The sequence below is a fragment of the Proteus sp. NMG38-2 genome (genome assembly GCF_020640995.1).
Taxonomy (GTDB): domain Bacteria; phylum Pseudomonadota; class Gammaproteobacteria; order Enterobacterales; family Enterobacteriaceae; genus Proteus.
This window is the reverse complement of record NZ_CP085481.1, coordinates 115,344-230,686: the sequence shown is the minus strand read 5'-3', so window position 1 is coordinate 230,686 and position 115,343 is coordinate 115,344. Positions and strand designations below refer to the sequence as shown.

General features: G+C 40.7%; 108 protein-coding genes, 13 tRNA genes, 7 rRNA genes and 1 riboswitch (1 of these 129 only partly in view). Of the genes, 26 read left to right on the top strand and 102 right to left on the bottom strand.

What is annotated here, in order from left to right; translation table 11 throughout:
- The first annotated feature begins 1,212 nt into the window (after positions 1 to 1,212).
- The 5 genes from LG402_RS01165 (at position 1,213) to LG402_RS01145 (ending at position 7,108) form a co-directional block, all read left to right on the top strand.
- Positions 1,213 to 2,067 (top strand): LysR family transcriptional regulator, encoded by an 855-nt coding sequence (locus LG402_RS01165; RefSeq protein ID WP_227336296.1) that lies wholly within the window; start codon positions 1,213 to 1,215, stop codon positions 2,065 to 2,067.
- Positions 2,068 to 2,298: 231 nt separating this feature from the next.
- A complete protein-coding gene (locus tag LG402_RS01160; protein WP_166540272.1) occupies positions 2,299 to 2,820 on the top strand; it encodes a fimbrial protein in 522 nt (173 codons plus the stop codon).
- 58 nt (positions 2,821 to 2,878) lie between these two features.
- Positions 2,879 to 3,538, top strand: a complete 660-nt coding sequence (locus LG402_RS01155) for a molecular chaperone (protein ID WP_166540271.1) — start codon at positions 2,879 to 2,881, stop codon at positions 3,536 to 3,538.
- Between the two features lie 12 nt (positions 3,539 to 3,550).
- Complete coding sequence (locus LG402_RS01150; RefSeq protein WP_227336295.1) at positions 3,551 to 6,076, top strand: fimbria/pilus outer membrane usher protein; 2,526 nt, start codon at positions 3,551 to 3,553, stop codon at positions 6,074 to 6,076.
- Between the two features lie 9 nt (positions 6,077 to 6,085).
- Positions 6,086 to 7,108, top strand: a complete 1,023-nt coding sequence (locus LG402_RS01145) for a fimbrial protein (RefSeq protein WP_208105161.1) — start codon at positions 6,086 to 6,088, stop codon at positions 7,106 to 7,108.
- 75 nt (positions 7,109 to 7,183) lie between these two features.
- On the opposite strand, the gene yigL is transcribed toward LG402_RS01145, so the two are convergent.
- The 4 genes from yigL to pldA form a co-directional block, all read right to left on the bottom strand.
- Positions 7,184 to 7,984 (bottom strand): sugar/pyridoxal phosphate phosphatase YigL, encoded by an 801-nt coding sequence (yigL, locus tag LG402_RS01140; RefSeq protein WP_166540268.1) that lies wholly within the window; start codon positions 7,982 to 7,984, stop codon positions 7,184 to 7,186.
- A gap of 12 nt (positions 7,985 to 7,996) precedes the next feature.
- Positions 7,997 to 9,001, bottom strand: coding sequence for a lysophospholipase L2 (gene pldB / locus LG402_RS01135; RefSeq protein WP_109410162.1), 1,005 nt, complete (start codon positions 8,999 to 9,001; stop codon positions 7,997 to 7,999).
- Positions 9,002 to 9,019: 18 nt separating this feature from the next.
- A complete protein-coding gene (gene recQ, locus LG402_RS01130) occupies positions 9,020 to 10,849 on the bottom strand; it encodes an ATP-dependent DNA helicase RecQ (RefSeq protein WP_109410163.1) in 1,830 nt (609 codons plus the stop codon).
- Positions 10,850 to 10,963: 114 nt separating this feature from the next.
- Entirely contained in the window at positions 10,964 to 11,839 is an 876-nt protein-coding gene (gene pldA / locus LG402_RS01125; RefSeq protein ID WP_109410164.1) for a phospholipase A, read from the bottom strand.
- 232 nt (positions 11,840 to 12,071) lie between these two features.
- Here pldA and LG402_RS01120 point away from each other — a divergent pair, with 232 nt between their 5' ends.
- Together LG402_RS01120 and rarD are read left to right on the top strand one after the other, a co-directional pair.
- Positions 12,072 to 12,539 (top strand): thioesterase family protein, encoded by a 468-nt coding sequence (locus LG402_RS01120; protein WP_036939522.1) that lies wholly within the window; start codon positions 12,072 to 12,074, stop codon positions 12,537 to 12,539.
- A gap of 145 nt (positions 12,540 to 12,684) precedes the next feature.
- Positions 12,685 to 13,578 (top strand): EamA family transporter RarD, encoded by an 894-nt coding sequence (gene rarD, locus LG402_RS01115; protein ID WP_166540267.1) that lies wholly within the window; start codon positions 12,685 to 12,687, stop codon positions 13,576 to 13,578.
- 9 nt (positions 13,579 to 13,587) lie between these two features.
- Here rarD and LG402_RS01110 read toward each other — a convergent pair whose 3' ends face one another.
- The 7 genes from LG402_RS01110 to lptM all read right to left on the bottom strand — a co-directional run bounded on the left by LG402_RS01110 (position 13,588) and on the right by lptM (position 19,833).
- Positions 13,588 to 13,980: a hypothetical protein gene (locus LG402_RS01110; protein ID WP_166540266.1), complete on the bottom strand. Its 393-nt coding sequence runs from the start codon at positions 13,978 to 13,980 to the stop codon at positions 13,588 to 13,590.
- Positions 13,981 to 14,126: 146 nt separating this feature from the next.
- Entirely contained in the window at positions 14,127 to 16,283 is a 2,157-nt protein-coding gene (gene uvrD, locus LG402_RS01105; RefSeq protein ID WP_166540265.1) for a DNA helicase II, read from the bottom strand.
- A gap of 144 nt (positions 16,284 to 16,427) precedes the next feature.
- Positions 16,428 to 17,144: a 5-amino-6-(5-phospho-D-ribitylamino)uracil phosphatase YigB gene (gene yigB / locus LG402_RS01100; protein ID WP_166540264.1), complete on the bottom strand. Its 717-nt coding sequence runs from the start codon at positions 17,142 to 17,144 to the stop codon at positions 16,428 to 16,430.
- Positions 17,144 to 18,067 (bottom strand): tyrosine recombinase XerC, encoded by a 924-nt coding sequence (gene xerC / locus LG402_RS01095; protein ID WP_166540263.1) that lies wholly within the window; start codon positions 18,065 to 18,067, stop codon positions 17,144 to 17,146. Before xerC ends, yigB begins: the two co-directional genes overlap by 1 nt.
- On the bottom strand, positions 18,064 to 18,774 hold the full coding sequence (locus LG402_RS01090; RefSeq protein WP_109410169.1) for a DUF484 domain-containing protein: 711 nt from the start codon (positions 18,772 to 18,774) through the stop codon (positions 18,064 to 18,066). Before LG402_RS01090 ends, xerC begins: the two co-directional genes overlap by 4 nt.
- A gap of 25 nt (positions 18,775 to 18,799) precedes the next feature.
- Entirely contained in the window at positions 18,800 to 19,624 is an 825-nt protein-coding gene (dapF, locus tag LG402_RS01085) for a diaminopimelate epimerase (protein WP_227336294.1), read from the bottom strand.
- Between the two features lie 41 nt (positions 19,625 to 19,665).
- Entirely contained in the window at positions 19,666 to 19,833 is a 168-nt protein-coding gene (gene lptM, locus LG402_RS01080) for an LPS translocon maturation chaperone LptM (RefSeq protein WP_166540261.1), read from the bottom strand.
- A 79-nt stretch (positions 19,834 to 19,912) separates the two neighbouring features.
- Here lptM and cyaY point away from each other — a divergent pair, with 79 nt between their 5' ends.
- Positions 19,913 to 20,230, top strand: a complete 318-nt coding sequence (cyaY, locus tag LG402_RS01075) for an iron donor protein CyaY (protein WP_166540260.1) — start codon at positions 19,913 to 19,915, stop codon at positions 20,228 to 20,230.
- 68 nt (positions 20,231 to 20,298) lie between these two features.
- On the opposite strand, the gene LG402_RS01070 is transcribed toward cyaY, so the two are convergent.
- Complete coding sequence (locus LG402_RS01070; protein ID WP_166540259.1) at positions 20,299 to 22,893, bottom strand: class I adenylate cyclase; 2,595 nt, start codon at positions 22,891 to 22,893, stop codon at positions 20,299 to 20,301.
- A gap of 998 nt (positions 22,894 to 23,891) precedes the next feature.
- Here LG402_RS01070 and hemC point away from each other — a divergent pair.
- The 4 genes from hemC to hemY are packed head-to-tail and all read left to right on the top strand — an operon-like array spanning position 23,892 to position 28,078.
- A complete protein-coding gene (hemC, locus tag LG402_RS01065; protein WP_166540258.1) occupies positions 23,892 to 24,833 on the top strand; it encodes a hydroxymethylbilane synthase in 942 nt (313 codons plus the stop codon).
- Positions 24,830 to 25,567, top strand: a complete 738-nt coding sequence (hemD, locus tag LG402_RS01060; RefSeq protein WP_227336293.1) for a uroporphyrinogen-III synthase — start codon at positions 24,830 to 24,832, stop codon at positions 25,565 to 25,567. Before hemC ends, hemD begins: the two co-directional genes overlap by 4 nt.
- 20 nt (positions 25,568 to 25,587) lie before the next feature.
- Positions 25,588 to 26,853, top strand: a complete 1,266-nt coding sequence (gene hemX, locus LG402_RS01055) for a uroporphyrinogen-III C-methyltransferase (protein ID WP_166540256.1) — start codon at positions 25,588 to 25,590, stop codon at positions 26,851 to 26,853.
- A gap of 4 nt (positions 26,854 to 26,857) precedes the next feature.
- Complete coding sequence (hemY, locus tag LG402_RS01050) at positions 26,858 to 28,078, top strand: protoheme IX biogenesis protein HemY (RefSeq protein ID WP_166540255.1); 1,221 nt, start codon at positions 26,858 to 26,860, stop codon at positions 28,076 to 28,078.
- 84 nt (positions 28,079 to 28,162) lie between these two features.
- Here hemY and LG402_RS01045 read toward each other — a convergent pair whose 3' ends face one another.
- The 19 genes from LG402_RS01045 to trxA all read right to left on the bottom strand — a co-directional run bounded on the left by LG402_RS01045 (position 28,163) and on the right by trxA (position 45,614).
- Positions 28,163 to 28,480, bottom strand: a complete 318-nt coding sequence (locus LG402_RS01045; RefSeq protein ID WP_166540254.1) for a hypothetical protein — start codon at positions 28,478 to 28,480, stop codon at positions 28,163 to 28,165.
- 1,017 nt (positions 28,481 to 29,497) lie between these two features.
- Positions 29,498 to 29,574, bottom strand: a tRNA-Pro gene (locus LG402_RS01040).
- A 28-nt stretch (positions 29,575 to 29,602) separates the two neighbouring features.
- Positions 29,603 to 29,689: transfer RNA gene (locus tag LG402_RS01035), tRNA-Leu, on the bottom strand.
- 22 nt (positions 29,690 to 29,711) lie between these two features.
- Positions 29,712 to 29,787, bottom strand: a tRNA-His gene (locus LG402_RS01030).
- A gap of 65 nt (positions 29,788 to 29,852) precedes the next feature.
- A tRNA-Arg gene (locus LG402_RS01025) sits at positions 29,853 to 29,929 on the bottom strand.
- Between the two features lie 217 nt (positions 29,930 to 30,146).
- Positions 30,147 to 30,884, bottom strand: coding sequence for a lipopolysaccharide N-acetylmannosaminouronosyltransferase (gene wecG, locus LG402_RS01020; protein WP_166540253.1), 738 nt, complete (start codon positions 30,882 to 30,884; stop codon positions 30,147 to 30,149).
- Positions 30,884 to 32,248: an ECA oligosaccharide polymerase gene (wzyE, locus tag LG402_RS01015; RefSeq protein ID WP_166540252.1), complete on the bottom strand. Its 1,365-nt coding sequence runs from the start codon at positions 32,246 to 32,248 to the stop codon at positions 30,884 to 30,886. The genes wecG and wzyE overlap by 1 nt, the downstream gene beginning before the upstream one ends.
- On the bottom strand, positions 32,245 to 33,330 hold the full coding sequence (locus LG402_RS01010) for a TDP-N-acetylfucosamine:lipid II N-acetylfucosaminyltransferase (RefSeq protein ID WP_227336292.1): 1,086 nt from the start codon (positions 33,328 to 33,330) through the stop codon (positions 32,245 to 32,247). The genes wzyE and LG402_RS01010 overlap by 4 nt, the downstream gene beginning before the upstream one ends.
- Positions 33,327 to 34,583: a lipid III flippase WzxE gene (gene wzxE, locus LG402_RS01005; protein WP_227336291.1), complete on the bottom strand. Its 1,257-nt coding sequence runs from the start codon at positions 34,581 to 34,583 to the stop codon at positions 33,327 to 33,329. The genes LG402_RS01010 and wzxE overlap by 4 nt, the downstream gene beginning before the upstream one ends.
- Before the next feature lie 2 nt (positions 34,584 to 34,585).
- Positions 34,586 to 35,716, bottom strand: a complete 1,131-nt coding sequence (gene rffA, locus LG402_RS01000; protein WP_227336290.1) for a dTDP-4-amino-4,6-dideoxygalactose transaminase — start codon at positions 35,714 to 35,716, stop codon at positions 34,586 to 34,588.
- Position 35,717: 1 nt separating this feature from the next.
- Complete coding sequence (rffC, locus tag LG402_RS00995) at positions 35,718 to 36,431, bottom strand: dTDP-4-amino-4,6-dideoxy-D-galactose acyltransferase (protein WP_227336289.1); 714 nt, start codon at positions 36,429 to 36,431, stop codon at positions 35,718 to 35,720.
- Positions 36,409 to 37,290, bottom strand: coding sequence for a glucose-1-phosphate thymidylyltransferase RfbA (gene rfbA / locus LG402_RS00990; protein ID WP_227336288.1), 882 nt, complete (start codon positions 37,288 to 37,290; stop codon positions 36,409 to 36,411). The genes rffC and rfbA overlap by 23 nt, the downstream gene beginning before the upstream one ends.
- A gap of 19 nt (positions 37,291 to 37,309) precedes the next feature.
- Positions 37,310 to 38,377 (bottom strand): dTDP-glucose 4,6-dehydratase, encoded by a 1,068-nt coding sequence (rffG, locus tag LG402_RS00985; RefSeq protein ID WP_109410139.1) that lies wholly within the window; start codon positions 38,375 to 38,377, stop codon positions 37,310 to 37,312.
- Complete coding sequence (wecC, locus tag LG402_RS00980) at positions 38,374 to 39,636, bottom strand: UDP-N-acetyl-D-mannosamine dehydrogenase (protein WP_166540247.1); 1,263 nt, start codon at positions 39,634 to 39,636, stop codon at positions 38,374 to 38,376. Before wecC ends, rffG begins: the two co-directional genes overlap by 4 nt.
- A complete protein-coding gene (gene wecB, locus LG402_RS00975) occupies positions 39,633 to 40,763 on the bottom strand; it encodes a non-hydrolyzing UDP-N-acetylglucosamine 2-epimerase (RefSeq protein ID WP_069369918.1) in 1,131 nt (376 codons plus the stop codon). The genes wecC and wecB overlap by 4 nt, the downstream gene beginning before the upstream one ends.
- A gap of 127 nt (positions 40,764 to 40,890) precedes the next feature.
- Positions 40,891 to 41,949 carry an ECA polysaccharide chain length modulation protein gene (gene wzzE, locus LG402_RS00970; protein WP_166540365.1) on the bottom strand — a complete coding sequence of 353 codons (1,059 nt, stop codon included), beginning with the start codon at positions 41,947 to 41,949 and terminating at the stop codon, positions 40,891 to 40,893.
- A gap of 24 nt (positions 41,950 to 41,973) precedes the next feature.
- Positions 41,974 to 43,062: a UDP-N-acetylglucosamine--undecaprenyl-phosphate N-acetylglucosaminephosphotransferase gene (wecA, locus tag LG402_RS00965; protein WP_109410128.1), complete on the bottom strand. Its 1,089-nt coding sequence runs from the start codon at positions 43,060 to 43,062 to the stop codon at positions 41,974 to 41,976.
- Positions 43,063 to 43,464: 402 nt separating this feature from the next.
- A complete protein-coding gene (gene rho, locus LG402_RS00960; RefSeq protein WP_036939597.1) occupies positions 43,465 to 44,724 on the bottom strand; it encodes a transcription termination factor Rho in 1,260 nt (419 codons plus the stop codon).
- A gap of 563 nt (positions 44,725 to 45,287) precedes the next feature.
- Positions 45,288 to 45,614: a thioredoxin TrxA gene (trxA, locus tag LG402_RS00955; RefSeq protein ID WP_006535838.1), complete on the bottom strand. Its 327-nt coding sequence runs from the start codon at positions 45,612 to 45,614 to the stop codon at positions 45,288 to 45,290.
- 119 nt (positions 45,615 to 45,733) lie between these two features.
- On the opposite strand from trxA, the gene rhlB reads away from it, so the two are divergent.
- Positions 45,734 to 47,035, top strand: a complete 1,302-nt coding sequence (rhlB, locus tag LG402_RS00950; RefSeq protein ID WP_166540246.1) for an ATP-dependent RNA helicase RhlB — start codon at positions 45,734 to 45,736, stop codon at positions 47,033 to 47,035.
- Positions 47,036 to 47,038: 3 nt separating this feature from the next.
- Positions 47,039 to 48,547 carry a guanosine-5'-triphosphate,3'-diphosphate diphosphatase gene (gene gppA, locus LG402_RS00945; protein WP_227336287.1) on the top strand — a complete coding sequence of 503 codons (1,509 nt, stop codon included), beginning with the start codon at positions 47,039 to 47,041 and terminating at the stop codon, positions 48,545 to 48,547.
- 77 nt (positions 48,548 to 48,624) lie between these two features.
- On the opposite strand, the gene rep is transcribed toward gppA, so the two are convergent.
- A complete protein-coding gene (gene rep, locus LG402_RS00940) occupies positions 48,625 to 50,649 on the bottom strand; it encodes a DNA helicase Rep (protein WP_166540244.1) in 2,025 nt (674 codons plus the stop codon).
- 201 nt (positions 50,650 to 50,850) lie between these two features.
- On the bottom strand, positions 50,851 to 52,326 hold the full coding sequence (ilvC, locus tag LG402_RS00935) for a ketol-acid reductoisomerase (RefSeq protein WP_166540243.1): 1,476 nt from the start codon (positions 52,324 to 52,326) through the stop codon (positions 50,851 to 50,853).
- Positions 52,327 to 52,496: 170 nt separating this feature from the next.
- On the opposite strand from ilvC, the gene ilvY reads away from it, so the two are divergent.
- A complete protein-coding gene (ilvY, locus tag LG402_RS00930) occupies positions 52,497 to 53,384 on the top strand; it encodes an HTH-type transcriptional activator IlvY (RefSeq protein ID WP_166540242.1) in 888 nt (295 codons plus the stop codon).
- Here the strand turns inward: ilvY and ilvA are convergent.
- From ilvA to ilvL, 6 genes are all read right to left on the bottom strand, one after another.
- Positions 53,370 to 54,944 carry a threonine ammonia-lyase, biosynthetic gene (gene ilvA, locus LG402_RS00925; protein ID WP_109410140.1) on the bottom strand — a complete coding sequence of 525 codons (1,575 nt, stop codon included), beginning with the start codon at positions 54,942 to 54,944 and terminating at the stop codon, positions 53,370 to 53,372. The genes ilvY and ilvA overlap by 15 nt on opposite strands.
- 3 nt (positions 54,945 to 54,947) lie before the next feature.
- On the bottom strand, positions 54,948 to 56,798 hold the full coding sequence (gene ilvD / locus LG402_RS00920) for a dihydroxy-acid dehydratase (RefSeq protein ID WP_227336286.1): 1,851 nt from the start codon (positions 56,796 to 56,798) through the stop codon (positions 54,948 to 54,950).
- Between the two features lie 71 nt (positions 56,799 to 56,869).
- A complete protein-coding gene (locus tag LG402_RS00915) occupies positions 56,870 to 57,796 on the bottom strand; it encodes a branched-chain amino acid transaminase (RefSeq protein ID WP_109410135.1) in 927 nt (308 codons plus the stop codon).
- 10 nt (positions 57,797 to 57,806) lie between these two features.
- Positions 57,807 to 58,082: an acetolactate synthase 2 small subunit gene (gene ilvM / locus LG402_RS00910; RefSeq protein WP_075674044.1), complete on the bottom strand. Its 276-nt coding sequence runs from the start codon at positions 58,080 to 58,082 to the stop codon at positions 57,807 to 57,809.
- Positions 58,079 to 59,728, bottom strand: a complete 1,650-nt coding sequence (gene ilvG, locus LG402_RS00905; protein ID WP_166540240.1) for an acetolactate synthase 2 catalytic subunit — start codon at positions 59,726 to 59,728, stop codon at positions 58,079 to 58,081. Before ilvG ends, ilvM begins: the two co-directional genes overlap by 4 nt.
- Positions 59,729 to 59,858: 130 nt before the next feature.
- Positions 59,859 to 59,960 carry an ilv operon leader peptide gene (ilvL, locus tag LG402_RS00900; protein ID WP_071788577.1) on the bottom strand — a complete coding sequence of 34 codons (102 nt, stop codon included), beginning with the start codon at positions 59,958 to 59,960 and terminating at the stop codon, positions 59,859 to 59,861.
- 442 nt (positions 59,961 to 60,402) lie between these two features.
- Here ilvL and LG402_RS00895 point away from each other — a divergent pair, with 442 nt between their 5' ends.
- Entirely contained in the window at positions 60,403 to 61,935 is a 1,533-nt protein-coding gene (locus LG402_RS00895; RefSeq protein ID WP_109410137.1) for a YifB family Mg chelatase-like AAA ATPase, read from the top strand.
- A 46-nt stretch (positions 61,936 to 61,981) separates the two neighbouring features.
- Here LG402_RS00895 and LG402_RS00890 read toward each other — a convergent pair whose 3' ends face one another.
- Complete coding sequence (locus LG402_RS00890) at positions 61,982 to 62,320, bottom strand: DUF413 domain-containing protein (protein ID WP_036939631.1); 339 nt, start codon at positions 62,318 to 62,320, stop codon at positions 61,982 to 61,984.
- 115 nt (positions 62,321 to 62,435) lie between these two features.
- Between LG402_RS00890 and hdfR the strand changes: the two genes are divergently transcribed.
- Positions 62,436 to 63,257 carry an HTH-type transcriptional regulator HdfR gene (hdfR, locus tag LG402_RS00885; protein ID WP_166540239.1) on the top strand — a complete coding sequence of 274 codons (822 nt, stop codon included), beginning with the start codon at positions 62,436 to 62,438 and terminating at the stop codon, positions 63,255 to 63,257.
- A 250-nt stretch (positions 63,258 to 63,507) separates the two neighbouring features.
- Here hdfR and LG402_RS00880 read toward each other — a convergent pair.
- From LG402_RS00880 to LG402_RS00855, 6 genes are all read right to left on the bottom strand, one after another.
- Positions 63,508 to 63,583 (bottom strand) — tRNA-Trp (locus tag LG402_RS00880).
- A 7-nt stretch (positions 63,584 to 63,590) separates the two neighbouring features.
- Positions 63,591 to 63,667: transfer RNA gene (locus tag LG402_RS00875), tRNA-Asp, on the bottom strand.
- 51 nt (positions 63,668 to 63,718) lie between these two features.
- A 5S ribosomal RNA gene (rrf, locus tag LG402_RS00870) occupies positions 63,719 to 63,834 on the bottom strand.
- 116 nt (positions 63,835 to 63,950) lie between these two features.
- Positions 63,951 to 67,127, bottom strand: a 23S ribosomal RNA gene (locus LG402_RS00865).
- 367 nt (positions 67,128 to 67,494) lie between these two features.
- Positions 67,495 to 67,570: transfer RNA gene (locus tag LG402_RS00860), tRNA-Glu, on the bottom strand.
- A gap of 84 nt (positions 67,571 to 67,654) precedes the next feature.
- Positions 67,655 to 69,197, bottom strand: a 16S ribosomal RNA gene (locus LG402_RS00855).
- Together the 16S, 23S and 5S rRNA genes with 3 tRNA genes alongside form the textbook arrangement of a ribosomal RNA operon.
- A 620-nt stretch (positions 69,198 to 69,817) precedes the next feature.
- On the opposite strand from LG402_RS00855, the gene LG402_RS00850 reads away from it, so the two are divergent.
- Positions 69,818 to 70,381, top strand: a complete 564-nt coding sequence (locus tag LG402_RS00850; protein ID WP_109410197.1) for a gamma carbonic anhydrase family protein — start codon at positions 69,818 to 69,820, stop codon at positions 70,379 to 70,381.
- On the opposite strand, the gene LG402_RS00845 is transcribed toward LG402_RS00850, so the two are convergent.
- From LG402_RS00845 to dprA, 5 genes are read right to left on the bottom strand one after another with little or no spacing between them, the layout of a single operon-like run.
- Positions 70,357 to 70,617 (bottom strand): DUF1488 domain-containing protein, encoded by a 261-nt coding sequence (locus LG402_RS00845; protein WP_072071072.1) that lies wholly within the window; start codon positions 70,615 to 70,617, stop codon positions 70,357 to 70,359. The genes LG402_RS00850 and LG402_RS00845 overlap by 25 nt on opposite strands.
- On the bottom strand, positions 70,614 to 71,438 hold the full coding sequence (gene aroE / locus LG402_RS00840; protein WP_166539183.1) for a shikimate dehydrogenase: 825 nt from the start codon (positions 71,436 to 71,438) through the stop codon (positions 70,614 to 70,616). The genes LG402_RS00845 and aroE overlap by 4 nt, the downstream gene beginning before the upstream one ends.
- A 5-nt stretch (positions 71,439 to 71,443) precedes the next feature.
- The gene (gene tsaC, locus LG402_RS00835) at positions 71,444 to 72,013 is read right to left on the bottom strand and encodes an L-threonylcarbamoyladenylate synthase type 1 TsaC (RefSeq protein ID WP_166539182.1); all 570 of its coding nucleotides are present in this window, start codon (positions 72,011 to 72,013) and stop codon (positions 71,444 to 71,446) included.
- Complete coding sequence (locus tag LG402_RS00830; RefSeq protein ID WP_166539181.1) at positions 72,006 to 72,563, bottom strand: topoisomerase DNA-binding C4 zinc finger domain-containing protein; 558 nt, start codon at positions 72,561 to 72,563, stop codon at positions 72,006 to 72,008. The genes tsaC and LG402_RS00830 overlap by 8 nt, the downstream gene beginning before the upstream one ends.
- A gap of 17 nt (positions 72,564 to 72,580) precedes the next feature.
- Positions 72,581 to 73,726: a DNA-processing protein DprA gene (dprA, locus tag LG402_RS00825; RefSeq protein ID WP_109410202.1), complete on the bottom strand. Its 1,146-nt coding sequence runs from the start codon at positions 73,724 to 73,726 to the stop codon at positions 72,581 to 72,583.
- A gap of 133 nt (positions 73,727 to 73,859) precedes the next feature.
- On the opposite strand from dprA, the gene def reads away from it, so the two are divergent.
- The 5 genes from def to mscL all read left to right on the top strand — a co-directional run bounded on the left by def (position 73,860) and on the right by mscL (position 78,735).
- Positions 73,860 to 74,384, top strand: a complete 525-nt coding sequence (def, locus tag LG402_RS00820) for a peptide deformylase (protein ID WP_109410203.1) — start codon at positions 73,860 to 73,862, stop codon at positions 74,382 to 74,384.
- Between the two features lie 26 nt (positions 74,385 to 74,410).
- Positions 74,411 to 75,358, top strand: a complete 948-nt coding sequence (fmt, locus tag LG402_RS00815) for a methionyl-tRNA formyltransferase (protein ID WP_166539180.1) — start codon at positions 74,411 to 74,413, stop codon at positions 75,356 to 75,358.
- A gap of 96 nt (positions 75,359 to 75,454) precedes the next feature.
- On the top strand, positions 75,455 to 76,723 hold the full coding sequence (rsmB, locus tag LG402_RS00810; RefSeq protein WP_227336285.1) for a 16S rRNA (cytosine(967)-C(5))-methyltransferase RsmB: 1,269 nt from the start codon (positions 75,455 to 75,457) through the stop codon (positions 76,721 to 76,723).
- A 112-nt stretch (positions 76,724 to 76,835) separates the two neighbouring features.
- Positions 76,836 to 78,212: a Trk system potassium transporter TrkA gene (gene trkA, locus LG402_RS00805; RefSeq protein ID WP_036933204.1), complete on the top strand. Its 1,377-nt coding sequence runs from the start codon at positions 76,836 to 76,838 to the stop codon at positions 78,210 to 78,212.
- Between the two features lie 115 nt (positions 78,213 to 78,327).
- The gene (gene mscL, locus LG402_RS00800; protein WP_023583476.1) at positions 78,328 to 78,735 is read left to right on the top strand and encodes a large-conductance mechanosensitive channel protein MscL; all 408 of its coding nucleotides are present in this window, start codon (positions 78,328 to 78,330) and stop codon (positions 78,733 to 78,735) included.
- A gap of 3 nt (positions 78,736 to 78,738) precedes the next feature.
- Here mscL and LG402_RS00795 read toward each other — a convergent pair whose 3' ends face one another.
- From LG402_RS00795 to LG402_RS00615, 37 genes are all read right to left on the bottom strand, one after another.
- Positions 78,739 to 78,945, bottom strand: a complete 207-nt coding sequence (locus LG402_RS00795; RefSeq protein ID WP_072071080.1) for an alternative ribosome-rescue factor A — start codon at positions 78,943 to 78,945, stop codon at positions 78,739 to 78,741.
- 51 nt (positions 78,946 to 78,996) lie between these two features.
- Positions 78,997 to 79,410: a Zn(2+)-responsive transcriptional regulator gene (gene zntR, locus LG402_RS00790; protein ID WP_069368787.1), complete on the bottom strand. Its 414-nt coding sequence runs from the start codon at positions 79,408 to 79,410 to the stop codon at positions 78,997 to 78,999.
- A gap of 273 nt (positions 79,411 to 79,683) precedes the next feature.
- Positions 79,684 to 80,070 (bottom strand): 50S ribosomal protein L17, encoded by a 387-nt coding sequence (rplQ, locus tag LG402_RS00785; RefSeq protein WP_004246940.1) that lies wholly within the window; start codon positions 80,068 to 80,070, stop codon positions 79,684 to 79,686.
- Positions 80,071 to 80,107: 37 nt separating this feature from the next.
- Entirely contained in the window at positions 80,108 to 81,097 is a 990-nt protein-coding gene (locus LG402_RS00780) for a DNA-directed RNA polymerase subunit alpha (RefSeq protein WP_006535513.1), read from the bottom strand.
- Between the two features lie 25 nt (positions 81,098 to 81,122).
- Positions 81,123 to 81,743: a 30S ribosomal protein S4 gene (gene rpsD, locus LG402_RS00775; protein ID WP_004246942.1), complete on the bottom strand. Its 621-nt coding sequence runs from the start codon at positions 81,741 to 81,743 to the stop codon at positions 81,123 to 81,125.
- Between the two features lie 36 nt (positions 81,744 to 81,779).
- Positions 81,780 to 82,169: a 30S ribosomal protein S11 gene (gene rpsK, locus LG402_RS00770; protein WP_002919257.1), complete on the bottom strand. Its 390-nt coding sequence runs from the start codon at positions 82,167 to 82,169 to the stop codon at positions 81,780 to 81,782.
- 16 nt (positions 82,170 to 82,185) lie between these two features.
- On the bottom strand, positions 82,186 to 82,542 hold the full coding sequence (gene rpsM / locus LG402_RS00765) for a 30S ribosomal protein S13 (protein WP_036914623.1): 357 nt from the start codon (positions 82,540 to 82,542) through the stop codon (positions 82,186 to 82,188).
- A 146-nt stretch (positions 82,543 to 82,688) separates the two neighbouring features.
- Positions 82,689 to 82,805 carry a 50S ribosomal protein L36 gene (gene rpmJ, locus LG402_RS00760; RefSeq protein ID WP_071788572.1) on the bottom strand — a complete coding sequence of 39 codons (117 nt, stop codon included), beginning with the start codon at positions 82,803 to 82,805 and terminating at the stop codon, positions 82,689 to 82,691.
- Positions 82,806 to 82,847: 42 nt separating this feature from the next.
- Positions 82,848 to 84,170, bottom strand: coding sequence for a preprotein translocase subunit SecY (secY, locus tag LG402_RS00755; RefSeq protein WP_006535510.1), 1,323 nt, complete (start codon positions 84,168 to 84,170; stop codon positions 82,848 to 82,850).
- Positions 84,171 to 84,177: 7 nt separating this feature from the next.
- A complete protein-coding gene (gene rplO / locus LG402_RS00750) occupies positions 84,178 to 84,612 on the bottom strand; it encodes a 50S ribosomal protein L15 (protein WP_004246944.1) in 435 nt (144 codons plus the stop codon).
- A 3-nt stretch (positions 84,613 to 84,615) separates the two neighbouring features.
- Positions 84,616 to 84,795 (bottom strand): 50S ribosomal protein L30, encoded by a 180-nt coding sequence (gene rpmD / locus LG402_RS00745; RefSeq protein WP_166539178.1) that lies wholly within the window; start codon positions 84,793 to 84,795, stop codon positions 84,616 to 84,618.
- A gap of 5 nt (positions 84,796 to 84,800) precedes the next feature.
- On the bottom strand, positions 84,801 to 85,301 hold the full coding sequence (gene rpsE, locus LG402_RS00740; protein ID WP_023583472.1) for a 30S ribosomal protein S5: 501 nt from the start codon (positions 85,299 to 85,301) through the stop codon (positions 84,801 to 84,803).
- A gap of 14 nt (positions 85,302 to 85,315) precedes the next feature.
- Positions 85,316 to 85,669 carry a 50S ribosomal protein L18 gene (rplR, locus tag LG402_RS00735; protein WP_023583471.1) on the bottom strand — a complete coding sequence of 118 codons (354 nt, stop codon included), beginning with the start codon at positions 85,667 to 85,669 and terminating at the stop codon, positions 85,316 to 85,318.
- Positions 85,670 to 85,678: 9 nt separating this feature from the next.
- The gene (gene rplF, locus LG402_RS00730; RefSeq protein WP_036933221.1) at positions 85,679 to 86,212 is read right to left on the bottom strand and encodes a 50S ribosomal protein L6; all 534 of its coding nucleotides are present in this window, start codon (positions 86,210 to 86,212) and stop codon (positions 85,679 to 85,681) included.
- Positions 86,213 to 86,226: 14 nt separating this feature from the next.
- Positions 86,227 to 86,619 carry a 30S ribosomal protein S8 gene (rpsH, locus tag LG402_RS00725; protein WP_100158931.1) on the bottom strand — a complete coding sequence of 131 codons (393 nt, stop codon included), beginning with the start codon at positions 86,617 to 86,619 and terminating at the stop codon, positions 86,227 to 86,229.
- Positions 86,620 to 86,651: 32 nt separating this feature from the next.
- Entirely contained in the window at positions 86,652 to 86,957 is a 306-nt protein-coding gene (gene rpsN, locus LG402_RS00720; protein WP_006535503.1) for a 30S ribosomal protein S14, read from the bottom strand.
- Between the two features lie 12 nt (positions 86,958 to 86,969).
- Positions 86,970 to 87,509: a 50S ribosomal protein L5 gene (rplE, locus tag LG402_RS00715; RefSeq protein WP_166539177.1), complete on the bottom strand. Its 540-nt coding sequence runs from the start codon at positions 87,507 to 87,509 to the stop codon at positions 86,970 to 86,972.
- Between the two features lie 13 nt (positions 87,510 to 87,522).
- Entirely contained in the window at positions 87,523 to 87,837 is a 315-nt protein-coding gene (gene rplX, locus LG402_RS00710; protein WP_166539176.1) for a 50S ribosomal protein L24, read from the bottom strand.
- Between the two features lie 10 nt (positions 87,838 to 87,847).
- Complete coding sequence (gene rplN / locus LG402_RS00705; RefSeq protein ID WP_047961675.1) at positions 87,848 to 88,219, bottom strand: 50S ribosomal protein L14; 372 nt, start codon at positions 88,217 to 88,219, stop codon at positions 87,848 to 87,850.
- Positions 88,220 to 88,395: 176 nt separating this feature from the next.
- Complete coding sequence (rpsQ, locus tag LG402_RS00700) at positions 88,396 to 88,650, bottom strand: 30S ribosomal protein S17 (protein WP_023583468.1); 255 nt, start codon at positions 88,648 to 88,650, stop codon at positions 88,396 to 88,398.
- Positions 88,650 to 88,841: a 50S ribosomal protein L29 gene (rpmC, locus tag LG402_RS00695; protein WP_064718511.1), complete on the bottom strand. Its 192-nt coding sequence runs from the start codon at positions 88,839 to 88,841 to the stop codon at positions 88,650 to 88,652. The genes rpsQ and rpmC overlap by 1 nt, the downstream gene beginning before the upstream one ends.
- Entirely contained in the window at positions 88,841 to 89,251 is a 411-nt protein-coding gene (gene rplP, locus LG402_RS00690) for a 50S ribosomal protein L16 (protein WP_006535500.1), read from the bottom strand. Before rplP ends, rpmC begins: the two co-directional genes overlap by 1 nt.
- 12 nt (positions 89,252 to 89,263) lie before the next feature.
- The gene (gene rpsC, locus LG402_RS00685) at positions 89,264 to 89,968 is read right to left on the bottom strand and encodes a 30S ribosomal protein S3 (protein WP_166539175.1); all 705 of its coding nucleotides are present in this window, start codon (positions 89,966 to 89,968) and stop codon (positions 89,264 to 89,266) included.
- A 17-nt stretch (positions 89,969 to 89,985) separates the two neighbouring features.
- A complete protein-coding gene (gene rplV / locus LG402_RS00680) occupies positions 89,986 to 90,318 on the bottom strand; it encodes a 50S ribosomal protein L22 (RefSeq protein ID WP_006535498.1) in 333 nt (110 codons plus the stop codon).
- Positions 90,319 to 90,332: 14 nt separating this feature from the next.
- On the bottom strand, positions 90,333 to 90,611 hold the full coding sequence (rpsS, locus tag LG402_RS00675) for a 30S ribosomal protein S19 (RefSeq protein ID WP_004246960.1): 279 nt from the start codon (positions 90,609 to 90,611) through the stop codon (positions 90,333 to 90,335).
- 14 nt (positions 90,612 to 90,625) lie between these two features.
- Entirely contained in the window at positions 90,626 to 91,450 is an 825-nt protein-coding gene (gene rplB, locus LG402_RS00670; protein ID WP_006535497.1) for a 50S ribosomal protein L2, read from the bottom strand.
- A gap of 19 nt (positions 91,451 to 91,469) precedes the next feature.
- Positions 91,470 to 91,772 carry a 50S ribosomal protein L23 gene (gene rplW / locus LG402_RS00665; RefSeq protein WP_004246962.1) on the bottom strand — a complete coding sequence of 101 codons (303 nt, stop codon included), beginning with the start codon at positions 91,770 to 91,772 and terminating at the stop codon, positions 91,470 to 91,472.
- Positions 91,769 to 92,374 carry a 50S ribosomal protein L4 gene (gene rplD, locus LG402_RS00660; protein WP_023583466.1) on the bottom strand — a complete coding sequence of 202 codons (606 nt, stop codon included), beginning with the start codon at positions 92,372 to 92,374 and terminating at the stop codon, positions 91,769 to 91,771. Before rplD ends, rplW begins: the two co-directional genes overlap by 4 nt.
- Positions 92,375 to 92,390: 16 nt before the next feature.
- Positions 92,391 to 93,020: a 50S ribosomal protein L3 gene (gene rplC / locus LG402_RS00655; RefSeq protein ID WP_023583465.1), complete on the bottom strand. Its 630-nt coding sequence runs from the start codon at positions 93,018 to 93,020 to the stop codon at positions 92,391 to 92,393.
- 32 nt (positions 93,021 to 93,052) lie between these two features.
- Entirely contained in the window at positions 93,053 to 93,364 is a 312-nt protein-coding gene (gene rpsJ / locus LG402_RS00650) for a 30S ribosomal protein S10 (RefSeq protein WP_001181005.1), read from the bottom strand.
- A gap of 348 nt (positions 93,365 to 93,712) precedes the next feature.
- Positions 93,713 to 94,186 (bottom strand): bacterioferritin, encoded by a 474-nt coding sequence (bfr, locus tag LG402_RS00645; RefSeq protein ID WP_109410208.1) that lies wholly within the window; start codon positions 94,184 to 94,186, stop codon positions 93,713 to 93,715.
- A gap of 77 nt (positions 94,187 to 94,263) precedes the next feature.
- Positions 94,264 to 94,461: a bacterioferritin-associated ferredoxin gene (bfd, locus tag LG402_RS00640; RefSeq protein WP_166539174.1), complete on the bottom strand. Its 198-nt coding sequence runs from the start codon at positions 94,459 to 94,461 to the stop codon at positions 94,264 to 94,266.
- Positions 94,462 to 94,682: 221 nt separating this feature from the next.
- On the bottom strand, positions 94,683 to 95,867 hold the full coding sequence (gene tuf, locus LG402_RS00635; protein WP_166539077.1) for an elongation factor Tu: 1,185 nt from the start codon (positions 95,865 to 95,867) through the stop codon (positions 94,683 to 94,685).
- Positions 95,868 to 95,988: 121 nt separating this feature from the next.
- Positions 95,989 to 96,064, bottom strand: a tRNA-Thr gene (locus tag LG402_RS00630).
- Positions 96,065 to 96,069: 5 nt separating this feature from the next.
- A tRNA-Gly gene (locus LG402_RS00625) sits at positions 96,070 to 96,144 on the bottom strand.
- A gap of 82 nt (positions 96,145 to 96,226) precedes the next feature.
- Positions 96,227 to 96,311: transfer RNA gene (locus tag LG402_RS00620), tRNA-Tyr, on the bottom strand.
- 13 nt (positions 96,312 to 96,324) lie between these two features.
- A tRNA-Thr gene (locus tag LG402_RS00615) sits at positions 96,325 to 96,400 on the bottom strand.
- A gap of 436 nt (positions 96,401 to 96,836) precedes the next feature.
- Here LG402_RS00615 and coaA point away from each other — a divergent pair.
- A complete protein-coding gene (gene coaA / locus LG402_RS00610; RefSeq protein ID WP_072071181.1) occupies positions 96,837 to 97,784 on the top strand; it encodes a type I pantothenate kinase in 948 nt (315 codons plus the stop codon).
- A 122-nt stretch (positions 97,785 to 97,906) separates the two neighbouring features.
- Here coaA and birA read toward each other — a convergent pair whose 3' ends face one another.
- The 10 genes from birA to btuB all read right to left on the bottom strand — a co-directional run bounded on the left by birA (position 97,907) and on the right by btuB (position 108,804).
- Positions 97,907 to 98,869: a bifunctional biotin--[acetyl-CoA-carboxylase] ligase/biotin operon repressor BirA gene (birA, locus tag LG402_RS00605; protein WP_227336284.1), complete on the bottom strand. Its 963-nt coding sequence runs from the start codon at positions 98,867 to 98,869 to the stop codon at positions 97,907 to 97,909.
- Positions 98,866 to 99,900 carry a UDP-N-acetylmuramate dehydrogenase gene (murB, locus tag LG402_RS00600; RefSeq protein ID WP_227336283.1) on the bottom strand — a complete coding sequence of 345 codons (1,035 nt, stop codon included), beginning with the start codon at positions 99,898 to 99,900 and terminating at the stop codon, positions 98,866 to 98,868. Before murB ends, birA begins: the two co-directional genes overlap by 4 nt.
- A 161-nt stretch (positions 99,901 to 100,061) precedes the next feature.
- Positions 100,062 to 100,177: ribosomal RNA gene (gene rrf / locus LG402_RS00595) — 5S ribosomal RNA — on the bottom strand.
- A 51-nt stretch (positions 100,178 to 100,228) separates the two neighbouring features.
- Positions 100,229 to 100,304 (bottom strand) — tRNA-Thr (locus LG402_RS00590).
- A 43-nt stretch (positions 100,305 to 100,347) separates the two neighbouring features.
- Positions 100,348 to 100,463, bottom strand: a 5S ribosomal RNA gene (gene rrf / locus LG402_RS00585).
- Positions 100,464 to 100,579: 116 nt separating this feature from the next.
- Positions 100,580 to 103,656, bottom strand: a 23S ribosomal RNA gene (locus LG402_RS00580).
- A gap of 367 nt (positions 103,657 to 104,023) precedes the next feature.
- A tRNA-Glu gene (locus LG402_RS00575) sits at positions 104,024 to 104,099 on the bottom strand.
- An 84-nt stretch (positions 104,100 to 104,183) separates the two neighbouring features.
- Positions 104,184 to 105,726: ribosomal RNA gene (locus LG402_RS00570) — 16S ribosomal RNA — on the bottom strand.
- A gap of 398 nt (positions 105,727 to 106,124) precedes the next feature.
- Positions 106,125 to 106,991, bottom strand: a complete 867-nt coding sequence (murI, locus tag LG402_RS00565; RefSeq protein WP_166539350.1) for a glutamate racemase — start codon at positions 106,989 to 106,991, stop codon at positions 106,125 to 106,127.
- A complete protein-coding gene (gene btuB, locus LG402_RS00560; protein WP_166539349.1) occupies positions 106,936 to 108,804 on the bottom strand; it encodes a TonB-dependent vitamin B12 receptor BtuB in 1,869 nt (622 codons plus the stop codon). Before btuB ends, murI begins: the two co-directional genes overlap by 56 nt.
- Before the next feature lie 68 nt (positions 108,805 to 108,872).
- A riboswitch (cobalamin riboswitch) is annotated at positions 108,873 to 109,081 on the bottom strand.
- Positions 109,082 to 109,193: 112 nt separating this feature from the next.
- Between btuB and trmA the strand changes: the two genes are divergently transcribed.
- Positions 109,194 to 110,291, top strand: coding sequence for a tRNA (uridine(54)-C5)-methyltransferase TrmA (gene trmA / locus LG402_RS00555; RefSeq protein ID WP_166539348.1), 1,098 nt, complete (start codon positions 109,194 to 109,196; stop codon positions 110,289 to 110,291).
- A gap of 123 nt (positions 110,292 to 110,414) precedes the next feature.
- Here the strand turns inward: trmA and LG402_RS00550 are convergent, their stop codons facing one another.
- A complete protein-coding gene (locus LG402_RS00550; protein WP_036933245.1) occupies positions 110,415 to 110,816 on the bottom strand; it encodes a YijD family membrane protein in 402 nt (133 codons plus the stop codon).
- Complete coding sequence (fabR, locus tag LG402_RS00545; RefSeq protein WP_072070605.1) at positions 110,816 to 111,502, bottom strand: HTH-type transcriptional repressor FabR; 687 nt, start codon at positions 111,500 to 111,502, stop codon at positions 110,816 to 110,818. The genes LG402_RS00550 and fabR overlap by 1 nt, the downstream gene beginning before the upstream one ends.
- A 199-nt stretch (positions 111,503 to 111,701) precedes the next feature.
- On the opposite strand from fabR, the gene sthA reads away from it, so the two are divergent.
- Positions 111,702 to 113,099: a Si-specific NAD(P)(+) transhydrogenase gene (gene sthA, locus LG402_RS00540; RefSeq protein WP_109409930.1), complete on the top strand. Its 1,398-nt coding sequence runs from the start codon at positions 111,702 to 111,704 to the stop codon at positions 113,097 to 113,099.
- Here sthA and oxyR read toward each other — a convergent pair.
- Positions 113,091 to 114,008, bottom strand: coding sequence for a DNA-binding transcriptional regulator OxyR (gene oxyR, locus LG402_RS00535; protein ID WP_075672972.1), 918 nt, complete (start codon positions 114,006 to 114,008; stop codon positions 113,091 to 113,093). The two genes, sthA and oxyR, sit on opposite strands and share 9 nt — an antisense overlap.
- A 251-nt stretch (positions 114,009 to 114,259) precedes the next feature.
- Positions 114,260 to 115,343, bottom strand: the 3' portion of a protein-coding gene (gene argH, locus LG402_RS00530; RefSeq protein ID WP_166539346.1) for an argininosuccinate lyase. Its footprint extends 299 nt past the window's final position; 1,084 of the gene's 1,383 nt are visible here — the last part of the coding sequence; the start codon falls outside the window, past its right edge; its stop codon occupies positions 114,260 to 114,262.

The window sequence follows — 115,343 nt, the reverse complement described above, 5'->3', positions numbered from 1 at the left end:
CTTTTTCATTCTATTCTGTGTAGCTGTTTCTCTTATAGCTTATTGATTGTATAAAATTAATCCGCATTTTCTTCTTAGCCTCTTATTTCTAGAAAAAAAACAAATTATTTTTTGATTTTTTGTTTAATAAAATTGATAAGTAATAACATAAAGAAACTATCTACCACTCGATAGTAGTATGAATATAATAAAGTGAGCATCATAAAAAGCTCACTATTCTTTCAGGAAAATATTTTTAATACGGTATATTTTTCTAACTAATGACCAATTTATCCAGAAAATAAAATGTCATTTTGGATAAGGTATTTAATTTACCTTAAGGTGAAATATATTTTGTCTTACCTTTATTATTTTACCGCTCTGTTAACGGAATCGGACTCCTAAATAAAATCAGCTTACAATTATTGATCTAAATCATGTCATTACGTTTTTATACTTAATTACACTCCTTAAATGAGTAGAAATTACTCTTTGTTGGTTTTTAGCTTTTAAATTATTATCGCTAACCGATCATTTTCCTTCCCTAAGTTAAATAAATTAAGTCATTTATAGCGTACAATACTTAACATCAGTATTTAAAATGCCAATAGCTTTACATAGTAGAACACTTCTGAATATCGATATTTAGCACTAAAAAATAGTCTAATTTGGATTAATAAACAGCAACTATCGTTAAAGGCAGTCTTATTTATCTTACTTTAATCACCTTAAATCAAATATAAAATATTTAACATTCTAAGTTTTAATGCTAAGAATGAATAAGAATAGATAAAAAATAAAAAGAAAAATAATTATAAATAATAAATTCACGATTATTTTAAAACAATAAAATTTAAAACATACTTAAATTAAAATCTATAACTTAATAAAAAATTAAATTAAAAATAAAAAATGAATAAACATCAACAATAATATAAATAGAAGATATTACTTATTGTTCCAAGTAACACCTTTTAGTTATATGGAAAAAATTAACGAAAAAGAATAAAAAAAACATGTCTAATTTATAAAATAAAAATCTTCAAATAAAAAATAATAAATACTTTTCTTAGAATTGTATTACTTATTAATAGATGACATTACAGATTATAATGTTAATATTTTTTAAACTTGATTTTAAAATGAGTATTACTACCTATTAACAATGCTAAGATATATTGCTAGCTTCATTTTTAATGAGTATTAAATAAACAATAATATAAAGGTTCCATTATGGAAAAATCCCGAACGACTCTCGATCAGTGGATTACCTTACAAGCTGTCGTTGACTACGGTGGCTTTGCTCAGGCCGCAGATGCATTACATAGAACACAATCATCAATTAGCTATACTATCAATAAATTAGAGCAGACTTTAGGCGTTGAGATCCTCTCTTTAGAGAAAAGGCGAGCGGTACTTACTCATGAAGGTAAAGTATTACTTGAACTCTCTAGAGAAATTACTGAAAAAGCGATTTCATTAGAAAAAGAGGCTAAAAATTTTTTATTTAACAATAAGTTAAAGATAAACATACTGATAGATCCTTTATATATTTCAGGTCTTTTCTGGAATAAAATTTCTCAATTTATTAAAGACAATAAACACTATGATATTAATATTCATAAAACAGCGCTTAGTAAATCAGATTTTTTAGCACAAAAAGATCAAGATTTGGTGATAACACATTACAATATAAAATCATTGCAACCCATTGATTTAGAAAGTATTAAAACAGTGTTAGTAACACATCCTAAGAGTGTTTTACAACATCTACAACATGATGAATTATCAAAGGAATTACAACAACATACTTATATTTCTTTACTCGCTAACAGCTCAGATGCCGATCATAATAACCAAATTATTCATGTTGGCTCTGTGGAAACAGCAATAAACTTTGTTAAGCAAGGCCTTGGTTATTCTCGACTTCCTTTAACGGTTGTTCAAGAAGAATTGAATAAAAATACGATTAAAAAATTAAATATACATAATGAAGATAAAGAATATAAGTTCTATCTTTATTTGAATAAAAATTCATTTTCAACAGGAGATATAACAAATTTATTATCTTTAATAAATAATAAATGACTATACCAAGATTTAATTTGTGACTAATTAAACATTATTTTTAATTTTAAAAACGAACATTAAATAATTTGATATAAAGACAAAAAAACTCATGTAAATCTTTATTAACTTAAATTTTTCGTGATGTTATATTTTATTGGCATATTTTATATGCGAATAAACCAATACTTAAATCTATACTTATAAATAAATTAAAAAGTAAAGATAATTACTTTTTATATAGGACCGTTCATGAGCAAATTAAATAAATCTCTCTATTTATTAGGGATGAGTCTCTCTCTACTTTCTGCACCTGCTGCTTTTGCATCGGGCACAATTAATTTTACCGGAGAAATAACAGATCAAGCCTGTACTGTGGATAGTTCTTCTAAAAATCTAACCGTAGATTTAGGAAAAGTATCATCAAAAAGTTTAGCGACTAAAGGTGAAGTTGCTGGCCTTAAAGACTTCACTATTAAACTAATTGATTGTCCTGTTGATACGACAGTCGCTGTCCGTTTTGGCGGGACTCGTGATGCAATTGATAGCGATATTTTAGCCATTGACCAAGTCTCTGGTGGCGCGACAAATGTGGGTATCGCTCTGTTTGAAAAAGATGCCGTATCTCAAATAAACTTATATGACGATTCAAAAGAAGTCGAAATCAAAGGAACTGAAATTAACTTAGATTATGTTGCACGTTACAAAGCAACAGCCCAAGCAACACCAGGCCCAGCAAATGGATCTGCTGTTTATAGCATCCAATATAAATAATAAAAACGAGGGTAATCCTTATTACCCTCTTATTTCCCTTAACTTTGTGGCGCCATTTATGAAAAAGAATATTTTTCTAACTCTATTTTTATTATTTTCTCTCATAACGGTAAGCCATGCTGCTGGAGTAAGTGTGGGGGGAACTCGATTTGTTTATAACGATAATGCTCGTGAAATAAGCATTCCTATTCTAAATACCGATAAAGAAAAACCTTATCTCATCCAAAGTTGGGTTTCTGCTTTTCAAGGCACAGAAAAACCCCCTTTTATTGCAACACCACCGCTTTTTCGTATTGAGCCTGATGGAACAGGAACTGCGCGTATTTCCTATACTGGTGAACCGTTAAATTCCAATACTGAAGTCGTCTATTGGCTTAATATAAAATCAATCCCACCTGTTGAAAAGAGCCCTGAGAATCAATTGCAACTCGTCATTAATTCTCAATTTAAACTCTTTTTACGCTCCCATGATATTGAGCCACTTAACTTTAATAACGTCGAATTATCAAAACAAAGCCAAGGCTTGGTGCTTAACAACAAAACACCTTATCACCTCACGATCAAACATATTTTTATTGATGACAAACGCTACCCTTACGACCCTTTAATTAACCCTTATCAAGAAGTCGTATTACTTAAAGAGAGTCCAATTGCTCAGAAAGTCACTGTGCAGTTTATTAATGACTACGGTGCAACTGTAGATAAAGTATTAAATTAAGAGTGTAGAGTTATGACTTTATCCATCATCGCATTACCTACAAAACGATTATCGGTATTTCCTACTGATAATCTCTATCGCCACTGTTTACTTGCCATGGCGATAGCCTCTATTTTATTTCCTTATCAGGTCATTGCTGAAGAGCAATTTAATCCTGATGCGCTCAATTTAGGAATAGAAAATCAGGTCGCGGATATTAATAGCCTTGATTATTTTTCTTATACTGGAGGACAACTTCCTGGTATCTATTCTGTTGATATTTATCTCAATAATAAATTAATCGATAATCGCCAAGTCCGTTTTATTTTTGATGAAGAAAAAAAGACACTAGCGCCAGAGCTCACCAAACAAGATTTATTAAATTGGGGAGTAAAAGAGTCTGCAACTTCGCAATTTAACCAGCAAGCGAGTACATCAACAGTTACCGATATTGCTAGCGTTATTCCAAATGCAAAGTATGAGTATGATTTTTCACGAGCACGTTTGTCGTTTTCTATACCACAAATTGCTTTATACAATTATGGGCAAGGCTATATTCCACCAGCACAATGGAACGATGGCATAAATGCTGCCTTTGTAAATTACACTTATCGTCAAAATCAGTATTGGTATCGTGACCAAAATAATAGTAACTCTATTTTCTTAGGATTACGTAGTGGTGTTAACGTGGGCGCTTGGCGTTTACGTAACCACAGTAACTACAATAAAAACAGTGATAATTCATCTCAGTGGAATAGCTTACAGACTTATGTTGAACGAGATATTCGTAGTTTAAAAAGTCGTTTAACTATAGGTGAAACCGCTTCTGATAATGATGTATTAGAAAGTATTCCTTATCGTGGTATTAAATTAGCTTCTGATGAAAGCATGTTGCCACAAAGCCAACGTGGATTTGCTCCCATCGTCAGAGGTATCGCGCAAAGTAATGCTGTTGTCACCGTTCGACAAAATAACAGCATTATTTATCAGACCTCCGTTCCACCAGGTGAGTTTGCTATTTCAGATTTATATCCCACTTCTTACAGCGGTGATTTACAAGTTACGATCGAAGAAGCCGATGGAACAACCCGTACCTTTTCACAACCTTTTTCTGCTGTTCCCATGATGCAACGCGCGGGTAGCTTAAAATACAGTGTAGATATTGGTAAATATCATGCAGACGCAGCAGCAAGAAAACCTAATTTCTTTCAAACCTCTGCTATTTATGGGCTTCCTTACAATTTTTCCATTTATGGTGGCACATTAATCTCTGCTGATTATCAAGCTTATGCATTAGGTACTGGGATTAATCTTGGCTATTTGGGTGCCGTTTCTGCGGACATTACTCACGCGAAAACAACCTTAATAAATGACAATGAAGCCCAAGGACAATCTTATCGTGTTCAATACTCAAAATATTTACCTGATACCAAAACGGGTTTTTCATTAGCTTCTTATCGCTATTCAACAAAAGATTATTACGATTTCTCAGCGGCTAATGAGCGATTTTCTCATCTCTATCGTAAGAAAAAACAGTTTCAGTTATCTGTATCGCAATCTTTAGGAGATATGGGCTATCTCTCATTAAATGGTTATCAACAATATTATTGGTATCAAGACAGAGTCGATCGCAATGTAAATGTGAGTTTTAATTCAAATTATCGTGCATTAAGTTATAGCGTCTCTTATGCCTATAACAAGCGTCAAGAAAATGGATTAGCCGATCAGATTTTATCTATTAACTTTAGTCTTCCATTTAATATTGCTCAGAATAACAACTGGTTAAGTTATCGCTATAACACCAGCAAACAAGGTGATTCTATTAGTTCAGTGAGTTTAAGTGGTACACAGTTAAAAGATAACAACCTGCAATATGATATTTCACAAAACTACAATCATTCTCGTCAAGAATACAGTGGCTCTGTTAATGGCAACTACAGTGCTTCTGGAGGCGAGATTAGTGCAGGTTACAATTACGACAAACGCTATCAATCAATAAATTGGGGCGCGACGGGTGCACTTTTGGTTCATCAAGGAGGGATCACCTCCTCTCGCACCATTTACGATTCTGCTATTTTAATTAAAGCAGAAGATATTGATAACTTAAAAGTCAGTAACGCGCAAAGCCTTTATACCAATGCACAAGGCTATGCCGTTATTCCGAATGTTTCACGTTATGAACGTAATAAAGTGACGGTTGATCCCTCTTCTTTAACGGGTAATAACGATGTTGAATTAATATCAACAACCGTTATTCCAACCAAAGGAGCAATTGTCTTAGCCGATTTCAAAGCAAGAAAAGGCGCTCGAGTACTTGCAAACTTACACTACAACGGAACACCACTGCCATTTGGTACCCAAGTTGAGATTTATAAAGATGACCAAGTGCTTTCAAGTGGGATTGTAGCCAATGATGGTGAAGTTTTCTTAAATGGCGTACCTGAACGTAGCCAACTACGTGCTAAATGGGGCAATAGTGCTGTCGAACAGTGCCAAACAGCATTAAATGTGGATCTTGCCTTAGAAAAAATCCAATTTTTACAACTTGAATGCAGATAGGTGAGCACAATGAATAAATATATAACTCTTGGTTGTCTGTCTGCTGTTTTGTATACATCAACCACATTTGCAGAGTTTAGGGCAGACCTTACCACTAAAACAGTCACCTATTCTGCTCCCATTTATGTCTCACGTTCAGCACCTATTTTAACCGAAGTCGCAACGATTAATTTAGGAACTGTGAATGCATGGACTTGGTGGAATCTCTCCGGTGGTGCAGTAAGACCAGGGATTTATTTACCAGGCTCTTTTAATGCATCAAGCCCAAGAGTCAATGGCGCTTATGTCAAAGAGCTTAACAGCAGTGGTGTAGGTTATACCTTACATGGCACCATTAGTGGGAGTTGTAGTGGCTCTGCTTATGTCGATGGTCAGCAAAATATTGATGGTAACTACAGTAATCGCCTTATTTGCTCAACTAATGCGACCAGCGGTAATTATTCTGTGTCATTAGAAATGAAGCTTTATAAATTACGAGATAATGTGAAATCACAAACGATCCCAGCGTCATGGGTCGCAATGCTTATTCTCTACAATAATGGCTTTATTACCAGTGACTATGTAGGAAAAAGTGAACCTAAAATTAATCTATCATCTTTAAACATCATCTCTAGTGGCTGTGATGTTGTGAATAATAATATTAATGTGCCACTGGGTGCAGTACCTAAATCGAGTTTTAATGGTGTTGGCTCTGTCAGCCCAGAGAGTATCAAAGATTTTAATATTAATTTGAGTTGTGATCCGGTTTCACCAATTAAGATCCGATTTGATGGTGTTGCTGATGACCAACAAACAACTGGAACCATTGGTTTAAGTAACCCAACAGACAGCAATACCGCTAAGGGTTACGGTATCCAAGTTAAATATAAAAATCAGCCTATTAAGCTGGGGCAATTAATTACTGTGAGTGAAAAAAATAACGCCGCAGGCAGTTATTCTATTCCTTTAGAGGCAGGATATATCCAAACATCTAATACAACGAGTGCAGGCAAAGCAAATGGAACATTGCAGTTTACGATGCAATACCACTGACGAAATGTAGATAGATTTAAAAAGAACAAAGAACAAGGCGAACAACATTTTGTTCGCCTTGTTCTTTAGAAGGGATCACACTTGGTATAACTTGCGTAAATAATGAGGAACTGCTTCATCCGCATTAGCACCAATGACTTCCATATTGGGTAGCAGATCTTTTAATGCCTGATGGGCATTTTCCATAATGCAACCTTTACCCGCTATCTTGAGCATCTCTTTGTCATTCATACCATCACCAAATGCGATAGCATCTTTCGCTGAGTGTTGCATCAGTTCAGCCACTTTCTCTAGTGCCTCACCTTTAGATACGCCCCCTGCCATCACTTCTAAGCAATTACGCAGTGAGAAACTCACATTGACCTTATCACCCCAACGCTGATTAATTTCATTCTCTAGCTTCAGTAATAGCTCATGATCTTCAGAGGTGAAAAAGACCTTACAGACATTGGTAGTCGGGAATCCGGTTTTACAATATAATTCATAGCTAAAGTCTGATTCTCGAAAAAACTCACAAGCCCCCGGCATCTCTTTATTAACATACCAGTAGTCACCAGCATAAATATTAGTTTCAATTTCAGGGTGATCAAAAACCATAAGAGCCAAGTCATAAGCGATTTCAGGCTCAAGATCTTGGCTAAAAATAAGGTCACCATGCGTGTTATGCACTCTTGCACCATTAGACGTTATCATATAAGCGTTAATGCCTAACCCGTCACGAATTTGAGCAACATCAACATGATGACGACCCGTTGCAAATACAAAATGCACCCCTTTATTAATAAGTAGGTGTAGTGTTTCTTGCGTATAGGGAGTTAATACATGATTAGGTGATAACAACGTGCCATCAAGATCTGAAGCGACTATCGAATACATACACATTCCTGATTAAAATAAATGCTTATCATAAAACTCACAGATTTCATTCAATGCTTGTGAGCGTAGCTTATCTATTTCGAACAAGATTTCATGATGCGCACCCTTAATCACCAGTGGCAATTTTTGCTTTTCTTCTCTTGTTCTGGACTGACTATAACGTTCACAGAAAGCCCTTAGCTCTTGATTATCCACCACCTTGTCATGCTCAGCTTCAAGCACTAATAAAGGGGTATCAATCTCTCCCGCATGTTCAATTAACCAATCCCCTGTTTGTAGGCTTTCTCCTATCCAATGATAAGTAGGACCACCTAATCGTAACTCAGGATAATCAGCGTAATAACGTAAATAACGACGGTATCGTTCATGGCTATGTGTTAACACATTAAGAATAAAAGGCAGTGGAAACCATTTACCTGTTGATACTGCGTAGTTATTTCTTTCAGATTGACTTTGTTCTGCTCGATTAACTAAAAAATTAGCTACCCAGCGAGGTATCGGTAAATTAATACCAAACATCGGCGCACTTAATGCGGCTGCTTTAAAAACATGAGGATGTTTTAGAAGATATCCCGCTAAGATAGCACCCCCCATTGAATGGGCTAATGCAAAATAATGTTGGTATTGATAAGGCAACACTATCGTATCAATGAATGTTGAGAAGTCATCAATATAATCACTGAATTTTTCTACATGACCTTTTTGTGTATCTTCTAATAGTCGGCCTGACAGGCCTTGCCCTCTATGATCAAGCAAAAAGACATCGTAGCCAATATGGAAAAAATCAAATGCAACTTCAGGATACTTTACATAGCTTTCACTACGGCCTGAAGAAATTACTAGTGCTTTATTGTGCGATGCTGAACGCCAATGAACATAACGGATCTTTACGCCATCAACGCCCGTAAACTCACCTTCTTCACGCTGGTTCCAAAAATCCAACAAAGTGCCATTCGTAAAAGCAGAAAACTGCTTTTCACGAGATAACCACGAATGTTTAAAAAGAGTGGTTGTCATTGGCTCTCCTTGTTGGCGTTATTCGAAGCCCTCAATATGGTCACGGATCAGTGTCATAAAAGCGGGTCCAAATCGTTCTAATTTTCGTTGACCGACACCGTTTATTAATAACAACTCATCAGGATAAACAGGGCATTGCTCTGCCATCTCTATCAATGTGACATCATTAAAGACCACAAAGGGCGGAATATTTTCTTCATCAGCAATAGATTTACGTAATTTACGTAGTTTCGCAAATAATTTTCTATCGTACTGTCTATGTGCATTTTTTGTTTGTTGATTACGGCTTTTTGTTGGGCTTAATAATCTAGGCACGGCTAATTGTAATGGAACTTCACCTCGTAAGATGGGTCTTGCCATCTCAGTAAGCTGTAATGCAGAGCGGTGTACAATATTTTGTGTCACCATCCCTAAATGAATAAGTTGGCGTATCACGCTCACCCAATGTTCATGACTTTGTGCTTTACCAATACCATAAACAGGTAATGTATCGTGCCCTGCATCGCGAATACGTTGATTATTCGCTCCTCTTAATATTTCGACAATATAACCAATCCCAAAGTGTTGCCCCGTACGATAAATGCAGGATAAAGCCTTTTGCGCATCGACCAATCCATCATATTGTTTAGGAGGATCAAGACAAATATCACAGTTACCACAGGCATTTTGTCGATGTTCATCGAAATAATTAAGGAGTACTAGTCGTCGGCATGTTTGTGCTTCAGCAAATGCCCCCATTGCGTTGAGCTTATGCATTTCAATCGCTTTTTGGTCACTTTCTGGCTTTTCATCTAAACAACGACGCAACCACGCCATATCAGCGGGATCGTAAAATAATACGGCTTCCGCAGGTAATCCATCTCGCCCTGCTCGCCCAGTTTCTTGGTAATAAGATTCAATATTACGGGGTATATCAAAGTGAACCACAAAACGCACATTAGGCTTGTTTATCCCCATTCCAAACGCAACGGTTGCAACCACAATTTGCAAATCATCACGCTGGAACGCCTCTTGCACTTTGGCTCGCTGTGTCATTTCCATTCCGGCATGATAACCCGCAATACTCAACCCTCGCTTACTGAGTCGCTCTGCGGTTTCTTCTACTTTACTGCGGCTATTACAGTAAATAATGCCTGACTTTCCTTTTTGACCACGAATAAAGAGCCAAAGTTGATCAAGTGGCTTGTATTTCTCAACTAAAGTGTAGCGGATATTCGGCCTATCAAAACTGCTGATATGAATTAAAGGATCATGCAAGACTAGCTGATTTATAATGTCATAACGCGTTGTGTTATCTGCTGTTGCTGTCAGTGCAACAATTGGAACATCGGGGAGATATTGCCTTAATAATCCAATTCCTCGATATTCAGGGCGGAAGTCATGCCCCCACTGTGAAATACAGTGCGCTTCATCAACAGCTAACAATGCAGGTTTCCACTGCACTAATTGGTGAAGAAAACTCTCCATCATCAAACGTTCAGGAGCAATATATAGCAGTTTTATTTCACCCTTTTGACAACGCACTTGAACATCAAGTTGCTCTTCACGGGTTTGTGTTGAGTTTAAATAAGTAGCTTCAATGCCATGAAGGCAAAGCTGATCGACTTGATCTTTCATCAAGGAAATCAAAGGCGACACAACGACGGTTAATCCATCTAACAATAATGCCGGGATTTGATAGCAAAGGGATTTTCCACCCCCTGTTGGCATCACAACAAGGCAATCACGTCCTGTTGTAATAGTATGGATGATCTCTTGCTGACCAGGACGAAATTGCTGATAACCAAAGGTTTCTCGCAAAATAGTCTGTGCTGATGGCATTGAATTAAGAACTTCTGCTGTGGACACGCCGTTCCTCTGAAAAGCTGCTGATAAAAACTATGATGAGGAGTCAAAGAAAAGGCACCAATATGAAGGTGCCGTCATCATTTATAGCGTTATGCTACCCCAGAACGAGGAAAATTACAGCATATCATTCAGCATCACACCCACACCAACACGTGTCTGGCGAAAATTATAGTCAATCATCGATTCACCATAACCACTAAATACTTGGGTATAAAAGCGAACATGCTTAGTAATTGGATAGCTCCAACCTAATTCAGCAGCACCATAGCCACTGTTCCAGTTATAGCGCCCAGTAGCAGTGATCACACTCTCACCTAATCGATAACCTGCTTTTAAACGATAATAGCCCATGTAACGATTAATTTCTGGATTATCATCACGTTGTGCACTTTCGCTAAAACGATACCATGGTTTTAAATCGAGCTGAAAATTACCTTTTTGTGCCATAAATCGCGCATAAACTCGATTCCAACTACGAGATGTAGGATCTGAACGCCCATTTGACTCATGATTAAAACCTGTCTCAATTTCACGAAGTGTCCAACCTGCAAATTTATAGTCAGTAGCCCAACCTAGAAAGAGTTGTGGCTCATAGTTCGTCTCACGGAAAGGTGCTGATTCTTTCTTATTACTTAATTGCCACCAAGAACGTTGGGTATAAGACGCCGCTAACACAGAGTTTTCACCCGCAATACCACGCCATAAAGGAAAGGCCAAACTGAGCTGAAATTTCACCTCATCTTTTTTAGCCTTATTACCCCAATCATAACTTTGGATAGCCTCTTTATTCATATCAGAGGTATCAGTGTAAATAATGTAATTGGATTCATAAGGATAAAGAACAAAAGGTGAGTCGTATTCTTGTAATAAACCGGAAATGATACTGCCCTGAACAAGCGGTGCAGGAGATGATGATGTTTGAATTTCGGATGCAAATCCCCATGCTGGATAGAATAAAGCCACCGCAAGTAAAGAACGGATGTAACGCATAGTTAATTATCCTGTTTCATTATTGAATAATATAAAAGTTAGTACTTACTTTGGAATTAGTTCTTATAAATGTGCTTTATTACACTTAAGCCACCATATTTTACACGTAATCGCCATTAAATCTCGTATATTTTTACACCATTATATTTATAGCACGAATGGGAAATTACGGTTTCGTCATGTATTATTAACATTATATTAACTTTATGACGTGATATCGGAGATCCTAAAAATGGAAAAGCAGCTAACATTAGAAGAGGCTCAAACCTTAATTGGTCATGTTTTTGTATATAAAATGCCATTTAACCAGTTGATTGGTTTGGAGTTAGTTCGTTTTGAACAAGATTACGCAGAAATTCAATTCCGCTACCAAGATAAATTGGTCGGTAATATTGCTCAACGTATTTTACATGGTGGCCTAATTGCTTCAGTGCTTGATGTTAGTGCAGGATTAGTTTGTGTTGGTAATGCATTAACACGTTTAGCTCCTATATCCCAAGAGCAGTTAGAACAGAAACTCGCTAAAATGGGTACGATTGATTTACGGGTTGATTATTTACGACCTGGACGTGGGGAATGTTTTACTGCAAGTAGCCATATCTTGCGCAGTGGCAATAAAGTCTCTGTTGCTCGTGTTGAATTACATAATGAAAAACAAGTTCATATAGCAAGTGGGACAGCAACCTACATTGTGGGTTAAGTCTTTGTTAAAATTCATTGTGCGCTATGATGCTTAGAATGTTATTAATTACTTGTAAAAATACATGCCTAATGACACATTAGATAATGTCATTGGGTATGATAACCCCGTCACACATTTCCTTTCCATCAATTCCAGAGATAGCATGAACCAGAAAAACACGATGAAAGGCGTTTTATGTGCCTTAGGCGCCTATTTGATCTGGGGTATTGCCCCTGTCTATTTTAAAAGCATTCAAGAAGTGCCCGCTGAAGAGATCCTCACACACCGTATCCTATGGTCATTCTTTTTTATGTTGATTTTAATGACGATTAGTCGTCATTGGCCTTATTTACGCCAATTAATACGTCAACCTAAAAAAATCCTACTTTTGGCACTAACAGCAGTCATTATCGCAACTAACTGGCTTACCTATATATGGGCCGTTAACCATGGCTATATGCTAGAAGCTAGTCTTGGTTATTTTATTAACCCCCTTGTTAACGTCTTGTTTGGTATGCTTTTCTTAAGCGAGCGTTTCCGTCGTATGCAATGGGTAGCTGTAGGTTTAGCCTTTACTGGGGTATTTATTCAGTTATGGCACTTTGGATCTGTACCCGTGATTGGTTTAAGTCTCGCTGTAACTTTTGGGCTTTATGGTCTACTGCGTAAAAAATTAGGTGTCGATGCACAAACAGGAATGTTAGTCGAAACATTATGGTTATTCCCTGTCGCGTTAATTTACATCTTATTTTTTACCCATTCGCCAACAAGCAATATGCTTGAAAACAGTTGGTCATTGAATACCTTGTTAATCGCAGCTGGTATTATTACAACTGTACCATTATTGCTCTTTACTGAAGCAGCTCATCATCTGCGTTTATCAACCTTAGGCTTCTTCCAATATATTGGCCCAACTTTGATGTTTATTCTTGCCACAATGGTATATGGCGAGCAAATTGATGCAGAAAGATTAGTGACCTTTGGTTTTATTTGGGTTGCCCTTATTTTATTTACCTTAGATGCACTCTATACCCAACGTCGTTTAAGACGCGGTTAATCCCAAAACTCACTCTTCCGCTAAATTACTAATCTGTATAAAAGCGGGAGAGCGTTTCTTCTTATTTTTCTTTAGCAAATGCACACTCTTTGAGAGTTCTTCTGCATGGCGATATGAACGCCTAAATAACGTAAACATTGCGTTATTAATCACTTGAATATGGTTAATCACAACACTGTAATTGAGATTGATACGAGGAACATAATCACGCTGGTGTCTCAATAATTTACAATACAAATCCTCTTCGAATTCATTGATAGATCCACTGGAATGGTAAGTATCACAAAGAACTTCCTCAGTATTTTCGATCAAAAACTCATAACTAGAAGAAGATACCGGAGAGGTTCGCGAGCTAGGCGATACAAAAGTGTAAGTGTGAAAAAAGATACTAGAAATTTTCATCAAATAATCCCATTAAATAAGAGTAGATAACAAGATTATTAAGCAACCAAATCAAACATCCCTTAAAAAAACACCCTTACTTATTTGATAGACAAGTAAGGGTGTTTTTTATATTAAGATAGTAACTGCTCACTTTAAATGACAACTTACTCTAGTCGAGCAAATGCAGCCACCAGCCATTTAATACCTTCGCCATTAAAAGCAATTTGTAATCGGCAATGCTCACCACTACCTTCGATATTAATAATGGTCCCATCACCAAATTTAGGATGTTTCACACGTTGTCCGAGTGAATACCCCGAATCATTACTGATAATTGGAGTACCTAAACGGCTATGATTAACAGGACGTGAAACCGTCGCACGTAAACGGACTTCTTCAACACACTCTTTAGGTAACTCACCAATAAAGCGAGATGGTCGATGACTCACTTCTTTTCCATATAGACGGCGGTTTTCAGCGTAAGTAAGCGTTAACTTTTTCATTGCACGAGTTACACCAACATAGGCCAAGCGACGCTCTTCTTCTAAACGCCCACCTTCATCTAATGACATTTGGCTTGGGAACATGCCTTCTTCAACACCCACAATAAAGACTTGTGAAAATTCAAGCCCTTTAGCTGAGTGAAGGGTCATTAATTGAACCGCATCTTGATACGCATCGGCCTGGCTTTCACCCGATTCTAATGCCGCATGTGAAAGGAACGCTTGTAGTGGCATCAAATCTTCGTCTTCATCTTGATAACTAAACTGACGAGTTGCAGTGACAAGCTCTTCTAAGTTTTCAATACGAGCTTGGGCTTTTTCACCCTTTTCTTGCTCATACATCGCTTTCAAACCTGAATCACGAATGATTCGGTCTGTCTGTACATGTAATGGCATATCTGCCGTTTCAGATGCTAATGTCTCAATTAACTCTAAGAATCTCTGTATTGCTGCTGTTGCTCGCCCTGCTAGCATTTTATGTTCGATAACCTGTAATGCACTTTCCCATAAAGTAATTTGGTTATCTCTTGCAACTTGGCGAACAATATCTAATGTTCTATCTCCAATACCTCGTGTCGGTGTATTCACAACACGCTCGAAAGAAGCATCATCATGGCGATTCGCAGTTAATCGCATATAAGAGAGTGCATCTTTGATTTCTTGGCGTTCAAAGAAACGTTGCCCGCCATAAATACGGTATGGCATTGCCGCTTGTAGTAATGCTTCTTCCATTATACGAGATTGGGCATTACTACGATAAAGAATGGCACAATCTGTCAGCGCGCCGCCTTCTTCTTGCCAGCGCTTAATTCGACTAACGACATAACGCGCTTCATCTAAATCATTAAAAGCACAATATAGTGAGATAGGCTCGCCTTCCGCACCTTCAGTCCAAAGATTTTTACCTAATCTATCACTGTTATTTGCTATTAGCGCATTCGCAGCTTTTAGAATATTGCTTGTAGAACGATAATTTTGCTCTAACCGGATAGTCTCTGCGCCAGGAAATTCATTTAAGAAGTTTTGAATATTCTCAACTTGTGCACCACGCCAACCATAAATGGATTGGTCATCGTCGCCTACAATCATCACTTTACCCGTTTGACCCGCCAGCATTCTAATCCATGCATATTGAATACGGTTAGTATCTTGGAACTCATCAACCAAGATATTAGTAAAGCGATTTTGGTAATGTTCTAAAATTTGTGGCTTATTCAACCAAAGCTCATGAGCACGTAATAAAAGCTCTGCAAAGTCCACCAGCCCCGCACGATCACATGCTTCTTGATATGCTTGGTACACTTTTAACCATGTTGTTTCAACAGGATTACCATAGGTTTGAATATGCTGAGGGCGTAATCCTTCATCTTTTTTACCGTTGATATACCACATTCCTTGTCGTGCAGGCCATTGTTTATCATCAAGGTTCATCGATTTAACAATGCGACGAATAAGGCGATATTGATCGTCACTGTCAATAATTTGAAAATCTTGTGGTAGGTTTGCATCGAGATAATGTGCGCGTAATAAACGATGAGCCAAGCTATGGAAAGTCCCAATCCACATACCGCCTTGACTGGTACCAATTAAATCTTCGATACGATGACGCATTTCTGCTGCCGCTTTATTGGTAAACGTCACAGCCATAATAGAAAAAGGGGAAGCTTGCTCAACAGATAATAACCAAGCGATACGATGTACCAATACGCGTGTTTTACCACTGCCTGCGCCAGCAAGCACCAACATATTTATGCGAGGTGCGGCCACGGCTTCGCGCTGTTTATCATTAAGGCCTTCTAGCAGATATGAGACGTCCATAATTACCAATCATTTAGTGAGGAAAATACTGTGGATATATACAGAAATAGTGAGTAAGCAACAAACTAACAGGATTTCATCCGTGATGCAAAGTAAAGCCTTTTTCAATTGCGTTTATCTCTGCCATTTTGATCTAATATCACGCTAAACCAATTCTATCAGTTTACTTAAATCTGTAATTTCAATATGTGGCATCACGCGAGTTTCACCTTCTTCAAACAAACTACGGTTATCAAGGTTAATCCAGCAAGCTTGTAATCCACTATTAACAGCACCTTCAACATCCGTCACAAGATGATCACCCACATGTAAAATTTGTTGATGAGGCACTTTTAAAAGCGTTGCCGCTTTATCAAACATATCAGAATAAGGTTTAGAGCGACCATCAGGGCCAGCTTTTAAAATATGTGAGAAATACTGCCCTAAGCCACAACTTAGCGGATTTGCATTACCATTTGTAATGGCAATTAACGGAATTTTTTCTGCTAATTGAGTGAGGACTTGATGTGTATTTTGAGGCACATTAATACGACTACGCCAATAAGCAAAATGCGCCATAATTTCATCTGCACCTTGCTTTGCTTTAGCTTCACTGTAGTTGTAATCTAACAACATATTCCTAGCAGCAAGCCAACGCCACTGTGTAATATCATGAAATATCTCTGGATTATTTTCTATAAGTGGCTTTTTATAGGCATTCACATCTTCTTGTGTGAAATGATTAAAACGTAGATCATATTGGCGAATAAAAGCCAGTGTCTCTTTTTCCGTTTTATCCATCACTGGCACATTGTCATACAGCGTATCATCTAGATCAAAAGTCATCGCTGCAATTGGCGTCAGAGTTCTGTAAAAGCGCATTATGATTTTTCTCTCTTAGCTCTCGGATGAGCAGCATCATAGACTTTCGCTAAATGCTGAAAATCTAAGTGGGTATAAACTTGTGTCGTTGATAAATTAGCGTGTCCTAATAACTCTTGTACCGCACGTAAATCACCGCTGGACTCTAGTAAATGTGTAGCAAATGAGTGGCGTAACTTATGAGGATTCACATGGCTATTTAGCCCTTGTTTTATCCCCCAAAGTTCAAAACGTTTTTGTACACTACGCACAGATAAACGCTTACCACTTTGAGTTGAGATAAAAACAGCCTTATCTTCTGGTGCATAAAGTTCTCGCATCGGAAACCAATTTTGTAACCATTCTATCGCTTTTCTTCCTAAAGGAACTTTACGCTCTTTACTCCCTTTACCTAATACACGCACTTCACCTTCATTCAGGTCAATATCGTTAATATTGAGATTAGTCAGCTCAGATAAACGCAAACCCGCACCATACATCACCTCTAGCATGGTTCTATCTCTGACAGAAAGGGGATCGTTTAAGTCGATATTCATTAATTGGTTTACTTCATCTACATCCATATTTTTAGGAAGATGACGACCTGATTTAGGTGTACGTATACCTTTCGCAGAATTAACATCCAGCATACCTTGTGCTACTTGCCAATCAAGAAAGCTACGTAACGCAGAAAAGCGCAAAGCTAAACTGGTCGGCTGTAACCCGCTTCGATGACTTTTTGCCAATAACATACGTACATGTTGGCTTTCAAGTGATTGCCATTGCGTTATTTTTATCTCGACCATCATTTGCACTAAGGCCATCAATTGGCGATGGTAGTTTTCTACCGTTACAGGACTTAATCGGCGTTCAACTTGAATGTAACGCAGAAATTGCTCAATAGCCGTGGTGAGTGTTTCTGGAAGATCGCTGGGTTGACTCATTGTCTTGCCACCCAACGTGTTAATAATTCCGGTAAGATATGGGCTAATTTATCCAACATGACGGTTCCCATTCCTTCCTGAAAATGTTGATTATCTCGACTATTAAAAATAATCACACCTAAATCACCATAATGTCCTAATAATGAGAGAGCAACCGAACCAGAACGCCGTACGTTAGGCATCAACAACATGATCTCTTGTCCATTGAGCATACCTAAATAGTGATTATCATCACCCATACGCTGAATGCGGAAGTGTTCAAAAGCTTGACGAGAGAGAGCAAGCGCTTGTGCATCTAAAGGTGGTTGTAATTGCCAACGATCAGTAAATAAACGCAATTGAACAGAGTACAGACCTAATCTTTTAGCCCAGAGGTTTAAACGCTCTAACATTTCATTGAGAGAGTCACTGCTGGATAATTCAGAAATTAATAACAAGAGTTGGCTAAACAAAGATTCATTCTCAGAAGCTTGCTCTATTAATAAACGCATATCTTCTTCAAGATAGTGAATGCGATTACGTTGGCGTGACATTATCCACTCAACTAATGAGACAGTACCTCTAACGGGATGAGGAACTTGCATTTGCTCAATGTAACTTGCATTACGGATAAAAAAACCAGGATGCTCTGTGAGGTAACGAACCACTTGTTGATCATTAAGTTCGTTTGTTTCAGGGCAACAGAACTGCTCATTTTTATCCGTCATACAGATAGCCTCTCAAAAAATAATATTATAGCTGGATGATCCCATCATAAATATGTGTCGCAGGCCCGGTCATATAAAGAGGGTTACCCACTCCTTTCCATTCGATAAACAGCGATCCACCAGGCAACGTGACTTTCACTCGTTTATCTAATAAACCTTGTGAAATACCGATCGCAGCAGCAGCACAAGCTCCGCTACCACATGCATTAGTTTCACCCGCACCACGTTCAAATACTCGCAAATGAAGGTTATTCCTGTCTACGATTTGCATAAACCCAATATTAGCACGTTCAGGGAAACGTTCATGTTGCTCTAATACTGGCCCTAATAATTCCACTTCGGCTGTTTTGATATCTTCAACCTGAATAACACAATGGGGATTTCCCATCGAAACTACACCACATAATACAGTACGTTCCATTGCCCTGATAATATAGGTCTTTTCCGCTTTTTGTGCACGAAAAGGGACTTTTTGAGGATCAAACTCAGGCTCCCCCATGTTGACGCACACATCATCATTATCCATAACGTGTAAGGTCATTCTGCCGGACTGTGTACTGACTTTTATCTCTCTTTTATTTGTAAGCCCTTTTAGTCTCACAAATCGAGCAAAGCAACGCGCACCATTACCGCATTGTGCAACTTCACTTCCATCCGCATTAAAAATACGATAATGAAAATCAAGCTCAGGATCATAAGGCGCTTCAACCACTAACAATTGATCAAACCCAACACCAGTATGACGATTAGCTAATCGACATATCAATTCTGGTGAAAAATAAACATTTTGGGTCACGGCATCGACCACCATAAAGTCGTTACCAAGACCATGCATTTTTGAAAATTGCATCTTGCCCCTGCCTGAAACGAAATTACCGTTTCTAAGATTGACTAATTGGTCTGAGTTGAGGTGCTCTCAACTTGCTGGGTTGGCTGGGATGACTGCGTCATTTTTGCCTGAGTATCTTCAGGAGGGAAATAAAGAGGGCCTTTCAAGCCACAACCCGAAAGAGAAATCAGTGTTATTATAGCAAGAGTGCAACGTAAATACGTTTTCATTCGAAATCTGCCTGTCATTTATTTGGTTAATATCCTCTATAATCGCAGTTAGATCTCGAAAAGCAAATAGGAAATGAAGATGAACGACAGTGAATTTCACCAATTAGCTGACGAACTCTTGTCAGAAATAGAACAAACTATTGATAATTATGAAGGTGACGCAGATATTGATTGTGAAATCAATGGCGGTGTAATGACATTAACCTTTGAAAATAATAGCAAAATCATTATTAATCGTCAGGAAGCGTTTCATCAAATTTGGTTAGCGACACGCTCTGGTGGTTATCACTTTGATTGGAAAGATGATCAATGGATTTGTGATAGAAGTGGTGGTGAATTTTTAACCATGCTAGCACAAGCAATAACAGAACAAAGTGGGGAAGTGTTTTCTTTCTAAGAAGCCCAGTTAATTACAATAATGGGAGCTATCAAAGCTCCCATTATTGTTTATAGACCTATACTCAATTAAGAGTGTTGCACAGCTTTATAATCTGTAAATCCGTGGGCAACAACATTCATCTCAGGTTGAGCCTCTTTATTACCTAGATCGGATAATTTACCAAATGATCCGCCAGCAAAAGGTAACACTTGTGTTGATCCTTCCACTTTCACAATTTGATAAAACTGCGGCAAGTTAAAATTAATAAAGCTTGAGCCATATGTGAATCGATCATGAGAGGAAGAGTAAAAGCGGCTAACATCTTTCACTAACTCTTCTTTGCTTCCTTCACAATGGGAATAAATTTCGACACGATTTGCTTCATCTAAAATATAGATATTAAAGACATTATTATCTTCTGTAGTTTCAAAGAAGAACTGGATAATCCCTTCACACGCAAAACCATCAATGACCGCAGGTAAATAACGAGCATCTTTATCCAGCTTAACAGGCAATCCATGAAGTTTGTTATATGAAATTGCACCATAAAACTCGATAGCATTTTCTAATTTTTGCACCGACACATTTAGGCGCTCAAAAAATAAACCCCAAGTTTGTCCAGCAATACGTAAAGCTTTAAAACGTCCCGGCTCTAAACGATTCGTTGATAAACGTAGCTCAATACATTCTGATACTAACTGTTGCACGCGGGTACGAATTAAACCTCGTAGATGTTGGCTATAGCAGAATACTTCAACAGAGGCCGGTGGCGCCGCATCTTGGTGCATTTTACCTAAAATCGTTTTTAACGATTCCAACATAGATTGTGTGCCACTGAAATGAAGAGTTCTTACCTCATTCCAAGAGTTGCGGTACAACAAATCAATGCTACCAATAAGACATTGCTCTTTTTCACCAAAGCTAAAAACATCCAATTTTCTAAAATCAAAGTGAACCACTTGATCAGAAAAACTTTCTGTTGGATCTGTTTCCAAATTGACAATAATGGCTAGATGTCTAATTTCGCAAGGGCTATACAATGCTTTTGGTGTTGGAGCTGGTAAACGAATAGGGAAATGGCTCGACATATCCCTGACTAATTCATGTAGTTTAATTTCATCACAAGAGGAATCCCCTTGATGAATATAAACACGAGATCCTTTTGTTAACAGCCCATTAAAATAAGACCACGCCACTAATTTATTTAGGTAGCGGTTATATTCTAATGGTTGATGCCCAACGATATTTTCAAAATCAGGGGCACGATTATATAAATACCATCCGCTACGATTTGCTCGGCCTTGTGGTACATAAATAAAGGTTAAATGTGACTCTGATAAATCAGGTGATATTTGCGGATTAACCAGTGTTACTTTACCAGGCAATGCTTCGAATGCCGCATAAAGTTTACGTGTTAATACACCAATATCTTGTGGGCTTGCACTGACACTCAAATTATTGCGACGCGCAAAACGGATAAGATTACGATAGCTTTGCATCATCGTATCTAATAGTTCATTGTGCGCATCACGTACTCGCTCGATTTTCCAGCTATCACGGGTATCGAGTATCGTTAACCGTTCGTTATCCCATTGCCACTGAGTCACTAATTGAGATAAGACTTGTCGTCTCCAACCTTCGGATTCATTTTGTGTTTTTTCGTTAGATAATTTTTCACACACTTTTAGGTAGAAACAGCGACGGATAAGATCAAGGCGGGTTAAATCATTGATAGAAACTAAATAACGCGTAACACGCTCAAGCATCATACAATAAGCATCTAAACCGTAATTGACGATTTCACCACGGTGAAGATGTTGCTTCATCTCTAATGCCAGCAGTTTTCCATTAGGATAATCCGCGGAATAAGCTTCTAATAAAATACTTTTTAATACCGCTTTATATGGCGAATCAACGCTTTTATAAAGCTGCCATAAACTTGCACCAAAATACTCTTCGGCTGAAAGTTCACCTAACCCCCCCAAATCTAACCACTCATTGGGTGTTAATACGCCCTGAGCATAAAGGGAGTTAACATATTCATCATAATGGTGTTCTTCTTCTACTGGCACCATCGTCCATAGCAAGCGTTTACCTGCAAGACGTACCGCAGTACGGTAAAATTCGTCAAGTAAAAGAATATGTTGAGTAGAACCACAATCCTCTCCACCTAAGCTACCGCTTGCATGATGGCGAAATCTATTTTCATCGATTAAGAAAAATGTAACGTCAATGCCTAGCTCACCAGCCCACTGTTCAATCAGTTGGCACTTGCGTTGTAAAAGCGCACGCTCGTCCTGATCCAGCCATGATTGATGGCAGACCCAAATATCAATATCAGAGCAGTGACTTTGCCCAATAGAAGAAGTGCTACCCATCGAGTAGATGCCAGTAATTGGCAACTCTCCGCTGGCGTACCCTTCCATTGGCTCATCACATAATGCGTTAATCAGCTTATTGGCCCATTGACGTTGCATGTCATCAGGTTCAAAGAAACATGTACCGTGAGGAACATTTCCTTGTAGGTAGCCGGGTAACTCAGGATGGTGGTAATGCAATAAAACAGGAATTAAACCATAGACCTGTTTAAAAACATCACACATCGATGCAAATGCTCGTTCCAGTCTGAGTTGATTAATCGCATCCAGCCGTTGCTTCAGTGTTTCAATATAAAGATACAAGAGTTTCGCCTGAACAATACTAAGAAGATAGTAGAATCTGAGTTTATAAGTGACCGAGCTTGAGTTAATCCATTATTAATAGATAAAACTTTACTAACAAAATCTCGGAAACGTGATCAATTTAACACCTTGAGCGCAAGGCGTAAAGAGGAACTCAAAATATAGCACCAAGATCTAAAAACGATATTTAAGGGCTTAATCGTGTAAAGCTTCAATATTAATATGTTTATAATCATATAGATAAATCATTTTATTTGTGAAAAAAATGATAATAAAAATATTTCAATCCACCATTTAACCTACAAAAACCCCTGCTTACTTGATGATGAACAACAAAATAAATACTGACAAAACTTAGAAAATGACTAAAAAAATGAAAATAAAAATAACCACTTGATAAATATATATTTTTATTTTTCTTGTTGTTTTTTTTATTTTTACATTCAAATAATGAAATATTTTTTAGTATTAAAATAATAATATTTAAATAAATGTTTTATGTTCATTAAATATTTATTTACTTTAAATTTTAATTTATTTTTTTATTTTTTATTATTTCGCTTATTTTTATTTAATAATATTTTTGTTAAATTTTATCGTATATTTATATATGAAAAAATAATTACCAAAAAAACGTTATCTAAAATAATGGTTGTTTTATCAATGTGTTCAGATTAGGTATTACATTTATCTTATTTACCAACAACCAATTGTTAACAAAAATGGATCAATGTTTTATTTTTGTAAACAACCACACTCTTTATATAGATATAAAAAGAATAAAACTCAGAAAATAAATAAATTCATCGTAGTAGATCACTATTTTACTTATTTTTTATTTCCTTTTTCTTTTTTTCTTTTTCGATTAACCCTCTATTTCTTTCATTGTTATCACGACTCAAAGCGCCTTAACTGGAAAATTGAGCCTTAAAGTGTTAAAACAATGCCTTATTTCTAAACAAAAATATCGCTAATCGCTCGGAAGAGATAATACTATTATGTCAAAAAGTACCATCCGTATTGCTACCCGCCAAAGCCCTCTTGCTATGTGGCAGGCGCTCTATGTGAAAGAACAACTACAACTTGCTCATCCAGGTTTAGTCGTCGAATTAATACCGATGGTCACTAAAGGTGACATCATTTTAGATACACCTTTAGCTAAAGTGGGTGGTAAAGGGCTCTTTGTAAAAGAATTAGAACTTGCTCTACTTGGATCACGCGCAGATATCGCCGTTCATTCTATGAAAGATGTTCCGATTGATTTTCCTGAAGGTCTAGGATTAGTGACAATTTGTGAACGCGAAGATCCTCGAGATGCCTTTGTTTCTAACCATTATGATTCATTAGAGCAACTCCCAGCAGGTAGCATTGTAGGCACATCAAGTTTACGTCGCCAATGTCAATTAAAAGCACAACGCCCTGACCTGATTATTCGTGATTTACGAGGTAATGTTGGCACCCGCTTAAACAAATTAGATAACGGCGATTACGATGCTATTATTCTTGCTGTTGCAGGCTTAAAACGCCTTGGTCTAAATGAACGTATCCGCACACCATTATCCGCAGAGCAATCTTTACCTGCAGTTGGACAAGGTGCTGTGGGTATTGAATGTCGTTTAGATGACAATGATACTCGTCAGTTATTAGATGCTCTCAATCATTCCCGAACAGCAATTTGTGTTAAAGCAGAGCGTGCAATGAATACGCGCCTTGAAGGCGGTTGCCAGGTTCCAATTGGAAGTTACGCTATTTGGCAAGATAACAAAATTTGGTTACGGGCTTTGGTCGGTTCACCTGATGGTGAAACTATTTTACGTGGTGAGCGTTTAGTATCCCCACAAGAAGCTGAAACCGCAGGTATTTCTCTGGCTGAAGAGCTTTTAGATAAAGGTGCCAGAGCCATTCTAACAGCGGTATATCAGGGTAATGCACCCGCATGAGTATTTTAGTCACTCGCCCTGATCCTGCTGGAAAAGCATTAACCCAGCGTTTAATTAATGCAGGTAAAACAGCATTTCAAGCACCTTTAATAGAGATCACCGCAGGTCGTGAGCTTCCTTTATTAGATGCTAAACTAAAAGGATTAAAGGCGGGTGATTGTGTTTTTTTACTTTCTAAAAATGCGGTGTCATACGCAAACAGGCAACTGAATCAATTACAACAATCATGGCCAGATACGCTATCCTATTATGGAATAGGTCAAAGCACAGCAAAGGATTTCCAACATTTAAGCGGTCTTTCTATTCACTATCCTGAGCAAGGAGAAACTAGCGAAGATCTTCTCGCGCTTCCTACACTCAATCTGGTGAAAAATAAACAGATCTTACTGCTTAGAGGTAACGGTGGTCGTGACTTACTTGCAACAACATTACGCCAACGAGGTGCAATGATTGATGAATGCGAATGTTACCAACGCCTATTTATTAATTATTCCCCTGACAATTTTGCGCTTCAGTGGGAAAAAGCACAGGTTGATACACTTGTTGTCACTAGCGGTGAAATGTTACAACAACTCTTTGATCTGGTCGCTGAATCTAAGAAAGCATGGCTGTTAAACTGCCATTTACTGGTGGTGAGTGAACGATTAGCAACAATAGCAAAAACATTAGGGTGGGAAACCGTCACCGTTGCTGAAAGTGCCAATAATGATGCTTTATTTCATGCATTAATATAGAACCTAAATGAGACGCCGATATGACGGAACAGAAAAATACAAATGATAATGACTTGCCAAAAGATGCAGCTAAAGCTGATGAGAATGTCCGCTATCAGGAAGTCAAACCTGTTAATAACAAGCGCTCAGGTCTAATTGGAAGTGCTGTTGCTATCCTTGTTATTTTGGCAATCGGTGGTAGCCTTTACTATTACACCAATCAACAAGCATCAAAGCTGAGTGTAGAAAATCAATCACTCAAATCTGAGCTTGCCCAATTACAACAACTCCAAAATACTTATCAACAACGCTTTGACAATATTGATAGCATGTTTAACTCACAAAAACAGACTATCGATAAATTACAAAACGAGCGCCAAACAACAGAGCGTCAAATTCAAGATCTACAAACACGTTTTGCCGCTATTTCCAGTGCAGATGTGAAAAGTTGGCTATTAGCGCAAGCCGATTTTATGGTTAAAATGGCGGGTCGTAAGTTATGGAATGACCAAGATGTGGTGACCGCAGTAAGTTTACTAAAAGGTGCGGATAGTAGCTTGGCAGAAATGAACGATCCAAGTTTACTTGAAATTCGTCGTGCTATTAATGAAGATATCAGTAGTTTAGCCGCATTAACCAAGATTGATAACGACGGCACTATCTTACAGATAAATCAATTAGCTAATCAGGTTGATAATCTGCGTTTAGCAGATCTTGAGCGTAATGGCTCACCAATGGATAAAGATGACGAAACTATTTCAGGTTCGCTGTCAGATTGGAAACAAAACCTAAGTAAAAGCTGGAAAAGCTTTATGGATGACTTCATTACTATCCGTCGTCGAGATACTGAAGCCGTTCCTTTATTAGCACCCAACCAAGATATCTATTTACGTGAGAATATTCGTTCACGTTTATTAATTGCTTCCCAAGCTGTTCCTCGCCATCAGACTGAGATCTACCAGCAATCGCTTGAAGCAGTATCCACTTGGGTTCGTGCTTATTTTGATACCTCTGATCCAAGTACAACCGCATTTTTAGATACGGTATCTGAATTAGAGAAGCAACCTATTACGCTTGCAATGCCGTCAGAATTGAAAAGCCCGACATTGCTAGAAAAGCGTGTAGAAAAACAAATCCGCAATCTACTGGCACAAAATGAGTATGCAGAGCCACAAGTAACTGAAGTGCAAGCTGTTGAAGCCCAAGATGCTCAAGCCGTAGAAGCTGATAGTACATCGAAAAGCGTACAAGATACCGCAGCTGATAGCGCAACGGCTGATACAGCAGTAACACAACAAGGAGAATAAGCTTATGTTAAAAATACTACTCCTTTTTGTGGTGCTTATTGCTGGCATCATTTTTGGTCCACTATTGGCAGGCCATCAAGGTTATGTGCTTATACAAACGGATGATTGGGATATTGAAACCAGTGTGACCAGCCTTGTCATTATGTTTGTTTTACTGCAATTAGCACTGTTACTAATTGGTTGGAGTTATCGCCGTTTTATTGGTACAGGTTCAAAAGCCTATAGTTGGTTTTCTTTCCGTAAACGTAATCGTGCTCGTAAACAAACGAGTATGGCGTTAATGAAATTAGCAGAAGGCGACTTTAAAGAAGTTGAAAAACTGATGAGTCGCAACGCAGACTATGCAGAACAGCCAGTTGTAAACTACCTATTAGCAGCAGAAGCTGCACAACAGCGTGGTGATGAATTCCGAGTTCAGCAACACCTTGAACGAGCAGCTGAACTTGCCGATACCAATCAACTCCCAGTTGATATTACACGGGTGCGTATTTTATTAGCGCAAAATGAAAATCATGCGGCACGTACTGGGGTTGATGAATTATTAAATCAAGCACCTCGCCATCCTGAGGTTTTACGTTTAGCTGAAACGGCTTATACCCGAACCGCTGCTTGGCAAGCATTGCTTGATATCATCCCATCAATGCAAAAAATTGCGTTGCATACAGATGATGAATTAGAGCAATTACGCCAAAAAGCCTACATTGGCATTATGGGACAAAAAATGTCCGAAAGTGGCTGTGATGGGCTAAAAAATTGGTGGAAAGCACAACCACGTAAAGTACATCATGATAATGCATTACGTGTTGTTTTAGCTGAACATCTTATTGAGTGCAACGATCCTGTTACTGCTCAAACGATCATTTTAGAAGGGATCAAACGTCAGTATGATGAACGCTTGATCTTACTATTGCCACGTTTAAAAAATACAGATGCTAATGTGATTTTAAAAGTACTAAATACACTGATTAAGCAACATGGTCCTACACCATTGCTCAACAGTACATTAGGTCAAATAGCCATGCAGCAAGGGCAATGGGTACAAGCAGAAACGGCATTTCGTAATGCGTTGAAACAGCGTCCTGATGTTCATGACTTTGCGTGGCTTGCTGATGCCTTGGATAAACAGAAAAAATCTGAAGAGTCGGCTAAAGTGCGTAAAGATGCTTTATTAATGACACTGAAAAAAGATTCAGTCATCTTTGAAGAGCCGAAAAAAAGTAAGTAAGCTCATTCGATAAAAATGTGATCATAAATTGTTTGATTAACTGATTTAAAAACCCTCTTTATTATTGAGGGTTTTTTATTTTATTTAAAAGCCATGTTGAAATAACAACACCACTTCTACACATAAAGTCAAAAAGATATATACCCAAGCAATACGGTAAAAACGGCTGGGTATTCCTTTCACGTTTTCTTGATTAAATGACAAATAATATTTTCTTGCTTGGTAAAACACCACGATATAAATCAGTGCAATCCCCTGACAAAGAAAAGCCACATATTTAGCCCATGATTTGCCACCAATAATCAGCATAATCAACGGGATCAAAAAGAATAACAATGGGCCAAACTTCTCTATAAGAAAGAGTCTTTCCTGTGCAAGGTATGCTTTTTGTTTATTTATCATAATGCTGCTATCTCCCGTCTATCCTTGCGCTGGATGATAACGTGATAACGCGATGAACACAAAACGGATGAGCTATATGGCGTAAAAAAAAGCATATAGAAAAAAACGCCTGTATAAAACTATACAGGCGCATAAATATACAATCAGGTCTACAGACGGATGGTGCCTCACTCAACGTTTCGTCCTGTTGATGATGAATGATGTTCATCGTTAACGTGGACGTAGGCACCGAATAATCGGCTCTGCATCATTCCTAGGTTTATGAAGTCAAAGCTATCATAAGGAGTGGAATGAGCATCTACAATATAAATAATGCATTTAGCGTGCCAATTTTTATTTTTTTGATAATAAAAATCTCCCACCTCAAAAAGATAAGATAACTTATTGAATTTTAGTTTCCCTTTTCTGTTTCACTCATCCTTTATGATAAAAAGTACGTCACCTATGCTTTCATGCTGCTATTGCTAAATAGAAAAGAAAATATAAGGCCTAACATACGTCTCTTTTTCACGACAAGAAAAACACACAAGTTATTTAATGGCATTAAATCAATAGGTTAAATGTCACCTATTGACGACATTAAAAATGCTAAGTGTTGGCATTTGCCGACATAAAAAATAAAATCTTTATATTTCATATAATTAAATTATGATTTTTTATTAACTCACCTATTCATTTTATGAAGATTAAAATAAGGCAATAAATTAAATTATTAATAAAGCTTAAGTGATAAGACCAGATATCACTTATAAAGAGTGACGATATTATTCCTATGTGAGATCAATTAAGAATAAGCACCAGAAAAAATAGCCAAAGCTAAAATTGGATATGGATATGGATATGGATATGGATATGGATATGGATATGGATATGGATATGGATATGGATATGGATATGGATATGGATATGGATATGGATATGGATATGGATATGAAAAAATAAATATGCTGAGTTTAAATGTAAAGGTATAAATCGCAGATACGAAAAAGCCCCGATAAAATCGGGGCTTTCTCTTATTGGTCGGCGAGAGAGGATTCGAACCTCCGACCCACTGGTCCCAAACCAGTTGCGCTACCAGGCTGCGCTACTCGCCGTCTGAATCACTGCTCTTATCTTGTTTATTGGTGCGAAGGGGGGGACTTGAACCCCCACGTCCGTTAGAACACTAACACCTGAAGCTAGCGCGTCTACCAATTCCGCCACCCTCGCATAAACAATAACTAAGATAAGATGGGGTGGCTAATGGGACTCGAACCCACGACAACTGGAATCACAATCCAGGGCTCTACCAACTGAGCTATAGCCACCATAACAGCTATCTTATTTACTTCTTACAACAACGCTCTTCACCGTAACTCTTAGCACGCTTTAATGGCGCGCCCGACAGGATTCGAACCTGAGACCTCTGCCTCCGGAGGGCAGCGCTCTATCCAGCTGAGCTACGGGCGCTTCACGCCGTTGCGGGAGAGGATAGTACGGATTTACGCACTGTCTGTCTAGTGCTTTTTGAAAAAAAAAGTTTGTTTGACGATAGTTTGTGCATTTCGTCGATAAATGGAGCGTTTTTACACGCTAAACGCCCCACCAGTATAATAATTAAACAATAAAGATGCTAGATGAAAGTGTGAATAAATCATTTAGCTAACAAACAAACGCTCAATGACCATCACAATTTATTGGAATAGTAGTATCCAACAAATTTTAGCAACTTAAATTGGCGTTTAATTCGGCTTGGTTGTGATAACAAACGATATAACCATTCTAAGCCAAGGTTCTGCCATGCTTTAGGTGCTCTCTTCACATGACCTGTAAATACGTCATAAGTCCCCCCCACTCCCATATATAATGCATCAGGATAAATCTCACGACATGCACGAATAAATAACTCTTGCTTAGGTGAACCCATAGCAATAGTCACTATCTTCGCACCAGAGGCCTTTATACGCTCAAATAACGCATCTCTATCTTGAGGTGTGAAGTAACCATTTTGACTCCCAACAATATTCACATTCCATTGTGATTTTAGCTTATCTTCGGTTTGAGCTAGAATTTCTGGTTTGCCACCAACAAGAAAGACTGGCGTTCCTTCTTTACCTGCTCTTTCCATTAATGCTTCCCATAAATCTGCGCCCGCAATACGAGAAACATTGGCATCTGGATACTTACGGCGAATACCCCGCACAACACTAATGCCATCGGCATAAAGATAATCTGCTTCGTTAAGCAATTCATTCAAGGCTGTATCGGTTTCTGCGGTTAGGATTTTTTCTGCATTTATCGCAATTAGAGATCCACTTTTTATTTGTGTTCCTTCATAAAGATAATCCAGAAAATGAGCCATATCGCGAAATCCCCAGATATTATGTCCACGGATTGAATACTTCGGAATTGAATTGGATCCCATTACTTTTCCTTTTTCTCTAAACGAGGTTCACCTTGTATTTGACGAGTCACGTAATTACGCACTAATCCCGCGCTTTCAAATAACCAATACAGCAGTTTTGCAACAACTAAACATAAACCAAAAACCAGACAGAAAAACACAACACGAGAGACAAAGGAATCAACCCCTTCTCGCGCTAAAACAATCATATTAAAAATAGCCCCAAAGCAGAATGCTTGTAAAATAGCGGATTTATAACGATTGTTTTCATTAAGCCCTTGCTGATACAACCAATCAAACCATTTAATAATTAATCCCACCACGATTGCACCTAATGGGATAAACACAACGCCCCCCATCACCACTAAAGAACCAATTAAGGTTGGTGAAATCGCAAGGCCTGCATGGTAATCAAGGACTTCCCATGTAAAGTAGTTTGCTGAATTGAGTACCACATCAGGACGCTCAGGCCAAACCCAAGAAGGAATAAAAACATAAAAATCACGAATAATCGGGGCAAGCCCTTGGAACTCAATCTTGTCATAATTATCAAGTAATAATGCTAAATTTTCCCAAGGAGAGAACGTATCACGAGTTAGGTACAAGAAAGTATAGAAAGCCTCAGCCCCACTGACATCAAGCCCATAGCGTTTTAATGCCAGCCAGAACATCCCGACAATACTCATCACCCCCGCAGCAACCAGCATCCACAACGTTATCCAACCACGAACAATGCCGATAAATAAAAACAGAGCAAAAGCGATAATGATATTCGCGCGAGTTCCACCCACAATGATATAAGTTAAAATTCCGAAACCGACCGTTGCACACAGGAAGAAAATCCAGCGTTGTTGTGTCGGTTTTAAGAAATAAACCACCAGCATGGCGGGAATAAAGAAGTAGAAAAAGCGCTTAAGCGCCACACCAGATACTTGGCTTGAAAAAATTTGGCTGTATGTTTTGAGCTTAAAGAGTAAAAAACCATTTTGTAGGAAGAAAATTCCCACTGTCACAAATGCAATTAATGCCAATAAGATCCAAGTAAGATTAGTTTCTACTCTATTCATCGTAAATAACGACCTAGAAGGGCCGCTAACAGGCTTTCTCAACCTAACCTTATAAGTTACATAATAAATAGCATAGAAGCTGGTAGAGGCTAATAATGCGTATAATAATGAATCAACAGGAACAACGGCCACATCAAATTGGAACACCAACATACAGGTCAGTGGAAAGCCAAAATAGAATGTCAGCAAATAGAGCATTGAGAAAAAAACATTAAAATTAAAACGAACTCGACGAAACTCTTGATAAGTCAGTAATAAAATAAAACTTAAGGAGATAAAATAAACGAGTGTTAAGCCACCCAGTTCCGCCAATGTCATTGGGGCTCTCCTGTGCTTATCTCAATCAACTGTTTCCAACCTTCAGTAAAATTAGGTGCAAAGAAGGCAATATTTTGGCGATCAAGCATAAGTAATTGACGTTGAGCTTCTTCAATCAGTGCAACATCTAATTTATCACCTGAGAAAAAGACTGGAACATTTTGTTCTGTTAAATCTTGCCAAAATGGGTTTTGACGGCTAATAACAAAAGGGATCGCAAATTGGATAAGTAAACAAAGCGTACCAATGCCTTGCTGTCGATGAAAAATAAAATAGCCTAAATCGCATGTCTTTAATAAGGCTAAATAATCATCAAATGCCAGTTTGTCACGTAAAATTTCAACCTGATTATCAGGAAGTAACTGATTAACAGCGTGAGAGACTTCATCAATATATGCGTCATTATTATCAGGATATCCCATTGGGATAATCACTTTTGCGCGCGTTCCGTATTGTTCTGCTATCGATTGTAATGCTTCAACATGGCGATTTGATCTGTCTCCTGAATTTCCGACAATAATAGTGATTTGTTGTGCATCAATAGATGACTTTTCTGTCACAGTCAGAGCAGGATCCATTCTTGTTGGGAAATAGAGCAAACTTGCTGGAATATTAACGTTAAATTGCGCGAAGTAGTTAAGATCACCTCGTGTGCCAAACACTCGCCCCACCCGTTTTTGTGCCAACTTACGAAGAAGATAAAACAGTCTAAATTTGAGTTGCTTAGAATCCTGATACAGATCAGCCCCCCAAATATGCCACCAAAACTGATGACGCTTAATTTTACCTGTCAGTAATGCCAGCCAAATCGGAGCATTAAATTGGCCTAACAAAAGGAATCGTTGGTGAGTATCGGCCTTTGCCAATGTAATCACTCTCTGCGCAACCTGCTTTTTATCCGCTAAACACTCAATGTCTAAAGCTGGGTAGCTTTCTTGCAGTGAAGTATCTTTACTGGCAACGATAAAACGAGGTTTATACGTTAATCCCGCCTCAGTAACGAGGTGGTCGTTAAAAAACCGTAACATTGTGTTGTTATGATGCACAATGTCTGAACCTAGTACGTAAATCAAAGTTGTCATTTGCGCCTGCAATAAATCACGAAAACAGAACTACAGAGAAGGAAGTAAATAATATACGTTGCCATATAGGCTTGAGCAGCACCAAGTGCGCCATGTTCAGGAATAAGCCAACGGGAAAATAGTGTTAGTAAAGCAAATTGACTTACTTCTGTAAGGATATAAAAACGTAGTGCCGCTTTTGCAATGACCAAATAGCCAAAGACATAGGCGCCTACTTTTAAAACATCACCGACAAGTTGCCATGCAAATAAATCACGCATAGCGACAAATTTATCTGAAAACAGTAACCAAATTGCAAAATCACGCAATAACCACACCATAAAACTGGCAACGGCAACCGCAGGAAGTACAAACTTCAGTGATTTCACGATCTCTTTGGTAATATCACTCTTTTGCGTTAATCGAGAGAGTGTTGGCAACAAATAAACAGAAAAAGAGGCTGTAATAAACTGCAAGTAAGCATCTGAAATGCTAGTTACGGCTTGCCAAATACCAACATCATCCCAGCTATAGTGCTCAGCAAGTAGATTACGCATCATAATATAAGCGACTGGTAACGTAATCGATGTCAGTATCGCCATAATAGTAAATTTACCAAGATGGCTTGCTATTGCCTTATCCCAACGAGGTTTAAGCTCACTTAACGCAAATCGCTTACGTTTTACTACTAAAAATGTAGCAGGAAATAAAATAAGTGCAGGAACTAATGCTAGTCCAATTAATGCACCGTGATAACCCGCAAATAAATAGCATAAATAATAAGCAATAACACCAATAATGCTACCTGCGATCACAGATAAGGCATTACCAGCCGCATCACGATAACCTTTTAATATGGCAAGAAAATAGTTGCTATATGCTATTCCCATTTGAATAAAAGCAACGGCTCTTACAATATCCTGATATTGATGATAATCATCACCAAATAACACTTGGCTAATGGGAGCAGAAAAAAGAAGAAATAAAACAGCTAATAGTGTAGAGAACAGCAAGATCATAGCCGATGATGTGCCCAACACATTTTTGCGTTGAATATCATCATCTTGATATTGTGCGATTAATTTCGTTACACCATTAAAAATTCCCGCACCAGACAATACACCAAGTACGGTAATTAATTGACGAAAGTTACCTGCTAATCCCACGCCAGAAGGACCAAAGGAGACAGCGAGTAACTTGACGACAAGCAGGCCAGCCCCGATTTTTATCAGGGTTGATCCCGCTGTCCAAATTGATGCTTTGGCTAATGACATAATTAAGCAAAGAAATCGCGAATATGGCCAATAACGGTTTGCTGTTCTTCTTCTGTCATATTGTAGAACATAGGTAAACGCACTAAACGTTCACTTTCTTGCGTAGTGAAAATATCTTCACCATCAAAACGGCCAAACTTCATACCTGCTGGGCTGGTATGCAATGACACATAGTGGAAGACAGTTAAAACATCGTGCGCTTTCATATAATCATTAAACGCAGTACGTTGCTCGATATTGTTCAGTTTGATATAGAACATATGCGCATTGTGTTCTAATCCTTCAGGAACGATTGGAAGCGCTAATAAGTCTTTCTCTGCTAATGGCGTCAATGCGTCATAGTAAATCTGCCAAAACGCTAAGCGACGTTCATTAATTTTTTCGGCTTCTTCAAGCTGTGCCCATAAATATGCAGCTTGTAAATCTGACATTAAGTAACTAGAACCAATATCACGCCAAGTGTATTTATCGACTTGTCCACGGAAAAATTGGCTACGATTAGTGCCTTTTTCACGGATAACTTCTGCACGATTGATTAAGTCAGGATCGTTAATGAGCGTTGCACCACCCTCACCACCTGATGAGTAGTTTTTAGTCTCATGGAAGCTATAGCAACCAATATGACCAATAGTGCCCAAAGCCTTACCTTTGTAAGTTGACATGACGCCTTGTGCAGCATCTTCGATAACAAACAGATTATGTCTTTTCGCAATAGCCATAATCGTGTCCATTTCACACGCAACACCCGCATAATGAACAGGCACGATAGCACGAGTTTTATCTGTAATTGCCGCTTCAATTTTTGTTTCATCGATATTCATGGTATCTGGACGAATATCAACAAAAACAATGGTTGCCCCACGTAATACAAACGCATTAGAGGTCGAAACAAAGGTAAAACTCGGCATAATGACTTCATCGCCTGGCTTGATATCTAATAAGATAGCAGCCATTTCAAGCGATGCAGTACAAGATGGCGTTAACAGCGTTTTATGACAATGAAATTGTTCTTCTAACCACTTTTCACATTTTTTTGTGAAATTGCCATCACCACAGAGCTTGCCACTTTCCATGGCCTGTTTCATATATTCTAATTCGGTGCCGACAACGGGTGGTTTATTAAACGGAATCATATTATCCCCTGTATAACCAATAAGTGGTGCTCTCTATTAAGCCCCCACTGTGTGTGTATAAACGCGAAGCTGCAATATTGCTGATTTGTGTTGCAACATATAGGGTTGAAATACCTTGCTGTTGACACCAAAACTTCGCGGCCGACATCAGTTGTTTACCAATGCCTTGTCCTGTTCTATTGGGCATTACCGCAAGTAACCCCACTCTTGCTTCACTTTCAGATAGACGACGTAAAGTGACAAAACCACTTATGTTATTTTCAATATCATAAGTTAGTAAGCAGATATCATCGAACGTGCCTAGTACGGCTTTTTTAACCCATAATGCGTAAAAACGACTGCTATCGTCTTCTTGATACCAAGGTGCTCGAAAACGACTTTGTACAAAAGCCTCTGATGCAGTTGTCATCAGTAAATTAATATCAGCGTCATTGGCTTTTCTAAAACATAATTCAGGCGCTTTCTTACAAGCATTTTCTATGCCAATTGGAAGTTTAAAATCAATTTCACCTTCCGCAAATTGAAAACCTAATTGACTGAGTTTATCGATGAGTGAAAGCTCATGAGATGCGACTTTAGCCTGAACTAGAGCAAATGCATCAAGCTGTTTGTCTATTAATACAGGCGCTTGAGTATCAAACTCAAGACGCCCTGTTTTGAGTGAGAAAAATTCACTTTCCCACTCAAGATAATTAATATTGGCGAGGACGGACATGTAATAAATCCAATAGATAGCGACCATAACCCGTTTTAGACAGTGATTTTGCACTTTCTCTTACTTGGTCATCAGTGAGCCATCCATTACGCCAAGCAATCTCTTCAAGACACGCCACTTTAAATCCTTGGCGCTTTTCAACTGTTTGAACGAAAGTACTGGCTTCAATTAAACTGTCGTGAGTGCCGGTATCTAACCATGCAAAACCACGCCCTAACAGTTCAACATTAAGCTCACCACACTCAAGATACATCTGATTAATAGACGTAATTTCTAGTTCACCACGAATTGAGGGTTTTACTTTTTTAGCAAAATCCACCACACGGTTATCGTAGAAGTAAAGCCCTGTTACTGCCCAATTAGATTTAGGCTGTTCCGGCTTTTCTTCAATCGACAGTACTTTGAAATTATCATCAAATTCAACAACACCAAATCGTTCAGGGTCCATTACTTGATAACCAAAAACTGTCGCTCCGCGTTCACGTTGAGCAACTTGTTTTAGTTTTGGACTAAACCCTTGACCAAAATAGATATTATCGCCTAACACTAAACAGCAATGATCATCACCAATAAATTCTTCACCTAAAATAAACGCTTGAGCTAAACCATCTGGCGATGGCTGTATTTTATATTGAAGATGAACACCAAATGCAGAACCATCACCTAATAAACGTTGAAATGAGGTCATGTCATCGGGTGTTGTGATGATCAAAATATCTCGAATACCAGCAAGCATCAGAACTGAAAGCGGATAATAAATCATGGGCTTATCGTAGATAGGCAACAACTGTTTCGATACCCCTTTGGTTATCGGATGTAGTCGTGTACCAGAGCCACCCGCTAGAATAATACCTTTCATCATTTATCCTTTTACTTAATCAGTTTCCAAGCCCTAAACGTTCACCTGCGTAAGAGCCATCAAGTACACGTTTCCACCATGTTTCGTTATTTAAGTACCACAAAACAGTTTTACGAATACCTGATTCAAATGTCTCTTCGGGCTTCCAACCTAATTCAGCTTCAATTTTCGCAGCATCAATGGCATAACGCAGATCATGACCAGGTCTATCTTTTACATATGTAATTAAATCAGCGTATTGAGCAACACCTTCTGGTTTTGCTGGATATAACTCTTCTAATAGCGCACAAATTGTTTTAACAACATCAATATTACGGCGTTCATTATGACCACCAATATTGTAGGTTTTACCCGGTGTTGCTGTTGTTGCGACTAAATAGAGAGCTCGAGCATGATCTTCAACATAGAGCCAATCACGAATTTGCTCACCTTTTCCATAGACAGGTAATGGCTTTCCTGAAATCGCATTTAAAATAATTAAAGGGATTAATTTTTCAGGGAAATGATAAGGGCCATAGTTATTTGAACAGTTTGTGATCACCGTAGGTAAGCCATAAGTCCGTAACCATGCACGTACTAAATGGTCACTTGATGCTTTAGAAGCAGAATAAGGGCTACTTGGGGCATAAGGTGTGGTTTCAGTAAAGAAATCATCTGTACCTTCTAGATCGCCATATACTTCATCTGTTGAGATATGGTGAAAACGAAATGCCGCTTTCTTATCTTCAGAGAGTACTTGCCAATAATGACGAGCCGCTTCCAGTAATGTGTAAGTACCGACAATATTGGTTTCAATAAATGCCGCAGGACCATCAATAGAACGGTCAACATGACTTTCTGCTGCTAAATGCATCACAACATCTGGTTGATATTGAGCAAATAAGCGGTCAAGCTCTGCTCTATCACAGATATCAACTTGCTCAAACGCATAGCGTTCACTGTTAGCCACTGTCGCTAATGACTCTAAATTACCGGCATAAGTCAGCTTATCCACCACAACAACACTGTCATTGGTGTTTTCAATAATATGTCGAACAACAGCAGAGCCGATAAAACCGGCTCCACCCGTAACTAGAATGCGTTTCAACGCCATACTCCTTTCGTATCTACAATCCATTTTTGAGTGACTTTACTACCTGGGATCGCTTTAAATTGCTGATGATCAACGAGCATCAAGACAATATCAGCATCTTTTAATGCTTGCTCAGTTGACACTAACTCCGTGATCCCTTTCAGTTTTGTTGGTAACTCATGAATATTAGGTTCAACAGCCCATGTTGTACCGCTGTGCCAATCTGCCACTTGTTTGGTGATGTTCATAGCTGGGCTTTCACGTAAATCATCAATGTTAGGTTTAAAGGCTAAACCAAAGCAGGCTATTTTAATTTCATTAGCACGTTTACCCGTTTCAGTCAGGCAATCAGCAACCGCAGCTTTCACTTGATCAATAACCCACACTGGTTTGCCATCATTGACTAAACGCGCAGTGTGAATTAAACGAGATTGCTTTGGATTTTGTGACACGATAAACCAAGGGTCAACTGCGATACAGTGTCCACCAACACCTGGACCTGGTTGTAAAATATTGACGCGTGGATGGCGGTTCGCCAAGCTAATTAGCTCCCACACATTGATATCTTGGTCAGCGCAAATCAGCGATAATTCGTTAGCAAATGCAATATTAACATCACGGAAGCTATTTTCCGTTAGCTTACACATTTCTGCGGTACGTGCATTGGTGATAACACATTCACCTTCAAGGAAAATTTTGTATAGCTCACTCGCACGCTCGGAGGATTTACGGTTCATCCCACCAACAACTCGGTCATTACGAATAAGCTCAATCATAACCTGGCCTGGTAATACACGCTCAGGACAATAAGCAATATCAATATCTGCTTCTTCACCGTCTTGATGAGGGAACGTTAAATCTGGGCGAGCTTCGGCTAACCACAGTGCCATTTGTTCAGTAGAACCAACAGGTGACGTCGATTCAAGGATAATAAGGTCACCTTTTTTCAGTACAGGTGCAATAGAGCGAGCCGCTGATTCAACATAGGCTAAATCAGGCTCATGTTCACCTTTAAACGGTGTTGGTACCGCAATAAGGAAAGCATCTGCTGGCTGTGGCGTGGTATAGGCTTTTAAATGCCCCTCTTCAACGGCTTGTTTAACAACTTTATCGAGATCAGGTTCAACAATGTGAATTTGACCTTTATTAATTGTATCAACTGCATGCTGATTAACATCAACACCAATGACGCTTTTTTTACGAGAGGCAAAAGCTGCCGCTGTAGGTAAACCAATGTAGCCGAGGCCGATAACAGAAATAGTTTCAAAACTCATAATGTCACCTGATTTTTTTTCAATGCTTCAAGAATACGTTGGCAGGCATGTCCATCACCATAAGGATTTGTCGCCTTACTCATTTGGTGATACGCGTTTTCGTCTGTCAATAAAGAGGTTACTTCGCTAACAATACGTTTGGTGTCGGTTCCCACCAAGCGAACAGAACCCGCTTCAACTGCTTCTGGGCGCTCTGTTGTGTCTCGCATGACCAGAACGGGCTTACCTAATGAAGGCGCTTCTTCTTGGATCCCACCAGAATCGGTCAAAATAAGGTAAGCATGGTTCATTAGATAAACAAATGGGAGATAATCTTGTGGCTGTATTAGTTTAATGTTGTCAATACCGTGAAGAATGCGTTGAACAGGCTCACTCACATTTGGGTTTAAGTGAACAGGATAGACAACTTCAACATCAGGGTGCGCTAAGGCAATTTCAGCTAATGCTTGGCAAATACGTTCGAAACCACCACCAAAGCTTTCGCGACGATGCCCCGTCACAAGGATCATTTTTTTATCTGGCTGAATAAAAGGATAGTTTACAGCGAGTTCATTCAAGAGTGTTTGATTGCCCATCACTCTATCACTCACCCAAAACAGTGCATCAATAACAGTATTTCCGGTAACAAAAATATTTTTATCGGCAACCGCTTCTCGTACCAGATTTAATTTTGCTGTCTCTGTTGGCGCGAAATGATACATGGCAAGATGCCCTGCAATGGTACGGTTGGCTTCTTCTGGCCATGGTGAATAAAGATTACCTGTACGCAATCCTGCTTCCACATGACCAACCGGAATTCGTTGATAAAAAGCGGCTAAACTTGCTGCCATGGTTGTCGTTGTATCACCATGCACCAAAACAACATCAGGTTGGAATGATGCTAATACCGGTTTTAACCCTTCTAAAATACGACAGGTAATATCCGTTAAATCTTGTCCTGGTTTCATAATATTGAGATCATAATCTGGTTTGATCTCAAAAAGATTTAATACCTGATCAAGCATTTCTCGATGTTGGGCCGTAACACATACCTTCGCTTCAAACGAATCATCATTTGCTAAAGCGTGCACTAAAGGTGCCATTTTTATCGCTTCAGGGCGTGTGCCAAAAACAGTCAACACTTTCACAGTGGCTCTCTTTTTTTCGTTGTTATATCGCTTATTTTTGGGAAAGCAATATGCCCTTATACTCAATACATCAGGTGCCGAAACACCTGATGTCTCGTTATTGTCATCAGACAAAATTTAATAATTATTATTTTTTTAATGAGCTACGTCTTACTAATGCAACACCTGCACCTGCCAATACACCAATTGCACCCCAAAGCACCATCATAAAGGCACGACGAGGACTATCACGTTTTACAGGATCTTCAGGAGTACGTAAGAAACGGTAAGTTTGGAAGTTATCTTGCAATTTTGCCCCCACAGCGAGGGTCGCTAACATTGCTGTATTTTGATCATAATCACTATCAAAATCAGCACCTGTTGCTACTAAAGTTTCTAGTTGCGATTGCAATAGAGGAACGCCTAGCAGAAATAATTTAGAGTCAGGTAACTCATCAATCGCAATAGAGGTCTGTTTTTGAGAAATACCTTGTTTCTCAGCAACTTTTATTGATTGCTCTAATAAGTTAATTTGACGTTGGTAAGCCGCTTGAGCTGCCATTTCTTGGCGTTTAACTAACGCTTTCATTGACTGTGTTCTTGTTGCCCATGCGGTTATCACTTCATCATTAAGATGAGTAGATGCTCTTTTATTAGCGAAAGCGATATACTCATTTAATAATTGGCTCGCCTCTTTTGATGATTCTGCAATGAGTCTTAATTGATCATTAACCAACTTTTTCTCATCAGAAGGCGTAAATTGAATATTGTTAATTAACTCATCCAATAACGCAGCATTAGCTTGCTCATCATTTTCTTTGCGTTGCTTGAAATAATCCGTTTGTAGCCAAAACTCGCGACGAGTATCAAAAGCAGCAATTTGAGTAACAAACTCTTGATAAGCTTCATCAGGAATACTTAAAGCTGGGGTTTGTGCTGATGGATTAATTTGTGTATCAAGATTACGTAAAAACTGAGATTGCGAATAATAACTGCCTAAGTTATTTATCGTTGGTTTCTCTGTCATTGCGATTGCACTCCATTTAGGTTGCATCAAATAAGATGCCCCAAGTGCAATCACGGCAAAAAGCAGAGCGAACCCTATAATCCAGCTTTTTCCTGACCAAAGCGCACAACAAAGACCTCTGATATCGAGTTCATTATCTGGCTGATTACCCTGTCGGGAGGCGTTATTTTCCGAGTTCATCACGTTAAAAGACCTCTGCTTATATTAATGCTGTTGTGTTGCTCTACGTAAGCGGCGCTTATGTCGTTTAATAAAACGAGCGACTCGCCACGCGCGTTTAATGCAATAACCATACATAACAAATGCAAGCAAGAATAATGCCAACATGAACCATTCAGGGACAAATGATAGGTTTTGACCAATAATACCAATCGCGGCTAAAAGTGCAGCAGCCACAGTTATTAAAATAAAGGCTTGGCGAGAGGTAAAACCCGCACGCATAATCAAATGATGAATATGTTGACGGTCTGGTGAGAAAGGGCTCATCCCTTTACGTAAACGGCGGTACATAATTGCCACCATATCCATAAGAGGAATAGCAATTATCCATAATGCAGTGACTGCTTTTACAGGACGAGGCTGAGTCTGTGTTGATGCAACTAATAGCCAAATAATTGTAAACCCAATCAGGGTACTACCAGCATCCCCCATAAAGACTTTGAATTTTTTACCGCAAACCCCTAGGTTTAAAAGGATATAAGGCAAAATTGCGGCAATAAATGAGAAACACCAGAATGCGAGCGCAGAATTACCACTTTGATATAACAAAATACCTAACGCGCCAAAAGAAACACAAGAAAGACCACCTAATAACCCATCAATACCATCAACCATATTGAAAGCATTAATTGCTGCCCAAACGGCAAAAAGTGTCACAATGTAACCAAAAGGTCCTAAATGCATTTCCCAAGGACCAAAAGCATGACCAAGTGTGTCCAGCTTTAATCCTGCCCCCACCATCATCACGATCCCAACAAATGCTTGGATAGTTGCTCTTATTTTGACGCTAATATCGAAGCGATCATCTAACGCACCGATAAAAACAAGAAGTCCCGCACATGCCAGATACAATTCCTTATGAGGAATGTAGATATCTGAAATATAAAATGCGAAAACAATACCAAAATAGACTGAAATCCCGCCCACAAGAGGGATCAATCCATGATGTTTTTTACGATAATTCGGTTTATCCACGAGTCCTATTTTTTTTGCAATTTTACGAGCCAAGAATAAAAATGCGAAAGAAAATAAGAACACATAAAAAACGCTTGTGCTCATTTTTAGTATATCCACAGTACTGTTCTCTATAATAAATATAGCTGGTTATTTTACCCTTCCATGTGTTTTTATTCTTTTTTCCAGCTCCACCACGACGAGTTTATTCAAAACTCACCACCCTTCATCAATTATAAGTTTTCCTTAACTATTTTTATTGATGCCATCGCTATTTTTATCAATTACTAAAACATGCAATATATATACCAACTTCTCGCTAAGATATTGCACTCAAAATTTAATTACACCCATAAAAAATAAAAACAAAAAACGCCACAATAGTGTGGCGTTTTTATCATATCGTCATTCTAACAAAGTAAACGAGCTTAACAGCATATAAATTGAGGGGATATTACTTATTCTGTAACAGACCACACTCTTTTAATATTTTAATTAGCCCAGCAGCTTTGTTAATAAATCTTATGAGCGTTTCATAAAGTCAAAGAACTCTTCATTTGTCTTCGTCATCGCTAATTTATTAATGAGGAATTCCATCGCGTCAATTTCACCCATAGGATGAATAATCTTACGCAGGATCCACATTTTTTGTAACTCATCTTGAGTCGTCAGCAATTCTTCTTTACGTGTACCAGAACGATTATAATCGATCGCTGGGAAAACACGTTTTTCAGCAATTTTACGAGACAGGTGTAATTCCATGTTACCTGTACCCTTAAATTCTTCGTAGATAACTTCATCCATTTTAGAACCAGTATCAACGAGCGCTGTTGCAATGATAGTTAAGCTACCACCTTCTTCAACATTACGTGCTGCACCGAAGAAGCGTTTAGGACGATGTAATGCGTTTGCATCCACACCACCAGTTAACACTTTACCTGACGAAGGTACAACAGTGTTATAAGCACGCGCTAAACGAGTAATAGAGTCTAGCAGGATGATAACGTCTTTTTTATGCTCAACTAAACGTTTTGCTTTTTCAATGACCATCTCTGCAACTTGTACGTGACGAGAAGCGGGTTCATCAAAAGTCGATGCGATAACTTCACCTTTAACCAAGCGCTGCATCTCGGTGACTTCTTCTGGACGTTCATCAATCAGAAGTACCATCAATACGCAATCAGGGTAGTTATGAGCAATATTTGCTGCGATATTTTGCAGCAACATGGTTTTACCCGCTTTTGGTGGAGCAACGATAAGACCACGTTGACCACGGCCGATTGGTGCCGCTAAGTCAAGAACACGCGCGGTTAAGTCTTCTGTTGAACCATTACCACGTTCCATGCGTAAACGATTATTAGCATGTAAAGGTGTTAAGTTTTCAAAGAGGATTTTACTGCGGGCATTTTCTGGTTTATCAAAGTTAACTTCATTAACTTTTAGGAGGGCAAAATAGCGTTCACCTTCTTTAGGAGGACGGATTTTCCCTGCGATAGTGTCACCAGTGCGAAGGTTAAAACGGCGAATTTGACTTGGAGAAACATAGATATCATCGGGACCAGCAAGGTAGGAACTGTCTGCGGAACGTAGGAAGCCGAAGCCATCCTGCAATATTTCCAGCACACCGTCGCCGAAAATATCTTCTCCACTTTTCGCGTGTTGCTTCAAGATAGAGAAAATAATGTCTTGCTTTCTCATTCGAGCTAGGTTTTCTAGCCCCATATTTTCGCCAAGTGCTATCAATTCTGATACCGGCGTATTTTTTAATTCGGTAAGATTCATAATGGTGGGTTCTTAATAACTCGGGGTAACTCTCGAACTATGAACGTGAATAGTATAACAGCGAATCGCTGTCAGTTTCGTCATGTGTAAAATTACAGATTATAACTTTCTAACATAAGGGTATAACTAAAATGATAATGTTAGAGAGTATTAATACTATTAGACCAGTCTGCTTTATACCCAGAGAAGTGACATTCATTGTCTCAATGCTATGAGTGTACTTTCAACTTATGGGTTAGGAACATACTTGGAAAAATTTATATTCCCTGAATACTATAGATTATTCTAAGGCAACTTGACTGGTTAGATGAATTCAGATTACTTATATTAAATATCATATTAGATTAAATATCATATCATGTTATTCAATTCTATTACTTTGCACGCTTGATATTCAATATCTCAGACTTATTTAATCATGTCTAATCATATTGACAAGAAGATCCGATATATTATGTAAGTGGCGCTAACTTATCATGCTTCGAAGCGGACGTCTAGCGGTCAATAACAGAAATACTGACAAGGTCTAAACGTCCTACTTTATTTTTGATATCTAAATCAAATTAGATATTTTCGTCTAAAAACTCTTTTAGTTGAGTTTTTGACAATGCGCCTACTTTAGTCGCTGCAACTGCACCGTTTTTGAATAAAATCAGTGTAGGAATACCGCGAATACCGTATTTTGGTGCTGTCAGCGGGTTTTGATCGATGTTTAGCTTCGCAACTGTTAATTTACCAGCGTATTCTGTTGCAACTTCATCTAGAATAGGAGCAATCATTTTACATGGGCCACACCATTCAGCCCAGAAATCAACGAGCACGGGGCCGGTTGCATTTAATACATCAGCATCGAATTTGCTGTCAGATAAGTGAAGGATTTTATCGCTCATTGTTCTACTCCAAAGAATAATATTGACCGTACCAGTGTAACATTAAATAACAAAAGTCTGTCTGCATTTCAGCGGATAAACTTTTGTAATGCAACCCATAACTGATATTCTATTACATTATGAGCAAAACATATTTGACAGAAAAGAAGTTTTCCGACTTCGCCTTGCATCCAAAAGTGATAGAAGCCCTTGAGAAAAAAGGGTTCTCTAATTGTACACAAATTCAGGCATTGACGTTACCTATCACTGTGAAAGGTCAAGACATTGCCGGGCAAGCCCAAACAGGAACAGGCAAAACGTTGGCGTTTTTAACCTCAACGTTTCATTATCTTTTAACACACCCTGCTAAAGAAGGGCATGAAACCAATCAACCTCGTGCACTTATTATGGCGCCAACACGCGAATTAGCCGTGCAGATCTATTCTGATGCTAAAGAGCTTGCGCAAAATACAGGGATAAAAATGGGTCTAGCCTACGGTGGCGATGGCTATGACGAACAACTCAAAGTATTAAGTAATGGTGTCGATATCGTTATTGGCACAACAGGTCGTTTAATTGACTACGTTAAGCAAGGTCATGTCAATCTTAGCGCAATCCAAGTTGTGGTACTTGATGAAGCGGACAGAATGTACGATCTTGGCTTTATTAAAGATATTCGTTGGATCTTCCGTCGTATGCCAGTTGCGGCTGAACGTATGAATATGTTGTTCTCTGCAACACTATCTTACCGTGTAAGGGAACTTGCCTTTGAACAAATGAATAATCCTGAATACGTTGAAGTAGAGCCTGAACAAAAAACAGGTTTTAGTATAAAAGAAGAACTTTTTTATCCTTCAAATGAAGAGAAAATGCGCCTTCTCCAAACGTTAATTGAAGAAGAATGGCCTGATCGCTGTATCATTTTTGCCAATACAAAACATCGTTGTGATGACATTTGGGCACACCTTGCCGCAGATGGACACCGCGTTGGTTTATTAACAGGTGATGTTCCTCAGAAAAAACGTCTACGTATTTTAGAAGATTTTACCCAAGGTAATATTGATATTCTGGTTGCCACCGATGTTGCAGCTAGAGGTCTTCATATTCCATCTGTAACGCATGTTTTTAACTATGATTTACCTGATGATTGTGAAGATTATGTTCACCGCATTGGTAGAACGGGACGTGCGGGTAATAGTGGCAATTCAATCAGTCTTGCATGTGAAGAATATGCTCTAAATTTACCTGCAATTGAGACCTATATTCAACATGCTATTCCTGTGAGTAAATATAATAGTGATGCGTTATTGACAGATCTTCCTGAGCCTAAACGTCGTCACCGTCCTCGCCAAGGTCAGCCCCGTCGCAATAATGCGCCGTCGCGAAACCGAGGAAATAATACTCAACGTAACAACCGAAATAAACGCCCGAGTCATCCATAAATTATGCTGAAATCTTCATCACTTTATGCTGCTATTGATTTAGGTTCTAACAGTTTTCATATGTTAGTCGTTCGAGAAATTGCGGGATCAATACAAGTACTTTCCCGCGTGAAACGTAAAGTTCGACTAGCAGCAGGCCTAAACAGTGAAAATGAATTGTCAGAACAGGCAATGGAACGTGGCTGGCAATGTTTACGACTGTTTTCTGAATATCTGCGTGATATTCCAGCAGAACAAATCAAAGTCGTCGCAACAGCCACATTACGTATTGCTAAAAATGCAGATATCTTTGTCGCTAAAGCCTCTGAAATTCTGGGTAATACGGTTCATGTCATTAGTGGTGAGGAGGAAGCACGCCTTATCTACCGTGGTGTTGCACATACCACAGGTGGTGCAGAACAGCGTTTAGTGGTGGATATTGGCGGTGGAAGCACTGAGTTAGTAACTGGTACAGGCGCTAAAACAACGCAATTGATGAGCCTAAGCATGGGCTGCGTGACTTGGTTAGAGCGCTATTTTACTGATCGCACTCTCACTCAAGAAAATTTTGCCAAAGCACAAGATGCGGCGAAAGCGATACTTGCCCCAATTGCAGAGAAATTACTTCAACAAGGTTGGCAAGTCTGCGTGGGTGCATCAGGTACTGTTCAAGCACTGCAAGAGATCATGATTGCGCAAGGAATGGATGAATTAATTACCTTGCCTAAGTTGGAACGACTTAAACATAAAGCTATTGAATGTGGAAAGTTGGAAGAATTGGAAATTGAAGGGCTCACTTTTGAGCGAGCCTTAGTATTTCCAAGTGGGCTTGCTATATTGATCGCCATATTCGAAACCTTGCACATTGAAAATATGATCCTTGCAGGAGGCGCATTAAGAGAGGGCCTAGTCTATGGCATGTTGCACTTACCTATTGAGCAAGATATTCGCCAACGCACCCTTCGCAATATCCAACGTCGCTTTCAAATTGATATTGAGCAAGCACACCGCGTACAACAACTGGCTGAACATTTTTTTATTCAAGTCAGTAAAAGTTGGCAGTTAGATAATCGCTGTCGTGAATTACTTAATAGTGCCAGCGCATTACATGAAATTGGCCTAAGTGTTGATTTTCGTCAAGCACCGTCACATGCAAGCTATCTACTTTCTCATCTTGATTTACCTGGATACACACCAGCACAACGACGTTTATTAGCATCGTTGCTAAAAAATCAAACAGGGATCATCGATCTTGCGCCCCTTAATCATCAAAACGCGCTACCGATAAGCCAAGCCAATCGACTAGTGCGTTTACTGCGCTTAGCCATTATTTTTGCTAGCCGTCGCCGCGATGATACACTTCCCGCATTACGATTACGCACAGAGGGTGAAACACTCATTATTACCCTGCCTTATCAGTGGCTTAATGAGCATCCATTACGTGCTGAAAACCTCCAAGAAGAGATCCAACTACAGAGTTATGTGCATTGGTCTTTAATGATTGAAGAACAAAATAGCTCTCGTATAAGTTAACTTTTTACTTATACAAAAATAAAAACCTCTTGAACATCAATATGCCAAGGGGTTAATTTTATCTACCAAGTCTTATGCTATTCAGGTTTATGCTTTGCTAGCATTGCTTTTAGTCCAGCAACACCTTTTTGCCCTTTCTCTTGTTTTTCCTCAGCACTTAATACTTTCTTTTTATTGGTATCCCAATTCAAATCATCTTGAGGTAATTCATAAAGAAAACGACTCGGATCTGGTTTGATTAATTCACCATATTGACGTCTTTCTTTACATAATGTAAACGTGAGTGTTTTTTGTGCGCGAGTTATGCCCACATAAGCAAGACGTCTTTCTTCTTCAACATTATCTTCATCAATACTGCTTTGATGTGGCAATATGCCTTCTTCCATTCCCACTAAAAAAACATGTGGAAATTCAAGACCTTTAGAGGCATGCAATGTCATTAATTGAACTTGATCTAGCTCTTCTTCTGTTTCACCGCGCTCCATCATATCGCGCAAGGTAAAACGGTTAACCACTTGAGAAAGCGTCATAGGTTCATGTAATTCATCACCTTCTAGCATTTCACTCATCCATGAAAATAGCTGATTAATATTTTTCATCCTCATTTCCGCAGCTTTTGCACTACTTGAGGTTTCATATAGCCAACTTTCATAATCCATTTCATGCAATAAATCACGCACGGCCAACAGTGGCTCTCGTTCTGATTTTTGCACTATACGCGACATCCATTGTGAGAATGCTTGTAATGAATTTAAACCTCGCCCAGTTAGCGTTTGGCTTAATCCTAAATCAAAACAGGCATTGTATAAGCTTTTATCTCGAATCTTTGCCCATTCACCTAATTTTTGGATTGTTATTGGCCCAATTTCACGGCGAGGTTTATTCACAATACGTAAAAATGCCGCATCATCATCAGGATTAGTAATAACTCGTAAATAAGCAAGAATATCTTTTATTTCCTCTCGTGAGAAAAAAGAGGTTTCCCCCGAAATACGATAAGGAATGCGATTTTGCATCAGATATTTTTCAAAAATACGAGACTGATGGTTACCACGATAAAGTATCGCGTAATCTTTATAATTAGTTTTATTAATAAAGTGATGAGCAATTAACTCACCCGCGACACGTTCAGCTTCATGCTCTTCATTATTGGCGGTTAAAACTCGCAGTTCATCACCATAACCTAATTCTGAAAATAAGCGTTTTTCAAAAACATGAGGGTTATTTTCAATCAATATATTCGCTGATTTTAAAATACGCCCTGAAGATCGGTAATTTTGCTCAAGTTTGATCACATTAAGTTGTGGAAAGTCTTTTTGTAACAACACTAAATTTTGAGGACGAGCACCACGCCAAGAATAAATGGATTGGTCATCATCACCTACAACAGTAAAACGAGCCCTTTCACCCACCAACCATTTTACCAATTCATATTGGCTTGTATTTGTATCTTGATATTCATCCACCAGCAAATAGCGGATACGTCTTTGCCAACGCTCTCTCACTTCTTCATTCGTGCGCAATAACAAGGTTGGTCGGCTAATTAAGTCATCAAAGTCGAGTACATTACAACTACGCAGATGTTGCTCGTAACGTCGAAAGCATTCGGCAAAAGTATGATCTTGTTGCGATCTCGCCATTCCTGTGGCTTGCTCTGGTGTGAGCATGTCATTTTTCCAGTTAGAGATTTGGCTCTTTAACTGGGAAAGTAAATCTTTATCTTCTTCTAATAAATCAGCCGTTAATTCTTTAAGTAATGCAGATTGGTCTTGGTCATCAAACAATGAAAATTTAGCTTTAATCCCTAACGCTTTATATTCGCGTTTAATAATTTCTAATCCCAATGTATGAAACGTTGAGATCATTAATCCTTTCGCTTCTTGGCGACCTAAGGTTTGAGCAACTCGCTCTTTCATTTCACGCGCAGCTTTATTGGTAAACGTCACCGCCGCAATTTGCTTTGCTGGGTATTGGCATTGACGAATAAGGTGGGCAATTTTATTAGTAATAACCCGTGTTTTACCCGACCCTGCTCCTGCCAAGACCAAGCAAGGGCCTGACACATATTCTACTGCTTTTTGTTGACCAGGATTTAATCGCATACTTTTTCCAAACTTCATTAACCAAGAACATAACGGGGGATAATTGTAGCAGAAAGCGCTCAAAGTCTTGAGTATTCCCTCTTCCAATTTTTCTCACACTATAAAAACAAAAAACCGTACTCCATTAAGAAATACGGTTTTCAATAGATTAAATTTTACTCTTATTTTTACGCTTTTTATCGCATAAGGCACAACAACAAATTACCCACCAACAGAGATACGTTTCATATCTGTCATATAACCACGTAATGTTTTACCAACAGTCTCAATTGGATGTTGGCGAATTGCTTCGTTGATATCACGTAATTGTGCGTTATCTGTTCCATTATCTTGAACTTTTTTCGCTAAATCACCAGATTGCAATGTTGTCATAAACTCTTTCAGCATAGGAACAACAGCGAATGAGAACAGGTAGTTACCATATTCTGCTGTATCAGAGATAACCACATTCATTTCATATAAGCGCTTACGAGCAATGGTATTGGCGATTAATGGCAACTCATGCAGTGATTCATAATATGCTGATTCAGCAAAGATACCCGCTTCAATCATCGTATCAAAGGCTAATTCAACGCCAGCTTTAACCATTGCAACCATTAATACACCGTGATCAAAGTACTCTTGCTCACTGATTTTCCCTTCATATTCAGGGTAATTTTCAAAGGCACTCGCCCCAGTCTCTTCACGCCATGTCAGCAAGTTTTTATCGTCATTAGCCCAGTCAGCCATCATTGTCTCAGAGAATTTCCCTGAAATGATGTCATCCATATGTTTAGCAAACAGTGGAGCCATGATCTCTTTTAATTGTTCTGATAATGCATAGGCGCGCATTTTTGCCGGATTAGATAATCTGTCCATCATCAAGGTGATACCACCTTGCTTCAAGGCTTCTGTAATGGTTTCCCAACCAAATTGAAGCAATTTACCTGCATAGCCCGGCTCAACACCATCTGCAACCATTTTGTCGTAACATAACAGTGAGCCAGCTTGTAACATACCGCACAGAATGGTTTGTTCACCCATTAAGTCTGATTTTACTTCAGCAACGAAAGAGGATTCTAAAACACCCGCTCGATGACCACCTGTTGCGGCAGCCCATGCTTTGGCTATAGCCATACCTTCGCCTTTTGCATCGTTCTCTGGGTGAACAGCAATCAATGTTGGAACACCAAAGCCACGCTTATATTCTTCACGAACTTCTGTACCCGGACATTTTGGTGCAACCATAACAACGGTAATGTCATCACGGATCTTTTCGCCGACTTCAACGATATTAAAACCATGAGAATAGCCTAATGCTGCACCTGATTTCATCAGCGGTTGAACCGCTTGAACAACCGCTGAGTGTTGTTTATCTGGCGTTAAGTTAACGACTAAATCTGCTTGTGGGATAAGTGCTTCATAGGTTCCAACCTCAAAACCGTTTTCGGTTGCACGACGCCATGAGGCACGTTTCTCATCAATCGCTTCTTGGCGTAAGGCATACGCGATATTCAAACCTGAATCACGCATATTTAAACCTTGGTTAAGGCCTTGAGCGCCACAACCAACAATAACGACTTTTTTGCCTTTCAGGTAATTTGCTTCATCAGCAAATTCTTCGCGTGACATAAAGCGACATTTACCTAATTGCGACAACTGCTGACGCAGATTCAATGTATTAAAATAATTTGTCATAGAAGACTCCAAAATCGTTGTGTATGTGTTTGCTATTATTATCCTCACTCTCCGTGAGGTGTTGCATGACTTTACTATATGGGATGAAAGCCATTGCTTAAATTGATATATTTACAAGATAGTGTTGCAAAAAACGCAACGTTCTTTTTTATCACCTAAGGTGGCTGATAATGGATATTCGTGATCTCAAACTCTTCCTGCATTTAGCTGAAAGCTGCCACTTCACCAAGACGGCACAAGCTATGCACGTCAGCCCCTCTACGCTCTCTCGTCAGATTCAACGTCTTGAAGAAAGCTTAGGCCACCCCCTGTTTTTACGTGATAACCGACAAGTCACCCTTACTGATGCTGGCGAACAATTAAAGCGCTATGCCCAACAAACCTTATTGCAATATAAGCAACTCAAACACACGCTAAACCAAAATAGCCCCAGCCTTTCTGGTGAGTTACGCCTATTTTGTTCTGTTACTGCCGCTTACAGTCATTTACCGCCTATTCTTGACCGCTTTCGAGCTGAAAACCCATTAGTTGAAATAAAACTCACCACTGGTGATGCAGCTGATGCAGTCGATAAAGTGCAATCTGATGAAGCTGATTTAGGTATCGCAGGAAAACCTGAAAAGCTTCCTGAAAATATCTGTTTTGAAAAAATAGGCGAAATTCCATTAGTACTGATTGCGCCTGCTTTACCTTGCAATGTTCGCCATCTTGCAACTCAAGAGAAGCCCGATTGGCTTAATATTCCGTTTATCATTCCTGAACATGGCCCATCAAGACAACGGATCGCGCTATGGTTTAAGCGTCATCGTATCCACAATCCTTCGATTTATGCGACAGTTTCGGGACATGAAGCGATTGTTTCAATGGTTGCATTAGGTTGTGGTATTGCGCTTATCCCACAAGTTGTCGTTGATAACTGTCCTGAGCCTGTGCGTAATCGCATCTCTTCATTGGATAATATTTCAATGGTAGAACCTTTTGAGTTAGGCGTTTGCGCATTACACAAACGCCTTCAAGAACCCGTTATCAGTGCTTTTTGGCGGTTACTCCACGACTAAACTTGCTGTTTGCGGTGACAAGAACAATTGAAATGAAGGATTTCCTGTCTCATCATGATACTCATAACCCAAGTCATCTAAATGTCGCTCAAAACGCCCTTCCGTTTCAGGAAGTTCAAATGCCACCAGCACACGCCCATAATCCGTACCATGGCTACGATAATGAAATAAGGTAATATTCCAATAAGTCCCTAATGTTTTTAGAAACTTCATCAAAGCACCCGGAGATTCTGGAAATTCAAAGCTAAATAGGCGTTCTTTAAGTGGTTTATTCGGACGCCCACCAACCATATAACGCACATGCAGTTTTGCCATTTCATCATCAGATAAATCAGCAACTTGATAACCCGCAACGGTGAGTTCACGTAAAATTTCTTTACGCTCTGCGAGCCCTTGACTTAAACGTACACCGACAAAAATACGTGCATTTTCAGGATCAGCATCGCTATAACGATAATTAAACTCCGTAACAACACGTTGACCTAAGATTTGACAAAAACGTAAGAAACTCCCTTTTTGTTCAGGAATAGTCACCGCCAATAGCGCTTCACGTTTTTCACCGAGTTCACAGCGTTCAGAAACATAGCGTAAGCCATGAAAATTCACATTTGCACCAGAAAGAACATGCGCAAGACGCTCACCTTTGATTTGATGCTCTTCTACATATTTTTTAAGCCCTGCTAATGCTAATGCACCTGAAGGCTCTGCAATTGCACGTACATCTTCAAATAAATCTTTTACTGCAGCACAAATTGCATCGCTATCAACAGTAATTACATCATCAACATACTTTTGGCATAAACGGAACGTTTCATCACCGATACGTTTAACCGCAACACCTTCAGCAAATAATCCAACTCTTGCTAATTCAACGGGATGCCCGACTTCTAAAGCAGCTTTTAAACATGCAGCGTCTTCAGCTTCAACACCTATTACCTTAATTTCTGGCATAAGCTGTTTGATTAATACTGCGACCCCAGCAATTAAGCCACCACCACCAACAGGTACGAAAATACGATCAAGATGAACATCTTGTTGTAAGAGTTCCATTGCCAGTGTTGCCTGCCCTGCAATTACTGCGGGATGATCAAAAGGCGGAACAAAGGTGTATCCCATCTCTTCAGATAGCGCGATAGCTTTCGCTTTTGCTTCATCAAAGTTGGCACCATAAAGCAATGCTTCTCCACCAAATTGACGAACAGCATCAACTTTAATATCCGCCGTTGCCACTGGCATCACGACTAATGCCTTTACACCCATTCGATTCGCTGATAACGCAACGCCTTGCGCGTGGTTCCCCGCAGATGCAGTCACAACACCTTTCGCTTTTTGCTCAGGAGTTAGTCCCGCAATCATGGTATAAGCACCACGTAATTTAAAGCTATGAACCGGTTGTCGGTCTTCTCGCTTAACTAAAATAGTATTCTCTAAACGCTCAGAGATTTTTGTCATCTCTTGAAGCGGGGTTACTATTGCAGCCTCATAAACAGGTGCGCTTAGTGCGGCTTTTAAATACTCAGCGCTACTTGGCGCTGAATTTAAAGGTCTAAAGGCAGCCATCACTTACCCCCCTAATTTAGATTTATCACGCACCGCACCTTTATCGGCACTGGTGGCTAAAGAGGCGTAAGCACGTAAGGCAAACGAAACTTGGCGCTGTCTATTTTGTGGTGTCCATGCTTTATCACCTCGAGCATTTTGTGCATCACGACGAGCTGATAACGTTTTATCATCTACCTTTAATGAGATCTCTCGGGTTGGAATATTGATAGAGACAATATCGCCTTCTTCCACTAAACCAATGACGCCACCATTTGCCGCTTCAGGTGAAACATGCCCGATAGATAAACCCGATGTTCCACCAGAGAAACGCCCGTCAGTGATAAGTGCACAAGCTTTCCCTAATCCCATTGATTTTAAATAAGAGGTCGGATACAACATCTCTTGCATTCCAGGGCCACCTTTAGGGCCTTCATAGCGAATAATTACCACATCGCCAGCAACGACTTTCCCACCTAAAATGGCCTCTACCGCATCATCTTGGCTTTCATATACTTTTGCAGGACCACTAAAGATCAAGTTATCTTCATCAACGCCCGCTGTTTTAACAATACAACCATCTTCCGCTAAATTACCAGATAACACCGCTAATCCACCATCTTGGCTATAAGCATGTTCTTTACTGCGGATACATCCGTTTTCACGATCAGTATCTAAGGTTGGCCAACGACAATTTTGAGAGAAAGCCTTTGTTGTACGAATACCTGCAGGGCCTGCTTGGAACATTGATTTTACTTGCTCATCTTGTGTTAACATCACATCATATTGTGCTAACGTTTCTGGCAAGCTTAATCCTAAGATATTACCTACGTTACGGTTGAGTAATTCGGCTCTGTCTAATTCACCTAAAATACCCATAACCCCACCTGCGCGGTGAACATCTTCCATATGATATTTTTGTGTACTTGGAGCCACTTTGCATAAATGAGGCACTTGGCGAGAAAGTCTGTCGATATCTTCCATAGTGAAATCAACCTCACCTTCTTGAGCTGCTGCTAATAAATGCAGAACCGTATTTGTCGAACCACCCATTGCAATATCTAAAATCATTGCATTTTCAAAGGCTTCTTTTTTGGCAATATTGCGAGGTAATGCAGATTCATCATCTTTTTCATAATAACGTTTGGTTAATTCAACAATACGCTTACCTGCATTAATAAATAATGTTTCACGATCAGCATGTGTTGCAAGCAATGAGCCATTTCCCGGTTGAGATAATCCCAGTGCTTCTGTTAAACAGTTCATGGAGTTTGCAGTAAACATGCCCGAACACGAGCCACACGTTGGGCAGGCTGATCGCTCAATTTGTTCACTATCAGCATCACTAACATTTGGATTTGCCCCTTGGATCATGGCATCAACCAGATCTAATTTGATCAGTTGATCTGAAAGCTTCGTTTTGCCCGCTTCCATTGGCCCACCTGAGACAAAAATAACTGGGATATTTAAACGTAAAGACGCCATTAACATTCCCGGAGTGATCTTGTCGCAGTTTGAGATACACACCATCGCATCAGCACAGTGTGCATTAACCATATACTCGACAGAATCGGCAATAAGCTCACGCGATGGTAAAGAATAAAGCATTCCACCGTGCCCCATTGCGATACCGTCATCAACTGCAATGGTATTAAATTCTTTAGCAACACCACCAGCTGCTTCAATTTGCTCAGCAACCAATTTTCCTAAATCCCGCAGATGCACATGACCTGGTACAAATTGCGTAAATGAATTCACAACTGCGATAATGGGTTTACCAAAATCAGCATCAGTCATTCCCGTTGCACGCCATAAGGCACGGGCTCCAGCCATATTACGACCATGTGTCGTTGTTGCTGAACGGTATTTAGGCATTTTTCACACTCCTGCGATAAAGAAAGCGAGTAGGGAACATCTACCCGCTAAACAAATTTATTTGATTATGTTTATGAATTGATTGGATCTAACCAGCCGTATTTATCTTCTGTTTCACCTGTGAACAGACCAAAGAACGCTTTTTGAATTGCTTTGGTCACAGGGCCACAACGTCCGATACCTACTTGGATACCATCAACGCTACGTACAGGTGTAATTTCTGCCGCGGTACCTGACATAAAGACTTCATCTGCAAGATAGAGTGACTCACGAGAAAGCACTTGCTCACGTACTTCATAACCCAGATCTTTTGCCAATTTAATAATGGCATCACGAGTGATCCCTGGCAGAGCTGACGAAGTAAATGGAGGTGTAAAGATAACCCCATCTTTTACTTCAAATAAGTTTTCACCTGCACCTTCTGATAAATAACCATGAACATCTAATGCTATCCCTTCTTGATAGCCATGACGACGCGCTTCGCTACCCACTAATAATGATGATAAATAGTTACCGCCTGCTTTTGCTGCAGTTGGGATAGTATTGGGTGCCGCACGATGCCAAGAAGAAACCATCGCATCAATACCTTTATCTAAAGCTTCTTCACCGAGATATGCTCCCCAAGGGAATGCCGCGATAATCACATCCGTTTTATAACCAGCCGGAGGATTAACCCCCATACCAACATCACCGATGAAAACTAATGGGCGAATATAAGCACTGACCAATTTGTTTTTACGTAAAGTTGCGCGACATGCTTCCATTAATTCGTCAACACTTTGCTCAACAGGCATACGATAAATTTTTGCTGAATCATGTAAACGTTGCATGTGTTCACGATGGCGAAAGACCACTGGTCCTTTATGAGAATCATAACAACGCACACCTTCAAACACAGAAGTTCCATAATGTAATGCATGAGACATAACGTGTACTTTTGCCTCAGCCCATGGAACCATTTCACCGTTAAACCAAATATAATCAGCTTGCTTTGTCATTCTTTTATCCTTACATGGCACTGAGTGCACTCATGAATCGTAATTTTTCTTTCTGTTGATGTGATACTTGAATACCTGCAACATCAGCTAATTTTGTTAACTGGCTGCATAAAAGTTCTAATGGTCGCTGACTGCTTACAGTCAGGCTTAAATTGATATTATTACTTTCCGTGATATTCATATTCATTGAGCATATATGAAAACCACGATGGCGGATAACTCTCAGGATACGTTCTAAGATCTCTGGACAAAAACGGGCTTCAATTGTGATATTGTGTTGGTTCATTTTGATTTCTCCATCATCTCATCATTACTTGCGCCCGGCGGAACTAAAGGCCAGACATTTTCAGCGTCATCGATAGATACCTGTAATAAATAAGGGCCATCGCTCTCTAATAAACATGTAATTGCATCAACAACCTGTGCTTTTTCTGTAATACGTTGCCCTGGAATATCAAATGCTTTTGCTAAGGCAACAAAATCTGGGTTATCGGTTAAAATTGTTTCGCTATAACGTTGTTCAAAAAATAGCTCTTGCCATTGGCGAACCATACCAAGACGTTGGTTATCTAATAACACCAGTTTAATTGGTAATTGTTTACGTTTGATTGTGCCCAGTTCTTGCACATTCATCATAAAAGAGCCGTCGCCTGAAACGCAGATAACACAAGCATCTGGCCTAGCTATTTGAGCACCAACAGCCGCTGGGATACCAAACCCCATGGTGCCTAAACCACTTGAGGTGATAAAATTTTCAGGTGCATCAAATGTCATATGTTGCGCTGACCACATTTGATGCTGGCCAACATCTGTTGTCACAACGGTATTTTTAGGTTTGGCGTCTGATAATTGTTTTAATAACAAAGGAGCATAAATTGCAGAGCCCGGATGATCATAACGCCAAGCATGTTCTGTTTTTAATTCTTGTACTTCTTGTTGCCAAGATGCGATAGATAATGGCTGAGACAAAACAGGCAACAACGCCTTAGCATCTCCCAATAACGCAACATGCGCCTGTTTCAATTTATTTAATTCTGCATGATCGATATCGATATGGATAACCTTGGCATTAGGTGCAAAAGTATTTAGTTTCCCCGTAACGCGATCATCAAAACGCGCACCAACAGCAATTAATAAATCACTACGCTGAACAGCATAATTTGCCGCTTTAGTGCCATGCATACCTAACATACCTAAATAATTAGCATCTAACGCATCGGCACAGCCTAACCCTTTTAAAGTGGAAACTACTGGCATTTCAGTTTGCTTTACAAACTCTCTTAATGCTTCGACTGCATTGCTCATGGCAACGCCACCACCTACATACAAAATAGGTTTTTGTGCCTGTGCTAACATCTGCTTAGCTTGTACTAGCTCTTGTGTTGGATAAGGAAATTCTTGTTCCTCTGGTAATTCATAATTTGATAAATGGGAAGCATCGGCTAATTGAACATCTTTCGGAATATCAATTAAAACAGGGCCAGGACGGCCTTGAGAAGCTATAGAAAATGCCTCTGATAACACTCTTGGTAATTCATCAACAGATGAGACTAAAAAACTATGTTTAGTACATGCCAACGAAAGACCTAAAACATCAATCTCTTGGAATGCATCAGTCCCAATTAAATCAGAGGCAACTTGCCCTGTGATGGCAACAACAGGCACAGAATCTAACAATGCATCAGCAAGTCCAGTGATAACATTAGTAGCGCCTGGGCCTGATGTCGCAATACAAACCCCCGTTGTACCAGTAGAACGGGCGAAACCGATAGCAGCAATGGCAGCACCTTGTTCATGACGACATAAAATATGTTCAACACCGCCATCATAGAGTGCGTCATAAACAGGCATAATCGCACCACCAGGATAACCAAAGACGGTTTCAACTTGCTGTTTTCGTAATGCCTGTACTAACCACTGTGCTCCATTCATTCTCTCACCCTGCCATCTTAACTTCTTGTTTAATTTGAATTTATTTTCTATTTAATCTCTTTTTCAAACTCAGGCTCAAAAAAAACCCCCGCGCCTTTCGGTGCGGGGGTTTTTAAGAGATCCGGCTAGTTTAGTTAGCCTTTCTTCGTCCTAGTGCAGCCCCGCACGGTGGGTTAATAATCACCACCACGCTGACAATAATTAGGCTAATCACTAGGACGATAGTATTCATAGTTTTATAACTTCTTTTCTTATTTAAAATGTATGTTTGTTGTGTTTTCTTTCACTCTGTCCTTTTAGAGTTATCATGATATTTTAGAATTGACAACGTTTATTTTAAAAATAATCTCAACACAATGATTTTTATAAATATTTTTATAATCAAAACAACCAACAGAGCATTAATCTAAAAATAATTAATTTAATAGTGATTAACTCCGTTATTGCTATTATTATTTTATTTTTTTCATTATTGAATTTTATTATTTAAACTTTGAAGATAAATATATATTTAATTAATTTTATATTATTGAAAATAATTATATTTTAATATTTATTTTCATTATATTTCAATGTGTTATTTTATTTTAGAGTTATCTCGCATTTATTTAATACTCCATTTAACACGCAAGAAAAAATAAATTAAAAAGATTAAAAATAATGGAGAATAAAAAATGGCATTGGCAATAATATATACTCGTGCTTCTTTAGGAATTTCAGCACCACTTATTACGATTGAAGCACATATTAGTCAAGGATTACCTGGATTAACATTAGTGGGTTTGCCTGAGACAGTCGTTAAAGAAGCAAAAGACAGAGTAAGAAGTGCATTAATTAATAGTGGATATATTTACCCAGCAAAAAGAATAACAATTAATCTTTCGCCCGCCGATTTACCCAAAGAAGGAGCACGTTATGATCTACCTATTGCACTTGCAATATTAATTGCATCAGAGCAGCTAACCTCAAATAAATTAGAACGTTATGAGTTTATTGGAGAGCTTGCACTATCAGGTAAACTTCAACGAGTAAACGCTATTATTCCTTCAATACTTAGCGCTTCAAAAGATCATCGAATATGTATTGTATCAATAGAACATCAGACTGAAGTTTCATTATTACCAAATAGATCTGCTTTATTAGCCTCTCATCTTTTAGAAATTTGTCATCATCTAGAAAATAATACGCCATTAATTGAAGCTGAAGAATTTATTATTAATGACGCAATTGAAAATCAAGATAATAAAGATATGAGCGATATAATTGGTCAAAATAATGCAAAAAGAGCCGCAGAAATTACAGCAGCAGGAAATCACAACATTTTATTTCTTGGCCCACCGGGAACTGGGAAAACAATGTTAGCACAAAGAATAAGTACGCTTCTTCCACCTTTAACCCCTAAAGAAGCACTTGATGTCTTGGTCATTAGTAGTTTAAGGGGAATCACATTTAATGAACGAAAATGGCCTTTAAGACCTTTTAGAGCTCCGCATCATACTTCATCTGCGGTTGCTTTAACGGGAGGTGGAACACTCCCTAAACCAGGAGAAATTACCTTAGCACATCATGGGATCTTGTTTTTAGACGAATTGCCTGAGTTTGAACGCCGTGTACTTGATGCATTACGTGAGCCACTTGATGCAAGAGAGATTACTATTTCACGAGCCAAAGCCAAAATAAGCTATCCAGCGAATGTTTTACTGATAGGTGCTTTAAATCCAAGCCCAACAGGGCACTATCAAGGTAATCATAATCGAGCACCAATAAAACAGATATTACGCTATTTAAGCAAGGTTTCTGGGCCTTTTTTAGATAGATTTGATTTATCGGTCGAGATGCCCCTTCTTCCTCAAGGCACACTGATTCATCCTTCATTTGAGGCAGAAAACAGCATGACAATTAGAGCCAGAGTTTTACAAGCAAGAGAACGACAATTTTCACGGTGCGGAAAAGTGAATACTTACCTAACAGGAAAAGAAATTGAATGCTATTGCTCATTAAGTACCAGTGATGCCACTTTTCTTGAAGATACACTCAATAAATTAGGATTATCTATACGCGCATGGCATAAAATCTTAAGAGTATCGAGAACAATTGCAGATCTTGCGGGTGAAGAGAAAATACAGAGAAATCATTTAATTGAAGCATTAAGCTTTCGCGCAATGGATAGGCTAATGATCTATTTACAAAAGCAATTAGATGGATAAATAAAAAGGAGCGAAAAAACGCCCCTTTTTACTAAAACTAATGATATTAATCATCAGAGTCGGTATAGTCATCAGATGGATCGAGCTGTGGCTTTCCACCCGATAATGTATGAAAACGTTTTGGACGACTTATACGACTGGTATATTTCTTCCAAATTTTTTCTTCAACCGTTGCTGCTTCTCGTTCGCCACGACACATGGCAACAAATAATTTTTCCGCTTCAGTTGTAGGTTCTCGTTTACCTAGATCAAGTTCATTAAAGGCTTGACCATGACGTTCCAATATCTGGGATTCCTTGATAGTGAAATCGCCATGACGAGAAAAACCACGCGGATAATGTTTATTGTCAAAAAAACGATTAGTCGTGATAAAACTTTCTGCCATCTGACACACTCCTAATTCTCTATCGTCATACTTATGGCGCGGAGTATTAGATAGTCATGCGGTTCTGTAAAACAAAATATTTAAATCGTAACGACAAATTTTTTTGGAGATAGATGTGGATACCGAATTACTGAAAACCTTTTTGGAAGTCAGTAAGACTAGACACTTTGGCCGAGCCGCTGAATCTCTTTATTTAACGCAATCTGCGGTTAGTTTTAGAATACGGCAATTAGAAACACAATTAGGCACAAATCTGTTTACCCGCCACCGCAATAATATCCGCCTCACAGTTGCTGGTGAAAGGCTTATTCCTTATGCTGAATCGTTAATGAATACATGGCTTTTAGCTAAAAAAGAAATTAGCCATGCATCTCAACATTCTGAGTTATCAATTGGCGCCACAGCATCACTCTGGGAAGCTTATCTAACATCTTGGTTACAGGAATCTTATCTAGAAAGAAAAGAGCTCAGAATCGAATCTAGAGTCTCTACGAGGCAATCTCTTGTAAAACAACTTCATGCAAGAGAACTTGATCTTCTTTTTACAACTGAAGCACCCAAGATGGATGAATTAGAAAGTAAAATTATTGGTAATATTACTTTTCAGTTGATGAGAATAAAATCAGATAGAACAGAGGAAATAGCACAATTTATCAAAATAGAGTGGAGTGCAGATTTTCAGTCCTTTCTTCCAAATGGAACAGAGCAAAAAATTGATCCTGTTTTAACCACTAATTCAGCAACTATTGCCTATCAATTAATGAAAACAACACATGCTGTTGCTTTTCTTCCCACACATTGGCGTGATCTTTATTCTGATCTTATGCCAGCCTCAACAGATATTGTTCAAAAACCTTTATTTGCTGTTTGGCTAAATAACAGTGATCAACAAGCATTAATACAACAGTTATTAAAACAGCCTATAAACCAACAATAAAGCTTAGATTTCTCTATAGTTATCAATGGATCACAGTAGAATTTAAGCTTATTTTTCATTAATTAGAATAAATAATAATAGTGTCATACTGATATGCTGATATAGGGAAATATGTGTAGTCAGTTTGTTAGGATAGAGCATAATAAATGCTCAGAAAGAAAGCGATTTAGAGGATGATAGATAACAAAAAGCCCAGTTAATTAACTGGGCTACAAAGAAGTATAAATTTTGTTATTACTTAATTGGTAACTGGCAGGGGCGGAGAGACTCGAACTCCCAACACCCGGTTTTGGAGACCGGTGCTCTACCAATTGAACTACGCCCCTAAATAGTTGGCGGAACGGACGGGACTCGAACCCGCGACCCCCTGCGTGACAGGCAGGTATTCTAACCAACTGAACTACCGCTCCGCGTATTCTTTTCGCGATTAATGTTTTCCAACACTAATGCTTTAATTTAATGCCTGGCAGTTCCCTACTCTCACATGGGGAGACCCCACACTACCATCGGCGCTACAACGTTTCACTTCTGAGTTCGGCATGGGATCAGGTGGGACCGCTGCGCTATGGCCGCCAAGCAAATTCTGTTTTATTACCCGCGCTTTCCCTTTCGGTTAGTCGCCAGCAATTTCAATCTTAAACAAGCCTACTTCATCTACTTTTTGTCTCTCAGACAAAACACCTTCGGTGTTGTCAGGTTAAGCCTCACGGTTCATTAGTACTGGTTAGCTCAACGTATCGCTACGCTTACACACCCAGCCTATCAACGTCTTAGTCTTAAACGTTCCTTTAGGTCACTCAAGGTGACAGGGAAGACTCATCTCGAGGCAAGTTTCCCGCTTAGATGCTTTCAGCGGTTATCTCTTCCGCACTTAGCTACCGGGCAATGCCATTGGCATGACAACCCGAACACCAGTGGTGCGTTCACTCCGGTCCTCTCGTACTAGGAGCAACCCCTCTCAATCTTCCAACGCCCACGGCAGATAGGGACCGAACTGTCTCACGACGTTCTAAACCCAGCTCGCGTACCACTTTAAATGGCGAACAGCCATACCCTTGGGACCTACTTCAGCCCCAGGATGTGATGAGCCGACATCGAGGTGCCAAACACCGCCGTCGATATGAACTCTTGGGCGGTATCAGCCTGTTATCCCCGGAGTACCTTTTATCCGTTGAGCGATGGCCCTTCCATTCAGAACCACCGGATCACTAAGACCTACTTTCGTACCTGCTCGAGCCGTCACTCTCACAGTCAAGCTGGCTTATGCCTTTGCACTAACCGCATGATGTCCGACCATGCTTAGCCAACCTTCGTGCTCCTCCGTTACTCTTTAGGAGGAGACCGCCCCAGTCAAACTACCCACCAGACACGGTCCCCGATCCAGATTATGGACCTAGGTTAGAACATCAAACGTTAAAGGGTGGTATTTCAAGGTTGACTCCATGCAGACTGGCGTCCACATTTCATAGTCTCCCACCTATCCTACACATCAAGGCTCAATGTTCAGTGTCAAGCTATAGTAAAGGTTCACGGGGTCTTTCCGTCTTGCCGCGGGTACACTGCATCTTCACAGCGAGTTCAATTTCACTGAGTCTCGGGTGGAGACAGCCTGGCCATCATTACGCCATTCGTGCAGGTCGGAACTTACCCGACAAGGAATTTCGCTACCTTAGGACCGTTATAGTTACGGCCGCCGTTTACTGGGGCTTCGATCAAGAGCTTCTCCCTAAGGATAACCCCATCAATTAACCTTCCAGCACCGGGCAGGCGTCACACCGTATACGTCCACTTTCGTGTTTGCACAGTGCTGTGTTTTTAATAAACAGTTGCAGCCAGCTGGTATCTTCGACTGGCTTCGGCTCCGTCCGCAAGGGACTTCACTTACCGCCAGCGTGCCTTCTCCCGAAGTTACGGCACCATTTTGCCTAGTTCCTTCACCCGAGTTCTCTCAAGCGCCTGAGTATTCTCTACCTGACCACCTGTGTCGGTTTGGGGTACGATTGTTGGTAACCTGAAGCTTAGAGGCTTTTCCTGGAAGCAGGGCATCAATTGCTTCACCACCTTAGTGGCTCGTCATCACACCTCAGCATTAAGTGACCGGATTTGCCTAATCACTCTGCCTACATGCTTGAACCGGGACGACCGTCGCCCGGACAACCTAGCCTTCTCCGTTCCCCCATCGCAGTTACCACCAGTACGGGAATATTAACCCGTTTCCCATCGACTACGCTTTTCAGCCTCGCCTTAGGGGTCGACTCACCCTGCCCCGATTAACGTTGGACAGGAACCCTTGGTCTTCCGGCGTGCGGGTTTTTCACCCGCATTATCGTTACTTATGTCAGCATTCGCACTTCTGATACCTCCAGCATACCTCACAGTACACCTTCGCAGGCTTACAGAACGCTCCCCTACCCAACGAACGTATCCTTAAATTCGCTTATCTGGCTTTCGCCTCGACTTTAATGGACGCATTGACGTCTCTTCGTTCCGTCAATCGTTTCTCACTCAAACAAATTTAAGTGATACGTTCGCTGCCGCAGCTTCGGTGCATGGTTTAGCCCCGTTACATCTTCCGCGCGGGCCGACTCGACCAGTGAGCTATTACGCTTTCTTTAAATGATGGCTGCTTCTAAGCCAACATCCTGGCTGTCTGAGCCTTCCCACTTCGTTTCCCACTTAACCATGACTTTGGGACCTTAGCTGGCGGTCTGGGTTGTTTCCCTCTTCACGACGGACGTTAGCACCCGCCGTGTGTCTCCCGTGATAACATTCTTCGGTATTCGCAGTTTGCATCGAGTTGGTAAGTCGGGATGACCCCCTAGTCGAAACAGTGCTCTACCCCCGAAGATGAGTTCACGAGGCGCTACCTAAATAGCTTTCGGGGAGAACCAGCTATCTCCCGGTTTGATTGGCCTTTCACCCCCATCCACAAGTCATCCGCTAATTTTTCAACATTAGTCGGTTCGGTCCTCCAGTTAGTGTTACCCAACCTTCAACCTGCCCATGGATAGATCACCGGGTTTCGGGTCTATACCCTGCAACTCATTCGCCCAGTTAAGACTCGGTTTCCCTACGGCTCCCCTATACGGTTAACCTTGCTACAGAATATAAGTCGCTGACCCATTATACAAAAGGTACGCAGTCACCCCATCCTCAAATGTCCCGCTTGCTTTTACTGTCAAACTGGCTCGATTTTTTAACTTCCGTTGCTCGTGTACTTCTATGTACACTGCGCGACGGCTTGAAATAATCAATCCATTTTGTAGGTAAACGCTTCGCTGTTTTCGAGTGGTTTGTCCAATCACTCAGTGCAAGGCACTTGAGTGATGGGGCTCCTACTGCTTGTACGTACACGGTTTCAGGTTCTTTTTCACTCCCCTCGCCGGGGTTCTTTTCGCCTTTCCCTCACGGTACTGGTTCACTATCGGTCAATCAGGAGTATTTAGCCTTGGAGGATGGTCCCCCCATATTCAGACAGGATAACACGTGTCCCGCCCTACTCGTCGAGTTCACAATAACAGCATCTTCAGATACGGGGCTATCACCCTTTACTGCCGGACTTTCCAGACCGTTCTCCTGATGCTGCTATTGATTAAGACTCTGGGCTGTTCCCCGTTCGCTCGCCGCTACTAGGGGAATCTCGGTTGATTTCTTTTCCTCGGGGTACTGAGATGTTTCAGTTCTCCCGGTTCGCTTCATGACGCTATGTATTCACGTCATGATAATATCCATTGGATATTGGGTTTCCCCATTCGGAAATCGTCGGTTATAACGGTTCATATCACCTTACCGACGCTTATCGCAGATTAGCACGTCCTTCATCGCCTCTGATTGCCTAGGCATCCACCGTGTACGCTTATTCGCTTAACCTCACAACCCGAAGGTGTTTCTTCTTGAAGACGTCTGGGTGGTGATGGCTGTGCAGATTACATTTCGTCGTTGGGCAGTGCTCGCCATGCTCACATACTCATGTATGTTGCGCTGGCTGTGCGCTGGCCGCCTCGAACTGTAAATTGCTCGCTCATCCCACTTCGATGTCGAAAAACACATTCAAAGTTTGAGATTTTGAGAGACTCATCAATATACCTCGGTGATATATTGATTTGTTTTCAATTTTTCAGCTTGTTCCAGATTGTTAAAGAGCATAATAGTTAAAATAACTTGCTAAAATTATCTTAACTATTCTCTGATTTTCATCAGACATAGTGTGGTACGCCTTTCACTCATACCGCGCAATTGGCGTCCCCTAGGGGATTCGAACCCCTGTTACCGCCGTGAAAGGGCGGTGTCCTAGGCCTCTAGACGAAGGGGACTTCAGTCAGCTTCGCAGACGCGCTTTTGCTCGTTCTTCATCAGACAATCTGTGTGAGCACTACACATAACACGTATCTCTTAGGTAAGGAGGTGATCCAACCGCAGGTTCCCCTACGGTTACCTTGTTACGACTTCACCCCAGTCATGAATCACAAAGTGGTAAGCGCCCTCCCGAAGGTTAAGCTACCTACTTCTTTTGCAACCCACTCCCATGGTGTGACGGGCGGTGTGTACAAGGCCCGGGAACGTATTCACCGTAGCATTCTGATCTACGATTACTAGCGATTCCGACTTCATGGAGTCGAGTTGCAGACTCCAATCCGGACTACGACAGACTTTATGAGTTCCGCTTGCTCTCGCGAGGTCGCTTCTCTTTGTATCTGCCATTGTAGCACGTGTGTAGCCCTACTCGTAAGGGCCATGATGACTTGACGTCATCCCCACCTTCCTCCGGTTTATCACCGGCAGTCTCCTTTGAGTTCCCGCCATCACGCGCTGGCAACAAAGGATAAGGGTTGCGCTCGTTGCGGGACTTAACCCAACATTTCACAACACGAGCTGACGACAGCCATGCAGCACCTGTCTCAGAGTTCCCGAAGGCACTCCTCTATCTCTAAAGGATTCTCTGGATGTCAAGAGTAGGTAAGGTTCTTCGCGTTGCATCGAATTAAACCACATGCTCCACCGCTTGTGCGGGCCCCCGTCAATTCATTTGAGTTTTAACCTTGCGGCCGTACTCCCCAGGCGGTCGATTTAACGCGTTAGCTCCAGAAGCCACGGTTCAAGACCACAACCTCTAAATCGACATCGTTTACAGCGTGGACTACCAGGGTATCTAATCCTGTTTGCTCCCCACGCTTTCGCACCTGAGCGTCAGTCTTTGTCCAGGGGGCCGCCTTCGCCACCGGTATTCCTCCACATCTCTACGCATTTCACCGCTACACATGGAATTCTACCCCCCTCTACAAGACTCTAGCCAACCAGTTTCAGATGCAATTCCCAAGTTAAGCTCGGGGCTTTCACATCTGACTTAATTGACCGCCTGCGTGCGCTTTACGCCCAGTAATTCCGATTAACGCTTGCACCCTCCGTATTACCGCGGCTGCTGGCACGGAGTTAGCCGGTGCTTCTTCTGCGGGTAACGTCAATTGACAAAGGTATTAACTTTATCACCTTCCTCCCCGCTGAAAGTACTTTACAACCCTAAGGCCTTCTTCATACACGCGGCATGGCTGCATCAGGCTTGCGCCCATTGTGCAATATTCCCCACTGCTGCCTCCCGTAGGAGTCTGGGCCGTGTCTCAGTCCCAGTGTGGCTGATCATCCTCTCAGACCAGCTAGAGATCGTCGCCTAGGTGAGCCATTACCTCACCTACTAGCTAATCCCATATGGGTTCATCCGATAGCGCAAGGTCCGAAGAGCCCCTGCTTTGGTCCGTAGACGTCATGCGGTATTAGCCACCGTTTCCAGTAGTTATCCCCCTCTATCGGGCAGATCCCCATACATTACTCACCCGTCCGCCGCTCGTCAGCAAGAAAGCAAGCTTTCTCCTGTTACCGCTCGACTTGCATGTGTTAGGCCTGCCGCCAGCGTTCAATCTGAGCCATGATCAAACTCTTCAATTAAAAGTGTTTGATGCTCAAAGAAATCGAAAACTTAGCTATTCATAAATGAATTTACTTTTGTTGTTCACTCTTCAAGACTTGATACATCTAATATTTTAGAAGATATCGTCTCTGTGAGTGCCCACACAGATTGTCTGATAATTTGTTAAAGAGCAGTGCAACATTCGCTGCCGTTTCCGGTCTTCTGCGTTGTTGCGAGGAGGCGTATATTACGTTATTCCTCTGAAGAGTCAAGAGTTTTTTCAAACTTTTTTCTTTTCTCTTCGCTGTCCTTCGTGGCTGTTGTCAGCTCATCGTCGGTCAGTGGATGCGCATTATAGGGAGATCTCGGATTAGCGCAAGTGTTTATTTCAATTTTTTTTCTGTTCGTTCTCTTTTTGAACTTTGCGTCTATTTTTGATACTAAAAACACTTTTTGTGTACAAAAAATATACGCCTTATCTTTTTATTGTCTATTCGGTATATTCTATCAATCATGCTTAATTGCTCTGCTTCTACTTTTAGTATCGTATTTTCGATCTTCATAGTAACGAATAGCAAGGAGCATTCTCTCGTCAACTCCCCCTATCCACTGCTATGCTTTTCTTATATACAAAGCAAAATCAAGTACGAGGCAAATTATGGGGAAATCAACAATTCGGAACTACTTAAACCTTTCACCTTCTATTGGTAAAGATGTTTTTATCGACGAGACTGCAACAGTCATTGGCGATGTACGCATTAGTAAAGATGTCAGTATCTGGCCGATGGTGGTTATTCGAGGTGATGTGAATTACATAAGTATTGGAGAAAGATCAAATATCCAAGATGGTTCCGTTCTTCATGTCACTCATATTTCTCACAATGATCCTGAAGGTTTTCCTCTTATTATTGGTGATAATGTTACTGTTGGACATAAAGCAATGTTACACGGATGCACAATAGGCAATCGAGTGTTAGTTGGAATGGGATCTATTTTACTTGATGGTGCAATTATTGAAGATGATGTCATGATTGGTGCTGGCAGTTTAGTTCCACCAGGAAAACGGCTTGAGAGTGGTTTTCTTTACTTAGGTAGTCCTGTTAAAAAAATCCGTCCACTCTCATCAGAAGAAATAGAGCACTTTATTTATTCTGCTAATAATTATGTTGGGTGGAAAAATAATTATTTAGATACTCATCAATCAGCCATTGATAAAGAATAAATAGGATGAAGAGTTGATAACTCATATTCAGTGATCAGCTCTTCAAATTCTTCTTCAATGTCCCAACGATTTTGTTTAAATAATAAAATTCCGTCTCCAACACCAAAACGCTCAATAAGCTCTTGCTCTGTAATTTGACAATTAAAAAGCATTCCATTGATCATAACAGGAAACAGAACACTATTACTCTCAGCTAGCCATGTTTCACGATCTGGAAATTGAATAGACTGGTTCATTGATTCAATTTTTCTCTTAATACAGTTAAAACAGGATTAATATCTGGTACACGCTCATACCATAGTTCAAATGCATAGGCTGCTTGCCCTACCAGCATACCTAATCCATCAGATAAACGTGTGCTGCCATGTTTTAATGCGTTGTATAAAAATGATGTCATTCCTGCTTGATAATAAAGATCGTAGCAAGCTGTTTCAAAACCATAAACATCATTAGGGATAGGTGGTAAATCATTAATCATGCTAGATGCAGATGCATTTATGATTAAATCATAATGTTTATCAGCAACATCTTCGGGGACTATCGCTCTAATTGTACCAAATTGACCAAATTCTTTTACCAGTTGCTCAGCTTTGGCGAATGTACGATTAGTCAAGGTAATATCACAATCATAATCAAGTAATGGAAGCAATATTCCTCTCGTTGCACCACCAGCGCCAATCACCAAAACGGAGCTAACTTTGCCAGGTACAATAAAATCAAGTCTGGCTAAATCCAAAATAAGCCCTTGTCCATCGGTATTATCACCAAGAAGTGTGCCATCATCCAGTTTAACAATAGAGTTAACAGCACCACATCCTTTTGCTCTATCTGTCAATTTATCAACAAAACGAAAAGCATCTTCTTTAAAAGGGACGGTAACATTAGCACCTCGTCCCCCATTCGCGAAAAACTGAGACGCTGTTTTATCAAATTCATTCAAAGGAACAAGTAAACGTCCATAGCCATACTCTATTCCAGTTTGTTTTGAAAAAAACTGATGAATGAAAGGTGATTGGCTATGTTCGACAGGATTTCCCATCACTAAATATTTTTCCATCAAAATCACCCTTGTCGATATAGTTCACCCGTTAATGCATCTCGAATTTCAGAAGGATTTTGTCTACCGCCAACATCGCCTTCAACAATAGGAATGATATCCTGAAATTGTTCTCTTACTTCTTCAACCGTACGACATGGTGGCAATCCACTTAAATTAGCGCTAGTCGAAACTAAAGGTTTTCCATAAGTTAAACATAGCTCTTTAACAATCGCATGGTCAGTCACTCTCACAGCCAAAGAAGAAAACTTGCCAGTTAACCACTTTGGTGTCGTTGATTTGGCAGGAATAACCCATGTAACTGGCCCTGGCCAAGATGCAAACATTCTGTCTCGCTGAGTATGTGTTAATGCACTATCATCAATGTAAGGTTTTAGTTGCTCATAATTATCAGCAATTAAAATTAATCCTTTCTCAATTGAACGTTGTTTTAATGCTAATAAGTCCATAACAGCGTGTTCACTATCAGGATCACAACCGACCCCGAATACAGCCTCTGTTGGATATGCGATAACTTTATTATTTTGTAGTGCTTCTATAATAGTGTTGTTTACAGGTGATACTTCGTTATTCATGTTCTTCTCTTTTTGTTTGCGGCTTCCCACATAATTTGCTGGCGCACACTAATCTTACTCCCTGAGAAGACCTTTTTTCCATCAATAATAGATAATGACAATACTCACACTCGCCATTAACAGGTTTATTATTTAATACAAATTGACATTCTGGATATTGGTTACAAGCATAAAATGTTTTACCAAACCGAGACTTACGTTGTAATAGTTTTCCTTTTTCACATTGAGGACAAGGAATAATAGTTTCATCTGGTTTATCAATTTGTTCTATGTGTTCACATTCTGGGTAATTACTACAACCAATAAACATTCCAAATTTACCCTGGCGCAACACTAAATCTGCGCCACAACATTGACAAGGTTGCCCTTCTAATACTTTTATAATTTGACCATCACCTTGCGGCTTTAATGTTTTTATATAGTGGCATTCAGGATAAGCAGAACATCCTAGAAAAGGGCCATGACCACCATTTTTCATGACCAATTCACTACCACATTCAGGGCATTTTTCCTGTTTAGGGTGCTGTGTAAACGGCATATTTTTTGCCATTGTTTTACCTCATACACTTATTCCAATCGAGTATAGCCACCAGCCACAATAACGACTTTTTCTATAAGCTCAAGTTCTAATAAAAGAGGAGCTAATTCAGATGTTGATAATCCACTATCATGAGCAATAACATCAATGGGTACTATTTCATTAAAACGTAAAAAGGGTAATATCATATCAATTGCTTGTTGTTGATTTGGTGTCAGTGGATCTATTTGAACATCCTTTTTTTTATTCTCAGGAACCTGTATAAACTTTTCGACTATCGACTCTTGTGGAGATTCATAATCACTAGTAAGCCACTGCAATGAACTATTTAAATATTCTAAAATATCATCTGGTGAAGATGCTAAATTTGCACCTTGCTTAATCAGTTGATGATTTCCTTCAAAATGAATATCCCCTAATAGCCCTGGTAAAACAAATAATTCCTTACCTTGTTGCAATGCATAGTTGGCTGTAATCAAAGAACCACTTTTAATCCCGGCTTCAATAATGAGCAATGTAGCACTTAACCCACTAATAATTCGATTACGTTGAGGGAAATGACGAGCTAAAGGCGGAGTCATTGGTAAATGTTCAGAAATTAGAAGGCCAGACTCTTTTATTTGTGTTGCAAGAGTACGATGGAATGAGGGATAAATATGTTCTAAACCACTTCCAAGTACTGCAACAGTGACACCATTATTCTTTAATGCACTTCGATGTCCTATTCCATCAATACCTTGAGCTAACCCACTCGTAATAGTAAATTCTTTCTTTACTAGTTCTTGTGCGAAGTAAGTCGCCCATTTATTGCCGTATGCTGTTGCATTTCGACTACCTATTAATGCAATTTGTGTGCTTATTAAATGTTTTCGATTTCCTGCAACAAAAAGCAAAAGCGGTGGTGATGATATTTGCTTTAATAAAGGTGGGTAATCTGAATCTGTAATAGTTAATAATGATGATTCATTTTTATCTAACCACTTTAATGTATTATTGACAGCATCTGCATGAAGTCTTAAAAATTGATGACTTTGCTGTTCTGACAAGCCACAACTTTTTAATTGTCTATAATTTAGTTGTGAGACTGATTGTAAATACTTTGCAATTTGAATTGCTTTATTAATCGGTAACCTTGAAACAGCATTAAGCCTTATCCATATTTCTCTTGCATCCATGCAGCATTATCCTAATGTTGTTTTTAGCAAACAGGATGAGTGCTAAACACACCAAATACTGTCAATCTAGATAATAAATGTCTAGAATAGACGTTAAATCCTATTCACATTTTAGAAACAGTCCGAATAAATTATGGCAGTGTTACACGTATTACATTATCCAGACGAGCGCCTTCGCACGATTGCAAAACCAGTCGAAAAAGTTGATGCAGAAATTCAAAGAATCATCGATGATATGTTTGAAACGATGTATTTAGAAGAAGGTATTGGTTTAGCTGCGACACAAGTGGATATCCACCAGCGCATAATCGTCATTGATGTCTCTGAAACAAGAGACCAAAGACTGGTATTAATAAACCCTGAGCTTCTTGATGCCGAAGGCGATACTGGTATAGAAGAAGGCTGTTTATCTATCCCAGAACAACGTGCTTTTATTCCTCGTGCTGAGCACGTAAAAGTAAAAGCGCTTGATTACAATGGTCAGCCTTTTGAATTAGAAGCTGATGACTTATTAGCTATCTGTATTCAACATGAAATGGATCATTTAGTTGGTAAACTATTTGTAGATTATTTATCTCCATTAAAACGCCAACGTATCCGTCAAAAAGTTGAGAAACTTGACAAGTTAGATAAAAAAAGAGCTAAAGCAGGACAGTAACAGTTAAATTGAAACAGGAAGAAAACGTGTCTGATTCATTACGTATTATTTTTGCGGGAACACCCGATTTTGCGGCTCGACATTTAGCTGCATTGTTATCAACCCAACATCGTGTGGTGGGAGTAATGACTCCTCCAGATAAACCCGCAGGAAGAGGTAAGAAACTGACTATTAGCCCAGTTAAAGAACTGGCGTTAACTCATGATATTCCTGTTTATCAACCAGCCTCTTTAAAACCAGAAGAGAACCATGAATGGATTATAGAACAACAAGCTGACATTATGATTGTTGTGGCATATGGGATGATCTTACCTAAAGCTGTTCTTGAAATTCCTCGTTTAGGTTGTCTAAATGTACATGGTTCTCTCCTTCCTAAATGGCGTGGCGCCGCACCTATTCAACGCGCTTTATGGGCGGGAGATAAAGAAACGGGTGTCACAATTATGCAAATGGATGTTGGTTTAGACACAGGTGATATGCTGTATAAAGCATCATGTCCAATTACAAATGAAGACACTAGCGCGTCACTTTATGAAAAACTAGCAGAACTCGGCCCTAAAGCGCTAACGACTACACTAGACCTGATTACATCAGGTAAAATAAAAGCCGAAAAACAAGATGATAGTTTAGCGAATTACGCTCAAAAATTATCTAAAGAAGAAGCAAAAATTGATTGGTCATTATCAGCAGAACAAATTGAGCGCTGTATAAGAGCCTTCAACCCATGGCCAATGAGCTTCTTTATGCTAGACGAACAGCCAGTAAAAGTATGGAAAGCACACGTTATTGCAGATGATACAAATCAACCTGTAGGAACTTTATTAAAAGCAGATAAAACAGGTATTTATATTGCGACAGGTAACGGTATTCTAAATATTACTGAATTACAGCCTTCGGGTAAAAAGCCTATGGCTTCTGCTGATTTCCTAAACTCCAAGCGAGATTGGTTCACTCCTGGGAAAATCATTCAATAATAATTCTAAACCCTGATACTTATGCTTATCAGGGTTTTCCTTTTTTCACGCCAATGTAACACTTCTCTGGCGCTCAATATTAAACGTTGACTCATTATGAAAACGTCATACAACTTACGTAGCATTGCAGCAAAAGCAATTAATCAGGTATTAGATCAAGGCTTATCTCTAAGTGCTGTCATACCTGAACTTCAAAAAAATATCTCAGATAAAGATAAAGCTTTATTACAAGAAATTTGCTTTGGTGTATTACGCACATTACCACAATTAGAATGGATTATTCAGCAACTCATGGATAAACCTCTAAAAGGTAAACAACGCATTTTACACTACCTCATTATGGTGGGTTTATATCAGCTTCTTTATACACGTATTCCGCCCCACGCAGCTCTCGCGGAAACAGTAAATGGTGCTGTTGCACTAAAAAAACCACAGTTAAAAGGCTTAATTAACGGTGTGTTACGTCAGTTTCAACGCCAACAAGATATCCTTAATGAACGTTTTCAAAATAGTGAAAGTCGTTTTCTTCATCCATCATGGTTACTTGCCCGTATCAAGCGCGCTTACCCTGAACAATGGATGAGTATTGTTGAAGGCAATAACCAAAAACCACCTATGTGGTTACGTGTTAACCAGCAACACCATTCACGGGAAGAGTATTTGGTATTATTGACAGATAATGAGATTTCAGCCATTGCTGATGACAGCCATCCTTTTGCTATCCGTTTAGAAAGTCCATGTAACGTCAACCTTCTTCCAGGATTTGCAGATGGCTGGGTAACAATTCAAGATCGCTCAGCTCAACGTTGCGCTGAATTATTAGCACCAGAAAATAAAGAACAAATTCTCGATTTATGTGCGGCACCAGGGGGAAAAACAACTCATATTTTAGAAATAGCGCCCCAGGCTCAAGTTTTAGCCGTAGATATTGATGAACAACGTTTGAAACGGGTACAAGAAAATCTTACTCGTTTAAAACTCAATGCAATCGTCAAAAGTGGTGATGGACGTTATCCAGAACAATGGTGCGCTGGTATGCAATTTGATCGCATTTTACTTGATGCACCATGTTCAGCAACCGGGGTTATTCGCCGTCACCCTGATATCAAATGGCTTCGTCGTAATGACGATATTGAGCAATTAGCTCAAATTCAAAAAGAAATTCTTCATGCTATTTGGCCATACCTAAAATCCGGTGGCACACTCGTTTATGCTACATGTTCTATTCTTCCAGAAGAGAACATACAACAAATTGAAGCATTTTTGACATCAACTAAAGATGCACAATGCCATTACCAACATCAATGTTTACCAGAAGAGGAAGGTGGCGATGGTTTCTTTTATGCATTGATCAGAAAAATATGATCCTGTGATAAAAGATGATATCGGATCTAAAAGACGCTACTATTTCAACGCAAGATCATCAAGATCTTGCGTTTCTTTTCTATTTGTTAATCGAATACTCTGAGAAATTACGATGAAAATTATTATCTTAGGCGCTGGTCAAGTCGGTGGTACTCTCGCTGAAAATCTTGTCGGGGAGAATAATGATATTACTGTCGTTGATACTAATGCAGATCGTTTACGCCAACTTCAAGATAAATTCGATTTACGAGTAGTCAATGGGCATGGCTCTCACCCAAGGATCTTGAGAGAAGCAGGTGCGGAAGATGCTGATATGTTGGTTGCAGTTACCAACTCTGACGAAACCAACATGATAGCGTGCCAAGTTGCCTATACCTTGTTTAATACACCAAATAAAGTTGCACGTATACGTGCTTCAGAATTTGTTCGAGAAGCAGATAAACTATTTTTACCTGAAGCTATTCCCATTGATTATTTAATATCACCAGAACATTTAGTTATTGATTATATTTATAAACTTATTCAATACCCTGGCGCGTTACAAGTGGTCAATTTTGCAGAAGGCCAAGTCAGTATCGTTGCCGTCAAAGCCTATTATGGTGGATCCCTTGTTGGTAATGCTTTATCAACATTACGAGATCATATGCCACATATTGATACTCGTGTTGCTGCAATTTTTCGTCAAGATAGGCCTATTCGTCCTCAAGGCTCCACTATCATAGAAGCTGGAGATGAGGTCTTTTTTGTTGTCGCATCTCAGCATATTCGTGCTGTAATGAGTGAATTACAACGATTAGAAAAACCATATAAACGCATTATGATTGTGGGTGGTGGTAATGTGGGGGCAGGTTTAGCAGCAAGATTGGAAAAAGATTATAGCGTCAAACTTATTGAACATAATCAACAGCGTGCAACAGAACTAGCTGAACTTCTTCATGACACAATTGTTTTTTATGGTGATGCATCAGACCAAGAGCTTCTTGCAGAAGAACATATAGAACAAATCGATGTCTTTATCGCGCTGACTAATGATGATGAAGCAAACATTATGTCTGCTATGTTAGCAAAAAGAATGGGAGCAAAAAAAGCAATGGTCCTCATTCAGCGCAGTGCTTATGTTGATTTAGTTCAAGGTGGCGTTATTGATATTGCAATTTCACCACAGCAAGCAACTATTTCTGCACTTTTAGGTCATGTTCGCAAAGCGGATATTGTTAGTGTTTCATCATTACGCCGCGGTGTTGCTGAAGCAATTGAAGCTGTAGCTCACGGTGATGAGAATACATCAAAAGTTGTTGGTCGTCGTATACAAGATATCAAACTGCCACCAGGTACTATTATTGGGGCAATTGTCAGAAATGAAGATGTCATTATTGCAAATGCAAGCCACTCTATAGAACAGGGCGATCATGTGATTATGTTTATCACAGATAAAAAATATGTTCCTGAAGTTGAAAAGCTTTTCCAACCTAGTCCATTTTTCTTATAACGATTACGTAGAAATAAGAATAATAGTGATTGTTACTTATAATGGTCTACTATTATCATGTTAGATACTATATTTTTACATAATAAATCTATACTTAGATAAATAAGGGGTGGTTATGTCTTTTTTCAAAGAGTTTCGTGAATTTGCAATGAAAGGCAACGTTGTTGACATGGCTGTCGGTGTCATCATTGGTGCAGCTTTCGGTAAGATTGTTTCATCACTGGTTGCAGATATCATCATGCCACCACTAGGACTATTAATTGGTGGTATTGATTTTAAACAGTTTAGCCTTGTATTAAGAGATGCAAGTGGGGATGTTCCAGCCGTTGTACTAAATTACGGTATGTTTATTCAAACTGTTTTCGACTTTGCTATTGTTGCATTTGCTATTTTCTGTGCGATTAAATTAATTAACAAAACACGCCGTCAAGCAGAAGAAGCCCCGAAAGCACCACCTGCCCCATCGGCCGAAGAAACTCTATTAACAGAGATCCGCGATTTATTAAAAAATCAGCAGAAATAAAAACTAAAAGGCCAGTGATAACAATTGAAAGAATCTTTTGTTATCACTGGCCTCCCAGTTACCCTTCTTGTTATGTTTCGCTTTTCTCATAAAACTACCTTTCCCTTTCTTATTCTTTTCTACACGTTGTCTAAATAAAGGATCGTGAACCAACGCAGCTAAAGCATTATCTTTAATAACACCTTTTTGGTGCTGATATTTGCTAGACATAAAAACCTCTTAAATTGTTAAAGAACATAAAAAAATAATACGATACAGATATTATTGCTTTGTAGCTCCAGATTCAAGTATTTCTAGAATTGAACAATATGTACTCTCATGAGCACTACCACAACACGCATTACTCAACATCTTTAATGAATCTCGCATTCGCTCCATCTCTTTCAAGCGAATTTCAACTTCAGCTAGTCTTGCATCAACAATATGCTTTGATTCAACACAAGTATGATGGGCAGGATCAACACGAATAGAAAGGAGTTCAGTAATAGCATCTAATGTAAAACCCAACTCTTTTGCATAACGAATAAAACGTAAACGTTGGAGATCTTGCTCAGTATATAGGCGATAACCACCTTCTGTGCGTCTATCATGATCCATCAATCCTTGTTTTTCATAAAACCGGATTGTATCTGTTGTTACATTTGCTAATTTTGCAACCTGCCCAATACGATACATGGACCATCCTCCATTGTTAATTATGAATAAGCATAGCAAATAACCAAAAGAATAGAATTGAAATATAGTGCGAAGCTTATATTACAAAATAGCAGTATGGTGAAACAGCAGAAAATAAATATGATACAACACAAAAGAAAGTAAAGAGGAATGCAAAAATAAAATATAAAAAGAGAAACCTTTATATCTTGTGAATAGCGTTTTCCAATAGATATAAAAAAACCGGATTAAAAAATCCGGTCTTTTTATTCGCTTCACTAAATAATAATTAAATTATTCAGCTGCTGCTTCTGTTTCAGAATCAGCACGGTCAACAAGCTCAATGTAAGCCATTGGAGCGTTGTCACCAGCACGGAAGCCACACTTCAGAATACGAGTGTAACCACCTGCACGGCTCGCAAAACGCGGACCTAATACTGTAAACAGTTTTGCCACGACTTCGTTATCACGAGTACGGGCGAATGCCAGACGACGATTAGCTACGCTGTCGGTCTTGGCAAGAGTAATCAGCGGCTCAACGACGCGACGCAGTTCTTTCGCTTTAGGCAAAGTTGTCTTGATTATCTCATGACGAACTAAAGAACCTGCCATGTTACGAAACATAGCCTGACGATGGCTGCTGTTGCGGTTCAATTGACGACCACTCTTACGATGGCGCATGACCTTATCCTTCTCAGTAAAACCTTAACCTGTGATCTTATTCATCAGCGATACTTGCAGGTGGCCAATTCTCAAGGCGCATACCCAGAGATAGACCACGCGACGCCAGTACGTCTTTAATCTCAGTAAGAGATTTCTTACCAAGGTTAGGCGTCTTAAGTAATTCAACTTCAGTACGCTGTACCAGATCACCGATGTAGTGGATTGCTTCTGCCTTCAGACAGTTAGCAGAGCGGACAGTCAATTCAAGATCGTCTACTGGGCGCAGTAAGATAGGATCGAATTCTGGCTTCTCTTCTTTAACTTCTGGCTGACGAACATCACGTAAGTCAACAAAAGCTTCAAGCTGTTCAGCCAGGATAGTCGCTGCACGGCGAATCGATTCTTCTGGATCGATAGTACCGTTAGTTTCCATCTCGATTACCAGCTTATCCAAGTCGGTACGCTGTTCAACACGAGCTGCTTCCACATTATAAGCAATACGCTCAACTGGGCTATAGCACGCGTCTACTAAAAGGCGACCGATAGGGCGCTCATCTTCTTCCGAATGAATTCGGGCAGAAGCCGGCACATAACCACGACCACGCTGAACTTTGATACGCATATTAATAGATGCGTTTTCGTCTGTAAGGTGGCAGATAACGTGCTGCGGCTTGACGATTTCGACATCACCGTCATGGATGATATCGGCTGCAATAACAGGGCCAATGCCAGATTTGCTCAAAGTAAGAATAACTTCATCTTTACCATGAACTTTTACCGCCAACCCCTTAAGGTTGAGCAGTATTTCTAGGATATCTTCCTGAACACCTTCTTTGGTGCTGTACTCATGCAGTACACCATCAATCTCAACCTCTGTTACCGCACAACCCGGCATAGACGAAAGCAGAATACGGCGCAGTGCGTTACCAAGAGTATGGCCGAAGCCTCGCTCTAATGGCTCAAGGGTCACCTTGGCGTGCGTCGAACTGACTTGCTCGATATCAACCAGGCGCGGTTTTAGAAACTCTGTCACAGAACCCTGCATTGTGTCCTCTCTTTGGTGCTAAGCCTTACTTGGAGTAAAGCTCGACGATCAGGTGCTCGTTAATGTCAGCAGACAAGTCAGTACGTTCAGGAATACGTTTGAACACACCTTCCATCTTAGCAGCATCAACTTCCAGCCATGTTGGCTTTTCACGCTGTTCAGCCAGCTCTAAAGCAGCCTTGATACGAGACTGTTTTTTCGATTTTTCACGAACGCTGACTACGTCATTCGGGGAAACCTGATAAGAAGCAATGTTAACCACGCGACCATTTACCATGATTGCTTTATGGCTAACCATCTGACGTGCTTCTGCGCGAGTTGCGCCAAAGCCCATACGATAAACAACGTTATCCAGACGACCTTCCAGCAGAGTCAGCAGGTTTTCACCTGTGTTGCCTTTCAGACGAGTTGCTTCTTTATAGTAGTTACGGAATTGACGTTCTAGAACACCGTAAATACGACGTACTTTTTGTTTTTCACGTAACTGAACACCGTAATCAGAAAGACGCGGTTTACGTGCGCCGTGCTGACCTGGTGCTTGTTCCAGTTTACACTTGGTGTCAATCGCCCGAACGCCAGATTTTAGAAATAAATCTGTACCTTCACGGCGGCTCAGCTTGAGCTTAGGACCCAAATATCTTGCCATTTTCTTTCTCCAACTTTCCTAAAAACGAAAACGTTATTAAACGCGACGTTTTTTCGGTGGACGACAACCGTTATGAGGAATCGGAGTCACATCAGTAATATTAGTGATGCGGAAACCAGCCGCGTTTAATGCACGGATAGTTGACTCACGACCAGGACCAGGTCCTTTAACCATAACTTCCAAGTTCTTAATTCCGTACTCTTTAACAGCTTCAGCGCAACGTTCTGCTGCAACCTGAGCCGCGAACGGAGTAGATTTACGAGAACCACGGAAACCGGAACCACCGGCAGTAGCCCAACCCAATGCGTTACCTTGACGATCGGTAATAGTAACGATTGTGTTGTTGAAAGAAGCATGGATATGAGCCACACCGTCAGAGACTTGTTTTCTTACACGCTTACGTGCACGAATAGGTGCTTTTGCCATTGTTCAAATACCCCGATTATTTCTTGATCGGCTTACGCGGACCCTTACGGGTACGTGCGTTAGTCTTAGTACGCTGACCGCGAACTGGTAGACCACGACGATGACGTAAACCACGGTAAGTACCAAGATCCATCAGACGTTTGATGCTCAGGGTAACTTCACGACGCAGATCACCTTCTACAACGTATTTGGCAACTTCGTCACGCAGCTTGTCGATTTGCTCTTCAGACAGCTCACTGATCTTAACATTTTCAGCAATACCAGCAGCTACACAGATAGCCTGTGAGCGGGTCTTACCGATACCGTAAATCGAAGTTAATGCGATTACAGTATGTTTATGATCAGGAATGTTAATGCCTGCTATACGGGCCACTATGCACTCCTAAATTAGCATTTATACAGTACCATTCTGAAAAGCCCGTTTTCAGGATACTCAAACAATACTGTATATATTATAAAAGATTGGGCTGGCTAATTTAGCCAGCTCAACCGAACTTTGCAAGAAAAAAATGCAATAAATTAGCCTTGACGCTGTTTATGCTTAGGCTCGACGCTGCAAATTACACGCACGTGACCGTGACGTCTAACAATTTTGCAGTTACGGCACATTTTCTTGACGGAAGCACGAACTTTCATTTTTACTCTCCGTAACTTCTAAAACAAATCGCTTATCAGTAATTAACCTTTAAGATTTGCTTTTTTCAATGCAGACTCATACTGACTTGACATCAGGAGGGTTTGCACTTGAGCCATAAAATCCATGATGACCACAACCACGATTAAGAGGGAAGTACCACCAAAATAGAAAGGTACTTTCATTGCGTCACGCATGAACTCCGGGATGAGACAGATAAAGGTAATATACAAGGCACCGATTAAGGTTAAACGAGTCATTACTTTATCTATATATTTAGCCGTCTGCTCTCCCGGGCGAATTCCTGGTACAAATGCACCGGACTTCTTCAGGTTATCTGCCGTTTCTCTTGGGTTGAAAACCAACGCCGTATAGAAGAAACAGAAGAATATGATTGCAGCAGCGTATAGTAACACATAAATAGGTTGACCAGGCTGTAGATTTAAAGAAATCGTCGTCAGCCAACCCCACCCTGTACCATCGCCAAACCAAGAGGTTATTGTACCAGGAAACAGGATAATACTTGAAGCAAAAATTGCTGGTATAACACCCGCCATATTTACTTTAAGTGGTAGATGTGTACTTTGTGCCGCGTATATTCTACGCCCTTGTTGACGTTTTGCATAGTTAACAACGATACGACGTTGTCCTCTTTCTACAAAAACAACAAAGAAAGTAACCGCGAACACCAATACTGCAACCAACAATAACAGGAGGAAGTGCAGTTCGCCTTGCCGTGCCTGCTCGATGGTTTGACCAATGGCAGGCGGAAGACCTGCAACGATACCCGCAAAAATAATGATTGAGATACCGTTACCAATACCACGTTCAGTGATTTGCTCACCTAACCACATTAGGAACATTGTCCCAGTGACTAAGCTCACAACAGCCGTAATATAGAATGGTAGACCTGGATTAATTACCAGACCTTGCATTCCTGGCATATTCGGTAAGCCTGTTGCGATACCAATTGATTGGAATATCGCCAGCACCAAAGTACCATAACGGGTATATTGGCTGATCTTACGACGACCGGCCTCCCCTTCCTTCTTAATCTCTGCTAACCGAGGGTTAACCACTGATAAAAGTTGGATAATAATCGATGCCGAAATATAAGGCATGATACCCAGCGCAAAGATAGAAGCACGGCTAAGAGCACCACCAGAGAACATGTTAAACATTTCAATGATGGTGCCTTTTTGCTGATCGAGCAATTTGGCAAGCACAGTGGCATCAATACCAGGGATAGGAATAAAAGAGCCAATCCTAAAGACAATTAGTGCACCAAGAACAAACAAAAGTCTGCGTTTTAGTTCACCAACACCACCTTTAGCACTCTGAAAATCTAAACCTGGTTGTTTAGCCATCTGTCACTTATTCCTCAATTTTACCGCCAGCTGATTCGATTGCTGCACGGGCACCTTTGGTAACACGCAGACCACGAATAGTCACTGCACGGTTAACCTCGCCAGACAGAATTAATTTTGCAAATTCAATCTGTGGGCCAACAACGTTTGCGGCTTTCAGTGCATTCAGATCGATTACATCGCCTTCAACGTAAGCTAAATCAGACAGGCGGATTTCCGCAGTCACGAAAGATTTACGTGAAGTAAAACCAAATTTTGGTAAACGACGATATAAAGGCATCTGGCCGCCTTCAAAACCACGACGTACGCCACCGCCAGAACGAGACTTCTGACCCTTGTGACCACGTCCGCCAGTTTTACCTAAGCCAGAACCAATACCACGACCTACACGTTTAGGCGCATGCTTGGCACCTTCAGCCGGAGACAGAGTATTTAAACGCATCTCTTACTCCTCAACTTTAACCATATAGGAAACCAAGTTGATCATACCGCGAACTGCTGGTGTATCTTCGCGTTCTACAGTGTGACCGATGCGACGCAGTCCTAAACCAACCATTGTTGCCTTATGTTTTGGCAAACGGCCGATTGTGCTACGTATTTGAGTAATTTTAATAGTCTTAGCCATGGTCATTACCCCAGAATTTCTTCAACGGATTTACCACGCTTAGCTGCGACCATATCTGGAGACTTCATGCTATCTAAAGCGTCCAGTGTTGCACGAACCACGTTAATCGGGTTTGTGGAACCATAGGTTTTAGCCAGTACGTTACGAACGCCAGCCACTTCTAGAACTGCACGCATTGCACCACCTGCGATGATACCAGTACCTTCGTGAGCAGGCTGCATAAATACGCGAGATCCTGTGTGGGTACCTTTTACAGGGTGGAACAGAGTACCGTTGTTTAAAGCGACGGTTTTCATATTGCGACGGGCTTTTTCCATCGCTTTCTGGATTGCTGCCGGAACTTCGCGAGCTTTGCCATATCCAAAACCAACGCGGCCATTACCATCACCAACTACTGTAAGAGCGGTGAAGCTAAATATACGACCACCTTTGACGGTTTTAGATACGCGGTTTACCGCGATCAGCTTTTCCTGCAGTTCGCCAGCTTGTTTCTCGATGTGAGCCATCTTACACTCCTACCTTAGAACTGAAGGCCAGCTTCACGGGCAGCATCTGCCAGTGCCTGGACTCGACCATGATATTGGAAACCGGAACGGTCAAATGATACTACTTTGATACCTTTTTCCAGAGCGCGTTCAGCAACGATTTTACCAACTACTGCTGCTGCTTCTTTGTTTCCAGTGTTTTTCAGTTGCTCAATGATGGCTTTTTCTGTAGTAGAAGCGGCCACCAATGTTTCAGAACCGTTTGGTGCAATAACCTGCGCATAAATATGGCGAGGGGTACGGTGTACCACCAGGCGAGTCGCACCCAATTCTTGGAGCTTACGGCGTGCGCGGGTCGCACGACGGATACGAGCTGCTTTCTTATCCATAGTGTTACCTTACTTCTTCTTAGCCTCTTTGATACGCACAACTTCGTCGGCGTAACGAATACCTTTACCTTTATAAGGCTCAGGGCGACGGTAAGCACGCAGTTCAGCTGCTACTTGACCAATCACTTGCTTATCCGCACCTTTCAGTACGATTTCAGTTTGTGTTGGGCATTCAGCTGTGATGCCTGCTGGCAGTTGGTGTTCCACTGGATGTGAAAAACCTACTGATAAGTTAACCGCATTGCCTTTAATAGACGCACGATAACCTACACCTACCAGTTGCAGTTTTTTAGTGAAGCCTTCGGTAACACCTACAACCATAGCATTTAACAGAGAACGAGTAGTACCCGCCTGTGCCCATGCATCAGCAAAACCATCGCGAGGTGCGAAAGTTAACTGGTTGTCAGCATGTTGAATTTCAACTGCATTATGGATAGTACGAGTTAGCTCGCCGTTTTTACCCTTAATCGTAATAACCTGACCGTTGAGTTTAACCTCTACGCCGGCAGGAATGACGACGGGTGCTTTTGCCACACGAGACATTCTTTCCTCCCGAATTAAGCTACGTAGCAGATAATCTCGCCACCAAGACCTGCTTGGCGAGCTGCACGATCAGTCATAACACCTTTTGAGGTAGAAACAACAGCGATGCCCAGTCCTGCCATAACATTTGGCAGCTCATCTTTTCTTTTATAGATGCGCAGACTTGGACGGCTTACGCGCTGAATGCTTTCTACTACAGCCTTACCTTGGAAATATTTTAAAGTGATTTCCAGTTCTGGCTTAGTGTCGCCTTCAATTTTAAAATCTTCAATATAACCTTCTTCCTTAAGCACGTTGGCAATCGCCACTTTCAGCTTGGAGGAAGGCATTGTGACCGCAACTTTATTCGCGGCCTGACCGTTACGGATACGGGTCAGCATATCCGCGATGGGATCTTGCATGCTCATCTGTCTTTACTCCCGTGATTCAATTATGGTAATTACCAGCTAGCCTTTCTAAGGCCCGGGATTTCACCGCGCATAGCGGCTTCACGGACTTTAATACGGCTGAGACCAAATTTCCGCAGAAAACCGTGCGGACGTCCAGTTTGACGGCAGCGGTTACGCTGACGTGAAGGACTTGAATCACGTGGCATAGTTTGCAGTTTCAGAACAGCATTCCAACGATCTTCATCAGATACATTCACATCTGAAACGATAGCTTTCAGTTCTGCGCGTTTTGCGAAGAATTTCTCAGCTAAATTCGCACGTTTTACATCACGTGCTTTCATAGATTTCTTAGCCATGAATGCCCTGCCTTACTTGCGGAACGGGAAGTTAAACGCTGCTAACAGTGCGCGACCTTCATCATCTGATTTCGCAGTCGTAGTAATGGTAATATCCAAACCACGAACACGATCCACTTTATCGTAATCGATTTCAGGGAAGATGATTTGCTCACGTACGCCCATGCTGTAGTTACCACGTCCATCAAATGACTTAGCGGATAAACCACGGAAGTCACGAATACGAGGTACAGCAATAGAGATCAGGCGTTCAAAGAACTCCCACATGCGTTCGCCACGCAGGGTCACTTTACAGCCGATCGGATAGCCCTGACGGATTTTGAAGCCTGCAACAGATTTGCGTGCTTTGGTGATCAAAGGTTTTTGACCTGAGATTGCTGCTAAATCAGCTGCTGCATTATCCAGCAGTTTTTTATCAACAATCGCTTCACCAACACCCATATTCAGGGTGATCTTCTCGACCCGAGGGACTTGCATGACAGAATGGTAACCAAACTGAGACATCAGTTGTTGGACCACCTCGCCTTTGTAGTAATCATGCAGTTTCGCCATCGTATACTCCAAATTACTTGATAGTTTCTTTATTAGACTTGAAGAAACGAACTTTTTTGCCGTCTTCAAATCTAAAACCTACACGGTCAGCCTTACCGGTTGCCGCATTGAAGATTGCAACGTTAGAAACTTGAATAAAAGCTTCTTTTTCAACGATGCCACCTGGTTGATTCAGAGCCGGAACTGGCTTCTGATGTTTTTTAACCAGATTGATACCTTCAACGATAACTTTACCAGAAGAAAGAACCTGTTTTACTTTACCGCGCTTACCTTTATCTTTACCAGTAAGAACGATAACTTCGTCTTCACGACGGATTTTCGCTGCCATTGCCTGCTCCTTAGAGTACTTCAGGTGCCAGAGAGATTATTTTCATAAACTTCTCATTACGAAGTTCACGAGTAACCGGCCCAAAAATACGCGTACCAATAACTTGCTCGCTGTTGTTGTTTAACAATACACAAGCGTTGCTATCGAAGCGAATGACAGAACCGTCAGGGCGACGAACACCCTTCTTGGTGCGCACCACTACCGCTTTCAGTACATCACCTTTCTTAACTTTACCACGTGGAATTGCTTCCTTGATGGTAATTTTGATGATGTCACCTACATTTGCGTAGCGACGGTGCGAGCCACCTAGAACCTTGATACACATTACGCGACGTGCACCGGAGTTGTCGGCCACGTTCAGCATAGTCTGTTCTTGGATCATTTTAGTGCTCCGCTAAATGTCAACTACTACTGAGCCACTTCCACATTAGAAGAGGCCGTTCAATATCCCATAATACGAGGGAGCGGCATTATAACACCACATTCTCGATATGGACAGAAAAAATAAACGGCTCGTTCAGTTTTGAGCCGTTTATTTCGTACGAAAAGGCTATTTTATTACAGAACAGCTTTTTCTACAACGCGAACTAACGCCCAAGACTTAGTCTTAGACAGTGGACGTGTTTGACGAATTTCAACTACGTCACCAATTCCACATTCGTTGTTCTCGTCATGTACATGCAGTTTGGTCGTACGACGGATAAACTTACCATATAATGGGTGTTTAACCATACGATCGATAGCAACGACAATAGATTTTTCCATTTTGTCACTAACTACACGACCTTGCAGAGTACGGATTTTATCGGTCATTACGCACCCGCCTTCTCAGTCAGTAAAGTCTTAACGCGTGCGATATTACGACGCACTTGTTTCAACAGATGAGACTGTTGTAACTGACCACTTGCAGTCTGCATACGCAGATTAAACTGCTCACGCAGTAAGTTCAGCAGTTCTGTGTTCAGCTCTTCAACGCTCTTTTCGCGCAGCTCTTTTGCTTTCATTACATCACCGTCTTAGTTACAAAGGTGGTTTTGATAGGCAGTTTTGCTGCCGCCAGCTTGAATGCTTCACGGGCCAGTTCTTCAGGCACACCATCCATTTCATACAGGACTTTACCTGGCTGGATTAAGGCAACCCAATACTCAACGTTACCTTTACCTTTACCCATACGGACTTCGAGCGGCTTTTCAGTGATTGGTTTGTCTGGGAACACACGGATCCAGATTTTACCCTGACGCTTAACTGCACGGGTCATTGCACGACGTGCCGCTTCGATCTGACGTGCAGTCAGACGACCACGGCCCACAGCTTTAAGACCGTAAGTCCCGAAGCTTACATCCGCACCAGCAGCTAAGCCACGGTTGCGGCCTTTGTGCACTTTACGGAATTTTGTACGCTTTGGTTGTAACATCAGCGACTCTCCTTACTTGCGGCCTTTACGCTGCTGCTTTTTAGGTTGAGCTGCCGGTTGTTTTTCCGCCAGTTCAACTGCAGCCATACCACCCAGGATCTCACCTTTGAAGATCCATACCTTAACGCCGAGCACACCATAAGTGGTTTGTGCTTCTGAGGTATTGTAGTCGATATCTGCACGCAAAGTGTGCAGAGGTACTCGACCTTCACGATACCATTCAGTACGAGCGATTTCAGCGCCACCTAAGCGACCACTTACTTCCACTTTAATACCTTTAGCGCCCAAACGCATTGCGTTCTGTACTGCACGCTTCATAGCACGACGGAACATAACGCGACGTTCCAGCTGTGAAGTGATGCTGTCAGCAACTAATTTTGCGTCTAGTTCAGGTTTACGTACTTCGGCGATATTAATTTGCGCAGGAACGCCAGCGATATCCGCTACGTGCTTACGCAGTTTTTCAACATCTTCACCTTTTTTACCGATAACGATGCCTGGACGAGCAGTGTGAATAGTCACACGGATGCTTTTCGCAGGACGTTCGATAACGATACGAGATACAGATGCTTTAGCCAGTTCTTTAGTTAAGTACTGACGTACTTTAAAGTCGCTGTCTAGGTTGTCAGCGAATTCATTGGTACCCGCATACCATGTGGAATTCCAAGGCTTGACAATGCCAAGGCGGATACCATTAGGATGTACTTTTTGACCCATTGCTAGTCTCCAGAGTCTCAGCGATCAGACACAACCACAGTGATGTGGCTGGTGCGCTTCAGAATACGATCTGCACGGCCTTTTGCACGAGGCATAATGCGCTTCATAGAAGGACCTTCGTCAACAAAGATCTTAGCTACTTTCAGATCATCAATGTCAGCGCCATCGTTGTGTTCTGCATTAGCAATAGCAGACTCCAGTACTTTCTTCACTAAACCAGCAGCTTTCTTGTTGGTAAAGGTTAAAATTTCCAGAGCTTGCGACACTTTCTTACCGCGAATCAGGTCAGCTACTAAGCGAACCTTCTGAGCAGAAGAACGAGCGTGGCGATGCATAGCGATAGTTTCCATCTCTTCCTCCTACCTTATTTTTTCTTAGCCTTTTTATCGGCTGCATGACCGCGATAAGTACGGGTCGGCGCGAATTCACCCAGTTTGTGACCAACCATTTCGTCGGAAACGTAAACTGGAACATGCTGACGACCATTATGGACAGCGATGGTCAAACCGATCATGTTAGGAAAGATCGTTGAACGACGGGACCAAGTCTTAACAGGCTTTTTGTCACCGCTTTCCACCGCTTTCTCTACCTTCTTCAGCAAGTGCAGGTCAATGAAAGGACCTTTCTTGAGAGAACGTGGCATGGCTTATCCTCTAATTATTTCTTAGTACGACGATGAACGATGAAATGTTCAGTGCGTTTGTTTTTACGGGTCTTCTTACCTTTAGTTTGAACGCCCCAAGGTGTTACAGGGTGTTTACCAAAGTTACGACCTTCACCACCACCATGTGGGTGATCGACTGGGTTCATCGCAGTACCGCGAACGGTAGGACGAATACCACGCCAGCGACTTGCACCAGCTTTACCCAGAACGCGTAACATGTGCTCAGAGTTGCCAACTTCACCGATAGTTGCACGGCAATCAGAAGGAACTTTACGCATTTCACCAGAACGCAGACGAATAGTGACATAAGCACCATCACGAGCAACGATCTGAACGTAAGTACCAGCTGAACGAGCTAACTGACCACCTTTACCTGGTTTCATTTCTACGTTATGAACTGTAGAACCAACCGGGATATTACGCATTGGTAAGGTGTTACCCGCTTTGATAGCAGCATCAACGCCAGACTGAACTTTATCACCCGCTTTCAGGCCTTTTGGAGCCAGAATGTAGCGACGTTCACCATCAGCATACAGCACTAAAGCGATATTAGCTGAACGGTTTGGATCATATTCCAGACGTTCTACTGTTGCAGGGATACCATCTTTGTTGCGTTTGAAGTCAACAATACGGTAAGCCTGTTTGTGACCACCACCAATATGACGGGTAGTGATACGACCATTGTTGTTACGACCACCGGACTTGCTGTTTTTTTCCAGCAATGGCGCATAAGGTTTCCCTTTATGCAGCTCAGGGTTTACCACTTTAACTACGTGGCGACGGCCCGGAGACGTAGGTTTACATTTAACAATTGCCATTGTTCTTTACTCCTCCGACTTACTCAGCGCCGCCGACGAAGTCCAGATTCTGGCCTTCCTTCAGGGTGACGTAAGCTTTTTTCCAGTCGCTACGACGACCAATACGCTGACCGTGACGTTTCACTTTGCCTTTCATCAGCAGAGTGTTAACACTTTCAACTTCGACTTCAAACAGTTTTTGTACAGCTGCTTTAATCTCTGCTTTGGTCGCGTCTTTAGCAACTTTGAGAACGATGGTGTTTGATTTTTCCATCGCGATAGAAGCTTTTTCAGATACATGCGGCGCGCGCAGTACTTTCAGCAGACGTTCTTCACGGATCATGCCAGCATCTCCTCAACTTGCTTCACAGCGTCAGCAGTCATGACGACTTTGTCGAAGGCGATTAAGCTAACAGGGTCGATTGTTGCTGCATCACGTACGTCAACTTTATATAAGTTGCGCGCTGCTAAATACAGATTCTCATCTACATCAGCAGTGATGATCAGAACATCTTCCAGAGCCATATCTTTCAGTTTCTGTGCTAAAAGCTTAGTTTTAGGCGCTTCAACAGAGAACTTCTCTACGACGATCAGACGATCTTGACGTACCAGTTCAGACAGAATGCTCTTCAGAGCACCGCGGTACATCTTTTTATTTACTTTTTGACTGTGGTCCTGTGGTTTAGCTGCGAAGCTAACACCACCAGAGCGCCAAATTGGGCTCTTGATTGAACCTGAACGTGCACGACCTGTACCTTTCTGTCTCCAAGGCTTTTTGCCTGAACCAGAAACTTCAGCACGGGTTTTCTGAGCACGAGTACCTTGACGAGCACCAGCAGCGTATGCAACGACTACTTGGTGCACAAGCGCTTCGTTAAAGTCACGCCCGAAGGTAGTTTCGGAAACAGTCAGCGCGCCTTGCGCGTCTTTCATTACCAATTCCATTCCTATCTCCTCGACGTTACGCCTTGACAGCTGGTTTAACGATCAGGTCACTGCCAGTTGCACCTGGAACAGCACCTTTGACCAGCAGCAGGTTGCGCTCAGCGTCAACACGTACTACTTCCAGGCTCTGAACGGTAACTTGTTCGTTACCCAGTTGACCTGCCATTTTCTTGCCTTTGAACACCTTACCCGGAGTCTGGTTCTGACCGATAGAACCCGGAACACGGTGAGACAAGGAGTTACCGTGGGTAGCATCTTGAGTACGGAAGTTCCAGCGCTTTACAGTACCAGCAAAACCTTTACCTTTAGATGTTCCAGTAACGTCGACTTTTTTAACGTCAGCGAAAATTTCTACGCTAATGCTTTGACCTACAGTGTATTCTTCGCCTTCGTTCAGACGGAATTCACGTAGTAAGCGGCCAGCTTCGACACCAGCTTTAGCAAAATGACCTGCTTCAGGTTTCAGTACACGGTTAGCTTTTTTGCTACCAGTAGTCACCTGAATGGCACGATAACCGTCTTTCTCCAGATCTCTGACCTGAGTAACACGGTTGTTTTCAATTTCGATAACGGTTACAGGGATTGAAACGCCATCTTCAGTGAAGATACGAGTCATTCCTACTTTCTTACCGACTAAACCAATCATTGTTTCAACCTCTCAATCGCTTGATGACCTGATTAACCTAGGCTGATCTGCACGTCTACGCCGGCAGCCAGATCCAGACGCATCAGAGCATCAACGGTTTTCTCGGTTGGCTCAACGATGTCAACCAGACGTTTGTGAGTGCGAATTTCATACTGATCACGCGCATCTTTATTAACGTGCGGAGAAATCAACACTGTGAAACGCTCTTTGCGAGTCGGCAGTGGGATTGGACCACGAACTTGCGCACCAGTGCGCTTAGCAGTCTCTACGATTTCCGCAGTTGATTGATCAATCAGACGATGATCAAAAGCTTTCAGGCGGATACGGATTCTTTGGTTCTGCATGAGACCAGAGCTCCAACTATTTTTTATAAACGTAAATGATCACTACTCGTACCCATTTCGATTGATGAGAGAGTGTAATCGTTCTGCATATAACTCCCCAATTGGGAGTATTATATTTAATGCAATAAAAAATCTGCATTAGCTGATTAATCAGCCCCACTAAATCAGTGAGCCTGCGCATTATACTTGCCTGAGTGATGAAATCAAGCCAAGAATAAAAAATCATCGATAAAAATAAGTTTTATTATTTAAAAAATGAAAAAAGCAAAGGCAATCCTCATTCCCTTTGCTTTAAATGGATTTGTAAATATTGTCGATAAGAGAAAATTGATACCTTTTTATTGAGGACTATTCTTCAATAATCTGAGCTTGTAAGTAATTTTGAAGCCCCATACGTTCAATTAACTCAAGCTGAGTTTCAATCCAATCAATATGCCCTTCTTCATCAGTTAAAATTTCTAACATTAAATCTCGACTCACATAGTCATGAATAGAATCAGCATACGCTATTGCTTCACGTAAATCTTTGGCACCACCAAGTTCTAATTCAAGATCAGAACGTAGCATCTCTTCAACGTCTTCACCGATATTTAGTTTGCCTAAATCTTGTAAGTTAGGAAGACCCTCTAGAAATAAAATACGCTCAATATATTTATCAGCATGTTTCATTTCATCGATAGATTCATGGTATTCCATTTCATTGAGACGAGTTAGCCCCCAATTTTTGAACATTCGGGCATGCAGGAAATACTGATTAATTGCAACAAGCTCACCACCTAATAATTTATTAAGGTGGGCTATCATTTTTTTATCACCTTTCATTTTTATGCTCCTTTGCTTCCAGTCTTTTTAGTGTAGACCTTTTATACAAAGTGGAGAGAAAGGAAATTTAAAATTTGTTATGCAACTTCAGAAATTTGAGGGTAAAGGACAGATTGCTCACTTTCAATGATTTGACGAGCTTGACGTACACACTTACCGCAACAACTGCCAACGGGCAAGATCTTACGTAATTCATTAATAGTGTGGATTTGATGTTTGTGTACTGTGGAGATAATTTTTTTATCACTCACACCATGACAGAGACAAACGTACATAATAGCAACCTCATTAACTACTCACGCATCGAATAGTAAATGATAACTATTATGATTTCAATTTCTATTTAACTTAGATGTTCTAATCTAATATAGAAACTAACATGATAATAAGAGAATAAGTTGAGGACTAGATTTAGCTAAGATAAAAAGCGCTATTTCTAAATATAAAAAAGGGCATCAACGATGCCCTTTCTCTATAACTTAAAGTAGGTTAGAGATTAACCTAATACTTTAGCAACAACGCCCGCACCTACTGTACGGCCACCTTCACGGATAGCGAAACGTAAACCGTCGTCCATCGCGATTGGGTGAATCAGATCAACGATCATATTGATGTTGTCACCTGGCATTACCATTTCTACGCCTTCTGGTAATTCGATAGTACCAGTTACGTCAGTTGTACGGAAGTAGAACTGTGGACGGTAGCCTTTGAAGAATGGTGTATGACGACCACCTTCATCTTTGCTCAGAATATAAACTTCTGATTCGAATTTAGTGTGTGGCTTGATTGAACCTGGTTTAGCCAGTACTTGTCCACGTTCGATTTCTTCACGTTTAGTACCACGCAGCAGAACACCTACGTTCTCACCTGCACGACCTTCGTCAAGTAATTTACGGAACATTTCAACGCCAGTACAAGTTGTTTTAACTGTTGGTTTGATACCAACGATTTCAACTTCTTCACCAACTTTAACAACACCACGCTCAACACGACCAGTTACTACTGTACCACGGCCTGAGATTGAGAATACGTCTTCGATTGGTAACAGGAATGGTTTGTCAATTGCACGCTCTGGTTCTGGGATGTATGAATCCAGTGCTTCTGCTAATTCAACAATTTTTGCTTCCCACTCAGCTTCGCCTTCCAGTGCTTTCAGCGCTGAACCACGGATTACTGGAGTGTCGTCACCTGGGAAATCGTATTGAGACAGAAGTTCACGAACTTCCATTTCTACTAATTCCAGTAACTCTTCATCATCTACCATGTCACATTTGTTCAGGAATACGATGATGTAAGGAACACCAACCTGACGACCTAACAGGATGTGCTCACGAGTTTGTGGCATTGGGCCATCAGTCGCAGCAACTACCAGGATAGCTCCGTCCATTTGCGCAGCACCAGTGATCATGTTTTTAACATAGTCGGCGTGACCTGGGCAGTCTACGTGTGCGTAGTGACGAGTTGGAGTATCGTATTCTACGTGTGAAGTAGAGATGGTGATACCACGAGCTTTTTCTTCTGGTGCGTTATCGATTTGATCGAATGCACGAGCAGCACCACCGTAAGTTTTAGCTAAAACTGTAGTGATTGCAGCAGTCAGAGTTGTTTTACCGTGGTCAACGTGGCCGATAGTACCAACGTTAACGTGCGGTTTTGAACGTTCAAATTTTTCTTTAGACATTTAAATTGTCCCTCTAAGACACGGAATCGGTGGTTACACCACATCAACCAAGCAGTAAGTAAATTAGCGATTTGCTATTGCTTGTTAAGATTTTATTCAGGGAGGCAAGAACATGAAGGAGTGGTGCTGATAGGCAGATTCGAACTGCCGACCTCACCCTTACCAAGGGTGCGCTCTACCAACTGAGCTATATCAGCACATCTGGAGCGGGCAGCGGGAATCGAACCCGCATCATCAGCTTGGAAGGCTGAGGTAATAGCCATTATACGATGCCCGCAGAACTCGGCTACCTGACTTAAAATCAGCTTTGTATTCTACTCAAGTGTTTACTATTTGAAAACACCTAAGTAAGGAATTAATGGTGGTGGGAGAAGGATTCGAACCTTCGAAGTCTGTGACGGCAGATTTACAGTCTGCTCCCTTTGGCCGCTTGGGTATCCCACCAACTAAATTTTAATGGTGCCGGCACCAAGAGTCGAACTCGGGACCTACTGATTACAAGTCAGTTGCTCTACCAACTGAGCTATGCCGGCTAAGTGGTGCGCATTCTAGGAGGACTTTCATCATGATGCAACAAAAAAATTGCGATATTTGTTCTTTTGCTTATATTTTGTTCGGTTTTGATTGAATTGTTGATTTTTTAGGAAAAAAACGACCAAAATGACAACAACAATTCAAGATAAATTCAAATTCTAATTTATCTTTCAAGCCCTAAATTTATTGCATTTAATAAATTTTTAGAAAAAAAATTAATTACGCACTCACTAGTCTACGCTAAAAAATAATTTCCATGTCTATTTTTTATACTTTTTTTGCAAATTTATTCAGTTCGCGTCAAAAAAAGTAGAAAAATTTTAAAAATATCTACGCCAATGAAGCATGACTCGTTATGATGCTGTTTATTTTTTATCGGATACGGGTGTTTTAAACAGCCTGTCCAACCTGCGAATACTAGGCAGATGTTGGCTTATGAATAACAAAGAACGCTTTATAACCCCTTATTTAGAATTTGACAGAAAGCACTGGGCAACGTTAAGAGACTCTGTTCCTTTAACGCTAACAGAAAAAGAAATTGCAGACTTAAAAGGAATTAACGAAGAAATTTCCATTGATGATGTTATTGAGATTTATCTTCCTCTTTCGAGATTACTCAATTTTTACATTAGCTCTAACCTACGCCGTCAAGCCGTCTTAGAGCAATTTCTTGGCACAAGAAGCGCTAAAATTCCATATATTATTGGTATCGCGGGTAGTGTTGCTGTTGGTAAAAGTACAACGGCTCGCTTGCTACAAGCACTTTTAACGCGTTGGCCAGAGCATCGTAAAGTAGATTTAATTACTACTGATGGTTTTCTTTTACCTAATGCAGAGTTAAAAAAACGCGGGATAATGAAGAAAAAAGGATTTCCTGAATCCTATGATATGCATAGCCTTGTCTCTTTCGTTTCTGATATAAAATCAGGTAAGAAACAAGTGACAGCGCCTGTCTATTCTCATTTAGTATATGACATCATTCCTGATAAGAAACAGGTTATTGAGCAACCTGATATTTTGATTCTTGAAGGATTGAATGTATTACAGAGCAATCAAGATTATCCGCATGATCCACATAATGTTTTTGTATCAGATTATGTAGATTTCTCTATTTATGTTGATGCAGAAGAAGAATTACTAAAACACTGGTATATCAGTCGCTTTTTGAAATTTAGAGAAGGGGCATTTACTGATCCTGAATCGTATTTTAATAATTATTCTAAATTAAGCAGAGAAGAATCTATAGAAATAGCCTCATCCATTTGGCAAGAAATTAATGGATTAAACTTAAAACAAAACATCTTGCCAACAAGAGAGAGAGCAAGTTTGATCTTAACCAAAGGCCATAATCATACAATTAGCAATGTTAGATTACGTAAATAAAACTGAACAATTATTCACTGATTTCTTCTAGTTCTAAATAGATTTAATAATATAAATACCAAAAAAGCTTTCCGATTAGAGAAAGCTTTTTCAATTTCAGACATTCGACGCAATTCAAAACATTAAGATGCACTTCTTAGTGAAATTTCACCACCTATATAAGGTGTAATTTTACCATTTTGCTCTAAAAGTAAAGCCCCTTGATCATTAATACCTTTAGCGATACCAAAGATTTCTTTTTCGCCAATAATCAGTTTTACACGTCTATCCATAAAGTTATCTAAACTTTTCCAGCGTTCTATAAAAACAGACAACCCTTGTTTTTCAAACTGGATAAATGCTTCTCTTAATGCATTAGTAATTTCACAAGCAAGTTCATTTCTGTCAATCTTAATACCAACTTGCTCTAAATTGATCCATTGTTGGTTGATAACCTCATTTTGATTTTTACTCATCGCAATATTGATGCCAATACCCGTTACAATATGAGCAACATCACCCGTCTTCCCTGTTAATTCAACAAGAATACCTGAAAGCTTTTTATCATTTAAATAGAGATCGTTAGGCCATTTTACTTTAACGCCATTTGCGCCAAGTTTTTGCAATACTTCAGCCATAATAACGCCGACAACCAAACTCAATCCTATTGCAGCAGCAGGCCCTTGCTCGAGTTTCCAATACATACTCAAATATAAATTTCTACCAAAAGGCGAGATCCATTGGCGACCTCTTCTACCTCGTCCAGCAGACTGGTATTCAGCAATACATACATCACCTGATTTTAATTCGCTAATACGTTGGATCAAATACTGATTTGTAGAATCTATAACAGGAATAACGCTAGCAGGCTCACCTTTAATATTCTGATTCACAATATCTGCATTCAATAAATTCATTGGCGCATCTAATTGGTACCCTTTTCCAGCAACCGTCTGAACGTCAATACCCCAGCTACGCAATGTTTGAATATGTTTATTAATGCCTGCTCGAGTCATTCCTAAACTTTCGCCTAATTGCTCTCCTGAATGAATATTCCCATCAGCAAGAATTTTAATTAATAATAAAGGAATTGGTGTTTCTTTCATGAAATAGCATCCACAGCATTGATTTCGCCATATTGGCCAATAAAGCGAACTTCTGGCTCTAATTTTACACCGAAGCGTTCTGAGACTTTCTGGCGAATATATGCGGCTAAGTTCACAATATCTTCACCTGTCGCGGTGCCTTCTTTATTAATAAGTACCAGTGCTTGTTTAGTGTGAACTGCCGCACCACCAATTTGATGTCCTTTAAGACCACATTGATCAATCAGCCAACCAGCCGCAATCTTCACACCATCTCGCTGTACATATTGAGGACAAAATGGATATTCTGTTTTTAATTGTTGTGCAATACGAATATCAACAATTGGGTTTTTAAAAAAACTTCCAGCATTACCCGTTATTTTTGGATCTGGTAGCTTGCTCGTTCTCATTAAGCATACAGATTCGAATACATCCTTTGGTGTAACAGTTTCTAATGATAATTTTGATAAATCACCATAAGTAAGAATAGGTTCCCATTTTTTACTTAGTAGTAAACCGACAGCAATAATAGCAAAGCCTTGCTGATAATGATGTTTGAAAATACTGTCGCGATAACCAAACTCGCATTCTTCATTTGTTAATCGACTAATATTGCCTGTACTTAATTCAACAATATCAACATAGGCACAAACATCTTTCAGCTCTTTACCATAAGCACCAATATTTTGTATTGGCGCAGAACCAACATTGCCTGGGATCAACGCTAAATTTTCTAGTCCATAGATATTTTTTTCTAACAGATATTCAATAAGCGCATGCCAACACTCGCCAGCTCCAACATGAACAGACCAATATTGCTCATCTTCAGTAATTTCAATGCCAGCAATACAGTTACGGATAACAATACCATTAAAATCTTCAGTAAATAGCACGTTACTACCGCCACCTAGAATAAGGGTTGGTAATCTCTTCTCATGGGCATTTTGCCAATATGTACAAAGCTCATCTTTATTATTTGCAGTTTCTATTTGGTGAGCTTTTACTCTCAAACCAAATGTATTAAATGCTTGCAATGAAACCGATTCTTTCATGAAAGTCTACCTCATTTAGCTGATAGCTTAGTTTAACAGTCAAGCATCATTGAGGATAGCAAAGTGATAAGTGATTAGAGGAGAGAAAGTATATTTGTGTTTTAAATGTCTTAAACGCAAAAAAGCCAACCCATTGGGTTGGCTTTCTCGTCTTATTTAATGCCTGGCAGTTCCCTACTCTCACATGGGGAGACCCCACACTACCATCGGCGCTACAACGTTTCACTTCTGAGTTCGGCATGGGATCAGGTGGGACCGTTGCGCTATGGCCGCCAAGCAAATTCTGTATTTATAACTGTCTGCTTATGCAGTTATAATAATTTTTTATTGGTGCTGATACCCAGATTCGAACTGGGGACCTCACCCTTACCAAGGGTGTGCTCTACCAACTGAGCCATATCAGCACTAGTGGCTTATTGTCACCGGCTGACACAGCCTAAATTTAATGCCTGGCAGTTCCCTACTCTCACATGGGGAGACCCCACACTACCATCGGCGCTACAACGTTTCACTTCTGAGTTCGGCATGGGATCAGGTGGGACCGCTGCGCTATGGCCGCCAAGCAAATTCTGTTTTATTACCCGCGCTTTCCCTTTCGGTTAGTCGCCAGCAATTTCAATCTTAAACAAGCTTACTTCATCTACTTTTCGTCTCTCAGACAAAACACCTTCGGTGTTGTCAGGTTAAGCCTCACGGTTCATTAGTACTGGTTAGCTCAACGTATCGCTACGCTTACACACCCAGCCTATCAACGTCTTAGTCTTAAACGTTCCTTTAGGTCACTCAAGGTGACAGGGAAGACTCATCTCGAGGCAAGTTTCCCGCTTAGATGCTTTCAGCGGTTATCTCTTCCGCACTTAGCTACCGGGCAATGCCATTGGCATGACAACCCGAACACCAGTGGTGCGTTCACTCCGGTCCTCTCGTACTAGGAGCAACCCCTCTCAATCTTCCAACGCCCACGGCAGATAGGGACCGAACTGTCTCACGACGTTCTAAACCCAGCTCGCGTACCACTTTAAATGGCGAACAGCCATACCCTTGGGACCTACTTCAGCCCCAGGATGTGATGAGCCGACATCGAGGTGCCAAACACCGCCGTCGATATGAACTCTTGGGCGGTATCAGCCTGTTATCCCCGGAGTACCTTTTATCCGTTGAGCGATGGCCCTTCCATTCAGAACCACCGGATCACTAAGACCTACTTTCGTACCTGCTCGAGCCGTCACTCTCACAGTCAAGCTGGCTTATGCCTTTGCACTAACCGCATGATGTCCGACCATGCTTAGCCAACCTTCGTGCTCCTCCGTTACTCTTTAGGAGGAGACCGCCCCAGTCAAACTACCCACCAGACACGGTCCCCGATCCAGATTATGGACCTAGGTTAGAACATCAAACGTTAAAGGGTGGTATTTCAAGGTTGACTCCATGCAGACTGGCGTCCACATTTCATAGTCTCCCACCTATCCTACACATCAAGGCTCAATGTTCAGTGTCAAGCTATAGTAAAGGTTCACGGGGTCTTTCCGTCTTGCCGCGGGTACACTGCATCTTCACAGCGAGTTCAATTTCACTGAGTCTCGGGTGGAGACAGCCTGGCCATCATTACGCCATTCGTGCAGGTCGGAACTTACCCGACAAGGAATTTCGCTACCTTAGGACCGTTATAGTTACGGCCGCCGTTTACTGGGGCTTCGATCAAGAGCTTCTCCCTAAGGATAACCCCATCAATTAACCTTCCAGCACCGGGCAGGCGTCACACCGTATACGTCCACTTTCGTGTTTGCACAGTGCTGTGTTTTTAATAAACAGTTGCAGCCAGCTGGTATCTTCGACTGGCTTCGGCTCCGTCCGCAAGGGACTTCACTTACCGCCAGCGTGCCTTCTCCCGAAGTTACGGCACCATTTTGCCTAGTTCCTTCACCCGAGTTCTCTCAAGCGCCTGAGTATTCTCTACCTGACCACCTGTGTCGGTTTGGGGTACGATTGTTGGTAACCTGAAGCTTAGAGGCTTTTCCTGGAAGCAGGGCATCAATTGCTTCACCACCTTAGTGGCTCGTCATCACACCTCAGCATTAAGTGACCGGATTTGCCTAATCACTCTGCCTACATGCTTGAACCGGGACGACCGTCGCCCGGACAACCTAGCCTTCTCCGTTCCCCCATCGCAGTTACCACCAGTACGGGAATATTAACCCGTTTCCCATCGACTACGCTTTTCAGCCTCGCCTTAGGGGTCGACTCACCCTGCCCCGATTAACGTTGGACAGGAACCCTTGGTCTTCCGGCGTGCGGGTTTTTCACCCGCATTATCGTTACTTATGTCAGCATTCGCACTTCTGATACCTCCAGCATACCTCACAGTACACCTTCGCAGGCTTACAGAACGCTCCCCTACCCAACAATACATAGTATTGCTGCCGCAGCTTCGGTGCATGGTTTAGCCCCGTTACATCTTCCGCGCGGGCCGACTCGACCAGTGAGCTATTACGCTTTCTTTAAATGATGGCTGCTTCTAAGCCAACATCCTGGCTGTCTGAGCCTTCCCACTTCGTTTCCCACTTAACCATGACTTTGGGACCTTAGCTGGCGGTCTGGGTTGTTTCCCTCTTCACGACGGACGTTAGCACCCGCCGTGTGTCTCCCGTGATAACATTCTTCGGTATTCGCAGTTTGCATCGAGTTGGTAAGTCGGGATGACCCCCTAGTCGAAACAGTGCTCTACCCCCGAAGATGAGTTCACGAGGCGCTACCTAAATAGCTTTCGGGGAGAACCAGCTATCTCCCGGTTTGATTGGCCTTTCACCCCCATCCACAAGTCATCCGCTAATTTTTCAACATTAGTCGGTTCGGTCCTCCAGTTAGTGTTACCCAACCTTCAACCTGCCCATGGATAGATCACCGGGTTTCGGGTCTATACCCTGCAACTCATTCGCCCAGTTAAGACTCGGTTTCCCTACGGCTCCCCTATACGGTTAACCTTGCTACAGAATATAAGTCGCTGACCCATTATACAAAAGGTACGCAGTCACCCCATCCTCAAATGTCCCGCTTGCTTTTACTGTCAAACTGGCTCGATTTTTTAACTTCCGTTGCTCGTGTACTTCTATGTACACTGCGCGACGGCTTGAAATAATCAATCCATTTTGTAGGTAAACGCTTCGCTGTTTTCGAGTGGTTTGTCCAATCACTCAGTGCAAGGCACTTGAGTGATGGGGCTCCTACTGCTTGTACGTACACGGTTTCAGGTTCTTTTTCACTCCCCTCGCCGGGGTTCTTTTCGCCTTTCCCTCACGGTACTGGTTCACTATCGGTCAATCAGGAGTATTTAGCCTTGGAGGATGGTCCCCCCATATTCAGACAGGATAACACGTGTCCCGCCCTACTCGTCGAGTTCACAATAACAGCATCTTCAGATACGGGGCTATCACCCTTTACTGCCGGACTTTCCAGACCGTTCTCCTGATGCTGCTATTGATTAAGACTCTGGGCTGTTCCCCGTTCGCTCGCCGCTACTAGGGGAATCTCGGTTGATTTCTTTTCCTCGGGGTACTGAGATGTTTCAGTTCTCCCGGTTCGCTTCATGACGCTATGTATTCACGTCATGATAATATCCATTGGATATTGGGTTTCCCCATTCGGAAATCGTCGGTTATAACGGTTCATATCACCTTACCGACGCTTATCGCAGATTAGCACGTCCTTCATCGCCTCTGATTGCCTAGGCATCCACCGTGTACGCTTATTCGCTTAACCTCACAACCCGAAGGTGTTTCTTCTTGAAGACGTCTGGGTGGTGATGGCTGTGCAGATTACATTTCGTCGTTGGGCAGTGCTCGCCATGCTCACATACTCATGTATGTTGCGCTGGCTGTGCGCTGGCCGCCTCGAACTGTAAATTGCTCGCTCATCCCACTTCGATGTCGAAAAACACATTCAAAGTTTGAGATTTTGAGAGACTCATCAATATACCTCGGTGATATATTGATTTGTTTTCAATTTTTCAGCTTGTTCCAGATTGTTAAAGAGCATAATAGTTAAAATAACTTGCTAAAATTATCTTAACTATTCTCTGATTTTCATCAGACATAGTGTGGTACGCCTTTCACTCATACCGCGCAATTGGCGTCCCCTAGGGGATTCGAACCCCTGTTACCGCCGTGAAAGGGCGGTGTCCTAGGCCTCTAGACGAAGGGGACTTCAGTCAGCTTCGCAGACGCGCTTTTGCTCGTTCTTCATCAGACAATCTGTGTGAGCACTACACATAACACGTATCTCTTAGGTAAGGAGGTGATCCAACCGCAGGTTCCCCTACGGTTACCTTGTTACGACTTCACCCCAGTCATGAATCACAAAGTGGTAAGCGCCCTCCCGAAGGTTAAGCTACCTACTTCTTTTGCAACCCACTCCCATGGTGTGACGGGCGGTGTGTACAAGGCCCGGGAACGTATTCACCGTAGCATTCTGATCTACGATTACTAGCGATTCCGACTTCATGGAGTCGAGTTGCAGACTCCAATCCGGACTACGACAGACTTTATGAGTTCCGCTTGCTCTCGCGAGGTCGCTTCTCTTTGTATCTGCCATTGTAGCACGTGTGTAGCCCTACTCGTAAGGGCCATGATGACTTGACGTCATCCCCACCTTCCTCCGGTTTATCACCGGCAGTCTCCTTTGAGTTCCCGCCATCACGCGCTGGCAACAAAGGATAAGGGTTGCGCTCGTTGCGGGACTTAACCCAACATTTCACAACACGAGCTGACGACAGCCATGCAGCACCTGTCTCAGAGTTCCCGAAGGCACTCCTCTATCTCTAAAGGATTCTCTGGATGTCAAGAGTAGGTAAGGTTCTTCGCGTTGCATCGAATTAAACCACATGCTCCACCGCTTGTGCGGGCCCCCGTCAATTCATTTGAGTTTTAACCTTGCGGCCGTACTCCCCAGGCGGTCGATTTAACGCGTTAGCTCCAGAAGCCACGGTTCAAGACCACAACCTCTAAATCGACATCGTTTACAGCGTGGACTACCAGGGTATCTAATCCTGTTTGCTCCCCACGCTTTCGCACCTGAGCGTCAGTCTTTGTCCAGGGGGCCGCCTTCGCCACCGGTATTCCTCCACATCTCTACGCATTTCACCGCTACACATGGAATTCTACCCCCCTCTACAAGACTCTAGCCAACCAGTTTCAGATGCAATTCCCAAGTTAAGCTCGGGGCTTTCACATCTGACTTAATTGACCGCCTGCGTGCGCTTTACGCCCAGTAATTCCGATTAACGCTTGCACCCTCCGTATTACCGCGGCTGCTGGCACGGAGTTAGCCGGTGCTTCTTCTGCGGGTAACGTCAATTGACAAAGGTATTAACTTTATCACCTTCCTCCCCGCTGAAAGTACTTTACAACCCTAAGGCCTTCTTCATACACGCGGCATGGCTGCATCAGGCTTGCGCCCATTGTGCAATATTCCCCACTGCTGCCTCCCGTAGGAGTCTGGGCCGTGTCTCAGTCCCAGTGTGGCTGATCATCCTCTCAGACCAGCTAGAGATCGTCGCCTAGGTGAGCCATTACCTCACCTACTAGCTAATCCCATATGGGTTCATCCGATAGCGCAAGGTCCGAAGAGCCCCTGCTTTGGTCCGTAGACGTCATGCGGTATTAGCCACCGTTTCCAGTAGTTATCCCCCTCTATCGGGCAGATCCCCATACATTACTCACCCGTCCGCCGCTCGTCAGCAAGAAAGCAAGCTTTCTCCTGTTACCGCTCGACTTGCATGTGTTAGGCCTGCCGCCAGCGTTCAATCTGAGCCATGATCAAACTCTTCAATTAAAAGTGTTTGATGCTCAAAGAAATCGAAAACTTAGCTATTCATAAATGAATTTACTTTTGTTGTTCACTCTTCAAGACTTGATACATCTAATATTTTAGAAGATATCGTCTCTGCGAGTGCCCACACAGATTGTCTGATAATTTGTTAAAGAGCAGTGCAACATTCGCTGCCGTTTCCGGTCTTCCGCGTTGTTGCGAGGAGGTGCATTCTACATCTTCCTCATTCAGTGTCAAGCGTTTATTTTCAAGGCTTTTCACTTTTTTTCTTTGTTCTCTCGGCTAACTCACTTAGCGTGGTTTGCCGTGACAACGAGGGCGCATTATAGGGAGTTTTGTGAAGCTGGCAACACTTTTTTTGAGTTTTTTTACTGACCGTTGAATTTTCCACCAAATTTCACTTAAAGCGCCAGTTTTCTGAGCGATTCAAAGCCAAAACTTGCTAAAACAGGTTTTAGCAATTCGCTATTCTCATCTTCTTTTAGACAATAAGCGAAACTAATTTCATTTGAACCTTTTATTTTCGCTTGATTTACGACCAACCACGCAGTTCTTCGTGCAATTGCAGCCCCAGAATCGATAATTCGTGTGCCATCAGGTAAAACAGAAAGAAGCTCGTCTGCTAATAAAGGGAAATGAGTACAACCTAATACTACCGTATCTGGTGGCTCTTTCATTTTTAGCCAAGGTGTAAGAATTTTACGAAGCTCATCTAGAGAAACTTCTTCACCATGAAGTTTTCTTTCTGCTAGTTCCACCAGCTCGGCTGAACCTAAAGAGTGAACTTTGCAATCAGTTGCAAAGCGCTCTATCAATTCATGGGTATAAGGACGTTTAACTGTTGCTCTTGTCGCTAATAATCCAACCACCCCATTACATGTTAATTTAGCAGCGGGCTTAATAGCAGGAACAACTCCCACAATAGGAATATCAGTAAACTTTGCACGTAAAGCCGGAAGGCTTACAGTACTAGCGGTATTACAGGCAATAACAATTGCTGCGAGAAAGTGCTTCTCAGCAACCGCGCTAATGATATGAACAACACGGTCAATAATGAATTCCTGTGATTTTTCACCATAAGGGAAAGCTTCATTATCAAAAACATAGATATAGTGAGCATCCGGTAATTTTTCACGGATCTCTCGATAAACAGATAAACCGCCAACCCCTGAATCAAAAACTAATACAGTAGGGTTAGCGGTAAGTTGTGCATCAGAAGTTGTAGCTTCCTGTGAGGAAGTATTCACGTCCTGGCGTGCGATAGCCATAAGCTGTCTCATAATCTTTATCAAACAGGTTGGCTATTCTACCACGAATTGAGAGATGTGATGTAATAGGATATGACGCAGTTAAGTCCCAAATACTCACTCCACCTAAAGAAACATTCTCATACGTGCCGTAATCTTTATCTGTACGCTGACCGATATATTGGTAAGTCACTCCCATATCGAGTTTCTCAACTTGCCAATCAAGTTGATATTTCAACTGTTGACGAGCGCGACGATCAAGACGTTGATGTGTTTCTTTATTTCTTGCATCTATATATTGAAGGTTAAAGGTATGATGAAAAATCCACGTATCCATTTCCCCTGTAAATTCCACGCCTTTAATTAATGCCTTTCCAACATTGTAATTACGATATGGGTAGTTCGATTCACTTTGGATCAACGAATCAACATCATTACGATATGCAGTTAATCGCCACTCTAAAGGCCCTGTTAATCCTTCAAAGCCCCCTTCCCACTGTTTACTCTTTTCGGGTTGTAAGTTTGGATTACTTCCCCATTCACTATAAAGTTGCATCAGTGTTGGTGCTTTAAATGCCGTACCATAACCACCAATCACACGATAGCCATCGACAAATTCCCAACCTAAGTTAGTTTGCCAAGTGGTATGCCAACCATATTCAGAGTGTTTATCTGAACGCACTGAAGCTTCAGCGATAATCTCGCCTAACTTTTGCTGTCCTGTTAGATATAAGCCGGTATTGTCGAAGTGTTCTTTATTAGGAAATCCACTAGAGCCTGCTTTAATAGATTGGCGTTGCCAATCAACACCTCCACCGATACTGCCATTTTCTAATAAAAGGTGATTACCCCACTGCACGTTATATTGTTCAGAGTTAGTAAAACGACTTCCTTTACCATAGCGACCATAACGTGGATCATAGTCATAATCTTTGGTGTAGTTATAGCTGGTATTGAAAGAAGAAGAGTAGTTATCACGATGGAACTTCACTCCGCCATCATAGGTACGGCTAAATAGTGCTCTTGTATCCGTTAAGATATCGTTACCACTGTCATAATAAGCATCATAAGCGGTGCGATTATCAAAACCATAAGCGCGTGCATATAAAGAAACGTCATCGTTAATATCGTGATTAACCCCTAACCACAACGATTTGTTCATAAATCCATCGCGATCAGGTTGTGGATGCCCACCGGTATTCCCATTGGCTTCTACATCATAGCCTTTGGTATAGAGATAACTGCCCGCCGCTGTTAATGTCGTTCTATCTCCAACTTTCTGTTTTACAGAGCCATCATATTCTTGATAACCATGAGAACCCATTGTGGCATTAAGCGTTCCTCCTTCCGTTTTTCTTTCTGTCAGGATATTAATCACTCCGCCAATTGCATCTGAACCATAAACAGAAGAACGAGGCCCTCTTATATATTCAATACGTTGAACAAGAGAAAGGGGAATTTGGCTAATATCAGAGCTACCAGACACATTAGCCTGATTTAAACGCACACCATCCACTAAGATCAGTACATGTCGAGATTCAGTGCCACGTACATAAATAGAACTCATCTGCCCTATTCCACCATTTTGCCCCACATCAATACCCGGCATTCTGCGTAATACATCAATCACACTATTACTCTGCCAGCGATCAATCTGTTCACGTTCAACAACGGTGATAGGTGCTAAAATAGAAGAGTTCGGCTCTTGAAAGCGGTTTGCTGTCACACTTAATGTATCGCTGTTATTAGCAAACGCACCAAAACTGCTCACCATTACACTCAAAGCCACACTCGAAGCTATACTTGAAATAAAGAAAACTTTTTTATTATTCATGAAAATCTGCATCCAACAGAATAAGTAGCAGGATGCCGCCAAAATTAAATAAAGCGCGTATTTAATTTAAGATGCGACAGGTCTTCGGCAGGTCTTCGGACTCTAGGTTAAATAAACAATTTTGTGTATTTAAGATAATGACTTCCCACCGCACTTATATGGGTGCTTTGCAGTGTCTTTTATTATCCTTGATCCTATTACCGCTGCGCGTCAGTTCTGGCTTTGCACCAGATTCCCTTTTCACTCCTATAAGGAGGCCGAACAACTATGCTACGATTTCAACTCCACTGAGTCCAGAAATTGAACATGAAGAATACTGGACATCTTCATGAGGATCTCTACAATTTCGCTCGCTTAACTTTATTACTGCCAAAAAAAGGCGAGATACCATGCAGAATTCATTACCAACGCAAACATATCAGTCTCAACTGAATGAAAAAACACAACGTCTACAAACGATGATGGCTCCTTTTAATGCGCCTGATGCAGAGGTTTTTTCATCACCAGAACAGCATTATCGTATGCGTGCGGAATTCCGTATCTGGCATGAAGAAGATTCTCTCTATCATATTATGTTTGACCAAGAGACTAAGCAGCGTATTCGTGTTGACCAATTTCCCGTAGCCAGCCAGCTTATTAATAAAATGATGGTTGCTTTGTTGGCAGAAATAAAAGATAAGCCAACACTTAGAAAGAAACTATTTCAGATTGATTATCTTTCTACGTTGAGTAATAAAATTATTGTCTCTTTGCTGTATCACAAAAAAATTGATGAAACTTGGCAACAAGAAGCGCAAGCATTACGCCAGACCTTAATTGTCCAAGGCTTTGATGTACAGTTAATCGGTCGTGCATATAAAACAAAAATTATGCTCGATAACGATTTTATTGATGAAGTGTTACCTGTCGCGGGTAAAGAGATGATTTATCGCCAAGTTGAAAATAGCTTCACGCAACCTAATGCTCAGGTCAATATTAAAATGTTGGAATGGGCATTAAAGGCAACAGAAAACGCGAAAGGTGATCTGCTTGAATTGTATTGCGGTAATGGCAACTTTTCATTAGCGCTTGCACGTAATTTTGAGCGAGTGCTGGCAACAGAAATTGCAAAGCCATCTGTTCATGCGGCGCAATACAACATAGCAATGAACCACATTGATAATGTAAAAATTATTCGTATGTCTGCGGAAGATTTTACACAAGCAATGAATGGGGTAAGAGAATTTAAACGTCTTGAAGGGATTGATTTAAAAGATTATCAATGTGAAACCATTTTTGTCGATCCACCTCGTAGTGGTTTAGATGAGAAAACTGTAGAGCTGGTTAAAACTTACCCTAGTATTTTATACATTTCTTGTAACCCAGAAACATTGTGTCAAAATTTAGAAACCCTAATAAAAACACATAAAATCAGCAAATTAGCTTTATTCGATCAATTTCCATACACCCATCATATGGAATGTGGTGTGTTATTAGAAAAAAGATAACTGCTTATTTCTCTTCTTAGAGTAAAAAATCCTTTAATAACGCGAATAAAAACAAAAACACCAGCAAGATAACTTGCTGGTGTCAAAATTTCGCTGTGTTTACAACAAAGAGATAAGTACAGACTAGTACTGTTCTGCTTGTGATGCTCTTTCAGCTTCTTCAGCCTGTAGGCGTAAGCGTTGGCGCTGTTTAAATTGACGATAAATCCACAACGCAACAATAACAATACAAACAGAAGAGAAAAAGTTTGAACCCCATTCAGGGTTAACGGTTCTGGTGTAAGCGTTATAACCGAATAAGCCTAGTAAAAAGAATGAAAAAATCAGCTTAGGCATACCATCGGTCATAGGTTGATTTAAATAACGCTGATATAAACAGTAAACTGCCAAGATTAAACTGATTAGTGGGAAAACTGACCACGTCTCAATAAATGAATTAAAAAAACTCGAATAAGTACCATGTAAAGCGACACCAATGACTGTGGCAAGTAATAGCGTGCTTTTTTCACAGCGATTTTGTTCCATCATTTGTCTCCTTTCTGATGCGTTTTTTTCTTTATTTCTGGGTTATCTTGTAGAGGTGTTTGCGTCTCTTGCTCACGTCGATACCAATAATAAGCACCTTTAGCAATCATACGCAGTTGTAAAACTAATCTTTCTTCTAATTGTTGACGCTTTTCAATATCAATATCCAGTGCTTCTGCGCCTGCACTAAATACAATAGTGACCATTGCTTCAGATTGCATTTCTGTAAAATAACGTGGCATATGACTTTCTTGCTCAAGGTAGTCTGCCAGTTCTGCAATAAAATGTTGGATCTCTCGTGCGACTGCGGCACGAAATTCTGCTGAAGTCCCAGAACGTTCACGTAATAATAATCGAAACGCATTAGGGTTATTACCAATGAATTCCATAAAAGTAGCTACTGATGTTCTGATAACACTGCCACCTTTCGCAATGCGTTGACGTGCTTGTCGCATTAATTGACGTAACATCAATCCACTTTCATCAACCATTGTCAGCCCAAGCTCATCCACATCTTTAAAATGACGATAAAATGAGGTAGGCGCAATACCAGCTTCTCTAGCCACTTCTCGTAAGCTTAAGCTAGTAAAGCTACGCTCAGCACTCAGTTGGCTAAAAGCAGCTTCAATTAAAGAGCGACGGGTTTTTTCTTTTTGTTTAGCTCTGATGCCAATATTATTACTCACAGAAATCCTGATAATCCTAATTTGGTTTATGCTCAATATATCAAACTTTGTTAAAAAAGCAGTGCGTACAATCATCTCTAAAGACACATTCTCATAAAAACTCAACAAAGTGTGACTAATGCCCTTAATGTCAATTGGGCTATTATTCATTCTAATGTTAATATAGCGTTGTCGGTTTGTATAAAACAGGTCTCTTCCTATGCAACATTCTCATTTCGATGCCATTGTTATCGGTTCAGGTCCTGGCGGTGAAGGCGCGGCCATGGGGCTTGTTAAACAAGGAAAACGCGTCGCAGTTATAGAACGTTATAACAAAGTTGGTGGTGGCTGTACGCATTGGGGTACTATTCCCTCCAAAGCCCTACGCCATGCAGTAAGTCGCATTATCGAGTTTAATCAAAACCCACTTTATAGCGACCAATCTCGTCTTATTAACTCCTCTTTTTCTCAAATACTTCGTCAAGCCAGCACCGTGATTAGTCAGCAGACTAAAATGCGTCAAGGTTTCTACGAACGCAATAACTGTACAATGTATTCGGGTGAAGCGGCATTTATTGACGAACACAGGATCAGCGTACGTTACCCTGATGGTACTTGCGATATTCTCTCTGCTGATAGCTTTATTATTGCAACGGGCTCTCGCCCTTATTGCCCACCGGATGTCGATTTCTCTCATTCTCGTATTTATAACAGTGACACTATTCTCGATTTAGAGCATGAGCCTCACCATGTCATTATTTATGGCGCAGGTGTCATTGGTTGTGAATATGCCTCTATCTTTAGAGGATTAAGAGTAAAAGTAGACTTAATCAATACTCGTGATCACCTATTGTCTTTCCTTGATCAAGAGATGTCTGATGCACTTTCTTATCACTTCTGGAATAACGGTATTGTTATTCGTCATAATGAAGAATACGAAAGCATTGAAGGTGTCGATGATGGTGTTATTGTTCACCTAAAATCAGGTAAAAAAGTCAAAGCAGATTGCCTACTCTACGCAAACGGCCGAACAGGAAATACAGACACTCTAGGCTTAGAAAACGTCGGTATTAAAACCGATAGTCGTGGACTCGTTTCTGTTAATGCCCACTACCAAACCAGTTGTGAACACATTTATGCTGTAGGTGATGTCATTGGTTATCCAAGTCTAGCTTCAGCTGCTTATGATCAAGGTCGTATTGCGGCTTTGGCAATCACAACGGGAAAATCAGAAACACACTTGATTGAAGATATTCCAACTGGGATCTACACCATTCCTGAAATTAGTTCTGTAGGTAAAACAGAGCAACAACTCACTGCAATGAAGATCCCTTATGAAGTGGGTCGTTCTCAGTTTAAACATCTGGCAAGAGCACAAATAGCAGGTATGAATGTGGGGAGTTTAAAAATTCTCTTCCACCGTGAAACCAAGCAAATTTTAGGTATTCACTGCTTCGGTGAACGTGCTGCAGAAATTATTCATATTGGCCAAGCGATTATGGAACAAAAAGGTGAAGGTAATACTATCGAATATTTCGTTAATACGACCTTCAACTATCCAACAATGGCAGAAGCCTATCGTGTTGCTGCACTTAATGGTTTAAACCGCTTATTTTAATGCGTTTTGTTTTTCTGCATAAAATGCGGTCATATGTTCACGGATTGTCTCTGCTAACTGCTCATAACGATTACGCAAAGGCGATCCGGGACGATAGACTAAGATAATAGAACGTGATGGATTTGGATCTGTACATTCTAAGTAACAAACTCCATCACGTTTTTGCTCTTGAGGTACTGATAAATCAGGTAATAGGGTTATTCCACTACCAGCAGCGACCATATTACGTAATGTCTCTAAACTCGTTGCTCTAAAATGAGTATCTTCTTTTGCGCCCGCTTGAAAGCAGAATCCTAACGCTTGATCCCGTAAACAGTGCCCATCTTCTAGCATCAATAAACGTTGTCCCGCTAAGTCGCCCATTGGCACAGACTCACGTTCATGCCACGGATGCCCTTCATAAATCGCTAATTTCATTGGCTCTTCAAATAAAGGAACTTCAATAAACGGCGCACTCTCTTTAACCATTGCTAAAATTGCACAATCAAGCTTTCCACTATCTAATTGAGCTAATAAGCTATGAGTTTGTGCTTCATGAAGGTACATCTCTAACTTAGGATAGTTTTTATGTAACTCAGGGATAATATGAGGCAACAAATAAGGACCGACAGTAGGGATCAGCCCGATATGTAAAGGCCCTGCCATACTTTCGCCTTGCAATGAAGCCATTTCTTGTAGCACTTTGACTTCACGTAGAACAGTTTTCGCTTGATCCACCAGCAACAAACCTTGTTGCGTAAACAGAACCTTACGGCTAGTTCGTTCAAGCAACATTACACCCAATTCATCTTCAAGCTTACGAATTTGACCACTTAATGTTGGCTGACTCACATGGCAAGAATCTGCCGCACGACGAAAATGTTTATGCTCAGCTAGAGCCACCAGATATTCCAAGTCACGGATATTCATTGCAGATCCCACATTTATTGCTGATAGTTAATGTCTATAGATAATATAGTAACTGATAAATTTTTCTATCAGTCGAATGTTATTCTGTCTCTCTTTTTTGATATTTTCTTAATAAATAAATCTAATTACTTCATATTCTAAAGAATTCAAGATGAGCATAGATATTATCGGCAATTCAAAATAAAAAAACAGGGCAATAAATACCCTGTTCTTATGGAATAACAGTAAGTTGTCTTAAATAAACTCTTTTTTTATTTATCCATACTGAGTGTTTCTTTTGCTTTTTCTATCGCACAAGCGACCTGTTTTTGAGAAACGCCCCCTTTTGCAAGACGTTTATCTAAACATGATTGAAGTGATAAAATATCGTACACATCAATCATGATTTTATCGTTAAACATCTGTAATTCAGAAAGAGGAAGTTCTTCAATTGCTTTACCTTGCTCAATGGCACAAACAACCACTTCACCCACAATATGGTGCGCTTCACGAAATGGCACGCCTTTAGCAACAAGATAATCTGCCAGTTCAGTAGCATTAGCATAACCTTGTTTAGCGGCTTCTTCACAGCGAGAACGACGAATTTGAATGCCATCAAGAACTAATGTTGCCATATGCAAGCAATCAGACCATGTATCAATGGCATCAAATAACCCTTCTTTATCTTCTTGCATATCTTTATTGTAAGCTAAAGGCAGACCTTTTAAGGTCATCATCATGCCCGTTAATGCACCTTGAACTCGTCCACATTTTCCACGGATAAGCTCAAGTGCATCTGGATTTTTCTTTTGAGGCATTAACGATGAGCCTGAGGTCACTTTGTCTGATAATTCAATAAAGCCCGCTTCACCACTATTAAAGAAAATAAGATCTTCTGCAAAACGAGATAAATGCACCATCCCAATAGATGCGCAAGATAATAGCTCCAATACATGATCACGGTCAGATACACTGTCTAGACTATTGTTAGTTGCACTCGCAAAACCTAACCATCCCGCTAATTGTTCACGATCGATATCATAAGCTGTGCCTGCTAATGCACCGCATCCCAACGGACTGATATCCAAACGTTTCAAAGCATCAGCTAAACGGCTTTCATCTCTGGCTAACATTTCATTGTAGGCCAAACACCAGTGTGCGAATGTTACTGGTTGAGCGCGTTGTAAATGGGTATAACCCGGCATCACTGCATTTTGATTTTGTTCTGCGGTAATAACTAAAGCTTTTTGTAGCTCAACAATCGCTTGGCGAAGATGAATGACCTCTTCTTTGCACCATAGTTTTAAGTCTGTTGCGACCTGATCATTACGGCTACGACCTGTATGTAATTTTTTA

Bases quoted from the DNA above. Each gene is read 5' to 3' on its own strand.
- LG402_RS01160 (WP_166540272.1), top strand. From the start codon at position 2,299: ATGAGCAAATTAAATAAATCTCTCTATTTATTAGGGATGAGTCTCTCT.
- rplQ (WP_004246940.1), bottom strand. From the start codon at position 80,070: ATGCGCCATCGTAAGAGTGGTCGTCAATTGAACCGCAACAGCAGCCAT.
- rplD (WP_023583466.1), bottom strand. From the start codon at position 92,374: ATGGAATTGGTAATGAAAGACGCGCAAGGCGCGCTGACTGTTTCCGAA.
- rho (WP_036939597.1), bottom strand. From the start codon at position 44,724: ATGAATCTTACCGAATTAAAAAATACGCCGGTATCAGAATTGATAGCA.
- rpsN (WP_006535503.1), bottom strand. From the start codon at position 86,957: ATGGCTAAGAAATCTATGAAAGCACGTGATGTAAAACGTGCGAATTTA.
- rplW (WP_004246962.1), bottom strand. From the start codon at position 91,772: ATGATCCGTGAAGAACGTCTGCTGAAAGTACTGCGCGCGCCGCATGTA.
- rpsK (WP_002919257.1), bottom strand. From the start codon at position 82,169: ATGGCAAAAGCACCTATTCGTGCACGTAAGCGTGTAAGAAAACAAGTC.
- wzxE (WP_227336291.1), bottom strand. From the start codon at position 34,583: ATGTCATTAGCCAAAGCATCAATTTGGACAGCGGGATCAACCCTGATA.
- rpsQ (WP_023583468.1), bottom strand. From the start codon at position 88,650: ATGACCGATAAAATCCGTACTCTGCAAGGTCGTGTAGTTAGTGACAAA.
- mscL (WP_023583476.1), top strand. From the start codon at position 78,328: ATGTCTTTTTTCAAAGAGTTTCGTGAATTTGCAATGAAAGGCAACGTT.
- rplX (WP_166539176.1), bottom strand. From the start codon at position 87,837: ATGGCAGCGAAAATCCGTCGTGAAGACGAAGTTATCGTTCTTACTGGT.
- LG402_RS01165 (WP_227336296.1), top strand. From the start codon at position 1,213: ATGGAAAAATCCCGAACGACTCTCGATCAGTGGATTACCTTACAAGCT.
- zntR (WP_069368787.1), bottom strand. From the start codon at position 79,410: ATGTATCGTATTGGGCAGGTTGCAAAATTAGCAAATGTAACAACAGAT.
- wzyE (WP_166540252.1), bottom strand. From the start codon at position 32,248: ATGACATTGGCGGAACTGGGTGGCTTAACACTCGTTTATTTTATCTCC.
- hemY (WP_166540255.1), top strand. From the start codon at position 26,858: ATGTTAAAAATACTACTCCTTTTTGTGGTGCTTATTGCTGGCATCATT.
- LG402_RS01145 (WP_208105161.1), top strand. From the start codon at position 6,086: ATGAATAAATATATAACTCTTGGTTGTCTGTCTGCTGTTTTGTATACA.
- rplC (WP_023583465.1), bottom strand. From the start codon at position 93,020: ATGATTGGTTTAGTCGGTAAGAAAGTAGGAATGACTCGTATCTTCACT.
- xerC (WP_166540263.1), bottom strand. From the start codon at position 18,067: ATGAGTCAACCCAGCGATCTTCCAGAAACACTCACCACGGCTATTGAG.
- oxyR (WP_075672972.1), bottom strand. From the start codon at position 114,008: ATGAATATCCGTGACTTGGAATATCTGGTGGCTCTAGCTGAGCATAAA.
- rffC (WP_227336289.1), bottom strand. From the start codon at position 36,431: ATGTCCGTCCTCGCCAATATTAATTATCTTGAGTGGGAAAGTGAATTT.
- trxA (WP_006535838.1), bottom strand. From the start codon at position 45,614: ATGAGCGATAAAATCCTTCACTTATCTGACAGCAAATTCGATGCTGAT.
- wecG (WP_166540253.1), bottom strand. From the start codon at position 30,884: ATGGGATCCAATTCAATTCCGAAGTATTCAATCCGTGGACATAATATC.
- rhlB (WP_166540246.1), top strand. From the start codon at position 45,734: ATGAGCAAAACATATTTGACAGAAAAGAAGTTTTCCGACTTCGCCTTG.
- rfbA (WP_227336288.1), bottom strand. From the start codon at position 37,290: ATGAAAGGTATTATTCTAGCGGGTGGCTCTGGTACACGACTACATCCG.
- rpsH (WP_100158931.1), bottom strand. From the start codon at position 86,619: ATGAGCATGCAAGATCCCATCGCGGATATGCTGACCCGTATCCGTAAC.
- LG402_RS01120 (WP_036939522.1), top strand. From the start codon at position 12,072: ATGGAAAAGCAGCTAACATTAGAAGAGGCTCAAACCTTAATTGGTCAT.
- rpsS (WP_004246960.1), bottom strand. From the start codon at position 90,611: ATGCCACGTTCTCTCAAGAAAGGTCCTTTCATTGACCTGCACTTGCTG.
- rplF (WP_036933221.1), bottom strand. From the start codon at position 86,212: ATGTCTCGTGTGGCAAAAGCACCCGTCGTCATTCCTGCCGGCGTAGAG.
- rsmB (WP_227336285.1), top strand. From the start codon at position 75,455: ATGAAAACGTCATACAACTTACGTAGCATTGCAGCAAAAGCAATTAAT.
- def (WP_109410203.1), top strand. From the start codon at position 73,860: ATGGCAGTGTTACACGTATTACATTATCCAGACGAGCGCCTTCGCACG.
- hemC (WP_166540258.1), top strand. From the start codon at position 23,892: ATGTCAAAAAGTACCATCCGTATTGCTACCCGCCAAAGCCCTCTTGCT.
- rplP (WP_006535500.1), bottom strand. From the start codon at position 89,251: ATGTTACAACCAAAGCGTACAAAATTCCGTAAAGTGCACAAAGGCCGC.
- ilvD (WP_227336286.1), bottom strand. From the start codon at position 56,798: ATGCCTAAATACCGTTCAGCAACAACGACACATGGTCGTAATATGGCT.
- LG402_RS00780 (WP_006535513.1), bottom strand. From the start codon at position 81,097: ATGCAGGGTTCTGTGACAGAGTTTCTAAAACCGCGCCTGGTTGATATC.
- LG402_RS00895 (WP_109410137.1), top strand. From the start codon at position 60,403: ATGGCATTGGCAATAATATATACTCGTGCTTCTTTAGGAATTTCAGCA.
- wecC (WP_166540247.1), bottom strand. From the start codon at position 39,636: ATGAGTTTTGAAACTATTTCTGTTATCGGCCTCGGCTACATTGGTTTA.
- trkA (WP_036933204.1), top strand. From the start codon at position 76,836: ATGAAAATTATTATCTTAGGCGCTGGTCAAGTCGGTGGTACTCTCGCT.
- ilvL (WP_071788577.1), bottom strand. From the start codon at position 59,960: ATGAATACTATCGTCCTAGTGATTAGCCTAATTATTGTCAGCGTGGTG.
- btuB (WP_166539349.1), bottom strand. From the start codon at position 108,804: ATGAATAATAAAAAAGTTTTCTTTATTTCAAGTATAGCTTCGAGTGTG.
- LG402_RS00795 (WP_072071080.1), bottom strand. From the start codon at position 78,945: ATGTCTAGCAAATATCAGCACCAAAAAGGTGTTATTAAAGATAATGCT.
- LG402_RS01010 (WP_227336292.1), bottom strand. From the start codon at position 33,330: ATGACAACTTTGATTTACGTACTAGGTTCAGACATTGTGCATCATAAC.
- trmA (WP_166539348.1), top strand. From the start codon at position 109,194: ATGCAGAATTCATTACCAACGCAAACATATCAGTCTCAACTGAATGAA.
- rplE (WP_166539177.1), bottom strand. From the start codon at position 87,509: ATGGCGAAACTGCATGATTACTACAAAGGCGAGGTGGTCCAACAACTG.
- dprA (WP_109410202.1), bottom strand. From the start codon at position 73,726: ATGGATGCAAGAGAAATATGGATAAGGCTTAATGCTGTTTCAAGGTTA.
- rplV (WP_006535498.1), bottom strand. From the start codon at position 90,318: ATGGAAACTATCGCTATGCATCGCCACGCTCGTTCTTCTGCTCAGAAG.
- gppA (WP_227336287.1), top strand. From the start codon at position 47,039: ATGCTGAAATCTTCATCACTTTATGCTGCTATTGATTTAGGTTCTAAC.
- ilvA (WP_109410140.1), bottom strand. From the start codon at position 54,944: ATGGCTGCCTTTAGACCTTTAAATTCAGCGCCAAGTAGCGCTGAGTAT.
- aroE (WP_166539183.1), bottom strand. From the start codon at position 71,438: ATGGAAAAATATTTAGTGATGGGAAATCCTGTCGAACATAGCCAATCA.
- murI (WP_166539350.1), bottom strand. From the start codon at position 106,991: ATGGCTATCGCACGCCAGGACGTGAATACTTCCTCACAGGAAGCTACA.
- LG402_RS00915 (WP_109410135.1), bottom strand. From the start codon at position 57,796: ATGACAAAGCAAGCTGATTATATTTGGTTTAACGGTGAAATGGTTCCA.
- rpmD (WP_166539178.1), bottom strand. From the start codon at position 84,795: ATGGCTAAGACTATTAAAATTACTCAAATACGTAGCACAATCGGCCGT.
- LG402_RS01090 (WP_109410169.1), bottom strand. From the start codon at position 18,774: ATGACGGATAAAAATGAGCAGTTCTGTTGCCCTGAAACAAACGAACTT.
- rpmJ (WP_071788572.1), bottom strand. From the start codon at position 82,805: ATGAAAGTTCGTGCTTCCGTCAAGAAAATGTGCCGTAACTGCAAAATT.
- coaA (WP_072071181.1), top strand. From the start codon at position 96,837: ATGAATAACAAAGAACGCTTTATAACCCCTTATTTAGAATTTGACAGA.
- rpsE (WP_023583472.1), bottom strand. From the start codon at position 85,301: ATGGCTCACATCGAGAAACAAGCTGGCGAACTGCAGGAAAAGCTGATC.
- dapF (WP_227336294.1), bottom strand. From the start codon at position 19,624: ATGCAATTTTCAAAAATGCATGGTCTTGGTAACGACTTTATGGTGGTC.
- pldB (WP_109410162.1), bottom strand. From the start codon at position 9,001: ATGACAACCACTCTTTTTAAACATTCGTGGTTATCTCGTGAAAAGCAG.
- murB (WP_227336283.1), bottom strand. From the start codon at position 99,900: ATGAAAGAATCGGTTTCATTGCAAGCATTTAATACATTTGGTTTGAGA.
- LG402_RS01155 (WP_166540271.1), top strand. From the start codon at position 2,879: ATGAAAAAGAATATTTTTCTAACTCTATTTTTATTATTTTCTCTCATA.
- secY (WP_006535510.1), bottom strand. From the start codon at position 84,170: ATGGCTAAACAACCAGGTTTAGATTTTCAGAGTGCTAAAGGTGGTGTT.
- rarD (WP_166540267.1), top strand. From the start codon at position 12,685: ATGAACCAGAAAAACACGATGAAAGGCGTTTTATGTGCCTTAGGCGCC.
- LG402_RS01150 (WP_227336295.1), top strand. From the start codon at position 3,551: ATGACTTTATCCATCATCGCATTACCTACAAAACGATTATCGGTATTT.
- LG402_RS00890 (WP_036939631.1), bottom strand. From the start codon at position 62,320: ATGGCAGAAAGTTTTATCACGACTAATCGTTTTTTTGACAATAAACAT.
- LG402_RS00830 (WP_166539181.1), bottom strand. From the start codon at position 72,563: ATGGCAAAAAATATGCCGTTTACACAGCACCCTAAACAGGAAAAATGC.
- lptM (WP_166540261.1), bottom strand. From the start codon at position 19,833: ATGAAAACGTATTTACGTTGCACTCTTGCTATAATAACACTGATTTCT.
- wzzE (WP_166540365.1), bottom strand. From the start codon at position 41,949: ATGAACTCGGAAAATAACGCCTCCCGACAGGGTAATCAGCCAGATAAT.
- rplN (WP_047961675.1), bottom strand. From the start codon at position 88,219: ATGATCCAAGAACAGACTATGCTGAACGTGGCCGACAACTCCGGTGCA.
- ilvM (WP_075674044.1), bottom strand. From the start codon at position 58,082: ATGAACCAACACAATATCACAATTGAAGCCCGTTTTTGTCCAGAGATC.
- bfr (WP_109410208.1), bottom strand. From the start codon at position 94,186: ATGAAAGGTGATAAAAAAATGATAGCCCACCTTAATAAATTATTAGGT.
- LG402_RS00850 (WP_109410197.1), top strand. From the start codon at position 69,818: ATGGGGAAATCAACAATTCGGAACTACTTAAACCTTTCACCTTCTATT.
- rpsD (WP_004246942.1), bottom strand. From the start codon at position 81,743: ATGGCAAGATATTTGGGTCCTAAGCTCAAGCTGAGCCGCCGTGAAGGT.
- rplO (WP_004246944.1), bottom strand. From the start codon at position 84,612: ATGCGTTTAAATACTCTGTCTCCGGCTGAAGGTGCCAAGCATGCGCCT.
- rep (WP_166540244.1), bottom strand. From the start codon at position 50,649: ATGCGATTAAATCCTGGTCAACAAAAAGCAGTAGAATATGTGTCAGGC.
- LG402_RS01045 (WP_166540254.1), bottom strand. From the start codon at position 28,480: ATGATAAATAAACAAAAAGCATACCTTGCACAGGAAAGACTCTTTCTT.
- LG402_RS00845 (WP_072071072.1), bottom strand. From the start codon at position 70,617: ATGAACCAGTCTATTCAATTTCCAGATCGTGAAACATGGCTAGCTGAG.
- rplR (WP_023583471.1), bottom strand. From the start codon at position 85,669: ATGGATAAGAAAGCAGCTCGTATCCGTCGTGCGACCCGCGCACGCCGT.
- cyaY (WP_166540260.1), top strand. From the start codon at position 19,913: ATGAACGACAGTGAATTTCACCAATTAGCTGACGAACTCTTGTCAGAA.
- rplB (WP_006535497.1), bottom strand. From the start codon at position 91,450: ATGGCAATTGTTAAATGTAAACCTACGTCTCCGGGCCGTCGCCACGTA.
- ilvY (WP_166540242.1), top strand. From the start codon at position 52,497: ATGGATATTCGTGATCTCAAACTCTTCCTGCATTTAGCTGAAAGCTGC.
- hemD (WP_227336293.1), top strand. From the start codon at position 24,830: ATGAGTATTTTAGTCACTCGCCCTGATCCTGCTGGAAAAGCATTAACC.
- LG402_RS00550 (WP_036933245.1), bottom strand. From the start codon at position 110,816: ATGGAACAAAATCGCTGTGAAAAAAGCACGCTATTACTTGCCACAGTC.
- rpsC (WP_166539175.1), bottom strand. From the start codon at position 89,968: ATGGGTCAAAAAGTACATCCTAATGGTATCCGCCTTGGCATTGTCAAG.
- tsaC (WP_166539182.1), bottom strand. From the start codon at position 72,013: ATGAATAACGAAGTATCACCTGTAAACAACACTATTATAGAAGCACTA.
- bfd (WP_166539174.1), bottom strand. From the start codon at position 94,461: ATGTACGTTTGTCTCTGTCATGGTGTGAGTGATAAAAAAATTATCTCC.
- birA (WP_227336284.1), bottom strand. From the start codon at position 98,869: ATGAAAGAAACACCAATTCCTTTATTATTAATTAAAATTCTTGCTGAT.
- yigB (WP_166540264.1), bottom strand. From the start codon at position 17,144: ATGCGCTTTTACAGAACTCTGACGCCAATTGCAGCGATGACTTTTGAT.
- hemX (WP_166540256.1), top strand. From the start codon at position 25,588: ATGACGGAACAGAAAAATACAAATGATAATGACTTGCCAAAAGATGCA.
- tuf (WP_166539077.1), bottom strand. From the start codon at position 95,867: ATGTCTAAAGAAAAATTTGAACGTTCAAAACCGCACGTTAACGTTGGT.
- ilvG (WP_166540240.1), bottom strand. From the start codon at position 59,728: ATGAATGGAGCACAGTGGTTAGTACAGGCATTACGAAAACAGCAAGTT.
- ilvC (WP_166540243.1), bottom strand. From the start codon at position 52,326: ATGACAAATTATTTTAATACATTGAATCTGCGTCAGCAGTTGTCGCAA.
- sthA (WP_109409930.1), top strand. From the start codon at position 111,702: ATGCAACATTCTCATTTCGATGCCATTGTTATCGGTTCAGGTCCTGGC.
- uvrD (WP_166540265.1), bottom strand. From the start codon at position 16,283: ATGGACGTCTCATATCTGCTAGAAGGCCTTAATGATAAACAGCGCGAA.
- rpsJ (WP_001181005.1), bottom strand. From the start codon at position 93,364: ATGCAGAACCAAAGAATCCGTATCCGCCTGAAAGCTTTTGATCATCGT.
- rffA (WP_227336290.1), bottom strand. From the start codon at position 35,716: ATGATTCCGTTTAATAAACCACCCGTTGTCGGCACCGAATTAGAATAT.
- pldA (WP_109410164.1), bottom strand. From the start codon at position 11,839: ATGCGTTACATCCGTTCTTTACTTGCGGTGGCTTTATTCTATCCAGCA.
- LG402_RS01110 (WP_166540266.1), bottom strand. From the start codon at position 13,980: ATGAAAATTTCTAGTATCTTTTTTCACACTTACACTTTTGTATCGCCT.
- yigL (WP_166540268.1), bottom strand. From the start codon at position 7,984: ATGTATTCGATAGTCGCTTCAGATCTTGATGGCACGTTGTTATCACCT.
- rpmC (WP_064718511.1), bottom strand. From the start codon at position 88,841: ATGAAAGCAAAAGAGCTGCGCGAAAAGAGCGTTGAAGAGCTGAACACA.